Source organism: Allobosea thiooxidans (genome assembly GCF_900168195.1).
Taxonomy (GTDB): domain Bacteria; phylum Pseudomonadota; class Alphaproteobacteria; order Rhizobiales; family Beijerinckiaceae; genus Allobosea; species Allobosea thiooxidans.
On the sequence record NZ_FUYX01000002.1, the window covers coordinates 400,146 to 510,996 of the forward strand.

Below are 110,851 nucleotides of genomic sequence, written 5' to 3' on the forward strand. Positions count from 1 at the left end.
GGCGCTCCCAATTCTGGCGCAAGGCGCGTTCGACGGTGGCACGCAAGGACGATCTCCCTCCGCGATGATCCGTTGCGATCTACCCCAACAGCGCGCCGGGCTCCAGAGCGGGAAGAGGCGGTCAGGTTCCGCCGCGGACCGTGCGGAACAGCGCAAGGAAGGCCTCCGGCTCGGGAAGCGAGGCCATTCGCGCCGCTTCCCGTTCCTGCGGGCGGCGGGCGGCGAGGCCCTCGGCACTGGCCGGAAAGAACTGGATCGCCGGCGTCCCGACGATGCCATAGCGCGCGGCGAACGCCTTCTCGCTCAGCTTCGTGCCGTCGAAATCGGTCACCTCGCGCGCGCCGAGGATGTTGAGGTGGAGGATCGCGAAGTTCTCGCGGATATAGGCTTCGGTGGCCGGATCGGCGAGGTGGACCTCATGCATGCGCCGGCAGGCGGGGCAGTTGCGCAGGCCCCACAGGATCGCGAAGCGCTTGCCGTCGCGGCTGGCGGTTCCGAGGTCCTCGGCGAGGTCGAGGAAGCTGTCGAGATACCATTCGGTTTGGTAGAGCCCGTCCTCGCTCAGGCGGGCCTTGCCATATGCCGGGGCGAGGCCGGCCATCACCGCCAAGCCAGCTGCCATCTCGCGTCGCGTAATCACGGTGTCGCCTCCCTCATGCGCCTTCCGCGGCTCTGGTATAAACATATGAATACGACTATGTTCAGCGCATGTTTGCAAGCGGAAGACATCGGGTACGAGCGGCCGCAGCCTTCGCGCTGTGGATCGGAGCGTCGATGCCCGCGCTTGCCGCCGAGCTCGTGATGTATACCCGCGACAGCTGTCCCTTCTGCCGGCGCTTCGAGCGCGAGGTCGCGCCGGTCTATGCGGCGACGCCGGAGGGCAGGCGGGCTCCGCTGAGGCGCGTCGAGCTGCCGGCCGGCGGCATCCGCGGCGGCGGGCTGAACGAGCCGGTGATCGCGACGCCGACCTTCGTGCTGGTCGATGACGGGCGCGAACGCGGCCGCATCACCGGTTATCTCAACGACGACATGTTCTGGGGTTTGCTTGGACGGCTCGTTGCTGGCATTGACACTGCGGAACGGACCCAGGAACACCGAGCGGAGACGCCATGACCGCGATTGTCTCGAAGGCGCTCGAAACCGAGCTGCGCGACGGCGCCGAATTCTCGCCGGAGCTCGACCAGCTCATGCGCAAGGCGCGCAAGGCGAGCGATTTCCTCAAGGCGCTCTCGCATGAGAACCGGCTGCTGCTGCTCTGCCTGCTCGCCGAGCGGGAGCGCACGGTGACCGAGCTCGAGAACCTGCTGTCGCTGCGCCAGCCAATGGTCTCGCAGCAGCTCGCGCGCCTGCGGCTCGACCAGCTCGTCACCACCCGCCGCGACGGCAAGGCGATCTATTACAGCCTCGCCAATGACGATGTCCGGCGCGTCATCGCCGTGATCTACGACATCTTCTGCGGCACCGCCGCAGGCGAAAACGTCAAATCGTGACTGCTCGTCGGTTGGCGCGGCATTTGCGGCGATGACCGAGCTGTCCGCCTGGGCCGCGACGCTGGTCGGTGTCCTGGCGGGCGCAGCCTGCGGCTTCACGGTGCGGCGAGCGCGCCTATGCTCCTTCGGAGCGATCGAGGATGCCTGGATGGGAGGCGACACGCGTCGCTTGCGGGTCTTCGGGCTCGCGCTTGCGATCGCGCTCGTCGGGGCGCAGGGCTTCATCGGCCTGGGCCTGCTCGACCCTGCCAGCTCGACCTATGTGCAGCCGGGCCTGCCCTGGCTCTCGATCCTCTTCGGCAGCACGCTGTTCGGCCTCGGCATGGCGCTGGTCGGCACCTGCGGCTTCGGCTGCCTGGTGCGTCTCGGCGCGGGTGACCTGCGCAGCCTGATCGTGATGATAGTCTTCGGCGCAGTCGCCTATGCGACGCTGCGCGGAATGTTCGCGCCGATCCGGATCGAGATCATCGAGCGGGTCTACTGGCCGGTCCCAGGCGGCCTCAAGGCCGATCTCGCCAGCATCCTCGCCTATCTCGGCGTTCCGCAGGCGCGCATTGCGATCACGGTCGCCGCCGCGCCGGTGCTGGTCGCGGTGGTCGTTGCCGATCGCCGCCTGCGGCGCTCGCCGCGGCTGCTGCTCGCGGGCGCCACGCTCGGGCTCGCCGTCGTCGCCGGCTGGTGGGTGACGGGAGTGGCGGTCGACGCCTTCGAGACCGTGCCGCGGGCCCAGAGCCTGACCTTCGTCTCGCCGGTCGGTCGCGCGCTCTATGCGGTGCTGACCGCGCCGGCGGCGCTGCTCGAATTCGGGATCGCGACCCTGGTCGGGGTGACGCTGGGCTCGTTCCTGTCGGCGCTCTACGACCGCGAGTTCCGCTGGGAAGCCTTCGACGACGACCGCGAGATGCGCAGACACCTCGCCGGCGCGGTGCTGATGGGCGGGGGCGGCGTGCTCGCCGGCGGCTGCACGATCGGGCAGGGGATCTCGGCCGGCTCGATGATGGCGCTGTCCTGGCCGCTGGCCATCCTGGGAATGATGCTGGGCGCGCGGATCGGCATCGCCTTCCTGGTGGAGGGCTCGATCAGGGGCCTCTGGCAGCATCGCTGACCGGGCCGGCTTCGGCGCAGTAGAGCGCATGAAGCGTCTCCAGCACGGCCACCGCCTGGGGGCTGGCCAGCGTGAACAGGACCGAGACGCCCCGCCTGCGGGCCGCGATCAGCCCAAGCCGCCGCAGCTGCGACAGATGGGCCGCCACGCCAGCCAGACTCAGACCGGTGACCTGGGCGAGCTCGGCTGCCGCCGCCTCTCCCTCCACCAGCCGGCAGAGAATAGCGAGGCGACGCGGATTCGCCATGGCGGCGAGCAAGGATGCGGCTTCCGCGATCGGCGGGGTGACCGGCGCGGCCTGGATATCGGTTTTCCCGATTGACATATCTTATTTTCAATATATATGGATTTTTCGATCTTATTATAGGAGGCAGCCTTGGTCAATCTCGTGCCGCCAGGTCGGGGACCTTGCTCCGTCGGCAACGCGCGTCGCCGATCCACCGCCAGACGAAGCTGCCCGGCCCATGTGCTGGGAGCGCATTCCTGCCCTTCGGGACACCGCTGACATGATCGAGACATCCTTTACGCCGCTGGCCTCGCTCCTCGGTGGGGCGGTGATCGGGGCGGCCGCCGTGATGCTGATGGCGTTCGAGGGCCGCATCGCCGGGATCAGCGGGATCCTGTCGCGGCTGCTGCCCCCCGCTCCCGAACGCCCCGCTGCGGGCCGCGTCGCGTTCGTCGCCGGGTTGATCGCGGCGCCCATCGTTACCTTCGCATTCACCGGAGCCTGGCCGGTGCCGCAGATCGCGAGCGGGCTGCCCGTGCTGATCGTGGCGGGCCTGCTCGTCGGGTTCGGTTCCGTCTGGGGCAATGGTTGCACCTCCGGCCATGGCATCTGTGGCCTGTCGCGCTTCTCCCTGCGTTCGGCCATCGCCGTCGCCGTCTTCATGACGACTGCGATCGCGACGGTCTTCGTCGTCAGGCACATCCTGTGAGGTCGCCCATGTCGATCCTGATCCAGTTCGCGGCGGGGCTCGTCTTCGGAATCGGGCTGATCGTCGCCGGCATGTCCGATCCGGCGAAGGTGCTGAATTTTCTCGACCTCGGCGCGATTCCGAGCGGCGGCTGGGATGCGAGCCTGCTCTTCGTCATGGCGGGCGGCGTCGCCGTCACCACGCTCGGCTACCGCTTCGTCCTGGCGTGGCCGCGACCGCTCCTGGCGGAACGCTTTTCCCTGCCGGCGGCCGGAAGGCCCGATGCTCGGCTGCTGACCGGCGCCGCATTGTTCGGCATCGGCTGGGGCTTGGCCGGGTTCTGCCCCGGCCCGGCGCTGGTCGCTACCTTGACCGGCGGCATGCCGGCGCTGGTCTTCCTCGCCGCGATGCTGGCCGGCATGACGCTCGCCCGCTGGAGAGCCTCGGCCAAGGCGCCCCTGCCGATGCAGGAGCGCGGCCGCGCCTGAAAAACGCCGCCGCGCTGCTGCCCATGCGCCGGCGCGACGATTCCATCCGAATACGCGACATGACGAGGAGGTTGCGATGGATCGCAGGAAGGTTCTGACGCTGGCGGCCGGTGCCATGCTGGGCGGTGCGGCGCAGGGAGCGCGTCCGGCCGCTGCGGCCCCGGATACCGCTCTCCCGAAGTCCAAGCAGACGGTGCTCGGGCTCTACATGACGCCGCGCGAGACGGCCGAGACGATGGCGAAGGAGGGCAAGAAGACGCTTTTCGTCGACGTCCGGACCCGCGGCGAGATGATGTTCACCGGCTGGGCGCCTGCCATTGACGGCCATGTGCCCTTCGTCGACGTCACCGAGTTCTGGGACTGGGACGACAAGGAGGGGCGCTACCGGCTCGAGGCGCATCCGACCTTCTCGCAGGATGTCGGCCGGCTGCTGGCAGCCAAGGGGCTGGCCAAGACCGACCGCGTCATCGTCATGTGCCGCTCGGGCGATCGCTCGGCCCGTGCCGTCGACAAGCTGGCGGAGGCCGGGTTCACGCAGGTCTACAGCCAGCATGAGGGCTTCGAGGGCGATCTCGCCGCCGATGGCCGGCGGTCCGTCAATGGCTGGAAGAATGCCGGGCTGCCCTGGACCTTCAAACCCGACAAGGCGAAGTTCTACCTCGGGAACCGCTGAAACGGCGTCTAAGAACCCGTTTGGAAACTCCAACCCTCATCCTCTGGAGCATCCTTCGGGACGCCATTCCTGACGGAATGGCTCCTCAGGATGGGGGCTTGAGCGGATTCCCAAATGGGCTCTCAGGCCGGGACGAAACGATAGGCCGTGCCCTGGCGCTCGACGCGGCCGGTCCCGCCGGGCAGGTGATAGCCGATCACCAGCATGCGCTCCTGGCTGAGCCTGTCGAGCAGTTGCCGCCGCGTCGCGACCGCGAGATCGGCGTCATGGTCGGATGCCGGCCGCCAGTCCGGATGGGCGAAGGAGATGCGCGGATGGGTCAGCGCGTCGCCGAGCACCATCGTCGGCTCGCCGGCTAGGTGGAAGGCGAAGGAGACATGGCCCGGCGTGTGGCCTGCCGTCGCGACCGCAGTGATTCCGGGCAGCCATTCCTGCCCGAGTTCCAGCCGTTCCAATTTATCGCCCAGCCCCTTCGCGATCCGCTGCGCGCCGGCGGCGAAGGCATGCCGGTCCTCGGGCAGGCCCTCATAGACCTTCGGGCTCGTCCAGAAGCCGATCTCGCCGGCGGCGACCAGCCAGCGGGCGTTGGGGAAGAGCGGGCTGTCGAACTCGTCGAGCGCGCCCCAGAAGTGGTCGGGGTGGAGATGCGTGAACAAGACATGCGTCACCGCCTCGGGCTCGATGCCGGCCGCCTTCAGGCTTTCGCCGAGCTGCCCCGAGCCGGGCAGGAAATTGGCGCCCGAGCCGCAGTCGAACAGGATCACCTCGCTGCCTCGCCGCAGGCATGTGACGTTGAGCACGGTCCGCATCGGTTCCGTCTGCTGCGCCGCCGCGGCGATCTCCGCCGGCGCCACGCCCTGCGCCAGCATGGACAGGGGCATCTCGAAGCCGCCGTCGCTGAGGACGGTCACCCGCCCGTCGCCCTGGCTCGGAGCCGCGGCGGGCTGGGCGAAGGATGGCGAGGCGAGGGCGGCGGCGCCCGAAGCGAGCAGCAGGCGTCGCGACAGCATGGGGCATTCCTTCTTCAAGCTTTGCGGGGCAGGCGCGGCGGGCGCAGCGAGCGCCTTCCGCTGCGTCTGCCTTCGGCGCGGGCGGCTATTTGTTCACCGGCGATTCCGGGTCGAACAGATAGGCCATCACGTCCTTGATCTGCTCCTCGTCCAGCACCTTGTTGACGCCGAAGCGCGGCATGTTCGAGCAGGGCACGACCGCCATCGAGTTGTAGACCTTGGTGTAGGCCTCCTTGATCGTCTCGGGGTCGTATTTGCGGTCCTTGCCATAGGCGGCGAGGCTCGGGCCCAGCGTGCCGTAGCTGACCTCCTTCGGATCGAGCTGGTGGCAGGCGAAGCAGTTGCCGCCGGAAACCGTGCCGGGCGGGTCCGAGAACTGCCCGCCGCGGCCGTTATTGGCGACCTTGTAGCCCTTCTTCCAGTCACCCAGGAACTTGCCGTCGGCCGGGTAGACGACGCGCGCGGCTTCCCGCTTGAGGATCTCGTCGGTCTGGGCCGAGGAGGGCTGGTTCCGGGTGGCGTTGCAGACCGCGAGCGAATCGTCGGGCTTGATCCGCGCCTGCCATTCGGCCGATGCCTTGCCGAAGGTCGATTTCAGATAGGCGTCGATGGTGGCCTGGGCGGGGCGATCCTGCGCGCTTGCGGCGCCAGCCGCGAGCAAAGCGAACGCCAGGGAAGCGAGAGACTTGATCATGGCGTTTCCCCTCAGCGCTTGATCGACGGGACCTTGAGCTCGCCGCCTTCAGCCTGCTTCTGCAGGAAGACGGTGAGCGCGGTCAGGGCCTCGGAGCCGTATTCCGGCACCGGCCAGCGCTGCTGGCGATAGCAGTCCCAGAGGCGGTGCTGCATGGTGCGAAGCGCGCTCTGCGAGACGCGGTAGGTCGGCCAGGTGCCCATCGTCTCCTGCGCCGTCTTGCCCTTGACCGAGAGGTTGGGCAGGCCCTGCAGGCGGATGCGCTTGCCTTCGTCGGCATGGCAGGTCGCGCAGGAGAAGTCGTTGACGCCCCCGCGGGTGTAGAACAGCGCCTCGCCGACCGCGGCCATCTCCTTCTCCTTGGGATGGGAGAGCTGCGGCTCGATCTTCATCTCGCTCGACTTGTTGGCGATGAAGGCGACGAGATCCTCCATGTCGGAGGCGCGGCCCGGCCCTGAAAAGCGGCGGGCGACCACATCCTTGGTGTCGAGCCCCTGGATCTTGTCCATGCACCAGAGCAGGCGCTGCTCGGTGTCCATCACCCGGTCGGCATCGGCGAAATGGCGCGGCAGCCTGGCATAGGCGCCTTCGAGCTTGCCCGGCCCCTCGCCGAGGTCGCAGCTCTCCAACGAGGCGTTCTTCGTCCCGCGCTTCTCCGACCAGAGCGCTTCGCCGCGGTCCACCGCCAGGAAGCCCGGGTTGGAGAACGGGTCCGAGAGCATCTGCCGGTAGCGCTCGATCTCCTTCTCGCTGTCGTCTTGTGGTGACTGTGCTATCAGCGGCCCTGCCGCCAAGGTCATGGCAGCCGCCAACAGCGCCGCCCCAATGATGGGTAGCTTCATCCCGAGCCCTTTCGTTTCCTCCGCGGCCACGTAGGATGGTGGCCGCCGTTATTGCCGCCCTCACTGAATGGAGGGCTTTACATTCACAAAAAACAATATCACGATACGTGCAAATGATGTGCGTCGAACTGCCGCGCCGTCAAGCGTTAAAACAAGACCAGTTCCAGGGAGGAACATGATGAGGAAGAGCCCCAAGGCTCCGTCGCGTCGCGACGCCGTCAGGATGGCCGCATTGGCCTTTGCCGCGTGCGCGATCGCGCCCCGGCTGGCATTCGCGGACGAGAAGACGGTCGCCGCCGAACTCAAGAAGCTCTATGGCGGCAAGCCGATGGCCGAAGGCAAGATCCGGCTCGACGTGCCCGAGATCGCGGAGAACGGCCTCGTGGTGCCGGTCAATGTCGAGATCGAAAGCCCGATGACGGAGGCCGACTACGTCAAGGCCGTCCATGTCTTCGCCGAAGGCAATCCGCAGCCCGGCGTCGTCAGCTACCAGTTCACGCCGGCTTGCGGAAAGGCCTCGGCCGCGACGCGCATGCGCCTCGCCCAGACCCAGGACGTGATCTGCGTCGCCGAGATGTCGAACGGCGCGCTCCACATGGCGAAGGCCAACGTCAAGGTCACGATCGGCGGCTGCGGCGGCTGAGCCGCCCGGATCCCGTCCCAGAAAAGACTAGGCGAGGAAACCTCATGACGACCAAACCCACGCCGCGGGTGCGCGTTCCGGCCAAGGCCGCCGCCGGCGAGATGATCGAGATCAAGACGCTGATCTCGCACGAAATGGAGTCCGGCCAGCGCAAGGACGCCAAGGGCGAGACGATCCCGCGCAAGATCATCAACAAGTTCACGGCGAGCTTCAACGGCAAGCCCGTCTTCGCCGCCGACTGGCACCCCGCGATTTCCGCCAATCCCTATCAGTCGTTCTTCTTCAAGGCGACGGAGTCCGGCGAGTTCACCTTCACCTGGAAGGATGACGACGGCTCCGAATACAGCGCGAAGAACAAGCTGACGGTGGCGTGAACGCCCGCTTCTGTCTGGCAGGGCGCGCGGGCGCTCCGCCGGACAGGCTGGCAATTCGGGCAATTCCCTGGGTCGCGGCATGCGCGCGCCCGAAGGATGAGTCATGATCTCGAGACGTGAATTTCTTCAGGCGACGGCTGCCGCCGGAGCGCTGGTGAGCGCATCGGGCCTGGGCCCGCTGGGGCGCGCGGCCGCGCAGCAGAGACTGTCCCAGGCCGACATCCTGCGCTTCGATCCGCTGGGGCAGGTGACGATCCTGTATCTGGCCGACATCCACGCCCAGCTGGTGCCGCTGCATTTCCGCGAGCCCTCGGTCAATCTCGGCGTGGGCGAGGCGAAGGGCCTGCCGCCGCATCTGACGGATGCCGCGTTCCGGGCCCATTTCAACATCGCCGCCGGTTCGCCCGAGGCGTTTGCCCTGACATCCGACGATTTCGTCCAGCTCGCCCGCAACTATGGCAGGATGGGCGGGCTCGACCGCATCGCCACGTTGGTCAAGGCTGTGCGCGCCGAGCGCGGCGCGGACAAGGTGCTGCTGCTCGACGGCGGCGACACCTGGCAGGGCAGCTGGAGCGCGCTCCAGACCAAGGGCCAGGACATGGTCGACGCCATGTCGGCGCTGAAGCTCGACGCCATGACCTCGCATTGGGAATTCACGCTCGGCGCCGAGCGGGTGAAGGAGATCGTCGAGGCGGCTCCCTTCGCCTTCCTAGCGCAGAACATCCGCGACAAGGAATGGAACGAGCCGGTCTTCCCGCCGCGCAAGCTGTTCGAGACGGGCGGCGTCAAGGTCGCCGTCATCGGCCAGGCGCTGCCGCGCACCGCCATCGCCAATCCGCGCTGGATGATCCCGGACTGGGAGTTCGGCATCCGCGAGGAGGAGCTGCAGAAGCAGGTCGAGGAAGCCCGCGGCGAGGGCGCGGCCGTGGTCGTGCTGCTCTCGCATGACGGCTACGATGTCGACCGCAAGCTCGCGAGCCGGGTGAAGGGGATCGACGTCATCCTCACGGCCCATACGCATGACGCGATGCCGGGCCTGGTCCGCGTCGGCGACACCGTGCTCGTCGCCACCGGCTCGCACGGCAAGTTCCTGTCGCGGCTCGACATCGCAGTGAAGGACGGCAGGGTCGCGGATATCCGCTTCAAGCTGATGCCGGTCTTCACCGACGCCATCGCGCCGGACGCCGAGATGGCCGCGCTGATCGCCAAGGCACGCGCACCCTACGCCGCCGATCTCGCCAAGGAGATCGGCCGGACGGATTCGCTGCTTTATCGCCGCGGCAACTTCAACGGCACCTTCGACGACCTGATCTGTCAGGCGATGCTCTCGCAGCGCGATGCCGAGATCGCGCTGTCGCCGGGTTTCCGCTGGGGCGGGTCCCTGCTGCCCGGCGATCCGATCACCTGGGAAGCGATCACCAATGCCACGGCGATCACCTATCCGAACTGCTACCGCATGGAGATGACCGGTGCGCAGCTCAAGGACATCCTTGAGGACGTCGCCGACAACATCTTCCACCCCGATCCCTATTTCCAGGGCGGCGGCGACATGGTCCGGGTCGGCGGCGTCGGCTACGCCATCGATATCGGCAAGCCGATGGGCAGCCGCATCTCCGGGCTCACCCATCTGAAGACCGGCCAGCCGCTCGAGGCGAGCAAGCGCTACGTCGTCTCCGGCTGGGCCAGCGTCAACGAGGGCACGCAGGGCCCGCCGATCTGGGACGTGGTGCGCGACCATGTCGCCGCGACCAAGACCGTCACCATCAAAGCCAATGACGCGGTGAAGGTGAGCGGCGCCTGAGCCGGCGCTCCCGCCCGAAAGCCGAGGAGATCCGTTCATGACCTCTTCCAAGACCTCCCCCGCGCTGAGCCGCCGGCGCTTCCTCGGCGCCGCGACGGCGGCCGGGGCCGGCCTCGCCGCCGCCGGGTCGGCGCGTGCCGAGGCGCCCAAGCCCGATCCGCTGATCACCGACGTCCAGGATTGGAACCGCTATCTCGGCGAGGGGGTCGACAAGCGCCCCTATGGCACGCCCTCCCGCTTCGAGAAACATGTCGTGCGCCGCGACGTCTCCTGGCTGACGGCCTCGCCGGAATCCTCGGTGAACTTCACGCCGCTGCACGAGCTCGACGGCATCATCACGCCGTCCGGCCTGTGCTTCGAGCGCCATCATGGCGGCATCGCCGATATCGATCCCGCCAGTCACCGGCTGATGATCCATGGCCTCGTCGACAAGCCGCTCGTCTTCACCATGGAAGACATCAAGCGGATGCCGCGCGAGAACCGGGTCCACTTCCTCGAATGTGCAGCGAATTCCGGCATGGAATGGCGCGGAGCACAGCTCAATGGCTGCCAGTTCACGCACGGCATGGTCCACAACGTCATGTATACCGGCGTGCCGCTGCGCGTGCTGCTGGCGGAGGCCGGGCTGAAGCCGAACGCCAAATGGCTGATGCTGGAAGGTGCCGACGCTTCAGGCATGAACCGCTCGCTGCCGGTCGAGAAGGCGCTCGACGACGTGCTCATCGCCTTCGCGATGAACGGCGAGGCGCTGCGCCCGGAGCAGGGCTACCCGCTGCGGGCGGTGATCCCGGGCTGGGAAGGCAATCTCTGGGTGAAATGGCTGCGCCGCATCGAGGTCGGCGACATGCCCTGGCAGGCCCGCGAGGAGACCTCGAAATACACCGACCTGCTGGCGGATGGCCGTTCGCGCCGCTTCACCTTCTTCATGGACGCCAAGTCGGTGGTGACCAATCCGTCGCCGCAGGCGCCGCTGAAGCACAAGGGCAGCAACGTCCTCTCCGGCCTTGCCTGGTCGGGACGCGGCACGATCAAGCGCGTCGACGTCACCCTCGACGGCGGCAGGAACTGGCAGCATGCGAGGATCGACGGTCCGGTTCTCGAAAAGTCGCTGACCCGCTTCTACGTCGATTTCGACTGGAACGGGCAGCCGCTGCTGATCCAGTCCCGCGCGATGGACTCGACCGGCTACGTCCAGCCGACGAAGGAGGAGCTGCGCAAGATCCGCGGCACGAACTCCATCTACCACAACAACGGCATCCAGACCTGGCATGTGAAGGCGAATGGGGAGACCGAGAATGTCGAGATCGGCTAGACCCCTGCTGTTCGCAGGCCTGCTGGCGACGGCCATGCTGGCGGCCGGGCCGCTCATCGCCCAGGGAAAGCCGGCGCCCAAGCCCGCCGCTCCGGCGGCAGGCGCCGCCGCGGCGCAGCCGAAGAAGCTCGGCCTCGGCCGCGAGGCCCTGCCCGAGGAGATCAAGGCCTGGGACATCGACGTGCGCCCGGACGGCCACGGCCTGCCGCCAGGCAAGGGCACGGTGAAGCAGGGCGACGAGATCTTCCAGACGCAATGCGCGAGCTGTCATGGCGAGTTCGGCCAGGGCAATGGCCGCTGGCCGGTGCTGGCCGGCGGGCAGGGCAGCCTCACCTCGGACAGGCCGGAGAAGACGATCGGCTCGTTCTGGCCCGACCTGTCGACGGTGTTCGACTACGTCCACCGCGCCATGCCCTACGGCAATGCGCAGTCGCTGACGCCGGACGAGACCTACGCGCTCACCGCCTATCTCCTCTACCTCAACGACATCGTGAAGGACGAGGAGTTCGAGCTCTCCGACAAGAACTTCACCAGCGTGAAGCTGCCGAACGCCGCGACCTTCTACGACGACGATCGCGAGAAGACGGAGAAGGGATTCTGGGGCAAGGAGCCGTGCATGGTCAATTGCCGGGGCGAGGTGAAGATCACCGGCCGGGCGGCGGTGCTCGACGTGACGCCCGACTCCAAGACTGCACCGAAGGTGGATTGATGGCGGGTGCGGCGGAGGTCACCGGCTGGTCCGCCTTCGTGGCGGTCGCCATCGCGTTGTCGGGGAGCCCGGCGCGGGCCTCCGGGGATCGTGCGCTCGGGGAATATCTGTCCTCCGAATGCGTGACCTGCCATCAGGCGAGCGGCCGGCGCAGCGACGGCATCCCCGCGATCGTAGGCGTGCCGGCAGACCAGTTCATCGCGCTGATGGAGACCTACAAGCAACGACAGCGCGAAAACCCGGTCATGCAGGCGATCGCCGTTCGGCTTTCGGCGGAGGAGATCGCGGCACTCGCCGCCTATTACGGCAGCCTGAAACCGCAGCATTGAACCATGTCGGGCGACAGCCAGAACAGGAGGCCAGCATGTCGAATCGCAATCCCGGGACGTCGCGGCGCGGGCTGATGGCGGCGGCCGCCTCGGGGCTCATCATCGGCGCGGCGGCGCCGGCGCAGGCCGCGCCGCAAACCGTCGCGCTTGCCGAGCTGAAGAAGGAGGCGGACGTCGCCTGCCTCTACCATTGCGATTTCGGCGAGGCGCCGCGCTTCGTCCAGATGCTGACGAACATCGCCAACCACTACTCGGCCTATGGCGCCGATCCCTTCGCCCTCCAGCTCGCGATCGTCGCCCACGGCGCCGGCGTGAAGTTCTTCCTCGACAGCTTCGAAGGGACGAGCTGGCAAGGCGAGCCGGCGGTCCCGGAGATCCGCGAGCGCCTCGACAGCCTCGCCAAGAACGGCCTCAAGGTGCATCTCTGCGAGATCACCTTCGCGCGGATGAAGCTCGACAAGGGCAAGGTCCACAAGGCCGATTTCATCGGATTCGTGCCCTCGGGAGTCGCCGCAGTCGCCGCGCTCCAGACCAAGGGCTTCGCCTATCTGAAGGTGGGGTAGCCCGCCACGGGCCCATAGCCGGAAACGTTCGGAACGGGAGGTCGAGAAGGTCATGCAGGCAACGCGCCGTTCTTTCATGCGCATCGGGTTCACCGCATCGGGGGTGCTGGCGCTCGGGGTGCCGGCCGTGCTCGGCCAGGCCAAGCCGCGGGTGGTCGTGATCGGCGGCGGCGCCGGCGGCGCGACGGCCGCTCGCTACCTCGCCAAGGATTCCAACGGCGCGATCGCGGTGACGCTGGTCGAGGAGAACGAGGTCTACCAGACCTGCTTCCACTCGAACCTCTTCCTCGGCGGGTTCAAGAGCTATGCCGACATCACGCATCGCTATGACGATCTGGCGAGGAAGCACGGCATCGCCGTCGTGCGGGCGCGTGCAGAGCGGATCGACCGCGACAAGAAGGAGGTCGTGCTCTCGACCGGTCAGCGCCTGCCCTATGACCGGCTCGTCGTCGCCCCGGGCATCGACCTGAAATACGATTCGGTGCCCGGCTGGTCGAAGGAGGCCGAGGAGGCGATGCCCCATGGCTGGAAGCCCGGCCGGCAGACGCAGCTCATCCGGCAGAAGCTCGACGCCGTCCCCGATGGCGGGCTCATCGTCATGGTCGCGCCGCCCAATCCCTATCGCTGCCCGCCGGGCCCCTATGAGCGCGCCTCGATGTTCGCCCATGTGCTGAAGAAGACGGGCCGGGGGAACACCAGGATCGTGATCCTCGATCCCAAGGAGAGCTTCTCCAAGCAGGGCACCTTCCAGGCCGCCTGGGAGCAGCATTACGGTGCGATGATCGAATGGCTCGGGCCGAAGATCCATGACGGGGTCAAATCGGTCGATCCGAAGACCAACACCGTGGTGACCGGCTTCGAAACCTACAAAAATGCCGCCCTCGTCAACGTCATCCCCGCGCAGATGGCGGGCGAGATCGCGCGGCTCGCCGGCCTCGCCCCGGCCGGAGGCTACTGCGCCATCGATCCCGCTTCGATGCGTTCCGCGGTCGACCCCGCGATCTTCATCCTCGGCGATGCCTGCATCGCCGGCGACATGCCGAAATCGGCCTTCTCGGCCAACAGCCAGGCGAAGGTCGCCGCCATGACGATCCGTGGGGAGCTGACCGGCGCCCGGACCTTCCCGGCCCGCTACGTCAACACCTGCTGGTCCCTGGTGGAGACCGACGACGCGATCAAGGTCGGCGGTCGCTACGAGGCGAAGGACGGCAAGATCGCGGCGACCGAAACCTTCGTCTCCCAGCCGGACGAGGCGGCCGATCTGCGCAAGGCGAACCAGGCCGAGAATATCGGCTGGTACGAGGCTATCTCGGCGGACATGTTCGGCTGACCCGCCCGTTTTCCGCCGGCGCGGCCAGGGGCCGCGCAGGTATTCCATCAACCGTCAGAGGACCTCGATGAAGCTTCCGATTGCCGCCGCTGCCGTGACGCTGGCCTTGTTCGCCGCTCCCGCCTTCGCGCAGGACATCGCCGCCGGCGAGCGCTCCTGGAACAAGTGCCGGGCCTGCCACCAGCTCGGAGAGAACGCGAAGAACGGCGTGGGCCCGCATCTGAACGGCCTGTTCGGCCGCCATACCGGCGAGGTCGAGGGCTACAGCTATTCGAACGCCAACAAGGGCGCGAACATCACCTGGGACGAGGCCGTCTTCGCCGAATACATCAAGGATCCGCGGGCGAAGATCCCGGGCACGAAGATGGTCTTCGCCGGGATCAAGAACGACAAGGAAATCACCGACCTCACCGCCTTCCTCAAGCAGTTCGGCAAGGACGGCAAGAAGATGTGATCAGGGCTGCAGCCCGCGCGCCGGCCGCAGCGGCCGGCGGCGAATGGCGCAGGCCTTCAGTGCCTGGTCTTGTGCTCGGGCTTACCCTTGCGCTTGGTCGAGGCCATCTTCTCCAGCTCGGTCTCGCTCATCGACTTCTCCATCGATTTCGAGGCGCCCTTGAGCTCGCTCTTCTTGATGTCGCCGCGCTTGGCCGCGAGCGCGGCGCCGGCGGCCTTCTGCTGGGCGGCCGATTTTGCTGGCATGTCGTCCTCCTTCACGTGGATGAGTGGATGACGGCTAGACGCGAAGGCTTCGCCGTCGGGAAAGGCCATGAGCAGGCGATTGGTCTCGGGCTCGTCGCGGAACGGATAAGCGCTCGTCGGTTCCGGCATGGCGGCTCCCTCGCGATAGGCGCTGCCTGACGATGAACCCCCTGCCGGGATGGGAGTTCCACAAGCCGAGGGCTGTGGCTTCACTCGCCGCCTCGAGCAGCAGGGACATCACGACCATGAAAACACGTGTCGAACGTGATTCGGACGAGCGGGCTTCCGAGCCTGCCACGGATATCGAGATCGAAACCGAGGCGGATGCTCTGCGCGCCGAGCGCCGCGTCGACGCCCTGCGCGCAGGATCGCGTAGCGAAGATGAGGAGGACGAGCTGAAAAGCCTGGAGCGCGCGCTCGTCCGCTGGCGCGCGTAAAGCCTGAGCGCCGGCGTCCCCCGGTTCAGGCCATCACCAGCCCGCCATCGACATGCAGCGTCTGGCCGGTGACGAAGCCGCTCCAGTCGCTGGCGAGGAAGAGCACGGGGCCGGCGATGTCGGCTGGTGTCGCGATGCGGCGCAAGGGCGTCTGTGCGATCAGCGTCTCGCGTACCGCCTCGGGCGTCGCCTCGCTCGCCTGCGTCGGATAGACCAGCCCCGGCGCGACGCAGTTCACCCGGATGCCGAGCGGACCGAGTTCGGCGGCGAGGTTGCGGCTGAATCCCACCAGAGCTGCCTTGGCGGTGGTGTAGTCGTGATAGGGGATGCTCGGTCGGGTCACGAGATCGCTTGCCAGGTTGACGATGCTGGCGCCCGTGCGGCGCTGGAGCAGCGGCAGCATCGCCCGGCTGACCGTGTAGGCCGCCTTCACCGCCCCCTCGAACTGCTGGCCATAGGCCTCCCAGGGCGTTTCCCAGAAGCGGGCGCGGTTGTCCGGGTCGAAGCGATAGGGCGCGAAGGCATTGTTGACGACGACATCGAGCCGGCCGACCTCTTCGGCGATGCGTGCGGCCATGGTGCCGACCGCTTCCGCCGAGGTCACGTCGGCAGCGATGGCGAGCGCCTCGCCGCCGAGGCCGCGGCATTCGGCGACGACAGCTTCGGCCGCTTCTGCGTTCGTGAGATAGTTGGCGACGACGATGCCGCCCTCGGCCGCGAAGGCCTTCGCGATCGCTGCGCCGATGCCGCGGCTCGCGCCGGTGACGAGGATGGCCCGGTCGCGGAACTTCATGGCGCGCCCTCCTTCTGCGGGAGGAGGTCGCTCTTCACGACGGCCTTCATGTCGATCTGGCGGGCGATCAGGCCGAGGCTGCGGAAGGTGTCCGCGCCTTTCTGCAAGGCCTCGAGATCGAAGCGGCCGAGGCCCTCGCGCTCGGTCGTCGCAGAGACGCTCGAAGCGTTGCGCAGCTTGATGATCTCGAGATTGACGGCCTCGTCCCGGCCGTTGATGGCGCGGGTGACGGCGATGCGCGCGGCTTCCTCGGGCTTGGCGATCATCCAGGCGGCGGAGTCGCGATAGGCGGCGAGGAAGCGCTGCAGCAGCGGCCTGTTCTGCTCGTAATAGCTCTCCTTCACGACGAAGATGTCGCTCGGCAGGTTGAGCTGGTCGCGGACCTCGATGACGTTGGCCTCGCCCAGTCCCTTGGCGCGGGCGACGAGCAGGCCGGTATCGGTCGCGGCGGTGGCGTCGACCTGGCCCTGCATCAGCGGCGCGAAGTTGAGCAGGCCGGTGGGCTGGATGGTGACATCCTTCTCGCCCAGACCCACCTGGTGCAGCAGCACGAGCAGGTTCTGGTAGGTGCCGCTGGCGAGGCTGTAGACGCCGATGCGCTTGCTCTTGAGATCGGCGGCGGAGCGGATGCCGCTGCTCTTCAGCGCGACGACGTTGAAGACGTTCTGCGGATAGATGTTGTAGATCGCGACGAGCTTTTCGCCCTTGTCGAGCGCGAGATAGAGCGCGGCCGGGTCGGTGAAGGCGATGTCGGCCTGCCCCGCGATCAGGGTCTGGAGCGCGGCGCCGCCGCCATTGCCGGGCACATAGTCGAGCGCGATGCCCTTGGCCTTGAAGAAGCCCTTGTCCGGTTCCGCGAGCAGGTTGGTGATCTCGCTGATCGGCTGGCTCCAGCCGGCGACGGTAACCTTGTCGAGCGACTGGGCCGCGGCGGGCGCAGCAACGAGCAGCGACAGGGCAAGCAGGAGGAAGGCGCGCAGGGCGGGCATGGGGGCTAGCCTTTCGAGAAGCGGTGCAGGACGCGGCGCTCGAGCAGGCGCACGGCCTCGTAGAGCAACATTCCAAGGGCGGTGATGACGATGAAGAGCGCGAAGATCAGACTCGAATCCATCACGCTCTGGGCGGCGATGATCGAAGCGCCGAGGCCGATGCGACCGCCGATGAACTCGCCGACCACCGCGCCCACAAGCGCTAGCACGACCGCGACGCGCAGGCCCGCCATGATGACGGGCAGGGCCGCCGGAAGCTTCAGGCGCAGCAGGGTCTGGAGGCGGCTCGCGCCCAGCATGCGGAAGAGTTCGCGCCGCGCCGGATCGACCTCGCTCACGCCTGTCAGCGTATTCTCCATCAGCGGGAAGAAGCAGATCAGAGCGGTGATCACGACCGTCGGCGTCATGCCGAAGCCGAACCAGATGATGAAGAGCGGCCCGAGCGCGAGTTTCGGCACCAGCTGGCTCGCCAGCACATAGGGCCGCAGCAACCGGCTGAGCGCCGGGAATTCCGCCAGCAGGATGCCGACTCCGAGGCCGACGACGGCGCCGATGGCAAGGCCCAGCGCCATCTCCGTGGCCGTGACGGCGAGATGCGGCCAGAGCCGGCCGGTGGCGATCTCGCTCCATAGCGTGGCCAGTACCGCCGAGGGCGGCGGCAGGACGAGAGCCGACACGCCGCCGAGGCGGCACCAGGCCTCCCAGCCCGCGAGCAGAGCGACGAGCAGCAGGAGCGAGGGCAGCCGCGCGCTCATGCTGCCGGCCTCTGGCTTGCGGCGGTGCCGGCCTCGCCATCCATCGCGTCGCGCAAGTCGCGGCAGGCGGCGATGAAGGAGGGCGCATAGCGGATGTCGCGGTGCCGCGGGCGCGGCAGCTCGATCCGGCGCCTGTGGGCTAGCCGGCCGGCTGCCATCACCGCGACCTTGTCGGCCAGATAGACGGCCTCGCCGATGTCATGGGTGACGAAGAGCGCGGTGGTGCCGTTGAGCGCGCAGAGCCGCAGCAGATCGTCCTGCAATTCCTCGCGTGTTAGCGCGTCGAGCGCGGCGAAGGGCTCGTCGAGCAGGAGCAGGTCCGGGTTGCCGATCAGCGCGCGGGCGAGGGCGACGCGGCTCTGCTGGCCGCCGGAAAGCTCGGCCGGTCGGCGCGTGGCGAAATCGGCGAGGCCAATGCGGGCGAGCAGATCGCGCGCGGCATCGCGGTCGGCGGCCGTGACGCGGCGCCTCAGCGAGACCGGGAGGAGGACATTGTCGAGCGCGCTCAGCCAGTCGAGCAGGGTCGGAGCCTGGAAGACGAAGCCGGCATGAAGGCTCGGGCCATGCAGCGCCTCGCCGCTGATGCGGATGGCACCTTCGCTCGGGCCGAGCAGGCCGGCAGCGAGCTTCAGCAGCGTGGTCTTGCCGCAACCGCTGCGGCCGAGAAGGCAATGGATCTCGCCGCGCGGGATCGCCCAGTCGACGCCGTCGACGATGGCGGGGTCGTTCGCGCCGTAGCGGTAGCGGACCTGCTCGATCGCGACGAAGCCAGGAGTGGAGCGATCAGTCGACATAGGGCGCGAACCCTTCCGCCGCGGCCTCGGCGCTCTGCTCGATCTCGGTCAGGGTGACGAGGTCGAGCAGGCTGAAGCGGCCGTCATGGTGCCAGCCGGCTTCCGGCGCCGTCATGCGGCCGAGCGGCGCGATGCGGCTGACGCCGATTTCGCCCAGCTGCTGCGCGAGCCGGAACAGCCGCTCCGGCGCCGCGGCGACCCCGGCTGTCTGCAGGAAACTGCGCTGGGGGGCGACCAAGGCGGGAACGTCGTCGAGGCTGTCGAGCGCAACCAGCTTGAGCGTGCGGTTCAGGCCCGTCGGGCTCAGGGCTTCGGGCGTCTCGACATGGACGACGCTCCAGGAATCCGAAGGCTCGCCCAGGAGCTCCGCCGCCCCCTCCATCGCGCAGATCTCCTGCGCGCCGCGCCATGTGGCGATCGACGCGGCTTCGCCCTGCGAGAGGGCGCGGCGCGGATGGTGGGGGGCGAGGGCGGCGAGTTCCTGCGCGACATGGCGGGCGAATTCGGCCGGCGCGACGCGCCCGCCGCGCTCGACGAAGAGCAGTTGCGGCGAGTAGCAGCCTTGTTGCTCGTAGCGGGCGACGTCATGAGCGGCGAGCCGCGCCAGCGCCGGAGCCTTGCGGCTGTCGAGCGCTTCGCGCCCGATCACGCCGAAGCCGATCTTGTGGCCATGCGGCAGGAAGCGGGTGGTGATCGGCAGTTTTGCACGCAGTGCCGTCAGCGTATCGTTGCCGCCATAGGCCATGACGGTGTCGGCTTCACGCAGGAAGACAGGCTCGGCGGCCGCTTCCCCGCCTTTCCACCAGGTGATGGCGAGGCATTCGCCGATCTCCGGGTCGATCTCGGCGAGGAGGCTCGCGAACCAGCTGGCCGTCAGCGGCTCGGCCGAGGCGAGCTTGCCGATGCTGCCCGCCTTGACCAGCAATCCGCAGATCAGGCTCCAGAGCGAGAGCGCCGGGACATTGCCGGCCCAGACATGCAGCAACAGATCCGGGCCATGGGCGCAGAGATAACCGCCCTTGGGTGTCGGCTGGAAGCCGTCGAGCATGGCGGGATTGGCGAAATCCTCCGCCAGGAAGCGCAGCAGCTGCGGGCGCCGAAAAGTCTTGAGATAACCGGTCAGCCCGAGCCGGACCGTCTCGCGGTCATAGCCGGTGACGATCGGCAGCAGATGCTCGGCCTTGCGGCGCAGCGGGTGTGTGCGGTCGAGCAGGCGCGCGATCGTGGCGTCAATCGCGGCGGCGATCCGGGCGACCGGCATCTGCTTCAGCCGGGTGCGGGCGTTGCCGCGCACATGCGTGCAGAGCGCGGCCGCCTGTGCCTCGTCCAGTTCCGGCAGTGCGATGATGGCGCTCTCGCCCCAGGCGTGGTGACTGACCTCGCGCCAGCGCAGCGCCTCGCGGCTCAGGCCCGGCAGATGGCCCGCATGCTCGATCACGGTCTCAACCTCGCGCCGCAGCCAGGAACTCGGCCACGGCGACCGAGCAGCCCTTCGAATCCTCGCCGTCGACGCGACCGAGCAGCTTGAAACCACCCGGGACGATCTCGCCGGCATCCTCGGTCAGGATCGCCGAGACGCAGTTGAAATGGGCGAGGTCGTGATGGACGATCACGCCGCGCTCGCCTTCGGGAAGGTCTACGCCGGTCAGCGGGTCGACGACGCGGCTGCGGATCCAGTGTGGGCCGGATTTCACGGAGGGGCAGACCGCATTGCCGTCGTCGTAGAGCTGGGAGCTCAGCTCGGTCATCCCGTACATGTTGATGCAGGATGAGCGCGGCACGCCGAAGGCGGCGGCGAGCCCATCATAGAACTCGTCGGGACCGAGCTCGCGCGACTGGCCTTTGAAGCCGCCGGTGTCGAGGATGAGGCTGCCCTCCGGCAAGGCGAAGCGCCGGCCGCTCGCGGCGAGCGCATCCAGCACGGGAACGAAGGAATAGCTCGCGCCGAGCAGGGCATAGGGTTCGCCGCTGGCCTCGGCACGTTCGAGCGCCGGCAGCAGCCGGTCGAGGTCGAGACCGGTCGCGTTGATGAAGGTCTCGGAATCCGGCGTGCCGCATTCGCGCTTGGCGAGCGAGAGATAGGTGGCGAGCGAGGAGTTCGGCAGCTCCGTCTCGTCGGGGAAGAGGATGCCCATCCGGAGGCGCTCCCGGCCGCGCATGAAGCGCTTGCGGAAATTGCGCAGCATCGAGCGCTTCCAGACGGCGAGCGTCGGGTGATAGCTGCGGCCGCGCACGCCTTGCGTCGTGCCGCTCGTCATGAACACGCGCTCGGCCTGCTCCGGCGGGCTGCAGCTCAGCGTCAGGTCCTTGAAGGCGGTGATCGGCACGGCCGGGATATCGCGCCAGCGCCTGACCGAGAGCGGCGTGCGGCCGCGCTGCAGGGCGAAGCGCCTATAGGGCTCGTTGTTACGGAACTGATAGGCGAAGACTTTCAGCGCCATCGCCTCGAATTCGGCTTCCGACGCATCGGGAAGCGCGATGAACGCCAGCAGCGCCTCGATGATCTCGGCTTGCGTCACTGTGCCCACTCCGTCCTGACGCTCGCGGGCAAGCCGGTAGCGTCGATCGCGACAGGATCACGGGCGCAAGCTGGAGTCAGGGCCGTATTGGCCGCATGTCCCGCATCCCTACGCCGGCATGATCCGGATCAGGTTCGTAGGGTCACAGCGTCGCCGGGCTCGAAAGCCCAGCCGGCGGAATCTCAGCCTCCTAGCGAGGCCCCCCTGGGAACGGCCTTTACGTGGGGTTTGGCAGGGTGCCTTGTCAAGCGGGCGGGTGCGGCGGGCTGGCCGCCTTCACAAGCGCGGGGTCTCATAAAGCCGGCGGCCGCCGACGCTGATCTCGACCTGCTGGAGATAGGGCCGCAGCGCCGCCGGAGCGACCGCGATGCCGAGGCCCGGCGCCTCCGGCGCCGCCACCTGCCCCTGCGCGTCGCGCTCCAGATGATTGGCGGCGATCGCGATGGCGAGCGGTTTCGGCATGGCCGGATATTCGCAGATCTCATGATCGCCGAAGCCGGCATAGGGCTGCAGCGAGGCGGACAGGGCCAGATGCGAGGTGAAGGTGTGGTTGACGAAGGTCACGCCCTTGGCGACCGCGTAATCGGCTACCGCCTTGGATGGGCCGATGCCGCCGATCCGGCCGCAGTCGATCTGGACATAGCCGATGCCGCCATAGTCGATGAGCTGCTTGGCCATGGACTCGTTATGGGCGCCTTCGCCGCCGGCCAGGCGGACTTTCGCGCTGCGCCCGGCGAGGGCGCCATAGGCTTCGAGCGCGCTGGCGTGGAAGGGCTCCTCGAACCAGAGCACATTCGCCTTCTCCATGGCGGGCAGCCGGGCGGCGGCGCGCTCGACATCCTCGATGAAGATCTGGCCGGTATCGACCAGCAGGATGCCGTCCTGTCCAAGCCCCTCGCGGGCAGCGACGAAATGCTCGGCATCGGCCGCGACGCTGCCGCGGCCGATCGGCCCCCAGCCGAATTTGGCCGCGCGGAAGCTGCGGCTGCGGGCATCGCGGGCGCGTTCGAGGGTCTCCTGCGGCGTGTCGCCGAACAGGACCGAGGCATAGGGCGTCTTGGGATGGCTTTTGTCGTAGCCGAGCAGGCGCCAGACCGGCTCGGAGCGCATCTTGCCGAGGATGTCCCATAGCGCCATCTCGACGCCGGAGAAGGTGTGCGGCGCCTGCAGCAGGTCCATCGAGTTATAGGCGACCGCGGAGGCGATGCGGGCTATATCCTCAGGGCTTTCAAGCGTCTGACCGAGCACGGAATCGGCCACGGGGCGGCAGACGCCATGCGACATCGGGCAGATGAAGGCGGCGATGGAGGGGAGTGGTGCCGCCTCGCATTCGCCCCAGCCGACATGGCCGCCGGCGGCGACCCTGACCAGCAGCGCATCCTGGCTGCCATCGGCCTCGTCGGTGACGACGGGCATGGCGAGATAGAAGAAATCGACGGCCTCGATTCTGGGCACGGGTCTTCTCCTCACAGCTCGTAGATCGTGGCGCGAGGCGCGAAATCGACGCCTTCGTCAAGCGGGTAGATCGGCCGGGCGCAGATGGTGTGGCCGAGGCTCTTCAGGTTTGCGGAGGTGGCGCCTGGCGCGTCGATGTTGAAATTCCGCGCGCACCACTGGTCGAACATGTGGAATTCGGTGTGGGGCGACTTCACCACGATCAGGTCGAAATCGGTCGGGTCGAGGCCGTTGGCGTAGTACATTGCGCGGTCGAACAGGCTGACCGAGCGGCTCATCACCACAACGGTGACATTGTCCCAGGTCAGCACCGCGGTCGGCCCGGCACTCAAGGGTGCCTTCATCGTCTCCAGCGCGGCTTCGCCATCGGAGAGCAATTTGACCTTAGCTTTCACCTTCATCGGCGGGAAGCGTGCGGGATCGATCGAGCCGCCGAGCGTGACCTCGATCGTCGCGCCGACGCCGGCCTTGTGCGCGGCGGCGGCAGCCGGCGCATCGACGATCTGGGCCAGCACCCGCTTGCCGTAGCCGGCCGCGCGCAAGGCGGCGAGGATCGCGTTGCTGTCGCCGGACGCGCCGGAAGAGGTCGCATCGGCGGCATCGGTGAAGATCACCGGACCGTCGATGCTGCGGGCCTGGGCGATGGCGCGGTCGAGCGGGACGAGCTTGCCCTGCATGCGGAAGCGCAAGGGCCAGAACTCCTCAGCCAGTCGGATGGCCTCGCGCTCGGCGCTCGCCTTGTCGCCGTCGGTGAGGATCAGCACCTGCGAGCAGAGTTCCGGCACGTCGGTGAAGGGGTTGCCGATCATGATGCCGGCGGCGAGCGCCCGGCCTTCCTCCTCCAGTCGGCGGCATTCCGCCAGCAACTCGCCATAGCAGCCGGTCTTGGTGATGAGCTCGTCGCCGCGCACGAGCGCGGGGATGACGACCCGCGCCGCGACGGGCCTGACCCCGCCATCCATCAGCTTCAGCAGCAGCTCGGCTGCGCGCCGCCCGGTATCGGCGAAATCGACATGCGGGTAGGTCCGATAGATCGCGAAGCCATCGACCTGCCGCAGCATCCGGTCGGTCAGGATGCCGTGCAGATCGAGCGAGATGACGATCGGAATGCCGGGCCCGGCGTGCTCGCGCAGCTTCTCCAGCAGATAGCCTTCCGGGTCGAGCTCGCCATCGGCGCCCATCGCGCCATGCAGCGAGACATAGATGCCGTCGATCCCGTCGAGTTTCGCGAAGATCGCGGCGAGGATTTCTTCGGAGAGCTTCTTCCAGCCTTCGGCCGAGAGCAGGCCGGCGCTGCCGGCGCGGGCGCAGATCGTCGGCACGATCTCGATATCGGGCCGCGCCTCGAAGACGGCGAGCGCGCCGCCGAGTTCCTGGTTCTTGCCACGCTGGTCGTAGAGACCGTCGCCATGGCGGATCAGGAAGTTCTCGTAATGCGACGGCAGCGGATTGAAGGAGGAGATCTCCTGCTTGCAGTCGGCGATCAGGATGCGCTTCATCGGGCGGCTCCTACAGGTCAGAACTTCAGGCGGGGGTCGAGCACGTCGCGCAGGCCGTCGCCGAGAAGGTTGAGGCCGAGCACGCAGACGATGATCGCGAGGCCCGGGAACACCGTGATCCACGGCGCCTCGCGCATGAAATCGCGGCCTTGCGCGATGATCGAGCCGAAGGAGGCGGCCGGCGGCGGCGGGCCGGCGCCGACGAAGGAGAGCGCAGCCTCGGCCAAGACCGCGATGGCGAAGACATAGGTCAGCCGCACGATCAGCGGCCCGGCCGCGTTGCGCAGCACATGCTTGAACAGGATCGTCATTTCGCCGACGCCGATCGAGCGGGCGGCGGAGACGTATTCCTGTTCCTTTTCGAGCAGGACCGAGGCGCGCACGATGCGGGCCGTATGCGGCGTCGTGGCGATGGCGAGCGCGATCACGACATTGGTCAGCGAGGCGCCGAGCACGGCCGAGACGACCATGGCGAGCACGATCGAGGGGAACGCCATCAGCGCGTCCATGATCCGCATGATGGGCTGGTCGAGATGATAGAAGAAGCCGGCGATCGCGCCGCTCAGCGTGCCCGCGATGCCGGCCAGCACCACGGTGAAGGCGCCGATGGCGAGCGAGATGCGGGCGCCTATCATCACGCGCGAGAGGATGTCGCGGCCGAAATGATCGGTGCCGAACCAGTGCACGGCGCTGGGCGCCGCGAGCCGGGCGCGGACATTGCTGCGCAGCGGGTCGAAGGGCGAGAGCAGGTCGGCGGAGAGCGCGACCACGACCATCAACAGCACCAGCGCCGCCCCGATCACGAAGGAGCGGTTGCGCAGCAGGCGCCCCCAGAGGGCGCGGCCGACGAGTGGCGTACCTTGCATCAGGCCAGCCTCACCCGCGGATCGACCACGGCGTAGAGGATGTCGACGACGAGATTGATCGCGAGATAGACGACCGCAAGGAAGAGCAAACCGCCCTGCAGAACCGGGAAATCGCGCGAGGCGATGGCGCCGACGATCAGGCGGCCGACGCCCGGAATGGAGAAGACCTGCTCGACGATGACGGCACCGCCGAGCAGCGCGCCGGAGACGATGCCGATCACGGTGAGGATCGGGATCATCGCGTTCGGCAGCGCGTGGCGCAGCACGACATGGAGCTTGGCCAGCCCCTTGGCATCGGCGGTGCGGACATAGTCCTGGCTGAGCGTGTCGAGCATCGAGGCGCGCGCCATGCGGGCGATGAAGCCGACCTGCACCAGTCCCAGCGTCAGCGCCGGCAAGACCATGCCGCGCAGCCATTGGCTCGGGGATTCGAGGAAGGGCGTGAAGCCGCCGCTCGGCAGCCAGCCGAGCGAGACGGCGAAGACCAGCACCATGACGAGGCCGAGCCAGAAATCCGGGACCGAGAGCCCGAGCAGAGCCGTGGTCATCACCGCCTGATCGGGCCAGCGGTTGTGGTTGACGGCCGCGATAATGCCGGCGGCGACACCGAAGAATACGGCGAAGGCGAGTGCCAGCGCTGCCAGCGAAAGCGTGACCGGCAGGCGCTCGATCAGGGCTGCCGTCACCGAACGGTTGAGCAGGATCGACTGGCCGAGATCGCCGCTGAGGATGCGCCCGTACCAGCCGAACATCTGCTGCGGCAGCGACAGATCGAGACCTAGCGCGCTGCGCAGCTTGGCGACCTGCTCGGGCGTCGCAGAGGCGTCGAGAAAGGCCGCTGCCGGATCGCCCGGCACCAGCCAGATCAGCGCGAAGGACATCAGCGAGACCAGGACGAGCACGAGAAAGGCGCCCGCGAGCCGGCGGATCAGGAAATGTCCCATGCCGCTCCTCGTCGAGTGAAAAGTGAAGGCGCCGCCGCCAAGACGGCTCGCAGGGTCAGCTCCGCGGGCCGGGTTCGTTTCTGCGAGCCCTCATCCTGAGGAGCCGCGTAGCGGCGTCTCGAAGGATGTTTCAGGAGGCTCCGGAGATATCTGGAGCATCCTTCGAGACAGCCCTGCGGGCCTCCTCAGGATGAGGTGGCCCAGAAGACCACTCAAGGCTCCAGCCAGACGCCCCACATGCGCGGGATGCGATAGGGCTTGAAGTTCTTGAGCTTGGCCGTGGAGGCCTGGAAGACCCCGTAATTGCCAGCCTTCATCGCGACACCCGCGTCGTACATGTGCTTCTGGAAGGCGTCGAAGAGGGCCTTGCGCTTGGCTTCGTCCATCTCGGCGTTGAAGGCGGCGGCGATCCGGTCGATCTCCGGGTCCTTCGCCTGCTGCGAGAGGCCGTTGACCCAGGGGGCCATGACCGAGCCCGGGCCTTCATAGGGCTCGATGCCGAAGCCATGCGTCCAGAAGGTCCAGCCGGTCGGCGTGAAGCCGATCTTGGAAACGGTCGGCCAGTCGGAGACGGCGATGTCGACCTCGATGCCGATCTCCTTCAGCTTCTGCTGCACCAGCGTCGCGGTGTCGACATTGGGGCGCAGATTGTCGGTGATGAAGGTGACCTTGCCGCCCTTGTAGGCGGATTTGGCGAGGAGTTCCTTGGCGAGCTTCAGGTCGGACTTGTTGTACTTGTCGCTGCCGGCCGCCGAATGGAAGGCCGCGCCGGGATAGAGCCAGCTCGGATCCATCTGGTAGATGTCGGCATAGGAGATCGCCATGATCTCCTCCATGTCCAGCGCAGCCTGGACGGCGAGCCGGAAGTTCACGTCGTTGGCGGGCGGCTGCGCCTGGTTGAACTTGATCACCTGCAGGCCGAACGGCACCACCTTGTGGACGGTGAAGCGGTTGTCGCTGCCGAGCCGCTTCGCGGTCGGGCCGTCGACGGTCTCGTTGAACTGGATCTGCCCGGCTTCGAGCGCCGCGGTGCGGGCCCCGCCCTCCGGCATGAAGCGGAAGGTCACGGTGTCCAGGAAGGCTTCCTTCTTGCCGGCGAAGCCGTCGCGGCCGGTGCCCTTCGGATTGGGCGAATAGCCATCATAGCGCGTGAGCTTGACGTGGCTGTCGGGCTTGTACTCGACGAATTTGTACGGGCCGGTGCCGATGACCTCGATCTTGCCGGCCTCCTTGGCCGCCTCGCTCGCCGGATAGATCGCGATCGGCGCGCGCGGCGAGGAGAGGTTCTCGAGAAAGGTCGATTGCGGTTGCTTCAGCGTGACCGTGACCTCGCTCGGGCCGGTCGCCGCGACCTTGTCGATGGCTGCGACGAGTGCGGGCGAAGCGCCGATCTTGCGATAGCGTTCGAGCGAGGCGACGACGTCGTCGGCATCGAGCTTCTTGCCGTTGTGGAAGGTCACGTCCTTGCGGATCGGGAAGACATAGGTCTTGCCGTCCGGCGAGATCGTGACGCCCTCCGCAAGCTCGGGCACGGGCTTCGCGTTCTCGTCGCGGGCGTAGAGCGTCTCGAAAATGTGGAGCGTGATGTTGCGCGCGGCCTGGGCCGAGGTGATCTGGGCGTCGAGCGAAGGCGGCGCCTGGCTGATGCCGATGACGATGTCGCCGCCCTTGCGCTGGGCCAGCGCATCGGGTGCACCTCCCAGCATGAGGGCAACCGCCAGGGCGGCGCCGAAGATGGTGTGCTTTGCCATGTTCTTCTCCCCTCCGGATGATGGTCAGGCACGAAGACGGTCAGGCTGCGGCGCGTAGCGCGTCGTAATCCTCCATCAGCACGGCGACGGCGTCGCCGCGTTGCACGCGGCCGGGCCCGGCCGACATCCACAGCACGCCGTCGCGGCGGTAGCGCACGTCCAGCGGCGCGCGGTCGATATCCTCGACGAAGTGCAGATAGCCGGCGAGGTCGCCGGCACGGCAGAGATCGCCGACGACGTTGCGCGGCTCGAACAGGCCGCCGGCCGGTGCGAAGGAATAGCCGGCGGCGTCGCGCACCATCATGTGGCGGGTGCCGGGCGAGCCGTCGCGCTGGCTCGTATCGGGCTGACCTTCCATCAGGCCGAAATGCCTGAGGATGTTGGTCAGCGCCCGGTCTGCAATGCGCACGCCTTCGACATTGACCCGTCCCCAGCCGCCGAGCTCGGTGCCGAGCGAGAGGATGCCGCGCCGCTCGACCGAGGAGGTCAGCGTCGCGCCTTCGTCGACGCCCCAGAAGACGACGTTGTAGGGCGCGCCGAAGGCGGCTGCCGCCGCCATGGTGCGTTCGCGCAGCTTGGCGTCTGCGACGTAGTGCATGTTGGTCGAGAGCGCCGAGTCGCCGGAATGTCCGGCGGTGTGGAGATCGACGGAGACATCGACCAGCGGCAGCAGCACCGCATCGACGAAATGCGCGAGCATTTCCGAAAAGGTGCCCCTGGGATTGCCGGGAAAGCAGCGATTCATGTCGCGGTTGTCGACCGGCGAGAGCCGCGTGTCGTTCATGACGGCCGGGATGTTGAGCGCCGGGATCATGATCACCCGCCCCTGCACCTTTGCCGGGTCGAGGCCGCGGGAGAGGCGCGAGACCGCGATCTGGCCCTCGTACTCGTCGCCATGGACGCCGCCGGTGAAGAGTATCGTCGGCCCTGAGCCGTTTTTCACGCTGACGACCGGGATCTCGACGACGCCCCAGCCGGACGTGTTGCGAGACAAGGGCGCCCGCAGATAGCCTGCCTGCCGACCCGAAGCTTCAAAGTCGATCTCGCACCGAACCCGACTTTCCGACGCCATGGCGATCCCCTCTCGCTCTTGCGTTTCGTATGATTGTATACGATCATACGATCTGTCAAGCGAAGGGCAGAGAGCCGGATGACGGATATGGGCGAGCAGGTGCACGCAGCCGAGACGGCAACGCAGGAGCGGGCGAAAGGCTCGGGTCCCGACTGGCAGCCCTTGCAGCCGCAGACCCTCGTCGATCGCGCGATCGAGGCGATCATCGCCGGCGCCGCCGCCGGGCTGATTCTGCCGGGAGACCGGATCGTCGAGGTCGATCTCGCCCGCAAGCTCGGAGTCAGCCGTGTGCCGGTGCGCGAGGCGCTGCGCCTGCTCGAGAGCCAGGGCGTCGTCGTCAGCGAGCCCTATAAGGGGATCAGGCTGCGCCCCGTCACGAACGAGCGGATCGCCGACCTGATCGAGGCCCGCATCGCGCTCGAGGCCAGCGCGACCGCGCGCGCCGTCGCTGCCGGGCGCAATCGCGGCCGCCATCTCGACGAATTGCGCGGCGCCGTTGCCGAGATGGAGCTGATGGCGGCGCGCGGCAGCGCCTATGGCGTCGCGGTCGCCGACACCAATTTCCACCGCGCGCTCTGCAGGCTCGGCGGCAACAGCGTCACCTTCGACCTGTGGGAGACGCTGGCGCCGCAATGCACGATCATCTTCGGCCTCGCCACCTTCGGCAAGCCGATGGCCGGCGTCGTCGAGGAGCATGTCGACTTGCTCGCGGCCTTCGAGGCCGGCGACATCGCCGTGATCGCGCGCACGCTCGACGAGCACATCACCGTCATGAACCACGCGATGGACTACGAGGCCATCGTCGCCCAACGCCGCCAGGAAAGGGACGCATCGTGACCGAGCAGGCCATCCAGCAGACGTTCGCCGGCAGCTGGCGCGCCGGCCTCCCGCCCTTCCGGATCACGCGCATCGAGGCCGCGCCGCTTTTCGGCGAAAGCCCGAAGGGCGGCTGGTCCGCCGAGATCCGGCCGGAGGATTCGATCCACGCGCTGATCGCGGTGCACACCGACCAGGGCCTGATCGGCCATGGCAGCGTCTTCACCGACGGGCGGCTCGTCCAGGCGGGCCTGAAGGTGCTGGAGCCGCTCTTCCTCGGGGCCGACGCGCTCTCGCCCGATTTCGTCAGCGAGAAGCTGCACCAGAACACCTTCTGGATGGGGCGCGGCGGCACGCTGACCCATGTGATCAGCGGCATCGACATCGCGCTCTGGGACATTCTCGGCCAGGCGACGGGACTCAGCGTCGGGCGGCTGCTCGGTGGCCGCTATCGCGAGCGCGTGCAGCCCTATTGTTCGCTCCTGATGGAGGAGCCCGACGCGATGCGGGATGTGGTCGCGAGCTATCGCGACAAGGGCTTCAGCGCCTTCAAGATCGGCTGGGGGCCGTTCGGTCGGGCGCTCGATGTGAAGCTCGACGAAGCGATCGTGCGCGCCGCACGCGAAGCCGCGGGCGAGCGCGCGAAGCTTTTCGTCGATGCCGGTGCCAGCGACGCGCTCTGGCCGCACGGACTGAAATGGGCCAAGCGCACCGCCGAGATGCTGGCCGATTACGAGGTCGGCTGGTTCGAGGAGCCGGTGCGTCCCGACGCGATCGACGACTATCGCGAGCTGCGCCGCTCCTCGCCCGTGCCGATCGCCGGCTGCGAGGTTCTGACCCGGCGCCAGAGCTTCATTCCCTGGCTGACCACCGGCGCTGTCGACATCGTGCAGCCCGACGTGACCAAGGTCGGCGGCATCTCGGAGCAGCGCCGGATCGCCTGGATGGCCTATGATCTCGGCATCCGCTATGTCGGCCATGGCTGGAACACCGCGCTCGGGTTGGCTGCGGACCTTCAGATGGCCTCGGCCTTCCCGGATGCCGATCTCGTCGAGTTCATCGGCGGCAGCCCCTATGTCGACGGCATCCTGGCGGAGCCTTTCGATCTGGATGGCGAGGGCTGGTTGACGATCCCCGACCGGCCGGGGCTCGGCCTGCGGCTGGATCGGGACAAGGTGGCGCGCTACACGCCGGACCCCGACGCCCTGTTCCGCTGATCGGTTTTCCCCGAGCCGGGCGGCCGAAAGAAGAGCAAGCTGCGCCGGCGCTAATCCGGCAGGCGCGAGACCACGCCGACGATCGGGCGCAGATGCTGCTCCAGGATGGCGAGCGCCTTCTCCTCGTCCCATGCGGCGAGCGCCGCGATCAGGGCGTGGTGCTCCCGGCTGATCCGCACGATCCGGGTCGGGTCGGTGTTGATCGCAGTCATCGCCACGCGCTGCTGGCGGGCGCCCAGCGACTGGTAGAGCTCCGACAGCACGACATTGCCGACCGCGGCGACCATGACGAAATGGAACCGGCGATTCAGCTCGACCCGGTTGAAGTAATCGCCCTGCGGCAGATGCTCGAGCTCGTCGAGGACGGCGTGCATCTCGGCCGGCAGCGGAATCTCCTCCCTGCAGATGCGGCTGATCGCATGACCCTCGATCATGCGCCGCGCCTCGTAGAGATCGAGCAGCTCCTGGGCGGTGACCTGCCGGACAAGGGCGCCACGGCGCGGCAGAAGATCGATGAAGCGCTCGGCCTCGAGCCGGTGGAAGGCCTCGCGCACCGGCGTCCGCGAGACGCCGAGCGCCGAGGAGATCTCCTCCTCCTCGATGAAGGAGCCGCCCGGAAAGCGGCCGCGCAGGATCTGCTCGCGCACATAGAGATAGACCCGCTCGCGGGTCGGCTTGCCGCGCGAGGCCGCCGTTTCGTCTTGTTCTAACACGGTCATGGACAGCCTCGCCCCCACCGGTCTCCTATAGGGCAGGATGAGAGTAGACAGCAAAAAATCCGCCACGTATACACGATGCATCAAGAGCGATGCCGTGCGCGCCCTGCGCCGAAGCCTCGCCGGGGAACCACATGACCGTGCTGCCTCTTTCGACGCCGCCACACCGGGTACCGGGCCGACGCCCGGGGCACCTCCGGATGGCTGGCGCGGTCATTGCTTGCGCCCCTTCCGTCCCGCACTGTCCCCCGATCGCCCGGAGCGAGCGGGGATAGGCGCCAGGGGCCAGGACTCAGCAGCAGAGGATCAGCCGATGACCATTTCTCGTCGTTCCGTCCTTGGTGCCGGCCTAGCCGCTCCGCTCCTGAGCTCGCCCCTGCTGATCGGCCCCGCACGGGCTCAGCGCTCCGCCGGCATCCTGCGCTACGGGCTGTCCGCCTTCCCGCCCAATTTGCAGCCCTGGGTCTCGACCGGCGCGTCCGCCGGCACGGTGAAGATGCTGACCAACCGCAGCCTCGTCTCCTACGACCCCAAGGGAGAGCTGCGCGGCGAACTCGCCGAATCCTGGTCGCGCGATGCCGATGGCGCCTGGGTCTTCAAGCTGCGCAAGGGCTGCGTCTTCCATAACGGCGAGCCGGTCACCGCCGATGACGTGAAGTGGTCGATCGAGCAGATCGCCGGAGAGAAGTCGACCGCCTATATGCGGGCGCAGTTCCAGCTGATCGAGCGGGTCGAGATCCCCGACCCGCAGACGGTCCGCCTCGTCACCAAGGGGCCGCAGGCGACGTTGCCGAGCTGGTTCGGCAACTACAACACCTTCATCATCTGGCGGAAATCGAGCCCGAACGAGCCGATCGGCGCCGGCCCCTTCCGCCTCGTCGGCCAGGAACGCGGCACCTCGCTGGAGCTCGCCGCCTTCGACAAGTTCTACAAGCCGGGCATCCCGAAGCTCAAAGGCATCAAGTTCATCGTCTATGCCGACGAGAACCTGCGCAACGCCGCGCTGATGTCCGGCGATGTCGACATGATCGAATACGTTCCCTGGCAGTCGATGGCGGCGGTGGAGGCCGATCCGCGGCTCAAGCTCGACACCCAGGAAGGGCCGTTCATGGACGTGCTGTTCAACGGCACGAAGCCGCCCTTCAACGACCCGCGCGTACGCCGGGCCGTCGCCCATGCGGTGAAGCGCGAGGACATTGTCAAGGTCGCCTTCTTCGGGCGCGGCAAGCCGCTCGAGGGCCTGCCCATCGTCGAGGGTACGCCCTGGTACGACAAGGAGCTGGCGCATGGCTGGAACTATGATCCGGCCCGGGCCAAGGCGCTGCTTGCGGAGGCCGGCTTCGCCAACGGCTTCCAGACGACGCTGCTCGCCACGGCGCAGTTCGGCATGCACAAGGACACCGCCGAGATCGTCCAGCAATACCTCGCCGCCATCGGCATCCAGGCCGAGCTGCAGCTGCCGGACTGGTCGACGCGGGTGAGCCGCGGCTCGCGCGGGCAGTACGACATCGCCATCCACGGCGTCTCCTCCGACAACAACGACCCGGATGGGCTGACCGTGGTGCTCGACACGACGCTGTCGCCCTCGCATGGCCGCTCGTTCAAGGTCGATGCGCCCCGCACCATCGCGGCGCTGGCCAAGGGGCGGGCCGAGTTCGACCAGGCCAAGCGCGTCGAGATCTACAAGGAGATGCAGCGCGCCGCGCTGGAGGAGGTGCCGCTCGTCGGCCTCGCCTGGCGCCAGCAGGGCTACGGCATGGACAAGAGCGTGCAAGGCTTCACGAACCTGCCGGGCGCGCTCACGAACTCCTCCGGCAACATGCTCGAGGAGACCTCTTTCGGATGAGTGCGGCCTGGCTGACGCGTCGCATCCTGCTGACGCTACTGATGGCCTGGGTCGTGGCGACGATCGTCTTCCTGGCGCTGCACATGGTGCCGGGCGACCCGGCCGAACTGCTGCTATCGACGGCCGGCGTCGTGCCCGACCCGGCTTCCGTCGCCGAGCTTCGCGAGAAGCTCGGTCTCGACCGGCCGCTGCTGGCCCAGTACGGCCAGTTCCTGCTCGGGCTGACGCGCGGTGATCTCGGCAATTCGCTGGTCGACGACTATCCGGTGATCCAGGAGATCGGGCTCAGGCTGCCGCGCACGCTCGAGCTCATCCTGGCCGGAACGCTGATCGCCCTCGTCGTCGGGGTGCCTTCCGGGGTCTATGCCGCGGTCCATCGCGGCGGTGCCTTCGACCGTGCCGCGTCCTGGATCACGGCGCTGCTTTTGGCCGTGCCGGTCTTCGTTATCGGCACGCTGCTCGTGCTGCTGCTGGCGCAGACGCTCCGGCTGATGCCGGCCGGTGGCTATGCCCCCTTCGCGCAGGACCCGGGGCAGCATCTCAAGCTCCTGACGTTGCCGGCGGTCGCGATCGCCAAGGGACTCTCGGCCGTGCTCTTCCGGATGACGCGGGCGGCGACGCTCGACGCGCTCGCCCATGACTATGTCCGCACCGCGCGGGCCAAGGGGCTCTCGCCGCGGCGCGTGCTCGTCGTGCATGTGCTGCGCAACGCGCTGAACCCGGTCGTCACCGTGCTCGGCCTGCAGATGGGCACGCTGCTCGGCGGCACGGTCCTGGTCGAATACGTCTTCAACTGGCCGGGCCTGTCGACACCGCTCCTGCGCGCCGTCGAGGGGCGCGACTATCCGATGGTAGTCGGCATCATCCTGACGATCTCGGTGCTCTTCCTGCTGATCAACCTCCTCGTCGAGATGCTGCATGCGGCGATCGACCCGCGGGTCCAGGCGGCATGAGGCGGCGCGGTTTCGGAAAACTGGCGCTGCCGGGCGCCTGTGTCGTGCTGATCCTGCTGATCGCGCTCGCGGCCCCGCTGCTGCCGCTGCCCGACCCGATCCGGCAGGATGTCGCGAACCGGCTCGCAGGCCCGACGACCGGCTCCTGGCTGGGGCGGGACGAGTTCGGGCGCGACGTGCTCTCGCGGCTGGTCTGGGGCGCGCGTACCAGCCTCTCCGTTGCCTTCGCCTCGGCGCTGGCGGCGGGACTGGTCGGTATCACACTCGGGCTGATCGGCGGCTGGGCGCGGAGCTGGGGCGCGTTCCTCACCGTGCGCAGCGTCGAGATCATCATGTGCTTCCCGCCGATCCTGCTCGCGCTGCTGGTGGTGACTCTGCTCGGCCCCGGCGCTGCGACGCTGATCCTGGTGCTGTCGGTGCTTTATTTGCCGGGCTTCGCGCGGGTGACCTATGCCGAGGTGCTGGCCGTCAAGGGCCGCGACTATGTCGAGGCGACGCGGGCGCTCGGTGCCAGGCCGGCGCATCTGCTGTTCCGGACCGTGCTGCCCAATATCGCCGGGCCGCTGCTCGTGCAGTTCTCGCTCGCGGTCGCGGCGGCGGTGGTGATCGAGAGCGGTCTGTCCTTCCTGGGGTTGGGCGTGGTGCCGCCGGCGCCCTCCTGGGGGCTGATGATCCGTGGCGCGCGCTCGACCATGGAGCAGGCCCCGCTCCTGCTGCTCTGGCCCTGCGCCGTGCTGACCCTGACCATCCTCGCGATGAACCTGCTCTGCGATGCCCTGCGCGACATCCTCGACCCGCGCACGGGCGAGCGCTGAAGACGAACCGAACAAGGAAGGACCCTGCCATGGCCGCCAAGACCGAACCCCTCGTCCATATGGGCACCATCACCGGCGGCGAGGCGCGCGAGCTGCTCAAATCAAACCCGGTCATCCTGCTGCCGATGGGCAGCCATGAGGACCAGGGCCCGCACGCCCCGATGGGCGACTATCTGCTCGCCGAGAAGATCGCCGAGCTCGCCGCGCTGCAGGCGAGCAAGGCCGGGGTGCGCACGCTGGTCGCGCCCGTGCTGCCCTATGGCGGCGCCGACTGGTTCGGCCCGATGATCGGCGGCATCGCGATCTCGCAGGGGACGCTGACGGCGGTGATCGCCGAGATGGTCGATTCCCTGCATCGCAACGGGCTGACCCGGCTCATCGTCATCAACGGGCATGGCGGTAATGTCGGGCCGATCGCGGAGGTAGCGCGCGAGATCTACCAGCGCGAGGGCATCGTCCTGCCGAGCCTCTATCTTTGGCGGATCGCCTACGGGCTGCTGCCCGGGCTCGTCGGGGCGGAGATGTCGGCCAAGGTCTCTGGCCATGGCGCCGACCCGCTGACCAGCCTCGGCATGCATCTCTTCCCCGAGCTGATGCGGCCCGATTTCATCCCGGCCGGCAAGCCGCTGAAGCGCGATCCCGTCCTCGACCTGCCCTTCACCGGACTCGGCACGGCGAGCTTCGAGGGCGCCGAGGTCGGGGTGCCGCATGAATATGACGAGGTCTATCATGCGGGCGTCGGCAAGGGCGATCCGACGCTCTGCTCGCCCGAGACGGGGGCCAAGGTGGCGGACAAGCTGAGCGACATCGTCGCCCGCTTCGTCGCCCATTTCGCGGCCAAGATCCCGGCCTGAGGCCGGCCGCTTCATCGCCTTGGGAGCTTGCCGCCTCGAGGGGCGGCGCCACAGCAGGAGGTTTCGATGCTCACCCGCCGTCTCGTCGTACAGACCGGTCTCGCCACGATCGCGATGCCCGCCGTGCTCAGGGCGCAGACCCTGTCCGGCCAGATCACGCTGATGTCCTATGCCGGCATCTTCCAGGACAACTATACGAAGGCGGTGATCGAGCCGTTCCAGCAGGCGCATCCGGGCGTGAAGGTGAACTTCGTGCCCGGCGGCTCCTCGGCCCAGATGGTCGGCAGCGTTCGGGCGCAGAAGGCCGACCCGCAGACCGATGTGGTGATCATGGACGTCACCACCTCGAGCATCGGCAATGCGGAGGGGCTGTTCGAGAAGCTGATGCCGGCCGAGTTTCCGGTCCTGAACGAGCTCCTGCCGGAGGCGCGCGCCGCCGGCGGCGAGTTCGGCCCGGCCGTGACCTTCGACCATCTCGTCATCGTCCAGGACTCGTCGCTCAAGCCCCAGCTCGCCAAGCTGGCCGATCTCTGGCGGCCGGACCTCAAGGGTGGGATCGCGCTCGCCGCCCCGCCGAACATCCAGGGCCTGGCGCTGACGGCGATGACCGAGAAGATGGAGGGCGGCGACTATCGCAAGTCGATCGACGCAGCGATGAAGAAGCTCAAGGAGCTGGCGCCGGGCGTGACCACCTTCGATCCCAATCCGGACGGCTATTCGCTGATCCTCAACGGCGTCGCCAAGGTCGCGACCGGCTGGAACGCGCGGGCGCAGCTCTATTCCGACCAGACCGGCGGCAAGATCAACGCGCTGCTGCCGCCGGAAGGTTCGGTCTTCCAGATCAACACGATCAACCTCACCGCCGGCTCGAAGAACCGCGCCGCGGCGGCGGCCTTCGTCGCCCATGCGCTGTCGCAAGGCGCGCAGAAGGCCTTCACCGAGCGGATGTTCTATGCGCCCACCAATGGCAAGGCCGAGATCGAGGCCAAGGCGCTGGCGCGCACCGCGGCCTCGCCGGAGAACCGCGCCCGCATGATCCCGGTCGACTGGAACGAGATCCTCAAGATGCGCGACCAGTGGAACAACCGCTGGCGGCGCGAGGTCATCGCGGCGGGACGCTGAGCGGCTGGCGATGAGCTATCTGGAACTGAGCGGGCTGCAGAAGCGCTACGGCAACTCCGTCGCGGTCGACGACGTCTCGCTGGCGGTGGAGCAGGGCGAATCCGTCGCGCTGCTCGGCCCCTCCGGCTGCGGCAAGACGACGACCTTGCGCATGCTCGCCGGGCTGATCGAACCGAACCGCGGCACAATGACGCTCGACGGCAGCGAGATCACGCAGCTGCCGGCGCACAAGCGCAATATGGGCTACGTCTTCCAGTCCTATGCGCTGTTTCCGCATCTCTCGGTGGCGCGCAACATCGCTTTCGGGCTGGAGGAACGCGGCGTCGGCCGTGCCGAGATCGCCAAGCGGGTCGAAGAGGCGCTGGCGCTGGTCCGACTCGCCGGCATGGAGCAGCGCCGCCCGAAGGAATTGTCGGGCGGCCAGCAGCAGCGCGTCGCGCTGGCGCGGGCGCTGGTGATCCAGCCCTCCGTGCTGCTGCTCGACGAATCCCTGTCCAATCTCGACGCCAAGCTGCGCGACGCGATGCGCCACGAGATCCGCTCGATCCAGCGGTCGCTCGGCATCACCACGCTGCTCGTCACGCATGACCAGGTCGAGGCGCTGACGATGTGCGACCGCATCGCGGTGATGCATCGCGGACGCATCGCCCAGATCGGCAGCGCCGAGGACATCTATGAGCGGCCGGCGACGCGCTTCGTCGCCGAGTTCGTCGGGCGGGCCAACGTGCTGCCGATCCAACGCGATGCCCAGGGCCGCGCTGCCGTCTGGGGGCAGGCCGTGCCGGTGGAAGCCGCGGCGAATGCCGATCTCTTCGTCCGGCCGCAGCGCATGCGGATCGTGCCGGCGTCCGAGCCGACCGGCGACGGGATGGCGCGGCTGACCGGGCGAGTGCTGCGCAGCGTCTTCGTCGGCGACCATGTCGAGGTGCTGGTCGAGGGGGCCGGCGGGCAGCTCACCGTCGAGATGCCCTCCGGCATGGCGGCCCCGACCGAGGGCGGCGAGGTCGCGGTCGTCTGGCCGCGGGCCGAGAGCCGCGTCTTCGCGCGCGAGGCGCCATGACCGCTTCGCGCCGCCTGCCGCTGCTGCTCGTTCCGGCGACGCTGTTCCTGTTCGTCGTCTATGTCTGGCCGTCGCTGGGGCTGTTCCGCAACGCCTTCAACGAGGTCGGCCCGACCGGCGCGATGGTCGAGGCCTGGTCGCTGGAGACCTGGCGCGCGACGCTGCATGACAGCTTCACCATCGAGCTGACGCTGAACTCGCTCTGGCTTTCGAGCATGGCGACGCTGATCGCGCTGTGCATGGCCTATCCGGTCTCGCTCTTCCTGTTCCGCACCGATTCCCGCTTTCGCGGCCTGCTCGCGGTCGTCGCGATCATGCCGATGCTGGTGTCCGGCGTGGTGCGCGTCTTCGGCTGGCTCGCCATCCTCGGCGATCGCGGACTGGTGAACACGACTCTCCAGTCCCTCGGGCTGATCACGGCGCCGCTGAGGCTCGTCTTCAACTGGACCGGCGTCACCATCGGCCTGGCCGAGAGCATCATGCCCTATATGATCCTGGCGCTGCTCGCCGGCTTCGGCCGGCTCGACCGCACGCTCGAGGAGGCGGCCCGCTCGCTCGGCGCCTCGCCCTGGCGGACCTTCTGGCGGGTCACCCTGCCGCTCAGCCTGCCGGCCATCGCGCTCGCCGCGGGGCTCGGCTTCGTGCTGTCGATGTCGGCCTACATCACACCCAAGCTGCTCGGCGGCGGGCGCGTCTTCGTGCTGGCGACGGAGATCTTCGAGCAGGCCACCACCAACACCAACTGGCCGGTCGCGTCCGTGCTGGCGATCTATACGCTCCTCCTGTTGCTGGCGCTGCTCGCACTGTCGAACCTGCTCGCCCGGAGGCTGCAGCGATGACCGGGGCAGGGCGCGTCCTCTCCGGCTTTGCCGCGCTGGTCTATGCGCTGATCCTGGCGCCGATCGTCGTCGTGGTGATGCTGGCCTTCTCGGCGGACAACTTCATCCTGTTCCCGCCTTCGGGCTATTCGCTGCGCTGGTTCAACCAGCTCGCGAGCAACGGCCCGCTGCTGACCGCGCTCTGGCTCAGCGTGCGGATCGCGGCGGTGGTGACGCTGCTCTCGCTCGCCATCGGCGTGCCGGCGGCGCTGGCTTTGGCGAAGGGCCGCTTCGCCGGCAAGGAGGCGCTGAGCGGCTTCTTCCTGGCGCCGCTGCTGCTGCCGACGCTGATCACGGGCCTGGCGCTGCTGCTGTTCTTCTCGCCGCTGAAGCTGACCGCGACGCTGCCCGGCCTTGTACTGGGCCACATGACGGTGACCGTACCCTTCGTGATCCGGATGATGACGACGGCGCTCGCGAACCTGCCCGATGACATCGAGGCCGCGGCCGCGACGCTCGGCGCCTCGCCATGGCGCGTCGTACGCCGGGTCACGCTGCCGCTGGCGACGCCGGGGCTGATCGCCTGCGCCTGCCTGTCCTTCCTGCTCTCCTTCGACGAGACGGTGATCTCGCTCTTCATCGCCGGCCCGCGCGCCTCGACGCTGCCGGTCGAGATGGTTCGCTATGTCGAGGGGCGCACCGATCCGCTCATCGCTGCATTGTCCGTCGTGCTCATCGTCGCGACGCTCGTCGTCGTCCTCGTGGTCGAACGCCTGGTCGGCGTCGCCCGCGCCGTCGGAAAATAGGAGGAAGCCATGCCCGATTACCGCATCGAAGCCATGCCGGAGCAGCTGCCGGCGGCGCTGGTCGAAAAGCTGCAGAAGGTCGAGACGGCGACGATCGGCCATTCGCAGCATTGGGGCTTCATGGATCGCGGCATCCAGCCGCTGCTGCGCGGCAAGCGCATCGCGGCGGCCGCCGTGACGCTGGCGATCCCGGGCCAGGACTCGACGCTGCTGCATCACACGCTCGGCCTGCTGCGCCCCGGCGACATCCTCGTCGTCGACCGGCTCGGCGACGACAAGCACGCCTGCTGGGGCGGCGGCGTTACCGTCGCGGCCAAGGCTGCCGGCGCTGTCGGCGGCATCGTCGACGGACCCTGCACGGACCTCGCCGAGATCGAGGATTCCGACTTCCCGATGTGGTGCCGCGGCATGTCCCCGATCACCACGCGACTCTACAATCTCGGCGGCACGCTCAACCTGCCGATCTCCTGCGGTAATGTCCCGGTCAAGGCGGGCGACGTCATCCTGGCCGACGAATCCGGCGTGCTGGTGCTGCCGCGGGCCGAGGCCGAGGCGATTGCGGACGCGGCCATCGCCCGCCAGGAGCGTGGCGAGCGCAACCAGGCGCGGGTGAAGGCCGGCGAAAAGCTGGGGGACATCTCGGGCGCGACCAAGATGGTGCTCGACGCGCTGGCGCAGAAGGGCTGATGTTCCGGCCATGAACGCTCCCGTCCCCGTCCGGCGCGCCGCCGATTTCACCTGCGAGAAGAAGCCCGCGACCGGCTCCCGCGGCATGGTCGTCACCAACCATCCGCTCGCCTCGGCGGCCGGCGCGCAGATGCTGCTCGCCGGAGGCAACGCCATCGATGCGGCCGTCGCCTCGCTCTTCGCGCTGACCGTTGCCGAGCCGATGATGGTCGGCATCCTCGGCGGGGGGCTGAGCCATATCCGCCTCGCGGATGGCCGTCATGTCGTGATCGACAACCTCTCGACCGCGCCGGGCCATGCCACGCCCGACATGTATGACTGCCTCTCGGACGAGATCGGCAAGCAGCGCGACACCCGCGACCGCGAGAACGTGGTCGGGGCCAAGGCGGTCGCCGTTCCTGGCGCGCTCAAGGGCTGGTGCGAGGCGGTGGCACGCTTCGGCACGCTGCCACTGGCCGAGGTGCTGCAGCCGGCGATCGGGTTGGCGGAGCGCGGCTTCGTGGTCACGCCCTATCTCTCGAACTGCATCACCGACAATGCCGCCGACCTTGCCCGCGATCCAGGGCTGGCGGCGATGCTGCTGCCGGGCGGCCGGCCGCTCCAGCCGGGCATGCGGCTCGTCCAGTCCGACTATGCCGCAAGCCTGAAATTGATCGCGGCCGAAGGGCCGGAGGCGCTTTATGGCGGCAAGCTCGGGCGGGCGCTGACCGACTACATGGCGAAGAATGGCGGCCTGATCGATCAGGCCGACCTCGCCAACTACCGGATCGAACTGCGCGAGCCGATCCGCGGCTCCTATCGCGGCTACGAGATCATCGGCCCGCCGCCGCCCTCCTCCTCGGGCGTGCACATCACGCAGATGCTCAACATCCTCGAAGGCTACGATATCGGCGCGCTCGGTTTCGGCTCGGCCGATGCCGTGCATCTGCTCGCCGAAGCCCTGAAGATCGCCTTCGCCGACCGCGCCGTGGCGACGGCCGATCCCGCCTTCGTCAAGGTCCCGGTCGAGAAGCTGATCGACAAGGCCTATGCGAATGAGCGCCGCGCGCTGATCGAGATGGGCCAGGCGAAGAGCTGGACGGCCGGGCTCTCGGGCGGCGAATCCGCCGACACGACCCATGTCACCGTCGCGGATGCCATGGGCAACGTCGTCAGCGCGACGCAGACGATCAACGGGCTGTTCGGCGCCTGCGTGCAGATTCCCGGCACGGGCATGATCGCCAACAACTACATGTTCAACTTCGATCCGCATCCCGGGCGTGCGCTGTCGATCGCGCCGGGCAAGCGGGTCTTCACTTCGATGGCGCCGATGATGGCGCTGAGGGACGGCCGGCTCGCCTTCGCGCTCGGCCTGCCCGGGGCGTTGCGCATCTTCCCCTCGGCGCTGCAGGCGATCGTCAATCTGATCGACCACCGGATGACGCTGCAGGAGGCGGTCGAGGCGCCGCGCGTCTGGACCGAGGGCGGCGTGCTCGAGCTCGAGGAAGCCATCCCCGAGGCGGTGGCGCAGGCGCTTCTGGCGCGCGGCCACAAGGTGGTGCGCTCGCCGCGCGTCGCCGGCGGCATGAACGCGATTGCCTTCAACCCGGACGGCACCTTGACCGGCGCCGCCTGCTGGCGCGCCGACGGCACGCCCGTCGCGATCTCCGGCGGGCTTGCCCGCGCCGGCGCGCGCTTCACCATCTGATCCGAGCTTTTTCGACTGGACCATCCCATGCCCGAGACCATCGTTCTTCTCGACATGACCACGCCCGAGCGGGCCGACCGCCTGCGCGCGTTGCTGCCTGATGGCTTCGTGCTGACCCATGGCACGGCCCGCGGCGACGAGCACATGAAGGAGATCATCGCCAACGCCGATTATGCGATTTCCGGCCAGGTCGGCGTCTCCGGCGACGTGCTGCGCGCCGCGAAGAAGCTGAAGCTGCTGCATAAATGGGGCGTCGGCTACGACAATATCGACATCGAGACCGCCAGGGAGCTCGGCATCAAGGTCGCGCGCACGACCGGCTCGAATGCGGTCGCCGTTTCCGAATTCGCGCTCGGGCTGACGATCTCGACCTTGCGCCACATCGCCTATGGCAATGCCGAAATGAAGAAGGGCCATTGGCGCACGGGCCAGTTGCCGTCGGATACCTATACGCTCTCCGGCAAGACCGTCGGCATCGTCGGCTTCGGGGCGATCGGCAAGAATGTCGCGAAGCTGCTGAAGGGCTTCGGCTGCACCATCCTCTACAGCAAGCGCACGCCGCTCGATGCCGCCGAGGAAGCGGCTCTGGGCGTCAAGCATGCCTCGATGGAGGAGATCCTGACCCTGGCCGACGTCGTCTCGCTGCATTGCCCGCTGACGCCAGAGACCAAGGACCTGATCGACCTCGCGGCGTTGAAAAAGATGAAGAAGACGGCGGTTCTGATTAATGTCGCGCGCGGCGGCGTCGTCAACGAGGCCGATCTCGTCACGGCGCTCCGGGCGAAGGAGATCGCGGGCGCGGCGATGGATGTCTACGAGATCGAGCCGCTCCCGGCCGAGAGCGAGCTCCTGACCCTCGACAATCTCGTGACCACGCCGCATCTCGCCGCCATGGCCGCCGACAATTTCGCGCCGGTGGTGAAACGCATGTTCGCAAACATGCAGCACGTCTCGCGTGGGGAGCCGGTGCCGCCGCTCGATCTGGTGGTGTGACGCCTGCTCGTCATTGCGAGGAGCGTTAGCTCCGAAGCAATCCAGAGGCGGCAGTGCTCTACGCCCCCTGGAGTGCTTCGCTGCGCTCGGAATGACGACGGGGATTCAGTGCAGCCCGCCGACGCCGACATAGCGTTCGAGCGTTTCGGCATCGGCGCGCAGCGCGTCGGGCTTGCCTGACCAGACGATCCGCCCGCGCTCGAGGATGACGACCTCCTCGGCGAAATCGAGCGCACTCTCGAGGCGCTGCTCGACGAAGAGGATCGTCATCGCGCCGCTTCCCGCGAGCCGGGTGAAGGCCTCCATCAGCATGTCGCAGATGACGGGGGCGAGGCCCTCCAATGGCTCGTCGAGCAGCAGCACGGAAGGCTGGCCGAGGATGGTGCGCGCCGTCGCCAGCATCTGCTGCTCGCCGCCCGAGAGCTGCGAGCCGAGGTTGCGGCGGCGCTCGCGCAGGCGCGGGAACAGCGCATAGGCCTCCTCGATCGCGCTGCGCGGCCGGCCCTTCAGCCCGGCGAAGAGATTCTCCTCGACCGTCAGCCCCTTGAAGATCTCGCGGGTCTGCGGGACGAGGCCGATGCCGCTGCGGGCGCGGGCGGCGGTGCCGAGCGCGGTGATGTCGGTGCCCCCCACGGCGATGCTGCCGGCATAGCGGCGGGTCAGCCCCATCAGGCTCGCCATCAGCGTGGTCTTGCCCATGCCGTTGCGGCCGAGGATGGAGAGGCGCCCGCCCGCCGGCACGGAGAAGGAGACGTCCTCCAGCACATGGGTCTGGCCGTAGCCGGCGCTCAGATTGCGGACGTCGAGCTCAGCTGCCGGCATGGGCGTAGCTCCCGAGATAGGCTTCGCGGACCTTGGCGTCCCTGGCGACCTCGGCCGGCAGCCCCTGGAAGATCAGCTCGCCCGCGGCCAGCACCACGACGCGTTTGGCGAAACGGAAGACCAGGTCCATGTCGTGCTCGATCATCAGCACGGCGAGCGAGGGCGGCAGCTGTGCCAGCGCCTCCTCGATGCGCGGCGTGTCGGCGGACGGCACGCCGGCCGCCGGCTCGTCGAGCAGCAGCACCTTTGGCCGCTGCGCCAGCGCGATCGCGATTTCCAGCAGGCGCTGCTGGCCATAGGCGATGGTCGCGACCTTGCGACTGGAGACCTCGGTCAGGCCCAGCGTGGCGAGGATCTCTGCCGCCTCGTCGCGGGCTGCGGAGTCGCCGTGAAAGCGGGCGAAGATGCGCGTCGCCCGCCCGTGCCGCTGCAGGATCGTCATCACCACATGCTCTTCCGGCGTCATGTCCGGGAACAGCCGCGTGACCTGGAAGGTGCGGACGAGGCCGCGCCGCACGCGCTGGACGGCACCGAGCGCCGTGATGTCCTCGCCGCCGAGGCGCACCTGGCCGGCGCTCGGCCGGATCCGGCCGGTGACGAGATTGACGAAGGTGGTCTTGCCGGCACCGTTGGGGCCGATCAGGGCGAGGCGCTCGCCCTCCGCCAGCGCCAGCGAGATATCGCGGCTGACCTGGAGACCGCCGAACTCCTTCGAGAGGTTCGAAACCTCGAACAGCGTGCTCATCGTCCGGCCCTCCAGCGGCTGCGGGTGAGCAGGCGCGCGGCCTCGTCCAGCGTGCCGGAGAGCCCGCGCGGGGCGAAGAGCACGATGGCGATCAGCACGGCGCCGACCAGCGTCATCCAGTGGAAGGGGTTGATCGCGGCGACGACATGCTCGAGCGCCATGAAGATCACGGTGCCGATCAGCGCGCCGTAGAGATGGCCGATGCCGCCGAGCACGAGCATGACGAGAGCATTAGCCGAAATCTCGAAACTCACGCTGTCGAGCCCGACGACCTGCGTCGCGATGGCCGCAAGCGCCCCGCCCATGCCGGCGACCGCACCGGAGATCGCGAACATCTTGAGCAGCACCGGGAAGGCGCGGATGCCGAGCGCGCTGATCCGCAGCGGATCCTCCTTGAGGCCACGGCAGACCATGCCGAAGGGCGAACGCACGATGAAGCGTAGCGCTGCGAAGACGAGGATGAGCAAGGCGAGGCCGAAGAAATAGGCGCTGCGGCCCCAGAGATCGAATTCGAAGACGCCGAAGAGCGGGGCGGGGACCATGCCGGAGAGGCCGTCGCTGCCGCCGGTGATCGAGGAGGCCTTGTTCGCGGCCTCGTGCAGGAGCTGGACGATGGCGATCGAGAGCACGAGCTGCGGCAGGCCATGGGCGCGCAGCATCACCGCTCCCATAAGCAGGCCCATGACGGCGCCTGCGGCCGCGCCGATCAGGATGAGCAGGAAGGGCTCGGTGACGCCATGCAGGCAGGCGATGCCGGCGGCATAGGCGCCGGTGCCGTAGAGCGCCCCCTGGCCGAGCGAGGCGATGCCGCAATAGCCGACGATCAGGTCGAGCGAGAGCACGAGCAGCGCCACCGAGACGACGCGGGTGAGGAAGGCGAGGTTGTCCGGAAACAGCGCATAGCCGGCAAGGCCGGCGAGCGCGATCAGCGCGAGGCCGAGCAGGTCCTGGCCGAGTGTGCGCAGCCGGGGCGCCGTGTCGTGCGGGAGCGTTGCGCCGGTCATGCTACTGCGCCCGCCCCATCAACCCGCGCGGGAAGATGCAGACCACCAGGATCACCGCGAGATAGAAGAAGAAATTGCCGAAATCCGGCACGAGATAGCGCCCGGTGACATCGATGGCGCCGAGCAGGAGGCAGGCGGCGAGCGCGCCCGGGATCGAGCCGGCGCCGCCGACCGAGACGACGACCAGGAAGGTCACCATATAGCGCAGGGCGTAATAGGGCTCGATCGGCAGGAATTCGGCGCCGACCACGCCGCCGAAGGCGGCGAGCCCGATCGCAAGCGCGAAGCTCGCCGCATAGATGATCTCGGTGCGCACGCCGAGTGCACGGGCCATCGGCGCATTCTCGACGGCGGCGCGCAGATGGATGCCGAAACCGGTGCGCTCGATCAGGAACCAGAGGCCGCCGGCGACGACGAGGCCGCTCGCGATCACGAAGAGCCGGTGGCCGGCGATGCCGCGGAAGCCGAGATCGACGGAGCGGGCGAGCTCGGCCGGCAGGGGAATCGTCTTCAGCGTCGGGCCGAAGAAGTAGTTGGTGATGCCGATGACGCAGAAGGTGATGCCGATCGTCATCAGCACCTGGGAAAGCTCGCTGCGGTCGTAGATGCGGCGATAGAGCAGGCGCTCCAGCGGGATCGCGATCAGCACCGTGCCGAGCATGGCGAGCAGGATGGCGAAGCCGTAGCCGAGGCCGAGGTCGCGCGCCGCCCAGGAGGCGATGTAGCCGCCGATCATCGCGAAGGCGCCATGGGCGAGGTTGACCACGCGCATCAGGCCCATGGTCAGCGACAGGCCGATGCAGATGATGAACAGCGCCATGCCATAGGCGAGGGCGTCCATGGCGATGCTCAGCGCGGTCTGCATATTGCGGGCCTCGTTGCTGCCTGGCGTGGCGCATGCGGGAAAGCTGCCGTCATGCTCGGGCTTGACCCGAGCATCTCATGGCACGGAAGCTTCGGAGCCTCTTTCGACAAGAGATTCTCGGGTCTGCGCTACGCTTCGCCCGAGAATGACGGCTGCTCCAAATGGAAGGCGACCTTACTTCGTTAGGCCGGAATCCTTCTGGTCCGGCACGCTGGCGATCTCCTTGTTGATCCAGCGGCCCTGCGCGTCCTTGGCGACCTCGCGCAGATAGATCGTCTGGGTGATGTGGCGAGTCTCCGGGTCGATCTTGACCGGCCCGCGCGGGCTTTCCCAGGCGAGGCCCTTCACTGCCTCGACCGCCTTCTCCGCATCCTGCTTGCCGCCGGTCGCGGCGATCATCTTCGCGATCACGAACATGCCGTCATAGGCGCCCACCGCCGGGAAGGAGAGCAGGTCCGGCGCGCCGATGGCCTTGTCGGCGGCCGCGACGAAACGCTTGTTGATCTCGGAATCATGCGAGACCGCATAGTGGAACGAGGTGATCAGGCCGTCCGCCGCCTCGCCCAGCGCCGGCAGGTCCGATTCCTGCGTGAGGTCGCCCGGCGCGAAGAGCTTGACGCCCGCCTTCTTCAGGCCGGTGTCGCTGAACGCCTTGACGAAGCCGAGCGTCGGCGGGCCCGAGGGCAGGAAGGCGAAGACACCCTCGGCCCCGGCATCGCGGACGCGCTGCATGATCGGGCTGAATTCGGTGGTGTTGAGCGGCATGCGGATCGACTCGACGACTTCGCCGCCGGCGGCCGTGATGGCCTTCTTGAAGGCGGCTTCGGCATCGACGCCGGGGCCGTAGTCGGTGACGACCGAAACGAACTTCTTCACGCCGCGCTCGACCGCCGCCTTGCCGAGGGGGGTCGTGGTCTGAGAGAGGGTGAAGGAGGTCCGCACCGCCAGCGGCGAGGAGGTCATGATCGCCGAGGTGGCGGCGTTGAAGATCACCAGCGGCACGTTGCCCTGCTTCAGAAGCGGGGTGATCGCCATCGCGTCGGGGGTGAAATAGACGCCGCCGAGATACTGGACCTTGTCGCGGACGATCAGCTCCTGAGCCAGCGCGCGCGCCTGCTGCGGGTTGGCGGTCGGCAGGTCGCGGTAGACCAGCTCGATGTCGTGGCCGGCGACGGTCTTGCCGTTCTGCGCCAGCCAGGCTTCGGCGCCGGCCTGGAAGTTCTTGCCCTGCAGGGCGAAGGGACCGGAGAAGGGCCCGATGATGCCGACCTTGATCGTGTCGGCGAAGGCGCTGCCGCCGAGGCCGCAGACGCCTGCGAGGGCGAGGGCGCCGGCCCGCACGAACCGGCCGAAGGATGTCTTCTTCATCGTTCTCTACCTCCCGATATCGTTTCCCGTCGCGGCCGCGCTTCCGGCGCGGTGCGATGTTCTGGCCGGTCCGGCCGGGGCGCCGCAAGGCGGCGTCCGGCTCTTGTTGTCACCAACGCAATTTTTCGCCTCAGGGCAATGCCCTGGGGCTCCTAATAGGGCAAGCCGACATAGTTCTCGGCGACCACCGTGCTGGCCGCCCGCGATTGCAGCAGATAGGCGAATTCCGCCTCCTGGATGCGGAGGTCGAAGCCGTCGCGCTCCGGGAAGCGGTGCAGCAGATTGGTCATCCACCAGGAGAAGCGCTCCGCCTTCCAGACGCGGGCGAGTGCCCGGGCCGAATAGGCGTCGAGGCCGGCATCGGAGCGGTCGTGATAGTGCTCGCGCAGGGCATCGAAGAGATAGCGCACGTCGCTCGCGGCGAGATTGAGCCCCTTGGCTCCGGTCGGCGGCACGATATGGGCGGCGTCGCCGGCGAGGAACAGGTGGCCGAAGCGCATTGGTTCGGCCACGAAGCTGCGCAGCGGGGCGATGCTCTTCTCCAGTGACGGCCCGGTCGCGACCGCATCGGCGACCTCGCCGGGCAGGCGCCGGCGCAACTCGTCGAAGAAGGCCTCGTCCGACCAGTCCTCGGCCCGTTCCTCCAGCGGCACCTGGACATAATAGCGGCTGCGCTCGGCCGAGCGCATTGAGCACAGCGCGAAGCCGCGCTCATGATGGGCATAGACCAGCTCATGTGCGGCGGGCGGTCGGTCGACCAGCAGGCCGAGCCAGCCGAAGGGATAGAACCGCTCGAAGCTCTGCAGGGCGGCCGGCGGGACGGAGCGGCGCGACACCCCGTGATAGCCGTCGCAGCCGGCGATGAAGTCGCAGCGCAGCTCCCGCGCCTGCCCCTCCGCCCGGAAGGTCACGCGCGGGGAGGCGCCGTCGATGTCGTGCAGCGCCACATCCTCCGCCTCGTAGATGGTGGGACGACCGAGTTCATGGCGGGCCTCGATGAGGTCGCGCGTCACCTCGGTCTGGCCATAGACGGTGACCGTCCTGCCGCCGCTGAGCTCCTTGAGGTCGAGGCGGTGGAGCACGCCGTGATAGGCCAGCGCGAAGCCGTCATGGACCAGGCCCTCGCGATCGAGCCGCTCGCCGACGCCGGCTTCGTGCAGGAGATCGACCATGCCCTGCTCGAGCACGCCGGCGCGGATGCGCGACAGGACGTAGTCGGCGCTGCGCCGTTCGATAATGACGTTGTCGATGCCGGCGCGCGACAGCAGCTGCCCGAGCAGCAGCCCGGCCGGCCCGGCGCCGATGATGGCGACCTGCGTTCGCATTGTCGTTGACCTCCCACGGAACGTCGATTTGTACCGTTCGATCCGCGGTGAGAATCTAAGCCTTGATCTACCCTGGAAGGAATGGAAGATTCGTTCAATGTCTTGGACAGATCGATCCTGAGGAGGCTATGTCCGGAAGCTCCGTCCCAGCCTATTGGCTCTATGGCGAGCGTCTGGCCGAGCGCTTCCCCGATGCGCTGCATATCGAGCCGATCGTGGCGCGCAGTTCCCTGCATGGCTGGACGATCCAGCCACATCTGCATCATGACCTGTTCCAGTTCTTCCTGGTCACCCGGGGGGGAGGGCGGACACGGGTCGACGGCCGCGACCATCGCCTCGAACCGGGATCGGTGCTGCTGCTGCCGCCTTCGACCATCCACGAATTCGCCTTTCTGGAAGGAACCGACGGCTTCGTGGCCAGCGCCGCGGCGACCTCGCTGAAGCGGCTGTTCGGTGCCGAGCCGGAGGCGCGGTCGTTCCTCGGGGTGCCGGCGGTGCTGCAGATGACGGCGACGGGCGCGGAAGCGGCAGCGCTGGAGGCGACGATGCGGCTGGCGATGCGCGAGTTCGGGGCGAACCTGCCGGGCCGCGAATTCTCGCTGGGCGCCTTCGCCGACCTGATCGCGTCCTGGTTCGTGCGGGCGGTGCGCGGCGTGCGGACCGGCGTGGAGCCGGCGCGGGATCCGCGCGCCGGCCTCGTCCGCCGCTTCGTCGAGCGGGTCGAGGCGCGCTTCCAGCATCATGACCCGCTCGCGGTCTATGCCGGAGCGCTGGGCGTTTCGGTGCCGCATCTGTCGCGCAGCTGCCGGGAACTGCTCGGCCATTCGGCGGCGCGGGTGATCCAGGACAGGCTGATGATCGAAGCCAGGCGGGACCTGGTCTACACGGCGATGTCGATCGCGCAGATCTCGTTCCGGCTGGGCTTCACCGATCCGGCCTATTTCTCGCGCTTCTTCGCCAAGCGCGCAGGGGTGTCGCCGTCGGACTATCGGGCGAAGGCCTGACGGCTCAGCCGGCGGCGTCGATCTCCTTCATCACCGCGGCGGCCTCGGCAAAGCCGGTGTTGCCGGCCGGCACGCCGGCATAGATCGCCGTCTGCATCAGCAGTTCCTTGAGCTCGTCGCGGGTGAAGCCGCCGCTCGTCAGCCCGGCGCGGACATGCAGGCGGAATTCCTCCCAGCGGCCGAGGCTCGCGGTGATGGCGAGCACGATCAGGCGCCGCGTGCGGTCGTCCAGCCCGGGGCGGCTCCAGATCTCCTGCCAGGCGACGCGGGTGATCATCGCCTGGAACTCGGCGTTGAATGGCGTGCGGTTGGCGAGCGAGCGATCCACCCAGGCGTCGCCGAGGACGCGGCGGCGGTTGCCCAGACCGGCCTCGAACAGGGTCTCGGCTGCGGCGGCGACGTCCGGGCCGGGCTGCAGGAAGGCGCGCAGGGCGCCGGCCAGGGCGGCGGGCGCCTCGAGCGGGGCGAGATGGCCGCAGTCGAGCCGGTCCAGCTTCGCCGCAGGGATGGCGGCGAGGAGGTTCTCGCCATGGCCGGCGAAGGGAGTGGAGGCGTCGCGCTCGCCGACGACGACCAGCACCGGGCAGGCGAGGGCGGGTAGCTGGCCGATCAGGTCCATGTCGCGGATCGCGGCTCCGGCCCCGGCATAGCCTTCGCTGTTCATGGCGACGAGACTGCGCCGCACGCTTTCGGCCACAGCCGGCTGGCCCGCGGCGAAGGCCGGCGAAAGGAAGCGCTGCATGGCGAGGTCGGCGATTGCCGCCGTCCCGCCGGTGCGGACCTTGGCGATGCGCTCCTGCCAGGCGGCCTTGTCCATGGTCGCTGAGGTGCAGATCAATGCGAGGGCCGAGACGCGCTCCGGCCGGGACAAGGCCAATTCCATCGCGATCATGCCGCCGAGCGAGACGCCGGCCACGGCCGCGCGGTCGATGCCGGCGGCATCCATGGCGGCGGAGACGTCGTCCGCCAGCATGGCGAGGCTGTAGTCGCCAGCCGGCGCGTCGGAGGCGCCGTGGCCGCGGGTGTCGAGCCTGAGCACGCGGAAGGAGGCGAGCAGGGCGGGCAGGACTGCGTCCCAGAGCGAGAGGTCCGTGCCGATCGAATTCAGCAGCACGAGCGCCGGCTTGCCGTCGGCGCCTTCGAGCTTCCAATAGATCCGGGCGCCGCTGCTCGCTGCGAAAGGCATTGTCCGTTCCTCAATCTTGCCGCGCGAGCAGTGCGGCGACCAGCGCCGGGCTCTCGCCGATGTCGCTTCCGAGGCCCGCCGCCGCCAGGTTGCGGGCGATGGCGGCTTCGTCGATCTCCAGCCCTTCCGCCACCGTCGCCATGGCCTCGGCCGCGCCGCCTGCGAGCAAGAAGAGCTCGGCGAGCGCCGGGCCCTCTGCCTGCCAGCCACCGAGGCCGCGCTCCTGCTCGGCGGGCAGGCCGGCGAGGATGCCGGCGACGAGGCCGGGCGCCCGCAGGGCGGCGGACAGCGCGATCTGGCAGCCGGTGGGGTTGCGCTTATGTGCCATGGCCGAGGAGCCGCCGCGGCCGGGGATCGCTGGCTCGCGCGCTTCGCCGATGCCGTTCTGTGCCAGGAGCGAGACGTCGCGCGCCATTTTGCCGAGCGCGCCGATCGCGATGGCGAGAGCCGCCGCGATGCCGGCGATGCCGCCGCGGCGGGCGTGCCAGGGCGGTGCGTCCGGCAGGTCGAGCGCGGCGGCGAGGCGGGCCGAGACGGCGGCGCCCTTGCCATCGAGGCCGGCGCGGCTGCCGGCTGCTCCGCCGAATTGCAGGGTGGCGCCGGTCTCGACCTCGTGCCGCAGGCGTTCGGCGGCTTCGACGATGCCGGCCTGCCATTGCGCGAGGCGCAGGCCGAGGCCGATCGGCAGCGCATCCTGCAGCAAGGTGCGGCCGATAGCGGGTGTCGCGGCATGGCGCTGCGCCAAGGCGGCCAGCGCCGTCGCCGTACGGGCAAGATCGCTGTCGAGCAGGGCGCTCGCGGCGCGAATCTGGCAGGCCAGCACCGAATCCGCGACATCCTGGCTGGTCGCCCCCTTGTGCAGGACGGCGGCGGCAGCTTTCGGCAAGGCGGCGCGCAGCCGCGCCACCAGAGGGATGGCGAGGGTGCCCGCCAGCGTCGTCTCCTCCGCCAGCGCGGCGGGGTCGATCACGATCCTGGCGCAGAGCGCCGCGATCGCCTCGGCCGACTCGGGCCCGATCAGTCCTTCGGCCGCTTCGGCGCGGGCGAGCTCCGCCTCGAAGGCGAGCGCATGGCGCAGCGTGGCCGCGTCGGAGAACGCGGCCAGCATCGCCTGGGTTGTCGCCGGCCGCGAGCGGAGGAGCCCGCTCACGCGGCCTTGGCGAGGCTCGGCGCGACCGTGAAGGGTGCCGCCGTCTTGGCCTTGACCTCGTCGAGGCTGACGCCGGGGGCGAGCTCGATCAGGGTGAGCCCGCCGCCCTTCTCCTTGTCGCAGCTCATGACACAGAGATCGGTGATGATGAGATCGACCACGCCGGCGCCGGTCAGCGGCAGCGAGCAGCGCTCCAGCACCTTGGATTCGCCCGCCTTGTTGGCGTGATCCATCACGACGATGACCTTCTTGACGCCGGCGACGAGGTCCATCGCGCCGCCCATGCCCTTCACCATCTTGCCGGGAATGGTCCAGTTGGCGATGTCGCCATTGGCCGCCACCTCCATGGCACCGAGGATGGTGAGATCGATATGGCCGCCGCGGATCATCGCGAAGCTATCGGCCGAGGAGAAGAAGCTCGAGCTCGGCAGGATGGTGATGGTCTGCTTGCCGGCATTGATCAGGTCGGGATCGGCTTCGCCCTCATAGGGAAAGGGACCGATGCCGAGCAGGCCGTTCTCCGACTGCAGGGTGACGTCGACGCCATCGGGAATATAGTTCGCCACCAGCGTGGGAATGCCGATGCCGAGATTGACGTAGAAGCCGTCCTTCAATTCCTTGGCGGCGCGGGCAGCCACCTCTTCGCGGGTCCAGGCCATCAGGCTGCCTCCCTCTTGCGCTCGGTCAGCTTCTCGATCTTCTTGTCGTTGATCGTGCTCTTGATGATGCGGTCGACATAGATGCCGGGGGTGTGGATCGCCTCCGGATCGAGCGAGCCGACCGGCACGATCTCCTCGACCTCGGCCACGGTCACCTTGCCGGCGGTCGCCATGTTCGGGTTGAAGTTCCGCGCGGTCTTTCGATAGACGAGATTGCCGGCGGTATCGGCCTTCCAGGCCTTGACGATGGCGAGGTCGGCGCGCAGCCAGGTCTCGCGGACATAGAGCTGGCCCTCGAATTCCTCGACCGGCTTGCCTTCCGCCACGACGGTGCCGACGCCGGTCCTGGTGTAGAAGGCCGGGATGCCGGCGCCGCCGGCGCGGATGCGCTCGGCCAGCGTGCCCTGCGGGTTGAGCTCGAGCTCCAGTTCGCCGGCGAGGTATTGCTGCTCGAACAGCTTGTTCTCCCCGACATAGGACGCGATCATCTTCTTGATCTGCCGGGTCTGCAGCAGCATCCACAGGCCGAAGCCGTCGGCGCCGGCATTATTCGAGATCACCGTCAGGTTCTTCACGCCGGAATCGCGGATCTGCGGAATCAGGCTCTCGGGATTGCCCGACAGGCCGAAGCCGCCCGACATGATCGTCATCCCGTCAAACAGCAGCCCCTCAAGCGCAGCCGATGGGCCGTCATAAATCTTCCGCGTCATTGCTCCTCCCAGGGCGCGGCCTCTGCCGCGACATGCGCCTTGGCGGCTCGTCCCGAACGGCGCGCTCGCGCCGCGGGCCGGCCGCCCCCGATGGTTTCGCCGGCGATCAGAATACGATCGCCGGCGAATGTCCATGGCCATCGCGGCGTCGCGGGCCCGCGCGTGGGGCGGAGCGGGCGACGGTTCAGGCGGCGGCCATGCGCTCCGGCGCGGTAATCGGGAAAACCCGGTCATAGGCGAGATTGAACAGGAAGGCGTAGACCACGTAGAAGACCACGATGGCGAGATCCATCAGCAAGGTCTGCCACAGGCTCATGCCGAGATACCAGGCGATCGGCGGCAGCAGCAGCACGAGCAGGCCGCCTTCGAAGAGCAGCACATGCAGGACGCGCGTCGCGAGGTTCTTGCGGGTATGCCCGACCAGGCGGTGCATGGCGTGGTCGAAGCCGAGATTGAAGACGAAGTTCCACAGCGTCGCCACGGTCGCCGAGCCGACGCCGACCACGCCCATATGGCTGGCCGGCAGCCCGAACAGCTGCGCGCCGCCCGGGATGACCAGCGCGAGCCCGATCGCCTCGAAAAGGAGGGCGTGGCGGACCCGATCCGGGAATGAACGCATCGACATGCTTGGTCGTCTCGCTTGAACTGATTTCGGTTTGATGGCGCGGCTTCTATCGCGATCAGCCGCTTGTTCAAGTTAGCTATCATCTGCTTTTCAGATGGATTGGATCGATCGAGAGCGGCGCCGATCAACCCGGCCGATGCCGGGGGCAGGGCTTTCGTCCAGCGAGGACCGGGATTTTCGCAGAGGGCACAGCCGGCCCGCAGTTGGGCCAGTCAAGTGGCGGCGGTTTCGCGAAGCGGGAATTTAATTACATATCCTGCATGGGCGACCTGCCATTTCTGCCGAAATCAGCCTGCTTCTGCCGTCAATATCGGCATGCGCCGGCCTGTCTTGCCAAGCTTTCGGTGTTGTGAAATATCTTTGGTAATAAAATTTCACAAACGGCCAGGATTCATGGCCTTGCCAGGGGAGACATCATGCACGTGAAAAGCTTCGACCAAGGCGCCTTGACCCGGCGCGGCCTCGCCGGGCTTGCGGCCGGCCTCGCCGCCTCGACGGTCATGGGCCCGCTTTCGGCTGCGGCGCAGGGGGCCACGAGCGCGAACCTCGCCATGGTCGGCGAGCCGCAGTCGCTCGATCCGATGGCGTCGACTGCCGACCTCGTCGGTACGATCATGCACCATGTCTACGAGTCGCTGTTCACCTTCGACGCCAACTGGGCGACGCAGCCGATGCTGGCTGCCACGCTGCCGACCGTCTCGGCCGACGGCAAGACCTACACGATCGAGCTGCGCAAGGGCGTCAAGCTCCACAATGGCCGCGATCTCGATTCCGAGGACGTCGTCGCCTCGCTGAAGCGCTGGTTCGAGATGACGCCGCGCGGCAAGGGGCTCTCCAAGAGCATTGTCAGCCTGACGGCCAAGGGGCCGACAACGGTCGAGATCGTGCTGAGCAAGGTCGAGCCGGCGCTGCTGGCGCATCTCGCTTTGCCGTCCGGCTTCGCCGCGATCATGGCGAAGGAATCGATCGCCAACCCGCTGACCGAATTCGTCGGCACCGGCCCCTACAAGTTCCGCGAGCGCAAGCCCGACCAGTTCGTCGTGCTGGTCAAGCACGATGGCTATGCCGCGCGCAGCGAGCCGGCCTCCGGCTATGCCGGCAAGCGCGAGGCGAAGATCGACGAGCTGCGCTTCATCCCGGTGCCGAACGCCAATACCCGCCTCGAAGGCGTGATCGCCGGTCAGTATCAGTTCTCCGACCAGCTGCCGGTCGAGAGCTTCAAGAAGCTGTCCGGGGCGAGCGCCGCGCGCGCCGTGCTGACCATGCCCTTCGGCTTCCCCTATTTCCCGACCAACACCAAGCAGGGGCCGATGGCCGATCTGAAGGTCCGGCAGGCCTTCCAGATGGCGCTCGACCTCGAAGAGGTGCTGATGGCCGGCTTCGGCGAGCCGAAGTTCTTCGCCAAGGCGGCCGAGCACTTCCCGAAGGGCTCGCCCTTCTTCTCGGAAGCCGGCAAGGACAAGTACAGCAAGGCCGATGCCGCCGGCGCCAAGAAGCTCCTGGCCGAGGCCAAGTATGACGGCACGCCGATCCGCATCCTGAACTCGAAGCAGTATGACTTCCATCACCGCATGGCGCTGGTCATGGCGGAGCAGATGAAGGCGGCCGGCTTCAAGGTGCAGCTCGACGTCGTCGACTGGGCGACGCTGATCCAGCGCCGCGGCGACCCGGCGCTGTGGGACATCTACATCACCCACTCCGCCTTCCTGCCCGAGCCGATGCTCTCGCCGCCACAGCTCGGCGACGGCGCTCCCGGCTGGTGGGCGAGCCCGGCCAAGGAAGCGGCGCTCGCCGCCTTCAACGCGGAGCCCGACCCGGCCAAGCGCGGCGCACTCTGGGGCAAGGTCCAGCAGGTGGTCTATGACGAGGTGCCCTATATCCGCGCCGGCAATTTCGGCGCGCTCTCCGGCACCTCGGCCAAGCTGACCGACTACGCCGCGATGCCGTGGCCGTCCTTCTGGAACGTCGGCCTGGCCAAGTAGGCCGGCCGGGGCACCTGGCCTGACAGTCGCACCGGCGCGGTCGATGCCGCGCCGGATGCATTTCCGACAAGCCCGCCTACCGCACAACGGAGCGTATCGGATGCTCGCGCATATCGGACGCCGCTTCGCCGGCCTGCTGCTCGTCCTCTTCATCGTCGCCGCGCTCGTCTTCTTCCTGACCCGGCTGGCGCCGGGCGATCCGGCGGCCCTGATGCTGGGCGACCAGGCGACGGCCGAGGACATCGCCAGGCTGCGTGCCGCCTACGGCCTCGACCAGCCCCTGCCGCTGCAGTTCGCGCTGTGGCTGAAGGAGGTCGCGAGCGGCAATCTCGGCCAGTCGATCTTCCTGCAACGGCCGGTGACGCAGGCGCTGCTGGAGCGGGCCGAGCCGACCTTCTTCCTGGCGATGTTCTCGCTGGCGATCGCCGCAGCGATCGGCATCCCCGCCGGCGTCGCCTCGGCGGTCTGGCGCGGACGCCCGGTCGACCAGACGGTCAGCGGGCTCGCCATGCTGGCGGCCAACATCCCGAGCTTCTGGCTCGGCCTGATCTTCATCCAGCTCTTTGCCGTCAAGCTCGGCTGGTTCCCGGTCGCGGGCTATGGCGCGCCGGAGGCCGGCTTCGCCGAGCGCCTGCGGCACCTGCTGCTGCCGGCCGCCGTGCTCGGCGTCGTCAATTCGGCGCTGATCACCCGCTTCACCCGCGCCAGCATGCTCGACATCCTCGACGCCGATTTCCTGCGCACGGCGCGGGCGAAGGGGCTGTCGGAGCGTCGCGTCCTGCTGGGGCATGCCTTCCGCAACGTGCTCGTCCCGGTCATCACCGTGCTCGGCCTGACGCTGGCGCTGCTGATCGGCGGCGCGATCGTCACCGAGACGGTGTTCGGGTTGCCCGGCATCGGCAATCTCGTCGTCTCGGCGGTGCTGCGGCGCGACTACCCGGTGATCCAGGGAGCGCTGCTCGCGGTCGCGGCGATCTATGTCCTGATCAACCTCCTGATCGACGTGATCTACACGCTCGTCGATCCCCGCGTGCGCTACTGAGGAGGCGGCGATGACGAACTCTCCCGTTCGCGCCTTCCTGCGCAGCCTCTTCCGCCGCAAGCTCGTGCTCGTCGCCGCGCTCGTCCTGCTCGTCGCCTTCGCGCTCGCGCTGTTCGCGCCGTGGCTCTCGCCCTTCGATCCCGGCGCCATGCGGGTGGTGCGGCGCCTGCGCCCGCCGAACGAACTCAACTGGTTCGGTACCGACGAGCTCGGCCGCGACATCTTCTCCCGCATCATCTGGGGCGCGCGCGCCTCGCTGGGCATCGGCTTCGCCGTGGTGCTGATCTCGGTCGGTACCGGCGCTGCGCTCGGCCTCGTCGCCGGCTACTTCAAGCGCCTGGACGCGGCGATCATGCGGCTGGTGGATGCGCTGATGGCGCTGCCCGACATCCTGCTCGCGATCTTCCTGGTGGCGGTACTCGGGGCCTCCGCCGGCAACGTCATCCTGGCGCTCTCGATCGTCTACACGCCGCGCGTCGTGCGCGTCATCCGCGCCTCGACGCTGGTCGTGCGCGAACTGCCTTTCGTCGAGGCGGCGCGCTCGATCGGCGTCTCGACGCCGCGGATCCTCGCCGTGCATCTCCTGCCGAACATCGCCTCGCCGGTGCTGGTGCAGGCGACCTTCATCTTCGCCTATGCGGTGCTCGCGGAAGCGGGGCTTTCCTTCCTCGGCGCCGGCGTGCCGCCGGAAGTCCCGACCTGGGGCACCATGATCGCCTCGGGCCAGCAATATGCCGACGACGCCTTCTGGCTGGTCGGCTTCCCGGGGCTGGCGATCGTCTTCGTGGCCCTGTCGCTGCAGATCGTCGGTGATGGCCTGCGCGACATGCTCGATCCGCGGCTCCGGAAGGCGTTGTGAAGCCGCCTCCGGAACGGCCGGACCCATCATTCGCCCTGCGATCCGGGGCCTGCTGCCGGCGACGATTTGCCTGCGGCTGCGATTTCAGGAAAGCTGCTGCGGCATGACAAGCGGTTTCGAACCCTCCGACGCCACCGGCCGACCGGCCGGGCTGGAGGATTCGGTCGGTGCCTCCGACGTCCTGAGCGCCATCCGGTCCGGGCTCGACGGCATGTCCGAGAGCCAGCGGCGCGTCGGCCAGCTCTTCCTGGGCGACCCGGAATGGGCGGTGAAGGCGAATGTCGAGGAGATCGCGACCCGCGCCGGCGTCAGTGCGCCGACGATCGTCCGCTTCGCCCGGGCGATCGGCTGCGAGGGGCTCAAGGACCTGAAGCTCAAGCTTGCCGGGGCGCTCGCGCTCGGCGCCCCCTTCCTGCACCGTTCGGTGCATGTCGGCGAGACTGCGGCCGAGGTGGTGCGCAATGTCACCGGCAGCATGACGACGGTGCTCGCCGACTGGCAGCGTCGCCTCGATCCGGGCGAGCTCGATCGGGCGGCGGCGGCGATCAACCGCGCACGTCGGATCGACTGCCTCGGCACCGGCGCGACCTCGCATTTCCTGGCGCAGGACCTGCAGGCCCGGCTGTTTCGCCTCGGCCTGACGGCGAACGCCTTCTCGGACGCGCATTTCCAGCTCGTCGCCGCCGCGACGCTGACCTCGGCAGACGTCCTCGTCTCGATCTCCTTCGTCGGCCGCATGCCGACGCTGCTGCGCGCGGTCGAGGTCGGCCGGGCGCGCGGCGCGACCGTGATCGCGCTGACCCAGGCGCGCACGCCCTTGGCCGAGCTCGCCCATGTCGTGCTGCCGATGGACGTGCCGCGCGACGCGACCATGCTTGTCGGTACCGATGCCTATGTCGTGCAGCTGATCGCGATCGAGGTGCTGATGATCCTGGTCGGGCTGCGGCAGGGGACCAGCCTGATCGGCCGCATGAACGACCTGCACCATGTGCTGCGTACCTATGGCATCGACCGCGAGGACCCCTCGGTGCTGCATGCGGGCTGGCGGCAGATGCTGGCCTCCGATCTCGGCCTGCCCGAGACGGGATAGGGCGGCATCGGTCGCCCCGTGGAGCCCGGTCGGCCGGAGCCGATCCGGGACAGCCCTTGCATTTGACGTGGAGCGGCTATGATGCGTCCGCCTCGACCCGGCCTGCCGGTCGCGGCCAGCCCGCGACATGGAATTGTGATGAGCCCTTCCGCCCCGGACATCGAGACGCTGACGCCGCGCCAGAGGCAGATACTCGACGTCGTGCAGGAGCTCGGCTTCACCACGCTCGAGACCTTGGCCGAACGATTCGGCGTCTCGGCCCAAACGGTCCGTCGCGAGATCATCCGGCTGCAGGCCGGCAATTTCCTGCAGCGCTTCCATGGCGGGGCGGGACTGGCCTCCGGCGGCATCCGCTCGGCCTATGCCCAGAAGCTGACGGTCTCGCCGCATGGCAAGCAGCGGATCGGCGCGGCGGTGGCGGGCATCGTGCCGCCTGGCGCCTCGGTCTTCCTCGATGTCGGCACCACCGTCGAGGCGGCTGCGCGCGCGCTCATCAACAAGCCGGGGCTGCGCGTGGTCACGGCGAGTGTCGGCGTCGCCCAGATCTTCTGCAGAAACGGCGTCTTCGACGTGGTCGTCACCGGCGGCACGACGCGCGGTGCCAATGGCTCGCTGGTGGGGCAGGCGGCGATCGCCAGCATCATGGGGTTTCGCTTCGACTACGCGATCATCGGTCTGGGCGGCTTCGACGACGACGGTGCGCCGATGGATTTCGACCTCGAGAAGATCGCTGTCCGCCAGGCTGCGATCGGCCGGTCGCGGCAGGTGCTGGCGCTCGCCGACCACAGCAAGTTCGAGCAGGTCGGGACGGCGCGGGTCGCGCCCGCGGAAACCATGAGCCTGATCGTCGTCGACGCCGAGCCCGGTCCGCGCCTGCGTGCCAGTTGGGAGCGCAGCGGAACCCGCTGGCTCGTGGCCTGAAAGCCGGTTCGCCTCCCGCCAATTCTTAGCCGGCACTCTTGCGTCCCTGATCGATTTTGATCAGGATGGAAGAAATCTTACACGAGCGCTGTCAGGGCGCCGATCCCAGGGAGGTTGCCATGCTGCGCGCCAAGATCGCGTCTCTTTGCCTGTTCGCTTTCGGCTTCGGCCTTGCCGCTCCGGCGCAGGCGCAGGATTGCGCGAATCGCGGCACGCTCGATGCCCGCTATTGCGACGCCAACCGCGATCTGATCGCCGACACCCCGACCGATCCGGCGAAGCAGAAGGATCCGGACACGCTGATCTTCTCCTACACGCCGGTGGAGGACCCTTCGGTCTACGAGAACGTCTTCGCCGACTTCCTCGCCCATCTGAGCAAGGTGACCGGCAAGAAGATCAAATGGTTCGGCGCCGAGTCCTATGCCGCGCAGGTCGAGGCGATGCGTTCCGGTCGCCTCCACATCGCCGGCGTCGCCAGCGGCCCGACACCGTTCGCGGTCAATCTCGCCGGCTTCTCGCCGATCGTGGCGATGGCCAAGAAGGACGATTCGATCGGCTACACGCTGCAGCTCATCGTGCCGAAGGATTCGCCGATCAAGGGCATCGCCGATCTCAAGGGCAAGCGCGTCGCCCATGTCGCGCCGTCCTCGAACTCGGGCGATACCGCGCCGCGCATCCTGTTCAAGGAGAAGGGCGTCGTGCCCGGCAAGGACTACGAGGTCCTCTATTCCGGCAAGCACGACAACTCGATCATGGGCGTGGTCAACAAGGACTACGACGCCGCGCCGGTCGCCTCCAGCGTGGTCGAGCGCATGGCCGATCGCGGCATGTTCAAGCGCGACGACATCCGCATCGTCTATGAATCGAGCCCGTTCCCGCGCACGGCCTTCGGCCTCGCCCATGATCTCAAGCCCGAGCTGCAGGCCAAGATCAAGCAGGCCTTCCTGACCTTCGACTTCCTGAATTCCGGCCTTGCCAAGGAGTTCAAGGACACCAAGGGCTTCAAGGAGCTGAGCTACAAGGACGCCTGGGCCGATATCATCCTGATCCAGGGCAACAGCGGCATCACCTACACTCAGGACGGCCTCTCCAAGCTGAAGGGCGATTGATGTCGGCGCAGGTGAGGGCGGTGGCGGGCAGCGGCGTGCCGCTGCTGGCCGTCGAGGGACTGGCCAAGGTCTATCCGACCGGCAAGAAGGCCCTGGGCGGCGTCGATGTCGTCATCGACCGGCCGCAGCTCGTGGCGGTGATCGGCTCGTCGGGCGCCGGCAAGAGCACTTTCATCCGCTGCATCAATCGGCTGGTCGAGCCGACTGCCGGCAGCGTCAGGCTCAATGGCGAGGATATCGTCGCGCTTGATCGCAAGGGCCTGCGCGCCGCGCGCCGTCGCATCGGCATGATCTTCCAGGAATACAACCTGGTCGAGCGGCTCAGCGTCATGCAGAACCTGCTCTCGGGGCGGCTCGGCTATGTCGGCTTGTTCGCGGCGCTGCGCTACCGCTTCCCGCCGGAGGACATCCAGGCCGCCTTCGCGCTGCTCGACCGCGTCGGGCTCGACGGCTATCACGACCAGCGCGCCGATGCGCTTTCCGGCGGCCAGCGCCAGCGCGTCGGCATCGCGCGCGCCCTGATGCAGCGGCCGGAACTGCTGCTGCTCGACGAGCCGACCGCCAGCCTCGACCCCAAGACTTCGCGCCAGATCATGCGCCTCGTGCGCGAGCTCGTCGCCGAGCGCCAGACCCCGGCGATCATCAACATCCACGACGTCGCGCTCGCCCGCGCCCATGCCGACCGGATCATCGGCATGAAGGACGGGCTGATCGTCTTCGATGCGGAGGCCTCGGCCCTGACCGATGCGGCGCTGACCCGCATCTATGGCGAAGAGGACTGGTCGAGGCCGCAGGACGCGGACGACGAGCCTGCGCCGGCGGCGGCCGCGCCGGGCTCGCTCAGCCTGATCTCATGACGACGGCCGTCTCCTATCCGAGCCGATGGCGCGCGCCGAGCATCTTCGGCAGCCCAGGCCGGCGCCTGGCCTTCTGGGCGCTGGTCGCCGCCTATCTGGTCTGGTCGCTCTCGTCGCTCAACATCGACACGGCCCGCATCATCGCCGGCCTGCCGCGGGCCTGGACCATCCTCGAACGGATGGTGCCGCCCGATTTCAGCCGCTGGCAATTGCTCCTGACCGGCATGGTCGAGAGCGTCCAGATCGCCATCGCCGCGACGATCATCGGGGCCGTGCTCTCGATCCCGCTCGGCATCGCGGCGGCCGCCAACCTGTCGCCGCGGCCGCTCTATCTCGCGGCACGCGGCTTCATCGTGGTCGGCCGGACCTTCCATGAGGTCATCATCGCGATCTTCTTCGTGAAGCTCTTCGGCTTCGGGCCGGTGGCGGGCTTGCTGACGCTCGCCTTCTCCTCGGCGATCTTCCTCGGCAAGATGCTGGCCGAGGACATCGAGAACATGAAGCCCGGCCCGGTCGAGGCGATCCGCGCCACCGGCGCGAGCTTCGGCCAGACTTTCTTCTACGCGGTCGTGCCGCAGGTGCTGGTCAAGACGCTGGGCGTGCTGATCTACCGGCTCGATTCCAATCTGCGCCATTCCACCGTGATCGGCATCGTCGGCGCCGGCGGCATCGGCCAGACGCTCTCGGCCTCGTTCTCGCGCTACGATTTCGACTTTGCCAGCGCGATCCTGCTGACGATCGCGGCCATGGTCGCCTTCGGCGAATGGTTCAGCGACTGGGCAAGGCGGAGGCTGAGATGACGGCGCATCAGCAGCCCCCGCGCGGAAGCGCCCCCATGCGCGGCTATCCCGACCAGTGGGAGCGCTACTCGCCACGCGAACGCTTCGTCCGCTGGCTCTGGCTCGCCGGCATCGCCATCGCTGCCGCCTGGTCGGTCTCGGCGCTCGACATCGAATGGGCCTTCTTCGCCGACGCTCATGAGCAGGCAGCCGACCTGATCGAGCGGATGTGGCCGCCGCGCTGGTCCTATTTCCCGCGCATCGTCCAGCCGCTGATCGAGACGCTGCACATCGCGACGCTCGGCACGATGATCGCGATCGTCTTCGCCTTGCCGGTGGCCTTCCTGGCGGCGCGCAACACCACCTGGAACCAGGGGACCTGGCTGATCGGCCGCGGCATGCTGGTGCTGTCGCGCTCGATCAACACCGTGATCTGGGGGCTCGTCTTCGTCGCGATCTTCGGGCCGGGGCCGGTCGCCGGCATCTGCGCGGTCGCGGCCCGGTCGGTCGGCTTCATCGCCAAACTCGTCGCCGAGGCGATCGAGGAGGTCGATGCCGGCCAGATCGAGGCGGTGGAGGCGACCGGCGCCAGCACGCTGCAGGTCTACGGCGTCGCCATCCTGCCGCAGATCCTGCCGGTGCTGATCGGCACCTCGATCTACCGCTGGGACATCAATGTGCGCGAATCGAGCGTTCTCGGCTTCGTCGGCGCCGGCGGCATCGGGCTGCTGCTCTACGCCTCGATCAACCAGTTCGCCTGGTCGCAGGCGATCGTGATCCTGATCGCCATCCTCGGCATCGTCATCATCAGCGAGGCGCTTTCTGCCTATGTCCGCTCCCGCATTGTCTGAGCCGCGGGCGAAGACCGCATTTCCCGGCGGCATGGCCGCGCTGGCAGGCCGCTATGACGGCTTCCTGCTCGACCAATGGGGTGTTCTGCATGACGGCACCCGGCCCTATCCCCGCGCGATCGCCTGCCTCGAACGTCTGCGCGCGGCGGGCAAGGCTGTGATCATCCTGTCCAATTCGGGCCGGAGCGGCCGCGACAACGAGGCGGTCCTCGCCGGGATGGGGTTCGCACGCCATCTCTACGACCATGTCGCCTCGGCCGGGGACGATGCGCGCGATGCGCTGGCGAAGCGCTCCGAGCCGGCGTATCGCGATCTCGGCAGGCGCTGCCTGCTGCTGGCGCGGCCGGGCGAGGAGCATCTCGCCGAGGGGCTCGGTCTGACGCTGGCGGACGCGCCGGAGCGTGCCGATTTCCTCTTCGTGATGAGCATGGATTCCGATCGGCAGTCGGTCTCCGGCTGGCGACCAGTACTGGTCGAGGCGCTGCAGCGCGGCCTGCCGATGATCTGCGGCAATCCGGACCGCTACCGCGTCCATGCCGATGGCGGGCTGCGCGAGGCTCCGGGCCTCGTCGCACTCACCTATGAGAAGATGGGCGGCTCGGTGCATTATCATGGCAAGCCGCATCCTCGGATCTACCGGGGCTGTCTCGAGCTCATGCAAGTGCCCGCCGCCCGCCTGCTGGCGATCGGCGACTCGCTCGAGCACGATGTCGCGGGCGCCGGCACGGCCGGGATCGATGCGGCCTTCATCGCAGGCGGGATCCATGAGGGCGAGCTCGCCTGGCGATCGGGGGCAGTCGAGCCGGAAAGCTGCCTGGCACTGTTCGCGCGCGAAGGCCGCCAGCCGCGCTTCTGCCTCTCCCGGTTCGCCTGGGACTGAAGCCCATCGCGCCGCGAGGCGGCGGCAAGCTCAGTTGGCGGGGGGCTTGCGCAGCGTCCGCGCAGCGGCGGCGCGCATCACCGACCAGAGCGGCGAGCCGTCGTTGCGGATGTCGAACTGGTCATGCGCGTCGGCCGGGAAACGGCCGTGGTCCTGCCGCGAGACGAGGCGCCAGACGATCCAGCCGGCGCAGCCCTCCTGCTGATCCAGCGTCGCCAACCAGTCGTCATAGGCGGCGGGCTGGCCGCGATTGCTGCGCGCCCAGCCGAACTCGGAAAGCAACGCCGGCTTGCCCGCCTTCCGGGCAATGCCGCAGAATTCGACGATCTGATCGCGGAAATCCGCGGCCGTCTGGCCGTAATATTTCGGATAGCCGTGCCAGCCGCTGTAATCGATGTCCTTCAGGAGGAGGTCGGACATTTTCGTTCCGGTGTTCGCATGCCCCGAGGTCAGGAGCTGCTTGGGCGCGATCGTCTTCACCAGGGCGGCCATCTCGGCGATCCAGGCGTCGCGCAACTGGTCGGGCTGGGCATTGGGCTCGTTCATCAGCTCCCAGGCCATGATCGTCGGATCGTCCTTGTAGGCGATGCCGGTCAGTCGGTTGCGCCGGTTGACGACGTAATGCACCCAGGCGCGATAGTCGGCCTTGGTCCGCTCGTCCTTGAAGAAGAAGCCGGTCTTGTCCGTGCTGCCATACCAGGCGCGCATCTGCTGGGAGCCGCCGGTATAGGCCCAGAAATCGAGGAAGGCGATCATCAGCCGGAGGTTGCGCTTGGCCGCCTCGGCGATCAGGAAGTCGACCTTCCGGAAGCCTTCGTCATGGATTGCCATGCTGCGGGTCGCGGGATTGAAGGACAGCAGGTAGTTTCCCTTCACGCCGAGATTGCTCGCCTCCGCCGCGCTGGTGAAATCCCAGATCGTGGGAACGGTGCCATCGGTTGAGCCGATCACCGGCTGGAGGAAGGTGCGGACAACGTTGGCGCCCATGGCGACGGCGTCGTCGAGAACGGCCAGCACCTCGCGCTCGCTGCCGAATGTCAGGTAGTGATTGTTGACGCCAGCGACGCGGAATTCACCGCCGTCGAGCATGAAGCTGCTGCCCGCTACGGTGACGAAGCCGGGCTTGGCGGCTTCAGTCGAGCCCTGGGCATTCACGCCGGTCGCGGCGGTCAGGCCGACGATCAGTGCGGCCAATACTCCGAAGCGGCAAATGCAGCGCCAGAACTTCGCCGTCGTTCCCTGCAACGCGGATGCTGAGGATTTGGACATATGCGCTAGGTCCCGGTTGGCTGTTTGGCGCTGTCTTGGAGAGAATTTACTGTTACCTGCGAATCGTCGAGGTCAATTCCCTTACGTCCTGTCAGCGTTATTGTGATTCATCTAACAGTTGATTTCTTTTTGACACCTACGGAAGGATAAGGTTAATGTAAATTAACTAGAAACGGAATACCGTCATGACCCGTCGCTGCCATACAGGTTTCTGGGTTGCCGGGTTGGCCCTGGCCGGCCTGACAATCCAAGCCGATGCCTGGAACGCAACCGCCATGGCCCAGGATGGGCCCGCCGTCGCAGCACCCCTGGCCGAGATGTCGTCGCGCGGGGATGCGGCCCTGCTCATGCCGGGCGACCGGCTGCGGATCGACCTGTTCGAGCGGATCGAGCCGGAAGACGACCGATGGGCTGCCCGCAGGCGCGCGGGCCGGCCGGACCAGAGCTTCTACCCGCGGCAGGATATGACCGGCGAGTTCGTCGTCCAGCCCGACGGGACGCTGCCGATGCCGCTGATCGGGAATATCCGGGCCGAGGGGCGCAGCGGCGCCGCGGTGGCCGAGTCGATCGCCGCCACCTTCGAGGCTGTCATCGGACGTACGGCCCGGGTGACCCAGTCGCTGGTCGAGCGGCCTCCGGTCTCGATCGTCGGGCCGGTGCGCCAGCCGGGCATCTTCCGCTATGTCACCGGCATGACCGTCCAGCATGTGCTGGCTCTGGCCGGCGGCTTGCGTCGTGCCGACGATAACTGGGTGCGCGTCGAATATGCACGGGAGCAGGCCAGGATCCCGGCGGCGCGGGAGCGCTTCCAGCGGCTTCAGGTGGAGGTGCAACTGCTGCGCGCCGAGCGGGAAGGGGACGGCGACGAGCCGAATCTGCGCGCCCTGGTGGGCGTGGCGCGGAACCTGATCGACGAGGCCCGCAACGGCCGCCAGCGCATCCGCGAGGCCTATGCCGAGCGCCGGGCCACGCTCGACGCCGCGGCGGTGGCGGCCCAGGAGGCGCTCGACATCACCCAGGACCGCCTCGCGGCGGCGGCCGTCGGCGTCAAGCATCGGGAGGAGCGTCTCAAGGCGCTCAAGCCGCTGGCGGACGCCAACAATATCGGCAAGCCGGTCTATCTCGAGGCAAGCGTGCAGCTCAGCGAAGCCAATGAGCGGCGGCTCGCGGCCTCGGGGCTGGTCGCCGACGCGCGGCTGCGGCTGGCTGGCGCGCAGAGCGAATTGTCCCGCTTCGAACTGGACAGGCGGGTCGAACTCGACCGCCTGCTCGCGCAGCGGCTGCAGGAAATGGGTGAGGCACGGACGGCGCTCCAGTCGTCGGAGTCGGTCGTGACCTTGCTGGCTCCAGAGGTCGAAGCCGATACGGGCGCGCTCGCATCCTTCGATTTCGAGATCGTCAGACGGCGTGGAAACGAGTGGGAAAGGATAACCGCAACACCGGCCGCAGTCGTCGAGCCGGGAGATCTGATCAAGTTTGAGATCAATCGCAACAAGATCGTCGTTGCGAACCAATAAAAAATCCAAGATGCGTTTGCTGGACTACACGTGATCGTACGACAACAACAATAACATCGGAGCGTGTCATGTCGGTTGGGGTAGAAAAGGCGCTGATTCCCTATGAGGCCCTTGCGCGGAACACCACTGCCGTCCGGAGCGTGGACAGGCATTTCGGATTCGATGACCTTCCCAGCGTCTCGGTCGTCATCCCGACGCTGAACGAGGAGAAGAACCTTCCCTTCGTCCTGCCTCGCATACCGAGCTGGGTCGATGAGGTGATCATCGTCGATGGCCGCTCCACCGACGGGACCGTCGAGGCCGCCCGCCAGCTCTGCCCGCGGGCCCGGATCGTGCTCGACCAGACCCCCGGCAAGGGGGCGGCGCTGCGCGCCGGCTTCGACGCCGCGACCAGCGACATCATCGTCATCCTCGATGCCGATGGCTCGATGGACCCGGCCGAGATCAGCCTCTTCGTCGGCGGGCTGATCGCCGGAGCCGACATGGTGAAGGGCTCGCGCTTCATCCAGGGCGGCGGCACCGACGACATGTCGCTGATCCGGATGCTCGGGAATTGGGGCCTGACGATGCTGGTGCGCATCCTGTACGGAAGCCAATTCAGCGACCTCTGCTACGGCTATCTCGCCTTCTGGCGCCGGCATCTCGACGCGTTGCGGCCGACGACCAACGGCTTCGAGGTCGAGACGCATCTGAACGTGCGCGCCCTGAAATCCCGGCTCAGGATCTCGGAAGTTCCGAGCTTCGAGGCCAACCGAATCTTCGGCGAGAGCAATCTGCACGCCGTATCGGATGGGTTTCGCGTCCTGCGGACGATCCTGCGCGAACGGATGCCGCGGCTGGGCTAGGGCCGGACCCGGTCAGGTCGCGGCAGCCTGATCGGAACACGCTCCGGTTCCGTCACCAACTCGGATCTGCGTCTATGAACATCCTGATGGTCTGGGCTCGCTTCTTCCCCGAAATGGGGGGCATCGAGACCCATATTCACGAGATCTCGCGGCGCCTCAGCGCGGCCGGCCATCGCATCACCGTGCTGGCCACCGATCGCTCGGGCGCGCTGCCGACGCGCGATCGCGTCGGCGAGGTGGAGGTGATCCGGGTTGGGGCGCGGCCGCGCTCCACGGACTGGTACGTCGCGCCCGGAATCCTCGGCACGATCCTGCGGCAGCGCTGGGACGTGGTGCATGTCCAAGGCTATCACACCCTTGTCTCGCCGCTCGCGATGCTCGCCTCGCTGCTGTCGCGCCAGAAATACGTTCTGACCTTCCATAGCGGCGGCCATTCCTCGGCCTTGCGCCGGTCGCTGCGCGGCCTGCAATGGCGCATCCTGGCGCCGCTGGTGCGCCGGGCGGATGCGCTGGTCGGAGTTTCCCAGTCCGAGGTGGAGCAGTTCAGCCGCGGCATGCACATCCCGCGCAACCGCTTCCGGGTCGTGCGCAACGGTGCGCAGGTGCCGGAAGGGGTGGCGGGAACGGTGCGGGAGGATCCGGACCTGATCATCTCGATGGGCCGCCTCGAGCGCTACAAGGGCCATCACCGGGTGATCGAGGCGATGCCCGCAGTGCTGCGGCAATGCCCGAATGCGCGGCTGGAGGTGATCGGCGCCGGGCCCTATGAGCCGGATCTGCAGCGGCTGGTGGCCGGGCTCGGCCTCGATCGCGCGGTTCGGATCTTCGCCTGGGACCCCACCGACCGGATGGGGCTCGCTCGGCATCTGGCGGCTTGCGGCCAGTTCGTGCTGCTGAGCGACTACGAGGCGCATCCGGTCGCGGTGATGGAGGCGCTCGGGCTCGGCCGGAAGGTGCTGACGACGCGCAATTCGGGCTTTGCCGAACTGGCGGATCTCGGCTGGTTGGCGACAGTCCCCCCGCAGGCGGGGGGCGAGGCGATCGCGCAGGCGATCCTGCAGGGGCTGGCCGCCCCGCCGGCAACGTCGGTGACCCTGCCGACCTGGGACGAGGCCGCGGCCTCGCTCCTGCGGATCTACGCCGATGTCGTCGACCGCTGAGCCCCATGCCGGAATGACGTTGCCCGTGCCGCCGGACGCGCGCCGGGCGCGGCTTGCCGCACGCGGCTGGGCGGCGGTCTGGGCCGTGATCGGGCGGCTGCCGGCGGGGGCGGTGGATCCGAGCGACGCCCGCATCCGCTGGCGCGTCGTGGCGGGTGTCGCGGTGCTGAACGGAGTCTGCCTGGTCCTGAATGCGGTGGCGCAGGGCATGGGCCGGGCCGGCCAGCCACAGGCCGGCGCGCTGTTCTGGACGGCGATGCTCGTCATGGTGTTCGGCAGCGCGCTCGCCGCGAGCCGCCCGGGGGTCCATCGGCTGGAGCGGCTCGCCTGCCTGGTCGTGCTGGGGCAGTCTCTGCACCTGCTCAAGGTGATCTTCTCGCCGATCGGCTTCTACGGCTTCGACGAGTATCTGCACTACCGCACCCTTCTCGACATTGTCGAATTGCAAACGCTGTTCGCCAGCAACTCGCTCTTGCCGATCAGCCCGCTCTATCCCGGGCTGGAGATCGCGGTCGCGCCATTGATCGCCCTCACGGGGCTCGCCCCCTTTCCGGCGGCGCTGCTGGGGATCTCGCTGACCCGTTTCGTCGCGGTCATGGCCTGCTTCCTGATGTTCGAGCGGATCTCGGGTTCGAGCCGGCTCGCCGCCATCGCCGTTCTGGTGGTGATGAGCGGCACCAGCTTCGTCGGCTTCCACGGCCAGTTCGCCTATGAGACGCTCGCCTTCGCCCTGTTCCTGGTGGTCATCGGCTGCGTCCTGCGGCTGGAGCAGGAGCCGCCGTCGATGCGGTGGCAATTCGCCCTCGTCGCGCTGCTGCTGATCCCGGTCGTCACCGTCACCCATCACCTGACCTCCTACCTGACAGCAGCGACCATCGTCGGCGTCGCCGTGCTGATGCTGGCGCGGCCGATGCCCGGCCAGCCCCGCGCGCTCGTCCTGCTCCTCGCGGTGGTGGCGGTCGCTGCGCCCCCCCTGTGGAAGTCTGCGGTCTCCGCGCCGATGAGCGACTATCTCGGGCCGCACATCATGCATGCGCTGAGCGACATGCAGAGCCTGCTCCTCAGGGGCAGCCCGTCCCGGACGTTCTTCGTCGGCACCGACGGCGTGCAGGCGCCGCTGGCGCTGCGGCTGATGGGGGTCATCTCGGTCGTGATGATCGGTGTCGGCCTGTTCTTCGGCTTCTTCCGCGCGCTGACCTTCCGGCTGCCCGGCGAGCGGGAGGCGAGGAAGCCGCGCCGGCCTTGGCCATCGAGCGCGAGCGTGCTGCTGGCCCTGGCCGGGGCTGCCTTCCCGGTGACCGTGATTTTCAAGATGACCAGCACCGGCTGGGAGGTCGGCAACCGGCTCGGCGCCTTCGCGATGATCGGCGCAGGGTTCGTCTGCGCGCTCAGCGTCACACATTTCTGGGGGCGCTCGCTTCGAGGGCGGACCGGTCGTACCGCCCTTGCCGGCGTCCTCGCGCTGATGATCGCCGGCGGCATCGTCAATGGCGGGGCCCTCCTGGTCCGGACGAGCTATCAGGTCTCGGCGGACGGCCAGTCGCTCGAACCGCTCGGCATCGCCGTGGCCGGGTGGATGCGGCAGGTCCTGGGCGAGAACAACCGTGTCGTCGCGGACAGGACCAACTCGATCCTCGCCAGCACCTATGGGCGCCAGAACGTGCTGTCGACGCTCAACGGCGACCCGGCCATCGCGGATCTCTATTTCGGCGACAGATTGGGCGCGCATGAACGCAACATCATCGCCGCCGGCTTTGTCGACTACATCCTCGTCGACCTGCGGCTGCCCATGAGCGCGCCGAAGTTCGGGCATTATTACGAGCCGGGAGACCTGTCGCAGTACGACAATCTGCCACCGCGCCAGCGCGACCTGGCGAAATTCGAACGGCATCCCGAGATCGCCCGGGTTCTCGATGCCGGTCCCGTGGTGGTGTACGATGTCCGCAAGATCCGTCGATGAGCGGCCGATGATGCGCGTCGGCCTCGCGCTGCTCTGGGTCCTGGCGGTCCGGGCCGCGGCGCAGGCGGAGCTGCACCCGGTCCTGCGCGCCTGTCTGGTGCTGCCGGTCCTCTCCTTCTTCCCGGGCTATCTGCTGCTGCGGGTGTTGCGGGTCAGGGTCGGTGGGGCGGACATGATTCCGTTCGCGATCGCGCTGAGCTGGGCCATCCTCATTGCTTCCGGCTTCGTCCTGCATGCGTTCCAGGCGCTGTCGGAGGAGGGCTGGTTCGCCGCCACCGGCACGACGATGGTCGTCCTCGCGGTGGCGGCCGCCGCCATGCCCGGCCCGGCACCGCAGCCTCCCACGCCGCTGCCGCGCATCGACGGGCTCGCGATCGCCGGCCTTGCGGTGGCGGCCGGGCTCGCGGTCGGCGCCGTGGCGCTCGCCGTCTGGCAGGCGGGCAACGACCGTCCCTTCGAGATCCTCGAATTCTGGATGGTCGAGGGCAGCCAGCCCCGCGAGCTCCTCATCGGGATGCGCAACGGCGATCTGGACGAGCGCCATGTTCGGCTCGAGGTTCGCGGCGTCGGCCGGCTGATCCATTCCGAGCCTGCCATGGTCCTCGAACCGGGCCAGACGGTGCAGCGCATCGTGCGGGTGCCGTTTCGCGATACCGGGTCCGCGGAACGGATCAGCGCGGTGCTGCTCGGCGAGGGCGACCGCATCCTTCGGCATACTCACATGACGATCGGCGAGGCGCGGGAGCCCGGCCGCATCGGGATGGAGGCAGGGCGATGACGACGAGCCCGTCGCAACGCGAGCAGGCAGGGCATTTGGCTGCGGCGGCGATGGCGGAGACGGGCGTCTCCATCATCGTCTGCGCCTATACCGAGGCCCGCTGGAACGATCTCTGCGAGACGATCGACACCCTCAAGGCGCAGTTGCGCAAGCCGGACGAGATCATCCTCGTCATCGACAACAACGATGCGCTGCTCGCGCGGGCCCAGGCGCATTTCGCCGGCATCAGGACGCTGCCGAGCCGGCTCGGCCGGGGCCTGTCGGCGGCGCGGAACACCGGGATCGCCGCTTCGTCGGGCTTCCTCGTCGCCTTCGTCGACGACGATGCGACGCTCGAACCGGACGTCGTCGGCCGGCTTGAGGCGGCCAGCCTGAAGCCGGGTGCGCTTGGGGCGACCGCCCGGATCCTGCCGGACTGGGTCGGCGCGCGGCCGGCCTGGTTCCCCGACGAATATCTCTGGACGGTCGGCTGCAGCCACGAGCCATCCACCGGGCGCCTGGCGATCGTCCGCAACGTCACCGGAGCGGCCTGCATCTTCCGCCGCGACGTGTTCGCGCGTTGCGGTGTCTTCTCGCAGGCGCTGGGGCGCGGGAAGGGCCAGGTGCCGGTGAGCTGCGAGGAGACCGAACTGTGCATCCGCGCCCGCCTGCGCTTCCCGGACGGTCATTTCCTGCGCGACGACGCGGCCCTGGTGCATCACAAGGTTCCCGCCGCGCGCCTGACCTGGCGCTATTTCCTGCTCCGCTGCTATGCCGAGGGGCTGTCGAAGGGCAGGCTGCGCGAGATGCTGTCGTCCGGTGCGGCCTTCGCGACCGAGCGCTCCTATGTCCGGGCGCAGCTCGCCCCGGCCATCGGGCGCGCGCTGCTCGGCGGCGCGTTCGGCCGGGCTGCGGCGCTCGGGCTCGGGCTCGGGGCGGCGGGGCTGGGCTATGTGCTGGCCAGGTTCGCTTCCGCAGGCGGGCGGCCGGTCGGGGACATCGCCTCGGGTATTCCGCCGGCCCATGGCTGACGAGGTCGGTGCCTCTCTGCATCTTTCCGGGAAACATGAGCCCCGCCGCCGGCGGGGTCAGCTGCCGTCGGCCTCGCGCAGCTGCGGCACCGGCCCGACATGTGGTTCGGCCGGGCCGGCGAGCACCTGCGCGACCGCACTGAGCGTCTGGAGCATGGCTCCGATCTGGCCGAAGATGCAGGCGAGGCCAACGCCGCTCAGGCCGAGCCAGGGGGCGAGGACCAGCGTCAGGCCGATCGTGAGGCTGCCCTGGATGGCGTAGTTGATCGTGATCGAGCGCCCCCAGTTGCGCAGCCGGGCGAGGGCGATGAACCAGATGTTGACAGCGGCAGGGATCGACGAGACGGCCAGCAGTCGCAGGATCGTGATGCTGTTCTCGACATAGTCCTTGCCGAGGAGCGCGAGCAGCAGCGGCGCGGCGAGGATGAGCGCTGCGGCCGCAACGGCGACGAGCAGCACCACGAGCGCGAGCGCGCGGCGCGCATAGGGCAGGAGCTTGTCCGGCGCTGCGGCGACGGTGACGACGAAGGACGTGACGAAGCTCGACGAGGCCAGGCGGATGGTGTTGGCGATCAGCCAGCCCTGAAAGAAGAAGGCGGCCTCGGCGGCGCCGAGCAGGTTGAGGACGATCAGCGGCAGGAGACGCACCGAGGCCTCGTTGAGGAGGCCGCCGAGATAGTCGAAGCCGACGACGGAGACGACCTGGCGGTAATCGGCCGTGCTGTCGCGATCATGGCTTTCGATCGACCGGGCGTGCAGCCTGCGGCTGAAGACGATCAGGCCGATCGCGACGAGGAAGAACGGCAGCGGCGCGAACCAGGACAGCACGACCGCATGGCCAACCCCCATCCGCGCCAGGGCGATGAGCAGGGCGAGCTTGGCGAGGTTGTAGGCGAGGTTCTCGACGAGGATGAGCCAGGTTCGCCGCCTGGCGGCCAGAACCCCGTCCTGAACGTAGAAGAGCGTCGAGCAGATGATGGCGGCAAGAACTAGGAGGTGGTTTCCGTTGAGCTCGGGGATCATGAAATCGATCAGCCCGGTCGCGGTCAAAACGCTCCAGACCAGGATGCCGGCACCGATGTTGAGCGCGTAGCAGGTTGCAACGAAGCGACGGAAGGAGCGGCCGACCTGCGCCGTGTAGCGCGTCAGGGCGACCGTGATCCCCAGTTCGGCGACCATGCCCAGCAGCACGATGCCGGAGATTGTGGAAGAGGCGAGGCCGATCTCTGCGGGCAGGAGAAGGCGCGCGGCGATCGCCCAATATAACAGGCCGAGGCCGGATGAGAGGATCTGGTTCGCGACCAGCACGTATCCATGCGAGAAAAGATCGGAAGTCAGGTTCTCGCGCAGGCGTTGACGTAGAGACACGATAGCACCGCCTCCGACGCATTCTCGCGCCATTGCCCATCGCAGGCGCATCTGGCAGTTTAAACTTTTATGTGAACAGTTGAAGTCATGATGTGATAAGTTTTTTCGCTACGATTCTCGACCGGGATCGGCGGTCGGGACGATACAACGGGAGCAACCATGCGCGTCCTCCTGGCCACGCAATTCTATCCTCCCGTCATCGGCGGCGAGGAGCGGCATGTCAGGAACCTCGCCCATGGGCTCGCGGCTCGCGGGCACGAAGTCACGGTGGCGACGCTGGCGGGAGCGGACCTGCCCGAGGATGAGAGGGGTGGCGGCGTGAGGATCCGGCGTCTGCGCGCCATGATCCAGCGCGTGCCGGGGCTCCATGCCGACCGACAGCGGATGCATGCCCCGCCCTTTCCCGACCCGGAGCTGGTCCTCGGCATGAGGCGGCTGGTGAGGGAGACGAAACCGGATGTCATCCATGCCCATAACTGGATGGTCCATGCCTGCCTGCCGCTGAAACTCACCTCGCGGATTCCGCTCGTCCTGACCCTGCACGACTACAGCCTGGTCTGCGCCAAGAAGAACCTCATGCGGTCCGGCGCCGCCTGCGCCGGGCCGTCTTTCGGCACCTGCCTTCCCTGCGCGATCGACCATTACGGCGCGCTGAAGGGGATGGTGACCTATGGCGGGCTGGTGGCGATGCGGCCCTTCGAGCGTGCCGCGATCGACCTCTTCATCGCCGTCAGCCAGGCGGTGGCCCGGGACAATGGCCTCGAGGGCGTGCCCCACACGGTGATCCCGAACTTCGTGCCGGACGTGCTCGAGGCGCTGGCGGGCGCCAGCGAGCGGATCGCGCTTCTGCCGAAGGAGCCGTTCATCCTGTTCGTCGGCGACCTGATGCTGCTGAAGGGGGTGGGGACGCTGCTCGACGCCTACCGCACCCTGGAGCGGCCGCCGCCGCTGGTGCTGATCGGGCGCAGGCTGCCCGACACGCCGCAGGAACTGCCGCCCGGCGTGTCGCTGTTCGAGAGCTGGCCGCATGACGACGTCCTGGCAGCCTGGCAGCGCTGCCTCGTCGGGGTCGTGCCTTCGGTGCTGCGCGAGGCCTGCGCCACCGTGATCATCGAGGCGATGACCTTCGCCAAGCCGGTGATCGCCTCGCAGATCGGCGGGAACACCGATCTGATCGAGCCGGGCGTGTCGGGGCTGCTGGTGCCGCCCGGAGACGCGGGGGCACTTGCCGCCGCCCTGGCGGAAGTCATCGGCGATGCCGGGCTGCGCCAGCGCCTGTCCGAGGGCAGCGCCAGCCGGGCCCGGCAGTTCCGGGCGTCCGCGGTGATCGCCCGCATCGAGGATGCATACCACGTCGTCCTCGCAGAGCGGGGTACGGCCGTCGCTGGGGATTCGGCCCATGCCTGATGGATTGCTCAAGCGCGCCTCCAATGCCCTCAGGCGCGCGCTCGCGCCGCGGGATGGCTGCATCATCCTGATGTATCACCGTGTCGGCGCCCCCGGCTGCGACCCGGAGCATCTGGCCGTGACGGCCGGCAAGCTGGCCGAGCAGATCGCAGTGCTGAAGCGGAACCGCACGGTGGTACCGCTGAGCTGGCTGAAGGAACGCATGGCGCAGGGGCTTTCGGTCGCGGGGACGGCGGCGGTCACCTTCGACGACGGCTATGCCGATGTCCTGCATCAAGGCCGACCTGCCCTTGCCCGGCTGGATTGCCCCGCCACGGTCTTCCTTGCGACCGGCGCGATCGGCACCGGAGCCAACATGTGGTGGGATCTGGTCGGCCGGCTCTTCCTCGTTTCCCCGGCGCTGCCGCCGGAGGTGACGGTGGCGCGGCAGGGCCGCCGGCAAAGCATCGCGCTCGACGCCGCCGACCGGGGCTCCCGGATGCGGGCCTATGGCCAGGTCTCGGAGATGGTGCGGCCGCTGCCATCGCGGGAACGTGACGCCGTCGTCGACGATCTCGTCCGCCAGATCTGGGGCGCGCGCGAGGACCGAGACGAGGATCGCCTGATGAGGCCGGAGGAGGTGCAGGCCTGGTACAGCAAGGGGATGTTCGAGATCGGGGCTCATACCGTCAGCCACCCTTCACTGCCGACCCTGCCTGCCGCCGAGCAACGGGCCGAAATCGCGGAAAGCAGCCGCGCCTGCACGACGCTCACCGGGGAGCCCCCGACGGGTTTCGCCTATCCCTACGGACATTATGACGCCGCGGTGATGGAGGCCGCGGCGGCTGCGGGAATCGCCATCGCGGTGACGGCGGAGAAACGACGGATCGGGCCGGCCGAACCGATGCTGGCCCTGCCGCGTTATTATGTGGGCGATTGGGATGCGGCTGCCTTCGCCCGGCATATGTCCTTCCAAGCCTGATGATATCGGTTAGTGACGCGCTGAATGGGCCGTTCTGCATAAGAAGGCTCTCAGCCGTCGGCGCATCGATCGCCTGCGCCGGCCGCGAGGGTCGGAAAGCATGGGGGAAACATGCCTCACGGGTTTCGGTCGACCGATCGTCACATTGCCAGGCCGGGAGCCGATACCATGTCTGACCGTAAGGAGATGTCGCCCGGCAACGGCGTTCCCGGCCCGAGCTTCGACCGCCGGACCACGGATGCCGTCATCGCCGCGGTCGAGAACGAGATCGCCCTTCTCGACGCGGAGCTGGTAAAGGCGGGCAATGGCGGCAGGGAGGCCACGGCGCTGTCCGACAAGAAGGCGCGCCTCCAAGGCTTCCTCGCCGATTACGCGATGATCGCCAACGACTATCATGGTCGCCTGGCGCGCGGCGCGCAGCCGGTCTCCCGCTCGTTATGGAAGCAACTCCTCGACAGGCTGAAGCTCGGCTGACGGCAGCCTTCGGCGTCCAAGGCCGGGTCGCGTCGACGACCGCGCGCCGGGCCGGCGGGTAAGCCGGCGCCGGCCGAGATCAGCTCGATGTCTGGATGTCTTCCCTGTGCACGAGCGAACGGCGCGAGGTTTCGGGGATCGTCAGCACGACGAGGAAGACCAGCACGGAGACCGCTGCCATGTAGATGGCAGGCGCGATCTTGCTGCCGGTCTGGAGGATGAGCCAGGTCCCGAGGAAGGGCGCGGTGCCTCCGAAGATCGTGTAGGCGAGGTTGTAGCTGATGGCCGAGGCGCTGAAGCGCGTGCGCGTCGGGAAGAGTTCGAGCAGGGCGATGCCGACCGGTCCCCAGAACAGGCCGCAGCCGATGGCGAGCAAGCCCTGTCCGATGATCGCGGAGGCGAGCGTGCCCTGCGCGGCGATGAGATAGGCCGGAATGCACGCCAGCGCGTTGACGACGAGGCCGAGGATCAGGATCGGCTTGCGGCCATAGCGATCCGACAGGCCGCCGCCGACGATCATCATGACGAAGGCGAGGGACAAGGCGACGCTGTTCGAGATCAGCGCGGCGTTGGAACCGAGCCCGACCGTCGCCGTCAGATAGCTCACGAAATAGCCGGCCAGCGTGTAGAAGCCGAGGCTCGAGAAGGCGGCGAGCGCGAAGCTGTAGCCCATCTGCTTCTTCTGGTCGCGCATGGCCTCCGCGATCGGCGAGGTGGCGACGCGCTTCGCCGCCTGGGTGGCCTTGAAGGCTGGGGATTCGTCGACCTGGTGGCGGATGTAGAGGCCGATGAGCGCGAGCGGGCCGCCGATCAGGAACGGGATGCGCCAGCCCCAGGATGCGTAGGCGTCGGCGGTCAGGACATTGGTCAGCAGCAGCACGAGCAGCGCAGCCGCGATCGGAGGCAGGTTGGCGAAGGAATAGGTGAAGGCGACATAGAGACCGCGCTTCTCGCCGGGGGCATGTTCGGCGACGAAGGAGTTGGAGCCGACGGTTTCGCCCGCGGCCGAAAGGCCCTGGATCAGCCGGCAGATCACGAGCAGCACCGGCGCCATGATCCCGATCTGCGCATAGGTCGGCAGGAGGCCGATGGCGACCGTCGCCCCGCCCATCATCAGGATCACGAGGGAAAGGACGCGCCGGCGCCCGATCCGGTCGCCGAGGCTGCCGAAGACGAAGCCGCCGAGGGGGCGCATGACGAAGCCGACGGCATAGATGGCGAATGTCGAGAGGAGCGCGGCCGTCGGATCCGAATTCGGGAAGAACAGGCGCGCGATGATCGCCGCCGAGTAGGCGTAGACGACGAAGTCATACCATTCGACGAACTGGCCGAGCGCGGCCGAGGTCAGCACCCGGCGCAGGCTGCTCTTCTCCGCAGCGGCGGAGGGAGCGCCGACAGCGGTGCTGGAGTGGGCAGTCATCGGATTTCCTCCATGCATTCTTCTTGTCCGGAACCGCCCACGCCGCCCTTGTGGTGGTGGGCTGATCCTTCAGGTCTTCTGGACGATCGCGTAGCGGCGGTGCTCCAGGCAGGGTAGGGTCCGACGCACCTCGAGCAGGCGCGCGCGGGAGATGCGGGCTATGGCGAGCCCCTGCTCGGCCGCGACGAGCGCGGTGGGCAGGCCGGCGGGATCGATGATCATGCTGTGCCCGACGGAGAGCGGCGGAGGCTGGCACGAGGCCGCGACGAAGCAGGTGTTCTCGATGGCGCGGGCCTGCAGCAGGGTCTGCCAATGCAGTTCCTTGAGCGGACCGCTCACCCAGCCGGAGGCGACGAGCAGCACATCGGCGCCGCGGTCGACCAGCAGCCGCGACATTTCCGGGAAGCGGATATCGTAGCAGTTCATCAAGCCGAAGCGCAGGCCGTCGAGCTCGAACAGCGTCAGCTCCCCGAAATCCGGCTGCAGCGGCGCCGTCTGGTTCTTCTCCGATTCGCGGTAATGGAACGCGTCGTAGAGATGCAGCTTCTCGTAGCGGCCGAGAACCGTGCCCTCCGGGCTCCAGGCCACCATGGTGTTGGTTGCGAGCCGGCCCTGGCCTTCGCCGTAGAGGCCCGCCACGATGGCGACGTCGTGCTCGATCGCCAGATCTCGCAGGGCGGCTTCGAAGCGGATGCCCTCGCTGCGGGCGACTGCGGCAATCGCCTCGGCGGAGGCGGTAAAGTCGAACATCGCCGCCTCGGGGAAGACGACGAGCCTGGCTCCGCGGGAGGCTGCTTCCGCAGTCAGGCGCGCGATCGCTTCCAGATTGGCGCCGATGTCGGGCCCGCCCACCATCTGGGCCACCGCAATGACGACATCGTTCGGATCCGGGCTGACAGGCGCCATGTTCTTCCTCGGCTGACCCTGCCTTTGCGCGGCAGGCACAATGCGGCGCAAGCGTCGCACCGTATTGGAAGCCGGATTTGACAGGGGCGGGCGCGTCCTGTCCAAGATCAATTCTGTCATGATTGATGCTGAATCGTTATCAGTCGGCCATCTGCCCGACCTGGCTCGCCTGCGGTATTTCCTCGCCGTCGCGGATTGCCTCAGCTTTCGGGAGGCCGCGCAGCGCCTGAACGTGGCGCAGCCGGCGATCAGCCGGGCGATCCGGCAACTGGAGCGCGAGCTCGGCTTCCCCGTGTTCGAACGGACGACGCGGAAGGTCGTCCTGACCGAGGCGGGCGCGGCGCTGCGCAGCGGCAGCGCGGAAGCGCTGGAGCGCCTGGCGGTGGCCCTGCGCCACGCAGCCCAGGCTGCGGCCGGCGAAGCCGGCGAATTGTCGCTCGCCTATTCGGCCCAGGCCGTCCATGGGCCGATGGCCGAGATCGTGGTCGGCTTCCGCTCCGCCATGCCCAACGCCCGCATCCATCTCAACCTGATGTCGTCGCAGGAGCAGATTCCGGCGCTCGAAAGCGGCCGGCTCGATGTCGGCTTCCTGCTCTCGGCGGCATGCAAGTCGCCATTGTCCCACATCGTCGTCGCGCGGGAGCGCTTCGTCGTTCTCGTCTCGAAGCATGATCCTCTCGCGGGCCGGGCTTCGATCGCCCTGTCGGAGCTGTCGGAGCGCCCTTTCGTGATCGGCACGATGCGGCGCTGGCACAGCTTTCGTTCCCTGGTGAACCATGCCTGCCTGTCGGCGGGCTATCTGCCCAGAGTCGTCGAGGAAGCGGATGATGTGCCGCTGCTGCTGCAACTCGTCTCGCTGCGCAAGGGCGTGACCCTCTACGGGGCAGCGATCGGGCCGACGCTGCTGCCCGACATTGCGGCGGTTCCGGTCGCCGACGAGCATGCGACCTTCGACGTCAGCATTGCCTGGAACGCGGCCAGGGCCACGCCGCTGTTGAAGGCGTTCATCGACTTCACGCGCAGCCACGCTGCGAAAGGCGATGCGGGAGCGGCGTCCCCGTCGCCGTGACGATAGGGATGACGCGCAAGATAGATCGTTGCAGGGCTTCCCCTGCCTCGGCTCACGCCGCAGCAGAATCCGCCGCCGGCGCGACATTCTGATTCATCCGAAAGAGGTTCGACGGATCGTAGCGTCGTTTCAGACCGGCGAGGCGGCTATAGCTGGCGCCGTAAGCCTCCTGGACGCGATCTCCCTCGTCGGCGGGCATGAAGTTGATATAGGCCGTGCCCGCGGAATGCGGCCTTGCGGCGTTGAAGAGGTCGCGGGCCCAGCGGATGCAGCTCTGGTCCATGCTCGGTTCGCGCCAGCGTGCGTGAACATTCATGACGAAATGGGAGGCGCGCTGCGGAAACGCCGTGGCGGCAGCGGGCACCCGGCCTGCCGCTCCGCCGACATGCGCGATGAAGATCTCGCATTCGGGCCCCGGCAGATGGCCGACCGCGCCCACCAGGAGTTCGATCGCCGCATCCGAGAGATCGATGAAGTCGTGGCTCTTCCAGTAGTTGCGAGCGCCGGCCGCGAGGAGCGGGTCGAAAGCCTGTTGCCATGCCGTGAACGGCGTCGGGCCGACCACGTCGGCGATCGGCGTTCCGATCGAGCGCAGCCGCTTCGTCGCCTTCTCGCCTTCGGCGATGTCCCCGCAATAGCACGTGGCCAGGACCAGCACTTCCTTGCCATGCCATTCCGCAGGGAGGAACGGCAAAGGCGGAGCCTTGCGCATTACGGCCCAGCAGGTCAGCTCGTCGGGGGAGCCTTCGAGCGCTGCGCGATATTCCTTAAGGACCTTCCCGGCCTCGCTGAACGGATGCACGACAAGCCCCGACAGGACTTGCGGACCGAGCTTCTGCAGCCGGAATTCGAACGCCGTCACCACCCCGAAATTGCCACCGCCGCCGCGCAGCGCCCAGAACAGATCGGGCTCCTGCGTCGCGCTGGCTCGCCTCAACTCGCCGTCGGCCGTGACGATCTCGACCGACGACAGGTTGTCCAGGGTCAGGCCGAATTTCCGCGTGGTCCAGCCGAAGCCGCCGCCCAGGGTCAGCCCGGCGATACCGGTCGTCGAATTGATGCCGGTCGGCACCATCAATCCGAAAGCCTGTGTCGCTGCGTCGACATCGGCGAGCGTCGCGCCGGGCTCGACCCAGGCGCGCTGCGCCGCCGCCTCGACGCGGACCGCCTTCATCTGCGACAGATCGATCATCAGGCCGCCGTCGCAGACCGCGTTTCCGGCGATGCCGTGCCCGCCGCCGCGCACCGAGACGAGCAGCCCGTTGTCGCGCGCAAACCGGACCGCGGCCGCGACATCCGCGGCAGCCATGCACCGTATGATCAGCCCGGGCCGGCGATCGATCATCCCGTTCCAGATCGCACGTGCGTCATCATAGGCTTCGTCGTTCGCATCGAGGATGCTGCCGCGGATTTGCGAGGCAAGCGCCTCGATGGCCGAGGGATCGATGGTCCGCCGTCCGGCTGCCAGTGTCGTGAGGCTGTGCGCAGGCATGGTGGTTCCTCCCGAAGGCATGGTTGTGTGCCGCCCCCCGGCAGCCGGAAATCTGCGCCCGATCCTCGCCCCGCTCCGTGATGCGGATCACACAGGGACTTCCATGCGCTGAAAGCCCCCGCGACTTGTGCATCGGGCGCCGCGGAAACTTCGCCACGGCTTGTCCGGGTCGACGTGCGCGCTGACAGGAACCTGCCGGATCTGATATCGTGGAAAGGCGCGACCCCGGCCGGGCCGCGCGCGCCTTGCATGGCCTATGCCTCGCCCGGCTTGCCGGGCCATCCGGTTCCTTCACGCCCTGTTTCGGTTGCCATCGCCTGCAAGTGGAGTCCGAAACGGGGCGTCGCAAGCTTTCGATGCGTGTCATTGCCATCCGCACGTTCATTCGCGGCAGCGCAAATGGTCGGATTGTTCAGTTATATTTGGAAAAATAGCTGGCTTGAGCAGATAAAGATCATCTGCATTGCGCTATTGTCTTTGCCTTTCTACTATTTCTCGCTCGATCTGCCGCGATACATCATCGCCGACGCGCTGCAGGGGCGGGCATTCGCGGGCGGGCAGGAGACGGCGAAGCTCTTTCACCTCACGCTGAACCTGCCGCAATCGCTGGGTGGTCCCCGGACGCTGTTCGACGGAATCTGGCTCGACAGGCTGTCCTATCTCTTCGCGCTGTCGGGGCTCTTCCTGCTGTTCGTCCTGATCAACGGCGGGTTCAAATACCTCATCAACATGCGCAAGGGGGCCTTGGGCGAGCGCCTGCTGCAGCGCCTGCGCCTCGATCTGTTCTCGGCGGTGCTGCATTTCAAGCCGGAGGCGCTCCAGCGGATCAAGCCTTCCGAGGCGGCGACGATCATCAAGGACGAGGTCGAGCCGGTCGGCGGTTTCGTCGGGGACGCCTTCGTTCAGCCGATCTTCCTAACCGGCCAGGCGCTGACCGCGCTCGTCTTCATCTTCGCCCAGAATCTCGCGCTTGGCCTGATCGCAGGGGGGATGATCCTGATCCAGGGGATCCTCATCCCCCGCCTGCGGCGGGAGCAGATCCGCCTGGCGCGGCAGCGCCAGATCGCTTCGCGGGCCTTCGCCGGAAAGATCGGCGAGGTGGTCGAAACCCTGGCGGAGGTCGCCAATCACGGCACGGCCGCGGTGGAGAAGGGCCTGATCGCGCAGCGGCTGGAGCTGCTCTTCGGCATTCGCTATCGGCTCTATGCGCGGAAATTCGCGGTCAAGGCGCTGAACAATCTGCTGGCGCAGATGACCCCGTTCCTGTTCTACGCCGTCGGTGGCTATTTCGCCCTCGCCGGCCGTCTCGACCTTGGCCAGCTGGTCGCTGTCATCGCGGCCTATCGCGATCTGCCGACGCCGGTGAAGGAATTGATCGACTGGGACCAGCAGCGGCTGGACGTCGAGGCCAAGTTCCAGCAGGTCGCCGAGCATTTTGGCCTGGACGGCAATCCCGGAGCAGGCACGCCTGGCGGAGACGGCGATGCGGCCAGCCTGCCTGCCGCGGGCATGATCGTGGCGCAGGACCTGACCGTCACGAACCCGGCCGGGGAGCATGTTCTGGACCGGGTTTCGGCCTCGCTGCCGCTGCAACGGCATATCGCATTGTCGGGCGGAGCAAGCGAAGGCGCGGGCATTCTGGCGCAGGTCCTGGGCGGGGGCCTTCATGCCAGCAGCGGCCTCGTGACGATTGCCGGCCGGCCTCTCTCGGCGTTGTCGACGGGCATTCGCGGCAAGGAGATCGCCTATCTCGGCCCGGAGCCCGTCATTCTCGACGGGAGCCTGCGGGACAACATCCTCTACAGCCTGCGCAGGGCACCTGCGGACGCATCAGCTCCGGCCGGCTGGGCGATCGATTATCGCCGGGCGCAGGCAGACGGCGAGGCAGCACTCGACGTCAAGCTGATCGAGGCGCTGAGGATCGTCGGCCTCGCCGAAGCGGTCTTCCGCTTCGGACTTGCCGCCAGGCCGGGCTCCGAGATCCCGGGCGAGCTGGTGGCCCGCATTTCGGACATCCGTACCCTCATTCGCCGCAGGCTCGCCGAACGCGGGGCCGAGGCCGCGATCGAGCCCTACGACCCCGCGCGCTACACGCGCAATGCGACGATCGGCGAGAACATCCTGTTCGGAGTCCCGACCGAGCCTGGATTGATCGGTGCGAAGCTCGCCGAAAATGCCCTGACCCGCGAGATTCTGGACGAGCTGGCCCTGACGGATGTGCTGTGCGGGATCGGGCGCCGCATCGCCGCGACGATGCTGGACATCTTCCGTGATCTCGCCCCCGGCCATGTTCTCTTCGAGCAGTATTCCTTCATCGCGGCCGAGGATTTCCAGCACTATCGCGAGGCGCTGGGGCGGATGGAGGCCGGAACGGGCAGCGAAGCCGATCGCATGCGACTGATCGGGCTGGCGTTTCTCTACAGCGAACCGCGGCATCGTCTCGGCTTGCTGGACGCGGCGGTCGAGGCCCGCCTTCTCGCGGCCCGTACCGCCTTTCGCGACCGCGCCTCCGCCGGGCTGGCGCACGCCATCGCCTTCTACGACCCGCAGCGCTACTGCGCCGCGGCCCCGCTGCGGGACAATCTCCTGTTCGGACTGGCGGCGCAGGGCACGGCCGACGAGGTTCTCCACGATACGCTGGCGGAGCTCGAGCTGGACGGTAACGTCTACCGGCTGGGCCTCGAGCGGCCTGCCGGTTATAGCGGGCGGCTGCTCTTCCCGGCCATGAAGGCGCAGATCGCGCTGGCGCGCTGCCTCATCAAGCAACCGCAACTGCTCATCCTCAATAATGCCTTCGGCGCGTTCAGCCAGAGCGAGGCGCGACAGATATTGACCCGCGTCCGGGCGGCGATGGCCGGGCGAAGCCTGATCGTCGCGGAGCGCGATCTCGCCGACGGCTTCGATCTTCACGTCAGGTTCGACGGGGCGAGGCTGGCGGCCCTGCGATCCGTCGCGGAGGTCGCATCCGGCCAGGCCGAGCGGCCGGTCATCGAGGCCGGGGCTGAGGGGCCGGCGGCGACCGGCAGCGGCGAAATCCAGGCCTTGCGGCGCGTGCCGATCTTCAACGGGCTCGATGCCGCACGGCTGAGGCTCCTCGCCTTCACCGGCGAGCGCACGACCTTCGCCGAGGGCGAGGTATTGTTCCGGCGCGGGGACGAGGCGGACGCAGCCTATGTCCTGCTCTCGGGCACGGCCGATGTGGTGATCGCGATCGGCGAGGATGGCTCCGTCCGCGGATGGAGCGTCGCCGAGAATGCCATCATCGGCGAGATGGGCCTCGTTATGGACGATCCCCGCTCGGCCACTGTCGTCGCGACCTCCGATATCGTCGCCCTCAAGCTGCGCAAGGAGGTCTTCCTGGCCTTGCTCGCCGAGTTCCCGCAAATGGCGCTCTCGGTCACGCGGCTGATGATCAAGCGCCTGCGCGACAATGCGGCGGCGACGAGCCTGCCCAGCTCGGCCGGCGCTGCCCGAGACTTGTGACGACTGCGGCGGGCCGCTCACGGAGCGACGTAGCGCATCTCCAGCCGTTGCGGCGGGCCGAGGTCGCGGTGAGCGCTTGAGATGGTGCGGAGGCTCGCCGGTTTCCGGTCGATCTCGTACATGCGCAGCAGCCGCACGCTTTCGAGATCATGCTCCCGCCGCGCAGGGCTCTCCGGCGCGGCGGATTCGGCCAGGCAGGAGCTGAAGGCAAAGTCGGTATAGGCCGGCAGCTCATAGGACTCCCATCCGTCGGTTCCCATCGGGCTGGGCCGTTCCATGATCCATTCCGCGGTGGCACCACTGACCAGCAGACCGGCAGGCGCGCGCGCATCGAAGGCCTGCAAGACGATGCCCTGGCTGGCGTTCTTCAGATTGCAGCGCACCGTCCTTTCGTCGAGCACGGTCAGGATGGCACTGATCTGGTCGCCGGCCGCCACGGGCAGCGCCAGATCCAGCACCGGGAGGTCGAGCCCCCGTGCCCACCATTGAAACCAGGCCGAATATTCGGCCTTCGCGGGCGGTCGCGCGAGCCACCTCTGCCTTGTGCCGATCTGTGGGAGTGATGAATCGGGATAGAATTTCTGGCCGTCGAGACCGATCCAGGTCGAGCTTTGAAATTCCGACGCGCTGCCGTCGGCTGGAGCGGACACGCTGGGCACCGTCCAGCTCGCCATGACCGAGACCAGGCTGCGCCCGTCGCGCGGCATGACGTAGCCGCCCGACCAGTTCAGGCTTTTCTGCGCTGGCCGTGTCTGTGGTGCGGCGACCGCCAGGACGAGCTCCATCATGGTGGGGGCGGGCGGGACCAGCGCCGGAAGGAAGCGCAGCGCAGGCGCGTCATCGCGCTTCCGAAGGAAGTTCCGGCGAAACGCCGCCGCCGCCGGGTTCGTCCCGTACTCCATCGGTGTCGGCAGGCCGAACCACTCCAGATCGTCGTCGGAGGCCACAGCGGGATCGAAAGGCTCCAGCGGCATGGGGAGGAGCTTGATTGCCGAATCCTGCGACAGCGCCCCGGCGGTCTCGCCCATGGGATTCCTGACCATCGCCGACCTCCTAGACCGGCTTCCATTCGGCGGCTGCCGCGGTTGCCGCCGCGCCGAAGGCCTTGAGCGTGTAGTCGCTCTCGCTCTGCCCGGTGCCCGTGTGCTCGGACAGCGTCGCGAAGACCGTCGTCGCCAAGGTTTCGCCGGCCATCGAATCGCTGGGATAGTGCAGCCCGGCGATCTCCCGATTGCGAGCCACCCGTCGCGCGAGCGCCTTGAGGGTCTCGGCTACCGCGATCTTCTCGGCTTGCGGCAGCGCCGGCGTCACGATGTCCAGCACATGCTCGATGCAGGCCGCCATGAGATGGGCCTGGGTGGCATGGCCGCTGGGATAGGCCGCATGCCCAGGAACCGGGATGGGCGGCAGCAGGGCAGGGCATTCCCAGGACGGGCGCGGCCGCTGGAAGACATGCTTGTAGTAAAGCGCGGTGTAGGAGGCCAGCAGGCTGGCGATATGCAGGACCCGGAAGGTCTGCGGATGCGATCCCGGGGCCATGGCCAAGGCCTCCATGAAGGCCGTGATGAATTCGGCATCCTGCGTCAGGATCTCGCCCAGCGCCGCAGCGCGCTCGTCGCGGGCGGCCACCAGGAGGTTCTTGATCTCCAGTGCTTGTTTCGTCTCGCCGCCATAGGCCGTGTTCAGATCGAGCAGGATATCCGCCAGGCTGTCATGCAGCGTCACGGTGTTCCAGTCGGTCGCCGCGAATTCCGCGAGAACGCGAAAGGCATACCAGCGCGCGGCCCAGTTGCGGTCGGCGAACGCGACCGATTTTCCGCCGGTGCCGGCGTTCAAGAACAGGACCGTCTTTTCGGGACCGCCGTTGGGGTCCTGGAGGATGTGAACGACCCTGCGCAGATCCCGGATCCGCTCCCCGCTGGTCGCCGCCTCCATCGAGAACGGAAAATCCGCTCTCTCCGCGAGCAGCCAGCTCGTACCGTCGCTGCCGACGCCGGCGCTTCCAGCGTTGCCGGTATTGCCGGTGTTTCCCGTATTTCCTGTATTGCCGGTCATGGCTCGGACCCCGAACGGTTGCTGTTGCGGCAAAGTCGTTAGGCCAAAGGTTCAGTCAGGCAGGCCCGCCCTTCGCAGATGCCCGAGCCATTGCCCCAGAATGGGCGGCAGGAACGGACAGCGTGGCGCATAGATGGCCAGCCGAAAATCCGGCTGGACCAGCAGAAGGCGATCGACCGCGTTTGTAGCTTCCGTCAGCCGGCCCGCAGCCATCAGGCTGGCGACGAGGATCCGCAGCGTAAATCGGATCGAGGGGTTGTGGGCAACGGCGCTGCGCGCCCAGCCGACGGCCTGGTCGTAGTCACCATTGACGTAATGGGCCTGGGCAAGGATGCCCTCGTGAAAGAAGCGATAGGGATCGGCCGGGGCCAGGCGTTGCCCGGCCTCGGCGTGCAGGACCGCAAGCGGACCATCGCCGATGAAGCCGCGCGTGGCGCTGCTCATCGTCCAGGCCATTGCCACGCTCGGCCCGGCCTCGATCGCACGATCGAGAAAGCGCTGGGCCGTGACCATGTCGCGCAGGAAAAACGCCTGAACGTGGCCATAGATCGCGAGAGCCAGTGCATCGTTGCCGTCGTGTTCGATGGCGGCCCGCGCGCGTTCGGCCGCGACCTGCGCGTCTCCCTCCGGATCGGGCGATCCGAACTCGCCGACGCGGAAAACATGCCAGAGCGCCGTATAGGTGAAAGGCGGCGCATAGGACGGGTCCAGCGCCATCGCCTGCTGCAAGAGCCCGCGCGCGCGGGCAAAGCTGTCGCTGTCCATCTTGTAGAGGAGGTCGAGCGCCTGGAGCAGCAGGTCATAGGCGGTCATGTTCTGCGGATGCTGCCGAAGGGCGCGCTGCAGCTCATGCTCGCGCACATGGGGCGCGATGGTCTTGACGAGCTTCAGCGAGATCCGATCCTGCAGGTCGAAGAGTTCGCCGACCTTGCCGTCATAGTGATCGGCGCTGAGCACGGCGCCGTTTTCGTTGGCGATGAGCTCGGTGCTGATGCGGACGCGCCTGTCGGACAGCGCGACGGTGCCGTCCATCACGTAGCGGACGCCGAGCTTGCGCCCGACAGCAACCGGGTCGATACGCCGCCGGCCATATTCCAGGGTGGAGCCGCGCGAGATGACGAACAGCTCCTTGAGCCCCGACAGCGACTGGATGATCGAGTCGACGACGCCGTCGGCCATGGTGCTCTTATGGAGCCCGGAACCGTTCATGCGGAAAGGCAGGACGGCGATCGATGCCCTCGCATCCATGCCGGCGGGGCTTTCGCCGATCTTTCGAGGAGCCGAGCCTGCTTCTGACCGAAGGGCGAAGGCGCGCACCGGCTGCTTGTGGTTGCGCAGGAAGATCTCGCCCATGTCGGAGGCAAGCGATCGCGTCGCTTCATCGACCCGCGCGAAGACCGCTTCCGATACGATCACTCCCCCTTGCTCGGCATAGGATTGCAGCCGGGCAGCGACATTGACGCCGTCGCCGTAGATGTCGCCGCCGTCGAAGATGACGTCGGCGAGGTGGATCCCCATGCGGAACGCGATGCGCAGGGCGATGGGCTGATCGGCCGTCGCGGCGGCGAGGGCACGCTGGAGCGACAGCGCACAGCGGGAAGCGGCCGGGGCGCCGTCGAAGGTCGCCAGGAATCCGTCGCCCGTGTTCTTGACGATACGCCCGCCATGCTCGCCGACGCAGGGCTCGATCAGGTCGGCGCGCAGCCGCATCAGGCGATGATGCGTATCCTCCTCGGCCGCCTCGCTCAGACGCATGTAGCCGACCACGTCGGCAGAAAGGATGGCGGCCAGATGGCGTTTCATCGTCGCGACGAAGCTCTCGGATCCGGAACCGGTCCGCACCGATCCGGATAGCCAGCAATGCGTCAGCCTCGACGGAATGCTGGCATGGCAGCCTTGTCCGGTCCACCTCAAAGCGCCCGGTTTCGGCATCTGGGTTCCGTTAGGGAAATGCCGGGAACGGCATGCGCGCGAATTTCCGGCTCGCGGGGGACCGTGCCCCCGCCTCGTCGGCCGGCGGCCAGCGCCGTGGCGCTACGCTAATCCCGATAGAGGATGTCGATCCGCGTCAGCCCGATATCGCTCAGCGTATGGTCGTCGAGGGGCTCCGGGTCCCATGTCCGGTGGGCGCTGCCGGTCCATGCCAGCCAGCGACGCAGGACCGGGATTGCGCGCGATGGCGGTCCCGGGGGCGGGGCTGCGCCATTTCCGGCGCTCCCTGCGCGGTCGCCCGGTGTCTCCAAAGGTGATAGGTTCAACGGCGTGTGATCGCGGCTCTGAGCGTGCTGCACGGCGAAACTCCCGTCCCCGTCGGCCCCCGCCATTGCCGCCGATGGCGGTCGTGGCGGGCGATGGGGACGAGTTTCTCCGCCCTTTCCGCTTCAGGTTCTGTGCGCCGGATCACATAAGCTCGGGCTGCCTGACAACACCGGATGTCGAGGCCACAGGATGAGCGATGACCCTCGCCGGATCGCGAGCCTTCTCTCGGCAAACCCGTTCTTCGCCGGGTTCGCGCAAGGCACCCTCGACAGGATCGCTGCGATCTGCCGGCAGCAGCATCTGGCGGCGCGGGAGGTGCTGTTCCTGAAAGGGGACCCGAGCAACGGGCTCTACGCCATCCGGCGCGGGCTGATCCGCATCGGCACGACCGACGATCTCGGCCAGCAGTTGACGATGAACGTGCTCGGAGGCGGCGACGTCTTCGGCGAGATCGCGCTCCTCGACGGCCGTTTCCGGACGGCGGATGCGGTGGCGCTGGAGGACACGGACATGTTCTTCCTGCCGCGCCGGGACTTCCTGCACCTGCTTTCGAGCGAGCCTGCGATCGCATTGCATGTGATCGAGCTTCTGTGCGGCCGGCTGCGCGATGCGATCGACCGCATGGAGGAGAGTGCGTTCCTGCCGGCCGAGACAAGGCTGGCGCGGCGCATCCTCATGCTTGCCGTCGATTACGGGATGGTGGTGCGCGCTTCGCAGGAGGAGCTCGCATCACTCGCCGGCGTCACGCGCGAGACGGTGAACCGCCAGCTCCAGAGGTGGAAGCGTGCCGGCGTTCTCGTACTCGGGCGCAAGCGACTGGAGATCCACGATATCGACGACTTTCGTCGCCTGACGGGGATCGCGACGCTGGGACCGCGTACGCGGTAGCTTTCACTGGCTCTCCGGGCTGCCTGCAGGCCTATTTCCTGTCGCCGATCACCGCGGCGAAGATTGCGATCGGCTTGTCGAAGCCCTTCAGGATCCGCGCATCCAGCTCGATGAGCGGAAGGCGCGAACCGACGGCGCGAGCAGCGACACGGTCCATGAGAATCTCGAAATCGCCCGCGATCGAACACAGGCGCGCTGCGAGATTCACGACGTTGCCGACCGCGGTATAGTCGAGGCGCCCCCCGGAGCCGATCCGCCCGACGGTGGCGAGCCCCATGGCGAGGCCCACGCCAAAGCCGAGGCGATGGTCGAACGCGCGCCGGGCGGCCAGCAGCTTCTGCACATCGATCTGCATGTCGTGCGCCATCTCCAGCGCTTGCAATGCCGGATCCGCGCAGGGAACAGGGGCATTGAACAGCACCATCGCCCCATCGCCGGAGAAATTCGTCAGCGTTCCCTCATGGGCTGTGACCACCCTTTCGAGGACGTCATAGTATTCGCCCAGGACGCCCATGACGGCCTCGGGCTCGGCCCGCGCCGAGAAGGCGGTGAAGCCACGCAGATCACAGAACAGGACGGCGACTTCGACGCGTCGTCCGTCGAGCATGTGATCACCCCCCGTGCGATCGATGAGCTCGGCGACCTGCGGGGCCAGGAAACGCCTGAGCCGGCTGATGCGTTCCGAGCGCTCCTGCGAGAGCGCGAGCTCGCCCGCCATCTCGTTGAACCGGGTCGCGAGCCGCTCGAGTTCGTCCCCGGTGGCGAGATTGATCCGGTGATCGAATTGCCCGGCGCCGATCCGGGAGGCTCCGTCCTCCAGAAGGTGGATCGGCCCCGTCATCCGATGCGTCAGCCAGTAGGCGAGCGCCGCGGCAAGGATCGCGCCGGCAACGAGCAAGGCCGCCGTGCGCCAGAGAGCCGCGTAGATCGGGCCGAAAGCCTCGACCAGGGGCTGCTTGACGATGACGCTCCAGCCGACATTGCCGATCGGCGCCATCGCGGCGAGGACCGTGTTCCCGGTGACGTCCTGCCCGGCGATCGCCTGGCCCGGGCGGGCGAGGATCGCGGCACGCAGTTCCCGGAGCGGCCGCGTCGCGGTTTCGTCGGCACGCAACACCAGGCTGATGTCCGGATGAGCGATCAGGCGGCCTGGCCGATCGAGTACGAAGGCCTCCCCGGTGCGTCCGACGCGGATCGCCAGGATCACGTCCCAGATGAATTTGAGGTTGACCTCGGCGATGGCCACGCCGGCAGCCGCGCGGTTGCCCGCGACCGCCATGGTCATGAAGGGCTCCGAGCCGCCTTGAAACGCCACGGGGCCGTACCAGACGCGATGGGAGCGAGCTTCCGTCACGGCGGGATTCCCGGAGCGGTCGGCGCCGCTCTCGAACCTGTTCAGGCCGATACGGGACACGAACAGCCGTTCCCGCCCCGAGGCATCGACGAGGCTCAGGCTCTGGATGGGAGGGACTTGCCGCAGCACGAGCAAGGCATCGAGCCTGCGCTTGTCATCGGCATTCTCCGACCATGGCAAAAGGACCGCCCATCCAAGCTGATCACGGATTCCTTCCATGAAATCCTGGATCTTGGCCGCAGCTGCCCGTGCCTCGGCGTCGAGCAGGTCATTGAGGCTGGCCCGTTGATCGCGATAGCCGAACCAGGCCTCGCCAACACCGGCGACCAGGAGCGGAATGACGACCGCCGCGAACAGTGCGAGGAAGTACTTCCTGAACAGCGACATGCGCGAGGCGGCGGGGGGATTGGGCACGGGGTTGGCTCACGCGACAGATGACCGGCCGGGTTATTCGATCACGAAATCGGCACTGCTCAGAAGCGAAGGCGGGACGGAGAGACCGAGCGCGTTCGCAGCCTTGAGATTGATGAACAGCTCGACCTTCGTCACGCGCTGCACCGGCAGTTGCGACGGCTTCTCGCCCTTGATGATGCGGCCGGCATAGGCACCGGTGTGGCGGTGCGACTGCAGGAAATCGCCGCCGTAGCTCATCAGGCCGCCGGCGATCGGGAAATCGCGCGATTGGGTGATCGCCGGTACGGCATGGGCGACCGCAAGCGCCGCCAGGCGAGGGCTGCGATAGGCGAAATAGGGATCGGAGGTGAAGACGAGGCCACCGGCTCCGACCTGAGCAACGCTGGCGAACAACGCCTCGAATTCCTGTTCGGTACTGGCTTCGAGCTGCCGCAGCTGCAATCCGAGGCTGTCCGCCGCGGCCTGGAGGTTCCTGATCTGTGAGTTTGCGGTCGGGCTCGTTCGATTGACGGCGATCGCGAACAGCCTGGCGCCCCGGCGCAGCTCCGCCATGAACTCCAGCCGCTTGCGAGAGACCTCCACGCTCAGGCTTGATACGCCGGTGAGATTGCCCCCCGGCTGGGACAGGCTGTCGACGACGCCGAGGGCGATGGGGTCGCCCCCCATCTCGAACACGATCGGAATCGTCATCGTCGCCGATTTCGCCGCGAGCGCGACCTCGGCTCCGCCGGGGGCGACGATCGCGACCACCTGACGATCCGCCAGCTCCTTCGCCAGCGCCGGCAATCGTTGATAGTTGCCTTCCGCCCAGCGATACTCGACCGCCAGATTGCGCCCTTCGACGTATCCGGTCTCGGCCAGTCCCTCGCGGAAGGCCGCGAGCCGGCTGGCGTAACGCTCGGGTGATTCCGAGCCAAGATATCCAAGCACCGGCATTGCGGGCTGCTGCGAGCGGGCCGGGACGGCCCACGCCGCGGCGCCGCCGGCGAGCAGGATGAGATCACGGCGGCTGAGTCCATCGGCGGCTCTGGCCGAGGCGGAGGGCAAGAAGCGCAAGGCCGTCTCTCCTTCCAACCAACATCGTATGTTTGCTTGAGGCCTTCGAATGCTAGTCCAACTGCTCGGCGGCGGTAAATCACATCAGCAGACAATCGAGGATGACGTAGAGTTATATCAGCCGGCGGGCGTGGGTCTCTACCGCGCTCTCGTCCGCGTCGCAGCAGAAATCATGCCCGCCCGCGTCCACGGCAGGCTTCGAAGAGGCTGGAAGCAAGCGGGCGTGCCGACGACCAAATCGGGAGATGGGTCCCGCCCGCAGCTGGCCTCGTCGTGAACCGGGTTGCCACGGTTCCGGCACGGAAACCATGCGGAAAGCGCAGCCGCAGCCCAGTTTTATGTCGCCGGGCCGGGTCGGATTGGACGCCGGCCGGCAGGTGCTCCGTCGCCTCTTGACCGGTTATGATGCATCATAATATGATGCATCATAATTCGAGAAATGCCCCCGAGAGGGCTTCCGGCGGGAAGCCTTCAGGTCACAAGAGGTCGGCCAGCCAAGACGAGTAATTTTGGGTCGGAAATAAGAACGGTTTGCGAATAATCGCAAATAATAAGAATTCCCGGAGGAAATCATCATGTTTCAACTGACGCGACGCGGCGCGCTCGCCGCTGGACTTATGCTTGCCGCCACCGCCGGCGCAACGGCTCAGGAAACGCCGGTAAAGGGCGGAATTCTGAACATGATCGCGCAGCCGGAGCCCCCCATGCTGATGGTGGGCCTCAATACGCAGGGGCCGACGCTCTATGTCGGCGGGCAGATCTATCAGAGCCTGCTTACTTACGGCAAAGACCTGCAGCCGCTGCCGTCCCTGGCCAAGTCCTGGGCCGTTTCTCCGGATGGCCTGACCTATACGTTCACCCTGCAGGACAACGTCAAATGGCATGACGGAAAGCCGTTCAGTGCCGACGACGTCGTGTTCACGGCCGACAAGTTCCTGCGCGAGTCGCATCCGCGCTGGCGTCTGATCGCGGCGACCTATGTCGAGAGCATCACCGCGCCCAGCCCCAACCAGGTCGTCTTCAAGCTGAAGAAGCCGTTCTCGGCGTTCCTCTACGCCTTCGAGCTGAGCTCCTTCCCGGTCATCCCGAAGCATCTCTATGACGGCACGGATTACCGCACCAATCCCGCCAACCAGACGCCGATCGGCACTGGCCCGTTCAAGCTCAAGGAATGGAAGCGCGGCTCCTATATCCACCTCGTCCGCAACGAGGATTACTGGAAGCCGGGCAAGCCCTATCTCGACGAGCTCTATTTCCGCATCATCCCGGATGCCGCCTCCCGCGCGGTCGCCTTCGAGAAGGGCACGGTCGATGTGCTGCGCGGCGGCGACGTCGAAGGCTTCGAGGTCCGCCGGCTGGTCAAGCTGAAGGATGTCGAGAGCACGACCAGCGGCTGGGAGGTCTATGGCCCGCTCGTCTTCATGCAGCTGAACCAGCGCAAGATGCCGTTCTCCGACAAGAATGTGCGCAAAGCCCTGATGCACGCGATCGACCGCGACTTCATCGTGAAGAACATCTTCTTCGGCCTGGGCAAGGCCGCCACCGGCCCGTTCGCGTCGACGACGCTGTATTACACGCCCGAGGTCACGGCCTATCCCTTCGACATGGCCAAGGCCAAGAAGCTGCTCGCCGATGCGGGGATCAACCCGGGGGACTACAGCGTCAAGCTGATGCCCCTGCCTTATGGCGCGGCCTGGGACCGGATGGCCGAGTACATCAAGCAGCAGATCTCGCAGCTCGGCTTCAAGATCGACATTCAGGGCGTGGATGCCGGCGGGTGGTCCCAGAAGACCTCGGATTTCGACTTCGATATGACCTTCAACTTCACCTATCAGTATGGCGAGCCGGCCCTTGGCGTGGCCCGTCACTATCTGTCCAGCAACGTCGTCAAGGGCACGCCCTACGGCAACAACCAGAACTATCTGAATCCGAAGGTCGACGCGCTGCTGGCCGAAGGCGCGAGCGCGGTCAGCAAGGACGTTGCGACCAAGGCCTATGCGGAAGCGCAGAAAATCCTCGTCGACGACGTGGCGCTCAACTGGCTCTACGAGATGCAGAACGTCACGATCAACCGCCAGAAGGTGAAGAACCTCGTCAATACCGGTATTGGCCTGAACCAGTACATGGACGAGGTCTGGATCTCCAAATAAGCGCGCCGATCAAGCCCGGGCCGGCATCCTGCTGTCGGCCCGGCCCTGCGTTATGCGGCCGTCGGGAGAATAGTCTTGAAATCCCTCGATTTCGTGTTTCAACGCCTGCTCAAGGCGGCCTTCGTCGTGCTCGGCGTCGTCATCCTGAACTTCCTGCTGGTTCACATGGCGCCGGGCGATCCCGCCTCCGTGCTGGCCGGCGAGGCCGGAGCGGGCGATGCCAAATACATCGCCCAGCTGCGCGCGCAGTTCGGCCTCGACCAGCCGCTCTATCAGCAGCTCTGGACCTATCTCCGGGGCGCCCTGACCGGCGATCTCGGCTTCTCCTACCGCAACCAGCTGCCGGTGATGACGCTGATCCTCGACCGGCTGCCGGCGACATTGCTGCTGACCGGCTGCGCCTTCGTGTTCTCGCTGGTGCTCGGCATCCTGCTCGGCGTCGTCGCCGCCTATCGGCGCGGCAGCGTCACCGACAGCGCGGTCATGACCGGCGCCCTGATCTTCTACGCCACGCCGCTGTTCTGGGTCGCCCTGATGGCCGTGCTGGTGTTCTCGCTGCATCTCGACTGGCTGCCGCCCTTCGACATGGAAACCATCGGCGGCGGCTATACCGGCTGGGCCCGGGCGCTCGATATCGGGCATCACCTCATCCTGCCCACCGTCACGCTCGGCCTGTTCTTCACCGCGATCTATACGCGCCTGACGCGGGCTTCGATGCTCGAGGTGATGTCGCTCGACTTCGTCAAGACCGCCCGCGCCAAGGGTGTGCCCCAGGCGCGGATCATCCGGCGGCACGTGCTGCGCAACGCGATCCTGCCGGTCTTCACCTTCGCCAGCATGCAGGCCGGGCAGCTCGTCGGCGGCGCCGTCCTGACCGAGACCGTGTTCGCCTGGCCCGGCATCGGGCGCCTGATGTTCGACGCGCTGCTGCAGCGCGACTACCCGGTGCTGCTGGGCGTGTTCCTGGTCACTGCAGCCGTCGTGGTCATCGTGAACCTGATCTCGGACCTGCTCTACCGCTTCGTCGATCCGCGCATCGAAGCCGCAAGCTGAGGATCGCTGTCGTGAAATTCTTCCAACGCTACGCCAAGAACTACGGCGCTCTCATCGGCCTCGGCATCCTGATCGTCGTGGCGATCGTCGCGCTTGCCGCGCCCCTGCTTTTCCCGGTCAGCCCGTGGCAGAGCGTCGGCGACCCGCTGCTGGCCCCATCCGAGGACCCGGCCTTTCCGCTGGGCACCGACATGCTCGGCCGCGACATCGCCGCCGGCCTTGCCTATGGCGCGCGCGTCTCGCTGCTCATCGGCCTGATCTCGACGGCGGTCGCGGTCGTCATCGGCGTCTCGATCGGCGCCCTCGCGGGCTACTATGGCGGCAGGATCGACGACGTGCTGATGCGCTTCACCGAGTTCTTCCAGACCATCCCGGCCTTCGCCATGGCCATCGTCCTGGTGGCGATCTTCAACCCGAGCATCACCTCGATCACGCTCGCCATCGCGATCGTCTCCTGGCCGCCCGTGGCGCGCCTGGTCCGCGGCGAGTTCCTGAGCCTGCGCTCGCGCGAGTTCGTGCAGGCGGCCGTGGTGATCGGCCAGAGCGGCCCGCGCATCATGTTCACCCAGATCCTGCCGAACGTGATTTCCCCGATCATCGTGACGGCCTCGCTCATGGTGGCGACCGCGATCCTGACCGAGAGCTCGCTGTCCTTTCTCGGTCTCGGCGACCGCAACATGATGAGCTGGGGCTTCATGATCGGCGCCGCCCGCACGATGCTGCGCGAGGCCTGGTGGATGAGCGTCTTCCCGGGCGTCGCCATCCTGCTGACGGTGCTCGCGATCAACTTGATCGGCGAAGGCCTCAACGACGCGATGAATCCGCATCTGCGCGGACGGAAGGACTGACATGACCGGTCAATCCACTCCTCTGCTGCGCGTCGAGAATCTGTCGATCCCGCTGCCTGCCGGGCTCGACCGCGCCTTCGCCGTCGAAAAGATCTCCTTCGACCTGCAGGCCGGCGAGATCCTGTGCATCGTCGGCGAATCCGGCTCCGGCAAGTCGCTGACCGCCAATGCCATCATGGGGCTTCTGCCGCGCTATCTGCAGCCGAGCGGCGGGCGGATCCTGTTCCGTGGCCAGAACCTGCTCGCCATGAGCGAAGCGGAGCTGGAGACCGAGCGCGGCCGCGCGATGGCGATGGTGTTCCAGGAGCCGCTTTCGGCCCTCAATCCGCTGATGAAGGTCGGGGACCAGGTCGCCGAAGTCCTGGAGGTCCATGGCGAGAAGAACGCGACGATCCGCGAGCGCCGCGTGCTCGAACTGTTCGAGTTCGTCGGGCTTCCGGACCCCGCGAGTTTGCGCAATGCCTATCCCTTCCGTCTTTCGGGCGGGCAACGCCAGCGCGTGATGATCGCCATGGCGCTGGCGCTCGAGCCGGCGCTCCTGATCGCCGACGAGCCGACGACCGCGCTCGACGTCACCACCCAGGCCCAGATCCTCGACCTGATCCGCAAGATCCAGCAGGCCAAGGGCATGGGCGTGATGTTCGTCACCCATGATTTCGGCGTGGTCGCCGACATTGCCGACCGCGTCGCGGTGATGGAGCGCGGCGTCATCGTCGAGCAGGGGCCGGCCGAGGAGATCCTGAACCGTCCGCAGCATCCCTATACGCGGCGCCTGATCGCTGCCGTCCCCCATCGCGAGGACAGAGACGCGGCGCCAAGCGCGACCGGTGCCGACGGCGCGCGGCTGCTCGAGGTCAAGGGGCTGCGCAAGGTCTATCGCAGCGGTGGCGGCTTCTTCTCCAAGCCGCGCGTGGTCAACGCCGTCAACGACATCAGCTTCAGCCTGCGGCGCGGCGAGACGCTCGGCGTCGTCGGCGAATCCGGGTCAGGGAAATCGACGCTCGGGCGCTGCCTGCTGAAGCTCACCGAGATCGACGCCGGCGAAATCCTGTTCCACGGCAAGGATATCGTGCCGCTCTCGGCCAGCGCCTTCCGCCCGTTGCGGCGGCACATCCAGATGATCTTCCAGGATCCGTTCGCCTCGCTCAATCCGCGCCAGACGGTCGGGCGCATCCTGACCGACGGTCCGATGGCCAACGGCGTGTCGCAGGCCGAGGCCGAACGCAAGGCCCGCGAACTGCTGGAACTGGTCGGGCTGGAGGCTTCCGCCTTCGATCGCTATCCGCAGGAATTCTCGGGCGGGCAGCGCCAGCGCGTCGGCATCGCGCGCGCGCTCGCGCTGGAGCCCGAGCTTCTGGTTGCCGATGAAAGCGTCTCCGCGCTCGACGTCTCCGTCCAGGCGCAGATCCTGACGCTGTTGCAGGAGCTTCAGGCCAAGCTGAACATCGCGATCATCTTCATCACCCATGACCTGCGCATCGCGGCGCAGATCTGCGACCGCATCGCCGTGATGCATCGCGGCGAGATGGTCGAATACGGGCCGCCGGAGCAGATCTTCGACGCACCGCAACACGCCTACACGCAGCGCCTGATCGCCGCCATTCCCGGCTCCCACTGGAATCCGCGCCTGGCCGTGCTGGAAGGAGAAGCACGATGAGCGGAACCAGCCCGATCCCCGCGAGAGCAGGCGGCGATATCCTCGTCCGCCATCTCATGCTCAACGGCGTGCGCCGTGTCTTCATGGTCGCCGGCGAGAGCTTCCTGCCCTGCATCGACGCCCTTTACGCAAATCGCGACGCGATCGAGACCATCTCCTTCCGTCAGGAAGCCGGGGCGGCCTTCGCTGCGGAAGCGCATGGCAAGCTCACGGGCGAAACCGGAATCTGCTTCGTCACGCGCGGGCCCGGCGCGAGCAATGCCTGCATCGGCGTGCACACCGCCTATCAGGACGGCACTCCGATGGTGCTGTTCATCGGTCAGATCGGCTCGGATACGGTCGAGCGCGATTGCTTCCAGGAAGTCGACTACCGGCGCATGTTCGGGCCGATGGCCAAATGGGTCGCGAGCATCGATCGCACGGACCGGATTCCTGAGTTCGTCGCCCGGGCCTTCCAGGTCGCGCGCAGCGGGCGGCCCGGCCCGGTAGTGCTGGCGCTGCCGGAGGACACGTTGTGGGGCAAGGCGGCCGTAGCCGATGTCCCGCCGACGGAGCGCGCCCACCCTCATCCCGCGCCTGCGGAGATGGAGCGTCTGGCGGCCTTGCTGGAGGCGGCGGAGCGCCCGTTCATGATCGTGGGCGGGGCGGGCTGGAACGAGCAGGCCCTGGCTTCCATCCGCGGTTTTGCCGAGCGTTACGACCTGCCGGTCGGCGTGTCCTGGCGGCGGCTCGAATGCTTCGACAATCGCCATCCGAACTTCGCCGGCCATGTCGGCTACGGCATGGACGGCAAGCTGGCGCGGCGCCTGGAGGAGGCCGACCTGCTCCTGGCCGTCTGTACGCGCCTCGACGAGCCGACGACCGAGGGCTACGTGCACGTCACCTGCCCGATACCGCGCCAGAAGCTCGTGCATGTCCATCCCGATCCGAACGAACTCGGCCGGGTCTATCGGCCGGAGCTCGCCATGGTCGCGGATCCGACCGGTTTCGCTGCCGCGGTGTCCGGGCTCGCGCCCCGGACGAGCCTGCGCTGGGCCGGTGCCGCCAGGGCCGCGAACGCCGATTATCTGGCGACGCTCCAGCCCGGACCGATGCCCGGCGAAACCAATCTCGCGGAAATCTCGGCTTCGTTGCGTCAGACATTGCCCGAAGACGCCTGCGTGACGCTCGGCGCCGGCAATTTCGCGCTGTTTCCACACCGCTTCCTGCAGTTCTCGGGATTGGGCACGCAGGCCTCCCCGATCTGCGGGGCGATGGGCTACGGCCTGCCCGCGGCCATCGCCGCCAAGCTCGCTTTCCCGCAGCGTCCGGTGCTCTGCTATGCCGGCGACGGCTGTTTCCAGATGACGATGCAGGAGCTGGGGACTGCCGCCCAGAACAAGCTCGGGATCGTCATCCTGGTCTTCAACAACGGCATGTGGGGCACGATCCGCCAGCATCAGGAGCGCGAATACCCGGCCCGGGTTTTCGGCCTGTCACTGACCAATCCCGACTTCGCGGCACTGGTTCGCGCCTATGGCGGGCACGGCGAGACCGTGGCGCGGACCGGTGACTTCGGCCCGGCCTTCGAGCGCGCGCAGGCTTTCGCAGAGCGTGAGTCGATGCCGGCCCTGATCGAGATTCGCTACGACCCGGACGGGATCACGCCCGACACGACGCTCTCGGCGGTGCGGGCTGCCGCGCTCGCGCGGGCGGCCGCATAGGCCGGGAACAGGACGACAGGAGCAAGGCGCCATGCGAGCATTCTTTCACCCCGACCAGAGCCTGCACGACCCTCAGCAGTTCATGCAGGTCGGCCGCATCCGCGAGCCCAAGGACCTGCCGAGCCGGACCGAGGCGCTGCTGGGGGCGCTGAGACAGCGCGGCATCGCGACGGAGCAGCCCTCCGACTATGGCACGGCGCCGGCGCTGACCATCCATACGCAGAGCTATCTCGACTTTCTGGAAAGCGCCTACGAGCGCTGGCGGCAGGTTCCGGAAGCCGGCCCCGAGGTCCTGCCCAATGTCTCGCCCTACTGGAACGGCCGGCCCGACATGGCGCATCGCCGGCCTTGCCGCTCGAACTGGATCGTCGCGGAAGCCGGCTACTATCTCGGCGACATGGCGGTTCCGATCGGCCCCAATACCTGGCTGTCGGCCTTGCGCTCCAACCACACCGCGGTCGCGGCGGCGGACGCCGTGATCGCCGGCGAGGCCGCGAGCTATGCGTTGTGCCGGCCCTCGGGGCATCATGCCCGCGCCGACCGGGCCACGGGCTTCTGCTATCTCAACAATTCGGCCACCGCGGCGGAGCGGCTGCGCCAGCGCTTCGGCAAGGTCGCCGTGCTCGACGTCGACGCCCATCATGGCGACGGCACGCAGGAGATCTTCTACCGCCGCAACGACGTGCTGACGGTCTCGATCCACGTCGATCCCAACAGCTACTACCCCTACTATATCGGCTACGCGGACGAGCTCGGCGAGGGGCAGGGCGAGGGCTGCAACGTCAATCTGCCGCTGGCGCCCAAATCGAACGATGCCGCCTTCCATCAGGCGGTGGACAGGGCGCTCGATAAGGTCCGGGAGTTCGGTGCCGAAGCGCTCGTCGTGGCGCTCGGCTACGACAGCCATCGCGAAGACCCGATCGGCCTGCTCGACGTCTCGACGGCCGGGTTCCGCGGCATTGGCGAACGGATCGGCGCCGCGGGGCTGCCGACCGTGATCGTTCAGGAGGGCGGCTATCAGATCTCGGTCATCGGCGATTGCCTCGGGGAGTTCCTGGACGGGCTTATGACCCGCTGAAGCCATCCGCATCGCTTGCTAGGGAGTCAAAACAGGTCATGACGCATAATCTCCAGTTCTACATCGACGGTTCCTGGGTCGCTCCGGCGGGTGGCGCCACGCTCGACGTCGTCAATCCGGCCACCGAGGAAGCCTATGCGCGCATCGCGATGGGCGAGCGGGCCGATGTGGACAAGGCCGTCGCGGCGGCGCGGCGCGCCTTCGCCTCCTATTCGCGCACCAGCCGGAAGGAGCGGGTGGAGCTGCTGAGCAGCGTCATCGCCGTCTACAAGAAGCGCTATGACGAGATGGCGGCCGCGATCTCCGACGAGATGGGCGCGCCGCTCGGCTTCGCGCGCGACGCCCAGGCGGCCGCGGGTCTCGGCCACCTGTCGCAGGTGCTGGAAGTGCTCAAGACCTTCGAGTTCGACGAGGTCATCAATCGGACGTTGGTCACCCGCGAGCCGGTCGGCGTATGCGCCTTCATCACGCCGTGGAACTGGCCGATGAACCAGATCACCTGCAAGGTCGGCCCGGCGCTCGCCACCGGCTGCACCATGGTGCTCAAGCCCAGCGAAGTGGCACCCATGTCCGGGCTGCTCTTCACCGAGATCATGCATGAGGCGGGCGTCCCCGCCGGCGTCTACAACATGGTCAATGGCGACGGTCCTTCGGTCGGCGCGACGCTGTCCTCGCACCCCGATATCGACATGGTGTCCTTCACCGGCTCGACCAGGGCCGGCATCGCCGTGGCACGCGCCGCGGCGGACACGGTGAAGCGCGTCGCGCAGGAACTGGGCGGCAAATCGCCGAACATCATCCTGCCCGGTGCGGATCTGTCGAAGGCCATCACCCATGGCACCCGCCAGTGCTTCAGCAACAGCGGCCAGTCCTGCAACGCCCCGACGCGCCTGCTGGTGCCGCGGGACCAGCAGGAGGCGGCGATCGAGATCGCTCGCAAGGTCGCGGAGCAGACGGTCGTCGGAGATCCGCGCGACGCGGCGACGACCATCGGCCCGGTCGTCAGCAAGGTGCAGTTCGACAAGATCCAGGCGCTCATCGAAGCCGGCATCGCGGAAGGTGCCCGCCTCGTGGCCGGCGGCCCCGGTCGCCCGGAAGCCCTGAACAGGGGCTATTATATCCGCCCGACCATTTTCGCGGATGTGCGCAACGACATGACGATCGCGCGCGAGGAGATCTTCGGACCGGTGCTGTCGATCCTGCCCTACGAGACCGAGGAGGAGGCGATCGCCATCGCCAATGACACGGTCTACGGGCTTTCGAGCTACGTCACCGCCGCCAGTCTCGATCAGGCCCGCAAGGTCGGGCGTCAGATCCGCGCCGGCATGGTGCATCTCAATGGGGCGCCCGGCGACCTTGCGGGTGCCTTCGGCGGCTACAAGCAATCCGGCAATGGCCGGGAATGGGGTAAGTTCGGCTTCGAGGACTTCCTGGAGGTCAAGTCGATGTTCGGCTTCGAGGCTGCCTGAGCTGTGGCGGGGCGGGGCTGCGTGCCAGACCCGCCCCGCCAGGCCGGCGCTGAAAGAGCCGGGACGGCGTCAAGCTTATGGGGATCTCATCGTGAACTTTGAGCATCGGGGCGTGGGCCAGAACAGTCTCGGCGGCAGCGTGTACCAACATATCGCCGAGGCCCTGACAAAAGGGGCGCTGAAGCCCGGCGACCGTCTCAAGATCCGCGACCTCGCCCAGCAGATGGGCACCAGCGTGACGCCGGTGCGCGACGCCGTGCTCCGGCTGGTGCATGAGGGGGCGCTCGCGCTGAAAAGCCCGCGCGACATCCGCGTCCCGAGCCTGCAGCAGGAACGCTATCTCGAAATCCGCGTGATCCGCCTGAAGCTGGAGGGGCTCGCGGCGGAGGGCGCCGCCATGAACGCGACGCCGACCGACATCGCAAGGCTGGAACGGTTGACGGAAGACAACGAGCAGGCCCTGGCGCGCAGCGAGTTCACCCGTGCGACGGCGATCAACCAGGTCTTCCATTTCGAACTGGCCGAGATCGCCGCCATGCCGATCCTGCGCGGCATCCTGCAGAATCTCTGGCTCCAGATGGGCCCCGTCATCGCCGCCGCCTACGCGGATGGCGGGCGGACGATGATCGAACATCACTACGACGTCATCGACGCGATCCGGCGCCACGAGCCCCAGGCGGCGAAGAGGGCGATCCGCGAGGACATTCTCGCCGGGGGCGACGTCATCCTCAGCAACCGCATCCTGATCCCGTCCGGCGGCGCAGGCCCGCAGCCCTAGCCGCTCACGAACGGAGCCTCCCGATCATGACCGCGGCGAGCCTTCCGATGGCGGCGCGGGTCGCCCGGCGGCGGGAAAAACACGTTTGAGACCAGCAGAGATGCATCTCCGGATCAGGGCGATGCGGCGATGCATCCAGGGACCTTTGCCATGATGACCAGCCAGATTTCGGAAACGAGCGTCCTTCTCGACACGGCTTCGCCGGAGCTGTCGCTGCGGGATGTCGAGCGCATCGCCCGGGACGTCTTCGGGCTCGCCGGCGAGGCCAGTGAGCTGACCGGCGAGCGCGACCGCAACTACCATCTGCGCGCGGGCGATGCGCACTACGTGCTGAAGGTCAGCAACCCGGCCGAAGATCCGCAGGTCATCGATTTCCAGACCAGGGCGCTGCTCCACATCGCCGCCGTCGATCCCGGCCTGCCGGTTCCCCGCTTGCGCCCCACTCGCACCGGTGCGGCGGATTGGCTGCTCGAGGGGCCCGGCCAGGCGCCGCGGCTGGTCCGGGTGCTCTCGTTCCTGCAAGGCCTTCCCATGCACAAGGCTTCGCCCAGCCTGAGCCTGCAGCAAAATCTGGGGCTTCACGCAGCACGGCTCGACCTCGCGCTCCGCGGTTTCTTCCATGCGGGCGCCGGCCATGAGCTGATGTGGGACCTGAAGCACGCGAACACCCTGCGTCCGCTGCTCGAGCATATTAGCAATCCCGCCCAGCGGGCGCTGGCCGCGCGGGTTCTGGATAGTTTCGAACGCCATGCTCTGCCCATGCTGCCGGGCCTGCGCGCCCAGGTGATCCACAATGACCTCAATCCGCACAACGTGCTGGTGGCGCCCGACGATCACAGCCGCATCGCCGGGATCATCGATTTCGGCGACATGGTCCATGCGCCGCTGATCAACAGCCTGGCGGTGGCCGCCGCCTATCAGGTCTCGGAAACCGGTCATCCGCTGGAGATGGTGGCTGCGATGGTCGCGGCCTATCACCAGCTCGTGCCGCTGGAACCCGTCGAGCTCGACCTCCTGTTCGACCTCATCACGACGCGGATGGTCCTGACCGTGGCGATCTCGGGCTGGCGCGCAGCCCGCTATCCCGAGAACCACGCCTATATCCTGCGCAACAACCTGCAGGCCTGGGCGCGCCTGACACGCTGCGACACGTTGGATCGGACAGACGCTCAGGCCTATCTGCGCCAAGCCTGCCGGGTGGAGTGACGACGATGACGATGATCAACGCCTACGACCCTGCCGCCGCCGATGCCCTGGCCGTGCGCGAGCGCGAAATGGTGGAGCGCCGCCGGCGCCTGCTCGGCCCGGCATACCGGCTGTTCTATGCCGACCCGGTGCATGTGACCCGCGGCGAGGGCGTCTGGCTCTACGATCCAGAGGGCCGCGCCTATCTCGACGTCTACAACAACGTCGCCTCGGTCGGGCATTGCCACCCCCATGTCGTTGCGGCACTCGCCAACCAGGCCGGCCTGCTCAACACCCATACGCGCTATCTGCACGATACGGTGCTGGACTATGCCGAGCGGCTGCTGGGGTATTTTCCGGCAGAGCTGGGGCATGTGATGTTCACCTGCACGGGCAGCGAGGCCAATGATCTCGCCTTCCGCGTCGCCCGCGCCCATACGGGCGGAACCGGGTTCATCATCACGCAATTCGCCTATCACGGGGTCACCAACGCGATCGCGGAGATGTCGCCCTCGCTCGGCGCAGGCATGAAGCTGGGGCAGGGCGTCTACCGGGTGCCGGCGCCCGACGCCTATCGCAATCCGGACCAGGACATCGGCCGGATCTTCGCCGCCCATGTGCGGCAGGCGCTGGCCCAGATGCGGGCCGACGGCGTCAAGCCGGCGGGGCTGCTGGTCGACACGATCTTCTCCAGCGACGGCGTCTTCGCCGATCCTCCGGGCTTCCTGCGGGAAGCCGTCGAGGCCGTACGCGAAGTGGGCGGGGTCTTCATCGCGGACGAAGTCCAGCCCGGCTTCGGCCGGACCGGCGACGGCATGTGGGGCTTCCAGCGCCATGGCGTCGTGCCCGACATGGTCACCCTGGGCAAGCCGATGGGCAACGGACATCCCATGGCGGGCATGGTCGCGCGGCCGGAGGTGCTCGCACGCTTCGGCGAGCGTCTGCGCTATTTCAATACTTTTGGCGGCAACGCCGTTTCCGCCGCCGTCGGGATGGCGGTCCTGGACGTCATCGAGCGTGAGAAGCTGGTCGAGAATGCCGCGACGGTCGGAGCCTACCTGCGCCAGGGGCTCGAAACCCTGGCTCAGCGGCACGCCCTCATCGGCGATATCCGTTCCGCCGGCCTGTTCGTCGGGACGGAGCTGGTGCGCGACCGCGCGACGCGCGAGCCTGCGACCGAAGAAACCGCCCGCATCGTCAACGGGCTGCGCGCCCGGCGCGTGCTGATCAGCGCGGCGGGGCCGGCCGCAAACGTGCTCAAGATCCGGCCGCCGCTCGTCTTCTCGCAGGAGAACGCCGACCTCTTCCTTGCCGCTTTGGACGAGGTCGTGACCGATGTCGCCAACGGATCCTCGTCCTGAGGAGCACATAGCTCTGCCCGATCATGGAGGTCCGTGCGGTCGGCTCGGCTTTGTGCCTCTTCCGCAGGTCTCGCGAGGATCGTGCCGGTGGCGCGGGGCGCGAACGCCGGCGTCACAGGCGGCAGATCGTTGCGGAACCAGACGCAGGCCGGCAGGAGAGGCGCCGGCCTGCGTCGCCGGCAGGGTCTAGGACAGATCGTTGGGACGCTGCGTGACCAGCGCGGCGATCGCGTCGGCTGTAGCCGCGGACAAGGTCCAGCCGAGATGGCCGTGGCCGGTGTTGTAGAACACCCTCGGGCTGCGGCCGCGCATCACGCGTGGGAGCATGTCCGGCATCATCGGCCTCAAGCCAGCCCAGGGCACGACCTGGCGCGTGCTCATTTCCGGGAAATGCTTGCGGCACCAGGCAATCAACGGCTCGATGCGGGCCGCCCGGATATCCTTGTCGTAGCCGTTGAACTCCGCCGTCCCCGCGACGCGGAAGCGCTTCACTCCAAGGCGGCTGGTGACGATCTTGGCCTGGTCGTCGAGCAGGCTCGTCCAGGGAGCGGCATCCTGATCGGCCTTCTCCGGCAATTCTACAGTGATGGAATAGCCCTTCACCGGATAGACGTTCACCCGGTCGCCCACCTTCGCTGCGAGCTGGCGGGAGCCGACGCCGCCGCAGACCACGATGGAATCGAACGTCGCAACCTGCGTATCCCTCGCGCGATCCGCCGCTCCGCATTGGCTAAAGCCGACCTCGACCGACCTCCCGCCGGGCGTGATCGAGAGGACATCGATGCCGAACCGCATCTCGGCGCCCAGCCGCTCGCAGGCCCGCGACAAGCCGGTCGTGAATTTATGGATATCGCCAGTGAAGTCCGAGGGGGTGTAGAACCCGCCATGGAACTCGCCGCGGAGAGCCGGCTCGATCGATCGGATTTCCTGCGGCGTCACCGAGCGTCGCTCCAGCCCCGCCTTGGCCAGGAGCGACGTCACCCGTGCGGCGGCCTCGAAATCCTTCCTGCCGCGATAGACATGCAGAATTCCGCGCTCCTCGCAGTCGAAGGCGACGCCTTCCTCCGCCGCGATCGTCCGCAGGTGATGCCGCGCCTCCATCGCGAGGCGGGCGGTCGTGATGGTGTTTTCCTCATAGCGCGGGATGGCGGCGACGAATTCCGCCATCCATGAAAGCTTGTGCCATCCCGGCCGCGGACCGACGAGCAGCGGGGCGCCCGGCGTGAACATCCATTTGATGCCCTTCAGCATCGTCGCCCAGCTGTTCCAGACCTCGGCATTCGAGGCGGAGAGCTGGCCGCCATTGGCGAAGGAGGTCTCCATCGCGGCATAGGGGTGCCGCTCGAACACGGTGACCCGGCAGCCGCGCTTCAGCAGGTTGTAGGCGGTGGTGATACCGGTGATCCCGGCACCGATGACGGCGATGTTGGTGTTTTCAGTCGACAAGAAAGCGCTCCCTCCGCAGCCTCTGCGGATGTGGCGCCCCCTCTGTCATTGGCCTGAGAGCTTCGCCCACGCTCATCATCGAGCAACGGGCTTACACCGTCGGCGGGAGCGATCGCTCCGCTTTTCAGAGTTTCAATTCGGGTGCGGTTCTTTTGCCTGAGAGTTTCCGGGGCGGTTGCTCCGTCGGCGCCTTCTCGTGTGACCGAGACGATCTCTCCCGCGAATCCTTGTTATCGTAACCGCGTTCGGAAGCCTATCGCTTCCCGAAAACGGCCACTGTCGTCAGGCTCTTCCCCGTCGGGTGGCAGGCAGAGTCGGTGCTTCCAGCCTCGGCATCAAGGCTTCGCGCCCATCGTCAGAACGCGATCGAGGAAGCGGTCGGTATGAGGCTGCCAGAACGCGCGGCCTTCCGCCGTCGGAAAGAGCCTGTGCCCATCCTCCCCGAACGAATCCAGGAGATGGAACTCGGCATCGCCGCCGGCGGCCCGATAGGCTTCGGCCATGCGCGTGGTGAGGGAACCGTCGAAGAAGCGATCGTTCTTGGTATAGATCCACAGGGTCGGGATCTTCGACGTGCGCCCGAAGGTTGCTGCGGCATCGATCAGCTTTTCCGGGGCGCAACTCTGGTTCGGTCGCCCGCCCGCATAGCCGCCGCGGCCACCGGCGAAGTTGATGACGGCCCGGACGCCTGCCGGGCTCCGGCTCGCCGCGGCGAGCGAGCCCCAGCCGCCGGCCGATTGGCCGACGAGCAGGATGCGGTCGGCCTGGACGGTGGGAAGGTCCGCAAAATAGCGGGTCACGGCCTGAATATCGTCCGCTGTCGCCAGCCCGCCGCCAACAAAGTCCGGCTGGCTGCAAGGCCCATAGGTTTCGGCCCATGCGCCTCCGCGCGGGCCGTATCCACGGCGCAGTGGCATCACGACCATGAAACCGCGCGAGACGAGCCAGTCGGCTCCGGCGCGGTATTCGGGCGGCGCCATCGTCTTGCGCGCGGCGGCGTTTGCCGGCGAACCGTGGCTGACGACAGCGAGCGGGAAGGGGCCGGGACCGGGCGGAACGAAGACGCGGGCCGGCAGCAGGATATCGACGCCCTCGGCGTCCTTGCCCACGGGGACGAACCAGGCCTGCTCATCGGCGCGTTCGCGCTCGACGGACAATCGCCCCGGCTGCGGAAGCGCAACGCTCTCCCACGGATTGGCACGCTCCGCCTGAGCCGGAGTGTTCAGGCCCAGCGCCAGAGCCGAGACAGCGGCGGCATATTTCAACGGAACGATCCAGTCGCAGGCGAAGGTGATGCCCGATGCGAAGAGAGACATATTTGCATTCCATCCCGATCGATTTCCGTAAAGAAGTAGTTTGATGATTTGGAGTCAAGTGATATTGCTGCGCTCCAGGAGTGAATTGGCTGTTTCAGATGATTATGCGAAAATGTATTTAGATTATGCATTTAAAGCATAATCTAACACTTGATGAATGGTGTCGATTACGAACAATCTGCTCCCAATAAGATCGTGATCGAGGCGGCCGTGATGCCGATGTCGATCCGCATGGGAGGGATATCCGAATGTTGATCCGATTTGCCCGCGCCGCTCTGGCGGGCTCGCTTCTGCTCGGCTCCGCCGTGACATCGGGGCAGGCCGCGACGCCCAAGGACGTCTTCGTCATGGCGAGCGACCTCACGACCTTCATCACTTTCGATCCGGCCGCAGCCAACGAGTCGTTCCCCAACGAATTGCTGCGGCAGATGTGCACGCCGCTGCTGTCGCTCGACCATCAGGACCCATCGAAAGTGGTCGCGGGCCTCGCCGAGACATGGTCGAATTCCCCGGACGGCAAGACGTGGACGTTCTCCATCCGGCGCGGCATGGTCTTCGCCTCGGGCAAGCCGGTGACGTCGTCGAGCGT

At 67.6% G+C, this 110,851-nt stretch carries 106 protein-coding genes and 2 riboswitches (2 of these 108 only partly in view); of the genes, 63 read left to right on the forward strand and 43 right to left on the reverse strand.

The window, feature by feature from the left end; genetic code table 11:
- Together B5Y19_RS04960 and B5Y19_RS04965 are read right to left on the reverse strand one after the other, a co-directional pair.
- A protein-coding gene (locus B5Y19_RS04960) for an RNA polymerase sigma factor (protein WP_079591165.1) crosses the window boundary here: on the reverse strand, window positions 1-46 show its 5' portion. Its footprint begins 467 nt before the window's first position; only the first 46 of its 513 coding nucleotides appear in the window; the start codon lies at window positions 44-46; its stop codon lies beyond the left edge, outside the window.
- A gap of 75 nt (window positions 47-121) precedes the next feature.
- A complete protein-coding gene (locus tag B5Y19_RS04965; RefSeq protein WP_079591166.1) occupies window positions 122-622 on the reverse strand; it encodes a thioredoxin family protein in 501 nt (166 codons plus the stop codon).
- 152 nt (window positions 623-774) lie between these two features.
- Between B5Y19_RS04965 and B5Y19_RS04970 the strand changes: the two genes are divergently transcribed.
- Genes B5Y19_RS04970 through B5Y19_RS04980 form a run of 3 tightly spaced genes read left to right on the forward strand, consistent with a single transcriptional unit; the run spans window position 775 to window position 2,595 of the window.
- Window positions 775-1,113 carry a thioredoxin family protein gene (locus B5Y19_RS04970; protein ID WP_244555483.1) on the forward strand — a complete coding sequence of 113 codons (339 nt, stop codon included), beginning with the start codon at window positions 775-777 and terminating at the stop codon, window positions 1,111-1,113.
- Entirely contained in the window at window positions 1,110-1,490 is a 381-nt protein-coding gene (locus B5Y19_RS04975; RefSeq protein ID WP_055728603.1) for an ArsR/SmtB family transcription factor, read from the forward strand. Before B5Y19_RS04970 ends, B5Y19_RS04975 begins: the two co-directional genes overlap by 4 nt.
- A 31-nt stretch (window positions 1,491-1,521) precedes the next feature.
- Window positions 1,522-2,595: a YeeE/YedE family protein gene (locus B5Y19_RS04980; RefSeq protein WP_055728604.1), complete on the forward strand. Its 1,074-nt coding sequence runs from the start codon at window positions 1,522-1,524 to the stop codon at window positions 2,593-2,595.
- On the opposite strand, the gene B5Y19_RS04985 is transcribed toward B5Y19_RS04980, so the two are convergent.
- Window positions 2,570-2,920, reverse strand: coding sequence for an ArsR/SmtB family transcription factor (locus B5Y19_RS04985; RefSeq protein WP_055728605.1), 351 nt, complete (start codon window positions 2,918-2,920; stop codon window positions 2,570-2,572). The genes B5Y19_RS04980 and B5Y19_RS04985 overlap by 26 nt on opposite strands.
- Before the next feature lie 181 nt (window positions 2,921-3,101).
- Here B5Y19_RS04985 and B5Y19_RS04990 point away from each other — a divergent pair, with 181 nt between their 5' ends.
- The 3 genes from B5Y19_RS04990 (at window position 3,102) to B5Y19_RS05000 (ending at window position 4,670) form a co-directional block, all read left to right on the forward strand.
- Window positions 3,102-3,530 (forward strand): YeeE/YedE family protein, encoded by a 429-nt coding sequence (locus tag B5Y19_RS04990; RefSeq protein WP_055728606.1) that lies wholly within the window; start codon window positions 3,102-3,104, stop codon window positions 3,528-3,530.
- Between the two features lie 8 nt (window positions 3,531-3,538).
- The gene (locus B5Y19_RS04995; RefSeq protein ID WP_055728607.1) at window positions 3,539-3,997 is read left to right on the forward strand and encodes a DUF6691 family protein; all 459 of its coding nucleotides are present in this window, start codon (window positions 3,539-3,541) and stop codon (window positions 3,995-3,997) included.
- 76 nt (window positions 3,998-4,073) lie between these two features.
- Complete coding sequence (locus B5Y19_RS05000; RefSeq protein WP_244555484.1) at window positions 4,074-4,670, forward strand: rhodanese-like domain-containing protein; 597 nt, start codon at window positions 4,074-4,076, stop codon at window positions 4,668-4,670.
- A 122-nt stretch (window positions 4,671-4,792) separates the two neighbouring features.
- On the opposite strand, the gene B5Y19_RS05005 is transcribed toward B5Y19_RS05000, so the two are convergent.
- The 3 genes from B5Y19_RS05005 to soxA form a co-directional block, all read right to left on the reverse strand.
- A complete protein-coding gene (locus tag B5Y19_RS05005) occupies window positions 4,793-5,680 on the reverse strand; it encodes an MBL fold metallo-hydrolase (RefSeq protein WP_055728608.1) in 888 nt (295 codons plus the stop codon).
- Window positions 5,681-5,765: 85 nt separating this feature from the next.
- Window positions 5,766-6,374: a sulfur oxidation c-type cytochrome SoxX gene (soxX, locus tag B5Y19_RS05010; RefSeq protein ID WP_055728609.1), complete on the reverse strand. Its 609-nt coding sequence runs from the start codon at window positions 6,372-6,374 to the stop codon at window positions 5,766-5,768.
- Window positions 6,375-6,385: 11 nt separating this feature from the next.
- Window positions 6,386-7,174 (reverse strand): sulfur oxidation c-type cytochrome SoxA, encoded by a 789-nt coding sequence (soxA, locus tag B5Y19_RS05015; protein WP_411914141.1) that lies wholly within the window; start codon window positions 7,172-7,174, stop codon window positions 6,386-6,388.
- Window positions 7,175-7,391: 217 nt separating this feature from the next.
- On the opposite strand from soxA, the gene soxY reads away from it, so the two are divergent.
- The 9 genes from soxY to B5Y19_RS05060 all read left to right on the forward strand — a co-directional run bounded on the left by soxY (window position 7,392) and on the right by B5Y19_RS05060 (window position 14,731).
- Window positions 7,392-7,859 carry a thiosulfate oxidation carrier protein SoxY gene (soxY, locus tag B5Y19_RS05020; RefSeq protein ID WP_079591167.1) on the forward strand — a complete coding sequence of 156 codons (468 nt, stop codon included), beginning with the start codon at window positions 7,392-7,394 and terminating at the stop codon, window positions 7,857-7,859.
- A 44-nt stretch (window positions 7,860-7,903) separates the two neighbouring features.
- Window positions 7,904-8,233 carry a thiosulfate oxidation carrier complex protein SoxZ gene (gene soxZ, locus B5Y19_RS05025; protein ID WP_055728612.1) on the forward strand — a complete coding sequence of 110 codons (330 nt, stop codon included), beginning with the start codon at window positions 7,904-7,906 and terminating at the stop codon, window positions 8,231-8,233.
- 103 nt (window positions 8,234-8,336) lie between these two features.
- Window positions 8,337-10,034 carry a thiosulfohydrolase SoxB gene (gene soxB, locus B5Y19_RS05030; protein WP_055728613.1) on the forward strand — a complete coding sequence of 566 codons (1,698 nt, stop codon included), beginning with the start codon at window positions 8,337-8,339 and terminating at the stop codon, window positions 10,032-10,034.
- A 37-nt stretch (window positions 10,035-10,071) separates the two neighbouring features.
- Window positions 10,072-11,346, forward strand: a complete 1,275-nt coding sequence (gene soxC, locus B5Y19_RS05035; protein WP_055728614.1) for a sulfite dehydrogenase — start codon at window positions 10,072-10,074, stop codon at window positions 11,344-11,346.
- Window positions 11,330-12,055 (forward strand): c-type cytochrome, encoded by a 726-nt coding sequence (locus B5Y19_RS05040; protein WP_055728615.1) that lies wholly within the window; start codon window positions 11,330-11,332, stop codon window positions 12,053-12,055. Before soxC ends, B5Y19_RS05040 begins: the two co-directional genes overlap by 17 nt.
- On the forward strand, window positions 12,055-12,384 hold the full coding sequence (locus B5Y19_RS05045) for a c-type cytochrome (protein ID WP_055728616.1): 330 nt from the start codon (window positions 12,055-12,057) through the stop codon (window positions 12,382-12,384). The genes B5Y19_RS05040 and B5Y19_RS05045 overlap by 1 nt, the downstream gene beginning before the upstream one ends.
- Before the next feature lie 35 nt (window positions 12,385-12,419).
- Complete coding sequence (locus tag B5Y19_RS05050) at window positions 12,420-12,947, forward strand: DsrE family protein (protein ID WP_055728617.1); 528 nt, start codon at window positions 12,420-12,422, stop codon at window positions 12,945-12,947.
- A 52-nt stretch (window positions 12,948-12,999) separates the two neighbouring features.
- Window positions 13,000-14,277 (forward strand): NAD(P)/FAD-dependent oxidoreductase, encoded by a 1,278-nt coding sequence (locus B5Y19_RS05055; protein WP_055728618.1) that lies wholly within the window; start codon window positions 13,000-13,002, stop codon window positions 14,275-14,277.
- 67 nt (window positions 14,278-14,344) lie between these two features.
- On the forward strand, window positions 14,345-14,731 hold the full coding sequence (locus B5Y19_RS05060) for a c-type cytochrome (RefSeq protein WP_055728619.1): 387 nt from the start codon (window positions 14,345-14,347) through the stop codon (window positions 14,729-14,731).
- A gap of 56 nt (window positions 14,732-14,787) precedes the next feature.
- Here the strand turns inward: B5Y19_RS05060 and B5Y19_RS05065 are convergent, their stop codons facing one another.
- On the reverse strand, window positions 14,788-14,976 hold the full coding sequence (locus B5Y19_RS05065; protein ID WP_055728653.1) for a DUF3008 family protein: 189 nt from the start codon (window positions 14,974-14,976) through the stop codon (window positions 14,788-14,790).
- Between the two features lie 161 nt (window positions 14,977-15,137).
- Between B5Y19_RS05065 and B5Y19_RS05070 the strand changes: the two genes are divergently transcribed.
- A complete protein-coding gene (locus B5Y19_RS05070; protein ID WP_176168563.1) occupies window positions 15,138-15,413 on the forward strand; it encodes a hypothetical protein in 276 nt (91 codons plus the stop codon).
- 25 nt (window positions 15,414-15,438) lie between these two features.
- Here B5Y19_RS05070 and B5Y19_RS05075 read toward each other — a convergent pair whose 3' ends face one another.
- The 12 genes from B5Y19_RS05075 to B5Y19_RS05130 all read right to left on the reverse strand — a co-directional run bounded on the left by B5Y19_RS05075 (window position 15,439) and on the right by B5Y19_RS05130 (window position 28,772).
- A complete protein-coding gene (locus B5Y19_RS05075; RefSeq protein WP_055728621.1) occupies window positions 15,439-16,206 on the reverse strand; it encodes an SDR family oxidoreductase in 768 nt (255 codons plus the stop codon).
- Window positions 16,203-17,195, reverse strand: coding sequence for an ABC transporter substrate-binding protein (locus B5Y19_RS05080; protein ID WP_055728622.1), 993 nt, complete (start codon window positions 17,193-17,195; stop codon window positions 16,203-16,205). The genes B5Y19_RS05075 and B5Y19_RS05080 overlap by 4 nt, the downstream gene beginning before the upstream one ends.
- A gap of 5 nt (window positions 17,196-17,200) precedes the next feature.
- Window positions 17,201-17,950 (reverse strand): ABC transporter permease, encoded by a 750-nt coding sequence (locus tag B5Y19_RS05085; RefSeq protein WP_055728623.1) that lies wholly within the window; start codon window positions 17,948-17,950, stop codon window positions 17,201-17,203.
- Window positions 17,947-18,744 (reverse strand): ABC transporter ATP-binding protein, encoded by a 798-nt coding sequence (locus B5Y19_RS05090; protein WP_055728624.1) that lies wholly within the window; start codon window positions 18,742-18,744, stop codon window positions 17,947-17,949. The genes B5Y19_RS05085 and B5Y19_RS05090 overlap by 4 nt, the downstream gene beginning before the upstream one ends.
- Window positions 18,734-20,182, reverse strand: a complete 1,449-nt coding sequence (locus B5Y19_RS05095; protein ID WP_055728625.1) for an acyl-CoA reductase — start codon at window positions 20,180-20,182, stop codon at window positions 18,734-18,736. The genes B5Y19_RS05090 and B5Y19_RS05095 overlap by 11 nt, the downstream gene beginning before the upstream one ends.
- Before the next feature lie 4 nt (window positions 20,183-20,186).
- Complete coding sequence (locus B5Y19_RS05100; RefSeq protein ID WP_055728626.1) at window positions 20,187-21,263, reverse strand: LuxE/PaaK family acyltransferase; 1,077 nt, start codon at window positions 21,261-21,263, stop codon at window positions 20,187-20,189.
- Between the two features lie 87 nt (window positions 21,264-21,350).
- Window positions 21,351-21,479, reverse strand: a riboswitch (TPP riboswitch).
- A gap of 60 nt (window positions 21,480-21,539) precedes the next feature.
- Complete coding sequence (locus B5Y19_RS05105) at window positions 21,540-22,718, reverse strand: mandelate racemase/muconate lactonizing enzyme family protein (RefSeq protein WP_244555485.1); 1,179 nt, start codon at window positions 22,716-22,718, stop codon at window positions 21,540-21,542.
- 11 nt (window positions 22,719-22,729) lie between these two features.
- The gene (locus tag B5Y19_RS05110) at window positions 22,730-24,217 is read right to left on the reverse strand and encodes a M81 family metallopeptidase (protein WP_055728627.1); all 1,488 of its coding nucleotides are present in this window, start codon (window positions 24,215-24,217) and stop codon (window positions 22,730-22,732) included.
- A 17-nt stretch (window positions 24,218-24,234) separates the two neighbouring features.
- Complete coding sequence (locus B5Y19_RS05115) at window positions 24,235-25,083, reverse strand: ABC transporter permease (protein WP_055728628.1); 849 nt, start codon at window positions 25,081-25,083, stop codon at window positions 24,235-24,237.
- Window positions 25,083-26,027: an ABC transporter permease gene (locus B5Y19_RS05120; protein WP_055728629.1), complete on the reverse strand. Its 945-nt coding sequence runs from the start codon at window positions 26,025-26,027 to the stop codon at window positions 25,083-25,085. The genes B5Y19_RS05115 and B5Y19_RS05120 overlap by 1 nt, the downstream gene beginning before the upstream one ends.
- Window positions 26,028-26,239: 212 nt before the next feature.
- On the reverse strand, window positions 26,240-27,778 hold the full coding sequence (locus tag B5Y19_RS05125; protein ID WP_079591169.1) for an ABC transporter substrate-binding protein: 1,539 nt from the start codon (window positions 27,776-27,778) through the stop codon (window positions 26,240-26,242).
- Window positions 27,779-27,818: 40 nt separating this feature from the next.
- Window positions 27,819-28,772, reverse strand: a complete 954-nt coding sequence (locus B5Y19_RS05130; protein ID WP_244555486.1) for a succinylglutamate desuccinylase/aspartoacylase family protein — start codon at window positions 28,770-28,772, stop codon at window positions 27,819-27,821.
- A 156-nt stretch (window positions 28,773-28,928) separates the two neighbouring features.
- Between B5Y19_RS05130 and B5Y19_RS25600 the strand changes: the two genes are divergently transcribed.
- Both B5Y19_RS25600 and B5Y19_RS05140 read left to right on the forward strand, forming a co-directional pair.
- On the forward strand, window positions 28,929-29,687 hold the full coding sequence (locus B5Y19_RS25600) for a GntR family transcriptional regulator (RefSeq protein WP_139384266.1): 759 nt from the start codon (window positions 28,929-28,931) through the stop codon (window positions 29,685-29,687).
- A complete protein-coding gene (locus B5Y19_RS05140; protein WP_176168550.1) occupies window positions 29,684-30,883 on the forward strand; it encodes a mandelate racemase/muconate lactonizing enzyme family protein in 1,200 nt (399 codons plus the stop codon). Before B5Y19_RS25600 ends, B5Y19_RS05140 begins: the two co-directional genes overlap by 4 nt.
- A 50-nt stretch (window positions 30,884-30,933) precedes the next feature.
- Here B5Y19_RS05140 and B5Y19_RS05145 read toward each other — a convergent pair whose 3' ends face one another.
- Window positions 30,934-31,602 (reverse strand): GntR family transcriptional regulator, encoded by a 669-nt coding sequence (locus B5Y19_RS05145; protein WP_079591171.1) that lies wholly within the window; start codon window positions 31,600-31,602, stop codon window positions 30,934-30,936.
- Between the two features lie 310 nt (window positions 31,603-31,912).
- Between B5Y19_RS05145 and B5Y19_RS05150 the strand changes: the two genes are divergently transcribed.
- From B5Y19_RS05150 to B5Y19_RS05200, 11 genes are all read left to right on the forward strand, one after another.
- Window positions 31,913-33,445 carry an ABC transporter substrate-binding protein gene (locus B5Y19_RS05150; protein ID WP_055728633.1) on the forward strand — a complete coding sequence of 511 codons (1,533 nt, stop codon included), beginning with the start codon at window positions 31,913-31,915 and terminating at the stop codon, window positions 33,443-33,445.
- Window positions 33,442-34,398 carry an ABC transporter permease gene (locus B5Y19_RS05155; protein WP_055728634.1) on the forward strand — a complete coding sequence of 319 codons (957 nt, stop codon included), beginning with the start codon at window positions 33,442-33,444 and terminating at the stop codon, window positions 34,396-34,398. The genes B5Y19_RS05150 and B5Y19_RS05155 overlap by 4 nt, the downstream gene beginning before the upstream one ends.
- Complete coding sequence (locus B5Y19_RS05160) at window positions 34,395-35,213, forward strand: ABC transporter permease (RefSeq protein WP_055728635.1); 819 nt, start codon at window positions 34,395-34,397, stop codon at window positions 35,211-35,213. The genes B5Y19_RS05155 and B5Y19_RS05160 overlap by 4 nt, the downstream gene beginning before the upstream one ends.
- Window positions 35,214-35,242: 29 nt before the next feature.
- On the forward strand, window positions 35,243-36,067 hold the full coding sequence (locus B5Y19_RS05165) for a creatininase family protein (RefSeq protein ID WP_055728636.1): 825 nt from the start codon (window positions 35,243-35,245) through the stop codon (window positions 36,065-36,067).
- Window positions 36,068-36,133: 66 nt separating this feature from the next.
- Window positions 36,134-37,189 carry an extracellular solute-binding protein gene (locus B5Y19_RS05170; protein WP_055728637.1) on the forward strand — a complete coding sequence of 352 codons (1,056 nt, stop codon included), beginning with the start codon at window positions 36,134-36,136 and terminating at the stop codon, window positions 37,187-37,189.
- A 10-nt stretch (window positions 37,190-37,199) separates the two neighbouring features.
- Window positions 37,200-38,249 carry an ABC transporter ATP-binding protein gene (locus B5Y19_RS05175; protein ID WP_079591172.1) on the forward strand — a complete coding sequence of 350 codons (1,050 nt, stop codon included), beginning with the start codon at window positions 37,200-37,202 and terminating at the stop codon, window positions 38,247-38,249.
- A complete protein-coding gene (locus B5Y19_RS05180) occupies window positions 38,246-39,088 on the forward strand; it encodes an ABC transporter permease (protein ID WP_055728639.1) in 843 nt (280 codons plus the stop codon). The genes B5Y19_RS05175 and B5Y19_RS05180 overlap by 4 nt, the downstream gene beginning before the upstream one ends.
- A complete protein-coding gene (locus B5Y19_RS05185) occupies window positions 39,085-39,873 on the forward strand; it encodes an ABC transporter permease (RefSeq protein WP_055728640.1) in 789 nt (262 codons plus the stop codon). Before B5Y19_RS05180 ends, B5Y19_RS05185 begins: the two co-directional genes overlap by 4 nt.
- Before the next feature lie 9 nt (window positions 39,874-39,882).
- Window positions 39,883-40,560, forward strand: coding sequence for an RraA family protein (locus tag B5Y19_RS05190; RefSeq protein WP_055728641.1), 678 nt, complete (start codon window positions 39,883-39,885; stop codon window positions 40,558-40,560).
- Window positions 40,561-40,570: 10 nt separating this feature from the next.
- On the forward strand, window positions 40,571-42,247 hold the full coding sequence (locus B5Y19_RS05195; protein WP_055728642.1) for a cephalosporin acylase I: 1,677 nt from the start codon (window positions 40,571-40,573) through the stop codon (window positions 42,245-42,247).
- Between the two features lie 27 nt (window positions 42,248-42,274).
- Entirely contained in the window at window positions 42,275-43,240 is a 966-nt protein-coding gene (locus B5Y19_RS05200) for a 2-hydroxyacid dehydrogenase (RefSeq protein WP_055728643.1), read from the forward strand.
- Window positions 43,241-43,345: 105 nt separating this feature from the next.
- Here the strand turns inward: B5Y19_RS05200 and B5Y19_RS05205 are convergent, their stop codons facing one another.
- From B5Y19_RS05205 to pobA, 6 genes are all read right to left on the reverse strand, one after another.
- Window positions 43,346-44,062 (reverse strand): ABC transporter ATP-binding protein, encoded by a 717-nt coding sequence (locus tag B5Y19_RS05205; protein WP_055728644.1) that lies wholly within the window; start codon window positions 44,060-44,062, stop codon window positions 43,346-43,348.
- Complete coding sequence (locus tag B5Y19_RS05210; RefSeq protein WP_055728645.1) at window positions 44,049-44,807, reverse strand: ABC transporter ATP-binding protein; 759 nt, start codon at window positions 44,805-44,807, stop codon at window positions 44,049-44,051. The genes B5Y19_RS05205 and B5Y19_RS05210 overlap by 14 nt, the downstream gene beginning before the upstream one ends.
- Window positions 44,804-45,811, reverse strand: a complete 1,008-nt coding sequence (locus B5Y19_RS05215) for a branched-chain amino acid ABC transporter permease (RefSeq protein WP_055728646.1) — start codon at window positions 45,809-45,811, stop codon at window positions 44,804-44,806. Before B5Y19_RS05215 ends, B5Y19_RS05210 begins: the two co-directional genes overlap by 4 nt.
- 1 nt (window position 45,812) lies before the next feature.
- Window positions 45,813-46,676 (reverse strand): branched-chain amino acid ABC transporter permease, encoded by an 864-nt coding sequence (locus tag B5Y19_RS05220; RefSeq protein ID WP_055728647.1) that lies wholly within the window; start codon window positions 46,674-46,676, stop codon window positions 45,813-45,815.
- A 174-nt stretch (window positions 46,677-46,850) separates the two neighbouring features.
- Complete coding sequence (locus B5Y19_RS05225; RefSeq protein ID WP_079591173.1) at window positions 46,851-48,044, reverse strand: ABC transporter substrate-binding protein; 1,194 nt, start codon at window positions 48,042-48,044, stop codon at window positions 46,851-46,853.
- 152 nt (window positions 48,045-48,196) lie between these two features.
- Window positions 48,197-49,369 (reverse strand): 4-hydroxybenzoate 3-monooxygenase, encoded by a 1,173-nt coding sequence (pobA, locus tag B5Y19_RS05230; RefSeq protein WP_079591174.1) that lies wholly within the window; start codon window positions 49,367-49,369, stop codon window positions 48,197-48,199.
- A gap of 128 nt (window positions 49,370-49,497) precedes the next feature.
- Here pobA and B5Y19_RS05235 point away from each other — a divergent pair, with 128 nt between their 5' ends.
- The gene (locus tag B5Y19_RS05235; RefSeq protein WP_055728649.1) at window positions 49,498-50,373 is read left to right on the forward strand and encodes a helix-turn-helix domain-containing protein; all 876 of its coding nucleotides are present in this window, start codon (window positions 49,498-49,500) and stop codon (window positions 50,371-50,373) included.
- A gap of 4 nt (window positions 50,374-50,377) precedes the next feature.
- Here the strand turns inward: B5Y19_RS05235 and pcaDC are convergent, their stop codons facing one another.
- The 5 genes from pcaDC to B5Y19_RS05260 all read right to left on the reverse strand — a co-directional run bounded on the left by pcaDC (window position 50,378) and on the right by B5Y19_RS05260 (window position 54,703).
- Window positions 50,378-51,559 (reverse strand): bifunctional 3-oxoadipate enol-lactonase/4-carboxymuconolactone decarboxylase PcaDC, encoded by a 1,182-nt coding sequence (gene pcaDC, locus B5Y19_RS26660; protein WP_055728650.1) that lies wholly within the window; start codon window positions 51,557-51,559, stop codon window positions 50,378-50,380.
- Window positions 51,560-51,569: 10 nt separating this feature from the next.
- On the reverse strand, window positions 51,570-52,709 hold the full coding sequence (locus B5Y19_RS05245; protein ID WP_079591175.1) for a lyase family protein: 1,140 nt from the start codon (window positions 52,707-52,709) through the stop codon (window positions 51,570-51,572).
- A complete protein-coding gene (locus B5Y19_RS05250) occupies window positions 52,706-53,368 on the reverse strand; it encodes a 3-oxoacid CoA-transferase subunit B (protein ID WP_055726737.1) in 663 nt (220 codons plus the stop codon). The genes B5Y19_RS05245 and B5Y19_RS05250 overlap by 4 nt, the downstream gene beginning before the upstream one ends.
- The gene (locus tag B5Y19_RS05255) at window positions 53,368-54,078 is read right to left on the reverse strand and encodes a CoA transferase subunit A (RefSeq protein WP_055726738.1); all 711 of its coding nucleotides are present in this window, start codon (window positions 54,076-54,078) and stop codon (window positions 53,368-53,370) included. The genes B5Y19_RS05250 and B5Y19_RS05255 overlap by 1 nt, the downstream gene beginning before the upstream one ends.
- 184 nt (window positions 54,079-54,262) lie before the next feature.
- Window positions 54,263-54,703 (reverse strand): PACE efflux transporter, encoded by a 441-nt coding sequence (locus tag B5Y19_RS05260; protein WP_079591176.1) that lies wholly within the window; start codon window positions 54,701-54,703, stop codon window positions 54,263-54,265.
- 416 nt (window positions 54,704-55,119) lie between these two features.
- On the opposite strand from B5Y19_RS05260, the gene B5Y19_RS05265 reads away from it, so the two are divergent.
- The 10 genes from B5Y19_RS05265 (at window position 55,120) to B5Y19_RS05310 (ending at window position 65,073) form a co-directional block, all read left to right on the forward strand.
- Window positions 55,120-56,685, forward strand: a complete 1,566-nt coding sequence (locus B5Y19_RS05265) for an ABC transporter substrate-binding protein (protein WP_055726740.1) — start codon at window positions 55,120-55,122, stop codon at window positions 56,683-56,685.
- 100 nt (window positions 56,686-56,785) lie between these two features.
- A complete protein-coding gene (locus B5Y19_RS05270) occupies window positions 56,786-57,727 on the forward strand; it encodes an ABC transporter permease (protein WP_055726741.1) in 942 nt (313 codons plus the stop codon).
- Window positions 57,728-57,737: 10 nt separating this feature from the next.
- Window positions 57,738-58,586: an ABC transporter permease gene (locus B5Y19_RS05275; RefSeq protein WP_055726742.1), complete on the forward strand. Its 849-nt coding sequence runs from the start codon at window positions 57,738-57,740 to the stop codon at window positions 58,584-58,586.
- Between the two features lie 103 nt (window positions 58,587-58,689).
- Window positions 58,690-59,676, forward strand: a complete 987-nt coding sequence (locus tag B5Y19_RS05280) for a MurR/RpiR family transcriptional regulator (protein WP_055726743.1) — start codon at window positions 58,690-58,692, stop codon at window positions 59,674-59,676.
- Window positions 59,677-59,814: 138 nt separating this feature from the next.
- The gene (locus B5Y19_RS05285; RefSeq protein WP_197282392.1) at window positions 59,815-60,597 is read left to right on the forward strand and encodes a DeoR/GlpR family DNA-binding transcription regulator; all 783 of its coding nucleotides are present in this window, start codon (window positions 59,815-59,817) and stop codon (window positions 60,595-60,597) included.
- A gap of 119 nt (window positions 60,598-60,716) precedes the next feature.
- On the forward strand, window positions 60,717-61,706 hold the full coding sequence (gene phnD, locus B5Y19_RS05290; protein WP_055726744.1) for a phosphate/phosphite/phosphonate ABC transporter substrate-binding protein: 990 nt from the start codon (window positions 60,717-60,719) through the stop codon (window positions 61,704-61,706).
- A 41-nt stretch (window positions 61,707-61,747) separates the two neighbouring features.
- Complete coding sequence (gene phnC / locus B5Y19_RS05295; RefSeq protein WP_079591233.1) at window positions 61,748-62,563, forward strand: phosphonate ABC transporter ATP-binding protein; 816 nt, start codon at window positions 61,748-61,750, stop codon at window positions 62,561-62,563.
- Complete coding sequence (phnE, locus tag B5Y19_RS05300; protein ID WP_055726745.1) at window positions 62,560-63,363, forward strand: phosphonate ABC transporter, permease protein PhnE; 804 nt, start codon at window positions 62,560-62,562, stop codon at window positions 63,361-63,363. The genes phnC and phnE (B5Y19_RS05300) overlap by 4 nt, the downstream gene beginning before the upstream one ends.
- A gap of 35 nt (window positions 63,364-63,398) precedes the next feature.
- Entirely contained in the window at window positions 63,399-64,193 is a 795-nt protein-coding gene (gene phnE / locus B5Y19_RS05305) for a phosphonate ABC transporter, permease protein PhnE (protein ID WP_055726746.1), read from the forward strand.
- A gap of 31 nt (window positions 64,194-64,224) precedes the next feature.
- The gene (locus B5Y19_RS05310) at window positions 64,225-65,073 is read left to right on the forward strand and encodes a TIGR01459 family HAD-type hydrolase (RefSeq protein WP_176168564.1); all 849 of its coding nucleotides are present in this window, start codon (window positions 64,225-64,227) and stop codon (window positions 65,071-65,073) included.
- A gap of 30 nt (window positions 65,074-65,103) precedes the next feature.
- On the opposite strand, the gene B5Y19_RS05315 is transcribed toward B5Y19_RS05310, so the two are convergent.
- A complete protein-coding gene (locus B5Y19_RS05315; RefSeq protein WP_079591179.1) occupies window positions 65,104-66,342 on the reverse strand; it encodes a glycoside hydrolase 5 family protein in 1,239 nt (412 codons plus the stop codon).
- 185 nt (window positions 66,343-66,527) lie between these two features.
- Between B5Y19_RS05315 and B5Y19_RS05320 the strand changes: the two genes are divergently transcribed.
- The 6 genes from B5Y19_RS05320 to B5Y19_RS05345 all read left to right on the forward strand — a co-directional run bounded on the left by B5Y19_RS05320 (window position 66,528) and on the right by B5Y19_RS05345 (window position 73,612).
- The gene (locus B5Y19_RS05320) at window positions 66,528-67,859 is read left to right on the forward strand and encodes a polysaccharide biosynthesis/export family protein (RefSeq protein ID WP_079591180.1); all 1,332 of its coding nucleotides are present in this window, start codon (window positions 66,528-66,530) and stop codon (window positions 67,857-67,859) included.
- A gap of 68 nt (window positions 67,860-67,927) precedes the next feature.
- Complete coding sequence (locus B5Y19_RS05325) at window positions 67,928-68,704, forward strand: glycosyltransferase family 2 protein (RefSeq protein ID WP_055726749.1); 777 nt, start codon at window positions 67,928-67,930, stop codon at window positions 68,702-68,704.
- Window positions 68,705-68,778: 74 nt separating this feature from the next.
- Window positions 68,779-69,864, forward strand: a complete 1,086-nt coding sequence (locus B5Y19_RS05330) for a glycosyltransferase family 4 protein (RefSeq protein ID WP_055726750.1) — start codon at window positions 68,779-68,781, stop codon at window positions 69,862-69,864.
- A complete protein-coding gene (locus tag B5Y19_RS05335) occupies window positions 69,848-71,824 on the forward strand; it encodes a hypothetical protein (RefSeq protein ID WP_055726751.1) in 1,977 nt (658 codons plus the stop codon). The genes B5Y19_RS05330 and B5Y19_RS05335 overlap by 17 nt, the downstream gene beginning before the upstream one ends.
- A complete protein-coding gene (locus B5Y19_RS05340; protein WP_139384267.1) occupies window positions 71,802-72,602 on the forward strand; it encodes a hypothetical protein in 801 nt (266 codons plus the stop codon). The genes B5Y19_RS05335 and B5Y19_RS05340 overlap by 23 nt, the downstream gene beginning before the upstream one ends.
- Entirely contained in the window at window positions 72,599-73,612 is a 1,014-nt protein-coding gene (locus B5Y19_RS05345; RefSeq protein ID WP_055726753.1) for a glycosyltransferase family 2 protein, read from the forward strand. The genes B5Y19_RS05340 and B5Y19_RS05345 overlap by 4 nt, the downstream gene beginning before the upstream one ends.
- 57 nt (window positions 73,613-73,669) lie before the next feature.
- Here the strand turns inward: B5Y19_RS05345 and B5Y19_RS05350 are convergent, their stop codons facing one another.
- On the reverse strand, window positions 73,670-74,980 hold the full coding sequence (locus tag B5Y19_RS05350; RefSeq protein WP_176168565.1) for a lipopolysaccharide biosynthesis protein: 1,311 nt from the start codon (window positions 74,978-74,980) through the stop codon (window positions 73,670-73,672).
- A gap of 159 nt (window positions 74,981-75,139) precedes the next feature.
- Between B5Y19_RS05350 and B5Y19_RS05355 the strand changes: the two genes are divergently transcribed.
- From B5Y19_RS05355 to B5Y19_RS05365, 3 genes are all read left to right on the forward strand, one after another.
- On the forward strand, window positions 75,140-76,387 hold the full coding sequence (locus B5Y19_RS05355; RefSeq protein ID WP_055726755.1) for a glycosyltransferase family 4 protein: 1,248 nt from the start codon (window positions 75,140-75,142) through the stop codon (window positions 76,385-76,387).
- Window positions 76,380-77,348, forward strand: coding sequence for a polysaccharide deacetylase family protein (locus tag B5Y19_RS05360; protein WP_176168566.1), 969 nt, complete (start codon window positions 76,380-76,382; stop codon window positions 77,346-77,348). The genes B5Y19_RS05355 and B5Y19_RS05360 overlap by 8 nt, the downstream gene beginning before the upstream one ends.
- 168 nt (window positions 77,349-77,516) lie before the next feature.
- Window positions 77,517-77,822 carry a hypothetical protein gene (locus B5Y19_RS05365; RefSeq protein ID WP_139384269.1) on the forward strand — a complete coding sequence of 102 codons (306 nt, stop codon included), beginning with the start codon at window positions 77,517-77,519 and terminating at the stop codon, window positions 77,820-77,822.
- A 79-nt stretch (window positions 77,823-77,901) separates the two neighbouring features.
- On the opposite strand, the gene B5Y19_RS05370 is transcribed toward B5Y19_RS05365, so the two are convergent.
- Both B5Y19_RS05370 and B5Y19_RS05375 read right to left on the reverse strand, forming a co-directional pair.
- Window positions 77,902-79,242 carry an MFS transporter gene (locus B5Y19_RS05370; RefSeq protein ID WP_055726758.1) on the reverse strand — a complete coding sequence of 447 codons (1,341 nt, stop codon included), beginning with the start codon at window positions 79,240-79,242 and terminating at the stop codon, window positions 77,902-77,904.
- A gap of 69 nt (window positions 79,243-79,311) precedes the next feature.
- Window positions 79,312-80,148, reverse strand: coding sequence for a carbon-nitrogen hydrolase family protein (locus B5Y19_RS05375; RefSeq protein ID WP_079591184.1), 837 nt, complete (start codon window positions 80,146-80,148; stop codon window positions 79,312-79,314).
- Window positions 80,149-80,266: 118 nt separating this feature from the next.
- Between B5Y19_RS05375 and B5Y19_RS05380 the strand changes: the two genes are divergently transcribed.
- A complete protein-coding gene (locus B5Y19_RS05380) occupies window positions 80,267-81,217 on the forward strand; it encodes a LysR substrate-binding domain-containing protein (protein ID WP_055726760.1) in 951 nt (316 codons plus the stop codon).
- Between the two features lie 52 nt (window positions 81,218-81,269).
- Here B5Y19_RS05380 and B5Y19_RS05385 read toward each other — a convergent pair whose 3' ends face one another.
- Window positions 81,270-82,709: an FAD-binding oxidoreductase gene (locus tag B5Y19_RS05385; RefSeq protein WP_079591186.1), complete on the reverse strand. Its 1,440-nt coding sequence runs from the start codon at window positions 82,707-82,709 to the stop codon at window positions 81,270-81,272.
- 471 nt (window positions 82,710-83,180) lie between these two features.
- On the opposite strand from B5Y19_RS05385, the gene B5Y19_RS05390 reads away from it, so the two are divergent.
- Window positions 83,181-86,192, forward strand: a complete 3,012-nt coding sequence (locus tag B5Y19_RS05390; protein ID WP_176168567.1) for a cyclic nucleotide-binding domain-containing protein — start codon at window positions 83,181-83,183, stop codon at window positions 86,190-86,192.
- 17 nt (window positions 86,193-86,209) lie between these two features.
- On the opposite strand, the gene B5Y19_RS05395 is transcribed toward B5Y19_RS05390, so the two are convergent.
- Genes B5Y19_RS05395 through B5Y19_RS05405 form a run of 3 tightly spaced genes read right to left on the reverse strand, consistent with a single transcriptional unit; the run spans window position 86,210 to window position 90,050 of the window.
- Window positions 86,210-87,235 carry a G1 family glutamic endopeptidase gene (locus B5Y19_RS05395; RefSeq protein ID WP_079591188.1) on the reverse strand — a complete coding sequence of 342 codons (1,026 nt, stop codon included), beginning with the start codon at window positions 87,233-87,235 and terminating at the stop codon, window positions 86,210-86,212.
- A gap of 10 nt (window positions 87,236-87,245) precedes the next feature.
- Window positions 87,246-88,247, reverse strand: coding sequence for a phosphatase PAP2 family protein (locus B5Y19_RS05400; protein ID WP_055726764.1), 1,002 nt, complete (start codon window positions 88,245-88,247; stop codon window positions 87,246-87,248).
- Between the two features lie 51 nt (window positions 88,248-88,298).
- On the reverse strand, window positions 88,299-90,050 hold the full coding sequence (locus tag B5Y19_RS05405) for an adenylate/guanylate cyclase domain-containing protein (protein ID WP_176168568.1): 1,752 nt from the start codon (window positions 90,048-90,050) through the stop codon (window positions 88,299-88,301).
- 645 nt (window positions 90,051-90,695) lie between these two features.
- On the opposite strand from B5Y19_RS05405, the gene B5Y19_RS05410 reads away from it, so the two are divergent.
- A complete protein-coding gene (locus B5Y19_RS05410; protein WP_055726766.1) occupies window positions 90,696-91,394 on the forward strand; it encodes a Crp/Fnr family transcriptional regulator in 699 nt (232 codons plus the stop codon).
- Between the two features lie 31 nt (window positions 91,395-91,425).
- Here B5Y19_RS05410 and B5Y19_RS05415 read toward each other — a convergent pair whose 3' ends face one another.
- Window positions 91,426-93,135, reverse strand: a complete 1,710-nt coding sequence (locus tag B5Y19_RS05415) for an adenylate/guanylate cyclase domain-containing protein (protein WP_055726767.1) — start codon at window positions 93,133-93,135, stop codon at window positions 91,426-91,428.
- A gap of 60 nt (window positions 93,136-93,195) precedes the next feature.
- The gene (locus B5Y19_RS05420; RefSeq protein WP_079591234.1) at window positions 93,196-94,098 is read right to left on the reverse strand and encodes an ABC transporter substrate-binding protein; all 903 of its coding nucleotides are present in this window, start codon (window positions 94,096-94,098) and stop codon (window positions 93,196-93,198) included.
- 695 nt (window positions 94,099-94,793) lie between these two features.
- On the opposite strand from B5Y19_RS05420, the gene B5Y19_RS05425 reads away from it, so the two are divergent.
- The 10 genes from B5Y19_RS05425 to B5Y19_RS05470 all read left to right on the forward strand — a co-directional run bounded on the left by B5Y19_RS05425 (window position 94,794) and on the right by B5Y19_RS05470 (window position 107,500).
- Window positions 94,794-96,368: an ABC transporter substrate-binding protein gene (locus tag B5Y19_RS05425; RefSeq protein WP_055726768.1), complete on the forward strand. Its 1,575-nt coding sequence runs from the start codon at window positions 94,794-94,796 to the stop codon at window positions 96,366-96,368.
- Between the two features lie 75 nt (window positions 96,369-96,443).
- Complete coding sequence (locus B5Y19_RS05430) at window positions 96,444-97,421, forward strand: ABC transporter permease (protein ID WP_055726769.1); 978 nt, start codon at window positions 96,444-96,446, stop codon at window positions 97,419-97,421.
- Window positions 97,422-97,432: 11 nt separating this feature from the next.
- Window positions 97,433-98,269 carry an ABC transporter permease gene (locus B5Y19_RS05435; RefSeq protein ID WP_055726770.1) on the forward strand — a complete coding sequence of 279 codons (837 nt, stop codon included), beginning with the start codon at window positions 97,433-97,435 and terminating at the stop codon, window positions 98,267-98,269.
- 1 nt (window position 98,270) lies between these two features.
- On the forward strand, window positions 98,271-99,926 hold the full coding sequence (locus tag B5Y19_RS05440) for an ABC transporter ATP-binding protein (protein WP_055726771.1): 1,656 nt from the start codon (window positions 98,271-98,273) through the stop codon (window positions 99,924-99,926).
- Window positions 99,923-101,629 carry a thiamine pyrophosphate-binding protein gene (locus tag B5Y19_RS05445; protein WP_055726772.1) on the forward strand — a complete coding sequence of 569 codons (1,707 nt, stop codon included), beginning with the start codon at window positions 99,923-99,925 and terminating at the stop codon, window positions 101,627-101,629. Before B5Y19_RS05440 ends, B5Y19_RS05445 begins: the two co-directional genes overlap by 4 nt.
- A gap of 31 nt (window positions 101,630-101,660) precedes the next feature.
- Complete coding sequence (locus tag B5Y19_RS05450) at window positions 101,661-102,707, forward strand: histone deacetylase family protein (protein ID WP_055726773.1); 1,047 nt, start codon at window positions 101,661-101,663, stop codon at window positions 102,705-102,707.
- Between the two features lie 38 nt (window positions 102,708-102,745).
- The gene (locus tag B5Y19_RS05455) at window positions 102,746-104,176 is read left to right on the forward strand and encodes an aldehyde dehydrogenase family protein (RefSeq protein ID WP_055726774.1); all 1,431 of its coding nucleotides are present in this window, start codon (window positions 102,746-102,748) and stop codon (window positions 104,174-104,176) included.
- 112 nt (window positions 104,177-104,288) lie between these two features.
- Window positions 104,289-104,954: a GntR family transcriptional regulator gene (locus B5Y19_RS05460; RefSeq protein WP_055726775.1), complete on the forward strand. Its 666-nt coding sequence runs from the start codon at window positions 104,289-104,291 to the stop codon at window positions 104,952-104,954.
- Window positions 104,955-105,104: 150 nt separating this feature from the next.
- A complete protein-coding gene (locus B5Y19_RS05465; RefSeq protein WP_055726809.1) occupies window positions 105,105-106,160 on the forward strand; it encodes a phosphotransferase in 1,056 nt (351 codons plus the stop codon).
- Between the two features lie 5 nt (window positions 106,161-106,165).
- Entirely contained in the window at window positions 106,166-107,500 is a 1,335-nt protein-coding gene (locus B5Y19_RS05470; protein WP_055726776.1) for an aspartate aminotransferase family protein, read from the forward strand.
- A 186-nt stretch (window positions 107,501-107,686) separates the two neighbouring features.
- On the opposite strand, the gene B5Y19_RS05475 is transcribed toward B5Y19_RS05470, so the two are convergent.
- Both B5Y19_RS05475 and B5Y19_RS05480 read right to left on the reverse strand, forming a co-directional pair.
- Complete coding sequence (locus B5Y19_RS05475) at window positions 107,687-108,946, reverse strand: D-amino acid dehydrogenase (protein ID WP_079591191.1); 1,260 nt, start codon at window positions 108,944-108,946, stop codon at window positions 107,687-107,689.
- A gap of 134 nt (window positions 108,947-109,080) precedes the next feature.
- Window positions 109,081-109,176, reverse strand: a riboswitch (glycine riboswitch).
- A 105-nt stretch (window positions 109,177-109,281) separates the two neighbouring features.
- Window positions 109,282-110,103, reverse strand: coding sequence for an alpha/beta hydrolase family protein (locus B5Y19_RS05480; protein ID WP_176168569.1), 822 nt, complete (start codon window positions 110,101-110,103; stop codon window positions 109,282-109,284).
- 407 nt (window positions 110,104-110,510) lie between these two features.
- Here B5Y19_RS05480 and B5Y19_RS05485 point away from each other — a divergent pair, with 407 nt between their 5' ends.
- Window positions 110,511-110,851: the start of an ABC transporter substrate-binding protein gene (locus tag B5Y19_RS05485; protein ID WP_055726778.1), read on the forward strand. It continues 1,255 nt past the right edge of the window; the window shows 341 of its 1,596 coding nt (coding positions 1-341); it begins with the start codon at window positions 110,511-110,513; its stop codon lies beyond the right edge, outside the window.

What these genes read in the sequence shown, in the direction of transcription:
- B5Y19_RS04965 (WP_079591166.1), bottom strand. Translation starts at nt 622, where the DNA reads ATGGCAGCTGGCTTGGCGGTGATGGCCGGCCTCGCCCCGGCATATGGC.
- B5Y19_RS04970 (WP_244555483.1), top strand. Translation starts at nt 775, where the DNA reads ATGCCCGCGCTTGCCGCCGAGCTCGTGATGTATACCCGCGACAGCTGT.
- B5Y19_RS04975 (WP_055728603.1), top strand. Translation starts at nt 1,110, where the DNA reads ATGACCGCGATTGTCTCGAAGGCGCTCGAAACCGAGCTGCGCGACGGC.
- B5Y19_RS04980 (WP_055728604.1), top strand. Translation starts at nt 1,522, where the DNA reads ATGACCGAGCTGTCCGCCTGGGCCGCGACGCTGGTCGGTGTCCTGGCG.
- B5Y19_RS04985 (WP_055728605.1), bottom strand. Translation starts at nt 2,920, where the DNA reads ATGTCAATCGGGAAAACCGATATCCAGGCCGCGCCGGTCACCCCGCCG.
- B5Y19_RS04990 (WP_055728606.1), top strand. Translation starts at nt 3,102, where the DNA reads ATGATCGAGACATCCTTTACGCCGCTGGCCTCGCTCCTCGGTGGGGCG.
- B5Y19_RS04995 (WP_055728607.1), top strand. Translation starts at nt 3,539, where the DNA reads ATGTCGATCCTGATCCAGTTCGCGGCGGGGCTCGTCTTCGGAATCGGG.
- B5Y19_RS05000 (WP_244555484.1), top strand. Translation starts at nt 4,074, where the DNA reads ATGGATCGCAGGAAGGTTCTGACGCTGGCGGCCGGTGCCATGCTGGGC.
- B5Y19_RS05005 (WP_055728608.1), bottom strand. Translation starts at nt 5,680, where the DNA reads ATGCTGTCGCGACGCCTGCTGCTCGCTTCGGGCGCCGCCGCCCTCGCC.
- soxX (WP_055728609.1), bottom strand. Translation starts at nt 6,374, where the DNA reads ATGATCAAGTCTCTCGCTTCCCTGGCGTTCGCTTTGCTCGCGGCTGGC.
- soxA (WP_411914141.1), bottom strand. Translation starts at nt 7,174, where the DNA reads ATGACCTTGGCGGCAGGGCCGCTGATAGCACAGTCACCACAAGACGAC.
- soxY (WP_079591167.1), top strand. Translation starts at nt 7,392, where the DNA reads ATGATGAGGAAGAGCCCCAAGGCTCCGTCGCGTCGCGACGCCGTCAGG.
- soxZ (WP_055728612.1), top strand. Translation starts at nt 7,904, where the DNA reads ATGACGACCAAACCCACGCCGCGGGTGCGCGTTCCGGCCAAGGCCGCC.
- soxB (WP_055728613.1), top strand. Translation starts at nt 8,337, where the DNA reads ATGATCTCGAGACGTGAATTTCTTCAGGCGACGGCTGCCGCCGGAGCG.
- soxC (WP_055728614.1), top strand. Translation starts at nt 10,072, where the DNA reads ATGACCTCTTCCAAGACCTCCCCCGCGCTGAGCCGCCGGCGCTTCCTC.
- B5Y19_RS05040 (WP_055728615.1), top strand. Translation starts at nt 11,330, where the DNA reads ATGTCGAGATCGGCTAGACCCCTGCTGTTCGCAGGCCTGCTGGCGACG.
- B5Y19_RS05045 (WP_055728616.1), top strand. Translation starts at nt 12,055, where the DNA reads ATGGCGGGTGCGGCGGAGGTCACCGGCTGGTCCGCCTTCGTGGCGGTC.
- B5Y19_RS05050 (WP_055728617.1), top strand. Translation starts at nt 12,420, where the DNA reads ATGTCGAATCGCAATCCCGGGACGTCGCGGCGCGGGCTGATGGCGGCG.
- B5Y19_RS05055 (WP_055728618.1), top strand. Translation starts at nt 13,000, where the DNA reads ATGCAGGCAACGCGCCGTTCTTTCATGCGCATCGGGTTCACCGCATCG.
- B5Y19_RS05060 (WP_055728619.1), top strand. Translation starts at nt 14,345, where the DNA reads ATGAAGCTTCCGATTGCCGCCGCTGCCGTGACGCTGGCCTTGTTCGCC.
- B5Y19_RS05065 (WP_055728653.1), bottom strand. Translation starts at nt 14,976, where the DNA reads ATGCCAGCAAAATCGGCCGCCCAGCAGAAGGCCGCCGGCGCCGCGCTC.
- B5Y19_RS05070 (WP_176168563.1), top strand. Translation starts at nt 15,138, where the DNA reads ATGAACCCCCTGCCGGGATGGGAGTTCCACAAGCCGAGGGCTGTGGCT.
- B5Y19_RS05075 (WP_055728621.1), bottom strand. Translation starts at nt 16,206, where the DNA reads ATGAAGTTCCGCGACCGGGCCATCCTCGTCACCGGCGCGAGCCGCGGC.
- B5Y19_RS05080 (WP_055728622.1), bottom strand. Translation starts at nt 17,195, where the DNA reads ATGCCCGCCCTGCGCGCCTTCCTCCTGCTTGCCCTGTCGCTGCTCGTT.
- B5Y19_RS05085 (WP_055728623.1), bottom strand. Translation starts at nt 17,950, where the DNA reads ATGAGCGCGCGGCTGCCCTCGCTCCTGCTGCTCGTCGCTCTGCTCGCG.
- B5Y19_RS05090 (WP_055728624.1), bottom strand. Translation starts at nt 18,744, where the DNA reads ATGTCGACTGATCGCTCCACTCCTGGCTTCGTCGCGATCGAGCAGGTC.
- B5Y19_RS05110 (WP_055728627.1), bottom strand. Translation starts at nt 24,217, where the DNA reads ATGAAGCGCATCCTGATCGCCGACTGCAAGCAGGAGATCTCCTCCTTC.
- B5Y19_RS05115 (WP_055728628.1), bottom strand. Translation starts at nt 25,083, where the DNA reads ATGCAAGGTACGCCACTCGTCGGCCGCGCCCTCTGGGGGCGCCTGCTG.
- B5Y19_RS05120 (WP_055728629.1), bottom strand. Translation starts at nt 26,027, where the DNA reads ATGGGACATTTCCTGATCCGCCGGCTCGCGGGCGCCTTTCTCGTGCTC.
- B5Y19_RS05125 (WP_079591169.1), bottom strand. Translation starts at nt 27,778, where the DNA reads ATGGCAAAGCACACCATCTTCGGCGCCGCCCTGGCGGTTGCCCTCATG.
- B5Y19_RS25600 (WP_139384266.1), top strand. Translation starts at nt 28,929, where the DNA reads ATGACGGATATGGGCGAGCAGGTGCACGCAGCCGAGACGGCAACGCAG.
- B5Y19_RS05145 (WP_079591171.1), bottom strand. Translation starts at nt 31,602, where the DNA reads ATGACCGTGTTAGAACAAGACGAAACGGCGGCCTCGCGCGGCAAGCCG.
- B5Y19_RS05150 (WP_055728633.1), top strand. Translation starts at nt 31,913, where the DNA reads ATGACCATTTCTCGTCGTTCCGTCCTTGGTGCCGGCCTAGCCGCTCCG.
- B5Y19_RS05155 (WP_055728634.1), top strand. Translation starts at nt 33,442, where the DNA reads ATGAGTGCGGCCTGGCTGACGCGTCGCATCCTGCTGACGCTACTGATG.
- B5Y19_RS05160 (WP_055728635.1), top strand. Translation starts at nt 34,395, where the DNA reads ATGAGGCGGCGCGGTTTCGGAAAACTGGCGCTGCCGGGCGCCTGTGTC.
- B5Y19_RS05165 (WP_055728636.1), top strand. Translation starts at nt 35,243, where the DNA reads ATGGCCGCCAAGACCGAACCCCTCGTCCATATGGGCACCATCACCGGC.
- B5Y19_RS05170 (WP_055728637.1), top strand. Translation starts at nt 36,134, where the DNA reads ATGCTCACCCGCCGTCTCGTCGTACAGACCGGTCTCGCCACGATCGCG.
- B5Y19_RS05175 (WP_079591172.1), top strand. Translation starts at nt 37,200, where the DNA reads ATGAGCTATCTGGAACTGAGCGGGCTGCAGAAGCGCTACGGCAACTCC.
- B5Y19_RS05180 (WP_055728639.1), top strand. Translation starts at nt 38,246, where the DNA reads ATGACCGCTTCGCGCCGCCTGCCGCTGCTGCTCGTTCCGGCGACGCTG.
- B5Y19_RS05185 (WP_055728640.1), top strand. Translation starts at nt 39,085, where the DNA reads ATGACCGGGGCAGGGCGCGTCCTCTCCGGCTTTGCCGCGCTGGTCTAT.
- B5Y19_RS05190 (WP_055728641.1), top strand. Translation starts at nt 39,883, where the DNA reads ATGCCCGATTACCGCATCGAAGCCATGCCGGAGCAGCTGCCGGCGGCG.
- B5Y19_RS05195 (WP_055728642.1), top strand. Translation starts at nt 40,571, where the DNA reads ATGAACGCTCCCGTCCCCGTCCGGCGCGCCGCCGATTTCACCTGCGAG.
- B5Y19_RS05200 (WP_055728643.1), top strand. Translation starts at nt 42,275, where the DNA reads ATGCCCGAGACCATCGTTCTTCTCGACATGACCACGCCCGAGCGGGCC.
- B5Y19_RS05205 (WP_055728644.1), bottom strand. Translation starts at nt 44,062, where the DNA reads ATGCCGGCAGCTGAGCTCGACGTCCGCAATCTGAGCGCCGGCTACGGC.
- B5Y19_RS05210 (WP_055728645.1), bottom strand. Translation starts at nt 44,807, where the DNA reads ATGAGCACGCTGTTCGAGGTTTCGAACCTCTCGAAGGAGTTCGGCGGT.
- B5Y19_RS05215 (WP_055728646.1), bottom strand. Translation starts at nt 45,811, where the DNA reads ATGACCGGCGCAACGCTCCCGCACGACACGGCGCCCCGGCTGCGCACA.
- B5Y19_RS05220 (WP_055728647.1), bottom strand. Translation starts at nt 46,676, where the DNA reads ATGCAGACCGCGCTGAGCATCGCCATGGACGCCCTCGCCTATGGCATG.
- B5Y19_RS05225 (WP_079591173.1), bottom strand. Translation starts at nt 48,044, where the DNA reads ATGAAGAAGACATCCTTCGGCCGGTTCGTGCGGGCCGGCGCCCTCGCC.
- pobA (WP_079591174.1), bottom strand. Translation starts at nt 49,369, where the DNA reads ATGCGAACGCAGGTCGCCATCATCGGCGCCGGGCCGGCCGGGCTGCTG.
- B5Y19_RS05235 (WP_055728649.1), top strand. Translation starts at nt 49,498, where the DNA reads ATGTCCGGAAGCTCCGTCCCAGCCTATTGGCTCTATGGCGAGCGTCTG.
- pcaDC (WP_055728650.1), bottom strand. Translation starts at nt 51,559, where the DNA reads ATGCCTTTCGCAGCGAGCAGCGGCGCCCGGATCTATTGGAAGCTCGAA.
- B5Y19_RS05250 (WP_055726737.1), bottom strand. Translation starts at nt 53,368, where the DNA reads ATGGCCTGGACCCGCGAAGAGGTGGCTGCCCGCGCCGCCAAGGAATTG.
- B5Y19_RS05255 (WP_055726738.1), bottom strand. Translation starts at nt 54,078, where the DNA reads ATGACGCGGAAGATTTATGACGGCCCATCGGCTGCGCTTGAGGGGCTG.
- B5Y19_RS05260 (WP_079591176.1), bottom strand. Translation starts at nt 54,703, where the DNA reads ATGTCGATGCGTTCATTCCCGGATCGGGTCCGCCACGCCCTCCTTTTC.
- B5Y19_RS05265 (WP_055726740.1), top strand. Translation starts at nt 55,120, where the DNA reads ATGCACGTGAAAAGCTTCGACCAAGGCGCCTTGACCCGGCGCGGCCTC.
- B5Y19_RS05270 (WP_055726741.1), top strand. Translation starts at nt 56,786, where the DNA reads ATGCTCGCGCATATCGGACGCCGCTTCGCCGGCCTGCTGCTCGTCCTC.
- B5Y19_RS05275 (WP_055726742.1), top strand. Translation starts at nt 57,738, where the DNA reads ATGACGAACTCTCCCGTTCGCGCCTTCCTGCGCAGCCTCTTCCGCCGC.
- B5Y19_RS05280 (WP_055726743.1), top strand. Translation starts at nt 58,690, where the DNA reads ATGACAAGCGGTTTCGAACCCTCCGACGCCACCGGCCGACCGGCCGGG.
- B5Y19_RS05285 (WP_197282392.1), top strand. Translation starts at nt 59,815, where the DNA reads ATGAGCCCTTCCGCCCCGGACATCGAGACGCTGACGCCGCGCCAGAGG.
- phnD (WP_055726744.1), top strand. Translation starts at nt 60,717, where the DNA reads ATGCTGCGCGCCAAGATCGCGTCTCTTTGCCTGTTCGCTTTCGGCTTC.
- phnE (WP_055726745.1), top strand. Translation starts at nt 62,560, where the DNA reads ATGACGACGGCCGTCTCCTATCCGAGCCGATGGCGCGCGCCGAGCATC.
- phnE (WP_055726746.1), top strand. Translation starts at nt 63,399, where the DNA reads ATGCGCGGCTATCCCGACCAGTGGGAGCGCTACTCGCCACGCGAACGC.
- B5Y19_RS05310 (WP_176168564.1), top strand. Translation starts at nt 64,225, where the DNA reads ATGGCCGCGCTGGCAGGCCGCTATGACGGCTTCCTGCTCGACCAATGG.
- B5Y19_RS05315 (WP_079591179.1), bottom strand. Translation starts at nt 66,342, where the DNA reads ATGTCCAAATCCTCAGCATCCGCGTTGCAGGGAACGACGGCGAAGTTC.
- B5Y19_RS05320 (WP_079591180.1), top strand. Translation starts at nt 66,528, where the DNA reads ATGACCCGTCGCTGCCATACAGGTTTCTGGGTTGCCGGGTTGGCCCTG.
- B5Y19_RS05325 (WP_055726749.1), top strand. Translation starts at nt 67,928, where the DNA reads ATGTCGGTTGGGGTAGAAAAGGCGCTGATTCCCTATGAGGCCCTTGCG.
- B5Y19_RS05330 (WP_055726750.1), top strand. Translation starts at nt 68,779, where the DNA reads ATGAACATCCTGATGGTCTGGGCTCGCTTCTTCCCCGAAATGGGGGGC.
- B5Y19_RS05335 (WP_055726751.1), top strand. Translation starts at nt 69,848, where the DNA reads ATGTCGTCGACCGCTGAGCCCCATGCCGGAATGACGTTGCCCGTGCCG.
- B5Y19_RS05340 (WP_139384267.1), top strand. Translation starts at nt 71,802, where the DNA reads ATGTCCGCAAGATCCGTCGATGAGCGGCCGATGATGCGCGTCGGCCTC.
- B5Y19_RS05345 (WP_055726753.1), top strand. Translation starts at nt 72,599, where the DNA reads ATGACGACGAGCCCGTCGCAACGCGAGCAGGCAGGGCATTTGGCTGCG.
- B5Y19_RS05355 (WP_055726755.1), top strand. Translation starts at nt 75,140, where the DNA reads ATGCGCGTCCTCCTGGCCACGCAATTCTATCCTCCCGTCATCGGCGGC.
- B5Y19_RS05360 (WP_176168566.1), top strand. Translation starts at nt 76,380, where the DNA reads ATGCCTGATGGATTGCTCAAGCGCGCCTCCAATGCCCTCAGGCGCGCG.
- B5Y19_RS05365 (WP_139384269.1), top strand. Translation starts at nt 77,517, where the DNA reads ATGTCTGACCGTAAGGAGATGTCGCCCGGCAACGGCGTTCCCGGCCCG.
- B5Y19_RS05370 (WP_055726758.1), bottom strand. Translation starts at nt 79,242, where the DNA reads ATGACTGCCCACTCCAGCACCGCTGTCGGCGCTCCCTCCGCCGCTGCG.
- B5Y19_RS05375 (WP_079591184.1), bottom strand. Translation starts at nt 80,148, where the DNA reads ATGGCGCCTGTCAGCCCGGATCCGAACGATGTCGTCATTGCGGTGGCC.
- B5Y19_RS05380 (WP_055726760.1), top strand. Translation starts at nt 80,267, where the DNA reads ATGATTGATGCTGAATCGTTATCAGTCGGCCATCTGCCCGACCTGGCT.
- B5Y19_RS05385 (WP_079591186.1), bottom strand. Translation starts at nt 82,709, where the DNA reads ATGCCTGCGCACAGCCTCACGACACTGGCAGCCGGACGGCGGACCATC.
- B5Y19_RS05395 (WP_079591188.1), bottom strand. Translation starts at nt 87,235, where the DNA reads ATGGTCAGGAATCCCATGGGCGAGACCGCCGGGGCGCTGTCGCAGGAT.
- B5Y19_RS05400 (WP_055726764.1), bottom strand. Translation starts at nt 88,247, where the DNA reads ATGACCGGCAATACAGGAAATACGGGAAACACCGGCAATACCGGCAAC.
- B5Y19_RS05405 (WP_176168568.1), bottom strand. Translation starts at nt 90,050, where the DNA reads ATGAAACGCCATCTGGCCGCCATCCTTTCTGCCGACGTGGTCGGCTAC.
- B5Y19_RS05410 (WP_055726766.1), top strand. Translation starts at nt 90,696, where the DNA reads ATGAGCGATGACCCTCGCCGGATCGCGAGCCTTCTCTCGGCAAACCCG.
- B5Y19_RS05415 (WP_055726767.1), bottom strand. Translation starts at nt 93,135, where the DNA reads ATGTCGCTGTTCAGGAAGTACTTCCTCGCACTGTTCGCGGCGGTCGTC.
- B5Y19_RS05420 (WP_079591234.1), bottom strand. Translation starts at nt 94,098, where the DNA reads ATGCCGGTGCTTGGATATCTTGGCTCGGAATCACCCGAGCGTTACGCC.
- B5Y19_RS05425 (WP_055726768.1), top strand. Translation starts at nt 94,794, where the DNA reads ATGTTTCAACTGACGCGACGCGGCGCGCTCGCCGCTGGACTTATGCTT.
- B5Y19_RS05440 (WP_055726771.1), top strand. Translation starts at nt 98,271, where the DNA reads ATGACCGGTCAATCCACTCCTCTGCTGCGCGTCGAGAATCTGTCGATC.
- B5Y19_RS05445 (WP_055726772.1), top strand. Translation starts at nt 99,923, where the DNA reads ATGAGCGGAACCAGCCCGATCCCCGCGAGAGCAGGCGGCGATATCCTC.
- B5Y19_RS05450 (WP_055726773.1), top strand. Translation starts at nt 101,661, where the DNA reads ATGCGAGCATTCTTTCACCCCGACCAGAGCCTGCACGACCCTCAGCAG.
- B5Y19_RS05455 (WP_055726774.1), top strand. Translation starts at nt 102,746, where the DNA reads ATGACGCATAATCTCCAGTTCTACATCGACGGTTCCTGGGTCGCTCCG.
- B5Y19_RS05465 (WP_055726809.1), top strand. Translation starts at nt 105,105, where the DNA reads ATGATGACCAGCCAGATTTCGGAAACGAGCGTCCTTCTCGACACGGCT.
- B5Y19_RS05470 (WP_055726776.1), top strand. Translation starts at nt 106,166, where the DNA reads ATGACGATGATCAACGCCTACGACCCTGCCGCCGCCGATGCCCTGGCC.